The following is a 115343-nucleotide window of genomic DNA, read 5'->3' as shown; positions in this document are numbered from 1 at the left end:
TGCTGCTAGCTCTGGCCCTGGCTGGCTGGGTGCAGTCCGCCGCCTCTAGCCAGTCGTACTGTGCAACGGGTCAGGTAAGTCCAATCAAGTTGCGAGTGACAGTTCGGCCTGAGAGACGTCAGGACTTCATCAAGTTATTGCAATCCGACAAGGAGCCCATCGCCCTCGGTGCTAGCTACGTTGGTAGAGCAGAGACGTCGGACTCTATGAGCATAGACTTTTTAGAAATATTTGATGCGAAAAGGGCATCAAAAATTTCTATTCAGGCAGACAACAAGAAACCATCTTCTGTATTTGATTTTTCGTTTTGGAGTTGCAATACGACTCGTAGCCTGGAACCGTACCAGGATGCAGTTCGCAACAGGGTCACTCAGTTTGGTGTGGTATCCGTAGTAGAAGTAGTTTCTAAGTGAGCTGTGGAGGAGCACTCAGAACTTGGCTCTCGTGAGCGAGATTGGGCTGAAGTTGAATTGATCCAAACCAGATGTGCTTCTAAAGACTGTTGCAACCAGGTGGGGCGGCCTCGGGTCGGCCAGCGCCACGATGTCCTGCTCGTCGGCTGCGACCATTCCTGATTCTGGTATCTTGTATTTCAGTCGGCCAAGCAGCTACGAAAGGAGCTTAAACATGAATGAGATCCTAAAGAGCGTTGGCGAGGGTATTGAGGAGGGGCTCCGCGAAGCACCGCGCGAATTCGTTGTGCCCTTCACCTTGTTCTGGCGCGGGTGAAAAGCTTTAACCATGTGCTCAATACGGCGTTAGCGGAAGCACACGCGTCGGCCCGCAGTAGCACAACGCGCTTGCACAAATAATTTAGCTCGACCTACGGTTTCATTCTGATTAAACGAAAAAGGCCGGCATAATCTGTCCAGCCTTTTTCGTTTTGCAGTTCATCAGATAAGGGCGTTTTAGTTCAATCTTTTGATTTAATTGAAATTATGCGGCAAAGACATATTCCGTTGTCGGCCGCTTCTCAGTCTTGGGGCGTCTGCTACTAAATGGCGTTTGGTCAGATGCGATGCAAGCGACAAACGAGGCAGGCCCTGCCCGCGCCGCCGTTCAATCGTGCTGGTCGTTTGACGAGGCCAGCATCACCTTCTTGTGCTTGCGATGCGACAGGCGAGTGGTTGATCCCTTATGCGTCGCCTTGCTCACGCGCGGGCAGCTCTTGCTGTGTGGCGTACAGCGTGAGCTGCGGCGATGCGCAGGCGCGGTCTCGTCTGCCTCTGCCGTGCCGATCGGGGACAATGCGGCCAGAACGCGGCGCGTGGTGCTGGGTACGCCGGCCTGGGCGACCAGCGTTTCCGGAGTCGGCTGGTTATCAAAACCATCGTCCAGCAGGCGGGCCATCAAGTTGTCGCGCGCCGAAGCGCTGCGGCCGCCGAGCACCACGGCAAACAGGCGACGCCCGTCCCTCACCGCCGTGGAAGCGAGATTGAAACCGGAGGCATCGGTGAAGCCCGTCTTCAGGCCATCCATACCTGGATAGCGGTCCATCAGCCTATTGTGGCCGCGGATGAGTTGACCGCGGAACACGAACTCCTCGGTAGAGAAGTAATGCGTGTATTGGGGAAAGTCGCGGTATAGCGCCATGGCGAGCTTGGCCATGTCGCGCGCCGTGGACGTATTGTTCGGGTCCGGCAGGCCACTGGCGTTGGCGAAATGGGTGGTGCTCATGCCGAGCAGCGCGGCCTGCGCCGTCATCATCTCGGCGAAATGACCTTCATTGTCACCCAGGCTTTCTGCGATGACGCTGGCCGCGTCGTTGGCGGATTTGGTCACCATGCCGAGGATGCAGTCGTTCACCGAAATCGTCTGGCCAGTGCGTAGACCGAGCTTGGTCGGAGCGCGGGACGCGGACCAGCTAGACACCGGCAGATCCTGGTCCACCTTCAGCTTGCCGGTCTGCAGCGCCTGGAAGGTGAGGTACAGCGTCATCATCTTGGTCAGCGAGGCCGGGTAGTTCTGCTCGTCCGCATTGACCGCGCTGAGCACCTCGCCGGTGGCCGGGTCGATCACGATGGCGGCATAGCCCGCGTGCGCTACACCGACAAAGCCGAGGCCGAACAGCATCACCGCTGCGAACAGGCCACACAGCCGTGTTAACAACTGCATTGGCTGAATGGATTGAATGTTCACCACGGCCTTCACTCCCGACACCGCGGTGCCACCCCCGCGCGTCTTGAACCTTAATGCAAGGCGATCGCAATTTCCAGAGGAAACGCTTTAATCAGCCATGCTAAGTACATGTTTTTGTAAATTTTACCGGCCCGGCCGGCGTAAAATTTCGTTAATCGCGTGTGATCGCAAGTTCAAGGCTACATCGACATTTGGCTCTTTTTTCTTTAGCGGAAGCTTTTCGCTTCACCTGACAAGGGAATGCAAGGAGCGAGCCAGTAGAATGGCGCCATGCCTCTGATCCAACTCCAGCGCGTCGACTTCAGCGTCGGCGGCCCTCTTCTGCTCGAACACGTCGACCTTACTGTCGACGCGAATGAGCGCGTGTGCATCGTCGGTCGTAACGGCGAAGGCAAATCCACTCTCATGAAACTGATCGCCGGGGAATTGCAGCCCGATGACGGTGAAGTGCGCGTGCAAAGCGGCGTGGTCGTCGCGCGTATGGCGCAGGAGGTGCCGCAAGATACGGCCGGCAGCGTATTCGATGTGGTCGCCGAAGGGCTGGGCGATCTCGGCCATCTGCTCGCGCGCTATCACCATCTGCTCGCCGAAGGCGATTTCGATGCGCTAGGCGACGTGCAGAACCAGATCGAAGCGCAGCATGGCTGGGATCTGGATCGCCGCGTCTCTGACGTGCTGACGAAGTTGGAACTTCCATCCGACACCGATTTCGCCGCGCTTTCCGGCGGCATGAAGCGCCGTGTGTTGCTAGCGCAAGCATTGGTGCGCAAGCCCAGCGTGCTGTTGTTGGACGAACCGACTAACCACCTGGATATCGAAGCCATCGGCTGGCTCGAAGGTTTCCTCAAGCAGTTCGAAGGCAGCATCGTATTCATCACGCATGACCGCAGCTTTCTGCGCGCGCTTGCTACGCGCATCGTCGAGATCGATCGCGGTCAGCTCACCAGCTGGCCAGGCGACTACGACAATTACCTGCGCCGCCGCGAAGAACGCCTGCACGCTGAAGCGCAGGCCCAAGCCTTGTTCGATAAAAAACTGGCGCAGGAAGAAGTGTGGATTCGCCAGGGCATCAAGGCGCGCCGTACGCGCAACGAAGGCCGCGTGCGCGCATTGAAGGCGTTGCGTCGCGAACGCGCCGAGCGTCGCGAGTTGGGCGGGAACGCGAAGATGTCGCTTGCCAATGCACAGGCATCCGGCAAGAAAGTGATCGAGCTGGAACACGTGCATCAAGCTTACGGTGGTCGCGTGCTGATTGACGATCTCAGCACCACCATCATGCGCGGCGATCGCGTCGGCATCATCGGCCCCAACGGCGCGGGAAAGAGCACGCTTCTGAAGATTCTGCTCGGCGAACTAAACCCGCAGCGCGGCGATGTTTCGCTGGGTACGGGATTACAGATCGCCTACTTCGACCAGCACCGCACGCAGCTCAACGATGCCTTGAACGCGCTGGACAATGTCGCCGAAGGCCGCGAGTACATCGAACTCAACGGCCAGCGCAAACACATCATCGGCTACCTGCAAGACTTCCTGTTCTCGCCCGAACGCGCTCGCGCGCCGATCACGCGCCTTTCGGGCGGCGAACGCAATCGTCTGCTGCTGGCCAAGCTGTTCGCGCAGCCGTCCAATCTATTGGTGATGGACGAACCGACCAACGACCTCGACGTCGAAACGCTGGAATTGCTCGAAGAATTGCTCACCGAATACAAAGGCACACTGCTGCTGGTTTCGCACGATCGCGAATTCCTAGACAACGTGGTCTCGAGCACGCTGGTGCTGGAAGGCAACGGCACGGTGGGCGAGTACGTGGGCGGCTACAGCGACTGGCTGCGGCAGAAGCCGGTAGAGCGTTCGCCTGCTGAAACGGTGCCAGCAGCAAAACCCGTCAATGCAAATACGCCGGCTGAACCGATCAACGAGAAACCGAAGCGCAAGCTCAGTTACAAAGATGCGCGCGAGCTGGAGCAATTGCCTGCGCGTATTGAGCAGCTCGAAGCCGACGTCGCGGCGCGCGCCGAGGCGATGAACGATCCTTCGTTTTATCAGCAAGACAACGCGGCGATTCAGCGTGCGAATGATGCGATGGCGAAAGCGCAGGCGGAGCTGGAATCGGCGTATGCTCGGTGGTCAGAGTTGGAGGGCTAACCACTCTTGCTTCAGCATCTCTCTTCGCCGTCATTTCCGCGAAAGTGGGAATGGCGGCCATAAAGATACGAATCCAAGCAAGCGTTCAGTGATCTTCCACCAGCTTCGCTGCGTGGGCATGCATGATGCGATCCGTCCAAGCGATGCCAATCGCCGAAAGAATGAATACCACGTGGATGATGGTCTGCCACATCACACCCACCGGCGTCAGCGTTGCGCACTTCAACGCACCGCCCGTGCCATTGCTCGCTGCGATGGTAGCCAGCATATCGGCCGAGCAGAACGGCAGGCCTTCCAGCGTGCCTGCGGCGATGAAAGTCTTCAAGAGGTGAATAGACGATATGCCGATGATCGCCATCGCCAGCTTCACCTTCAGCATCGACGCATTCACATGCGACAGCCATTCCGGCTGATCCGGATGGCCTTCCAGGCCCAACCTTGAGACAAAAGTTTCGTAGCCACCGACGATCACCATGATCAACAGGTTGGAGATCATCACCACATCGATCAGGCCGAGCACGATCAGCATGATCTCCTGCTCGCCCAGGCTCGGCGCTTCGTGGAGCAAGTGCCACAGCTCTTTGCCAAATAGGTATACGTAGACGCATTGCGCCACGATCAGGCCGACGTACAGCGGCAGTTGCAGCCAGCGCGAGCTGAAAATCAGCAACGGCAATAGGCCGAGGTTGGGACGGGGATGAATTGGCTGGTCCATAGGCGCTTCACTCCTTCTGTATACGTGCGTTTTTTTATTCGCTTGATGCCGTCATTCCCGCGAAAGCGGGAATGACGGCAATGGAATTACCCAGTGTTCTGCAGACCTTGCGCCACGCCATTCACGCACGCCACAAGCGCGCGCAACAAGCGATCATCGCTGCGATCCGAAGCGCGCCAGCGCTGCAGCAGATCGACCTGCAACAGGCTCATCGGATCGACGTAAGGATTGCGCAGGCGGATCGACAGCGACAGACGCGGATCATCACGCAGCAGCTCTTCGCTACTTTTCAGCTTCAGCAGCCAGTGGCGCGTGCGCTCGAATTCTTCGCGAATCATGCCGAAGAATGTGTCATGCAAAGGTCCGGCTAGCTTAGAAAACGCCTCGGCGATATCGAGATCGCATTTGGCCAGCACCATTTCCACGTCGTCGAGTGCGTTGAGAAAGAACGGCCAGTCGCGCGCCATTTCGCGCAAGGCTTCTTCGCCGTGCTTTCCGGCCGCATCTTCGAGCGCAGTGCCCAGCCCGTACCAGCCGGTGATGATGGAACGGCACTGCGTCCACGCGAAGACCCATGGAATCGCGCGTAGATCTTCCACACCGCGCATGCTGCGCCGGCGTGAAGGGCGCGAGCCGAGCGCCATCTGTTCGATCACGTCGATCGGCGTGGCAGCGCGGAAGTAGTCGACGAAGCCTTCGCGGTCGACGAAGGCGCGATACGCGCGCCGGCTTTCAGCGGCCATCGCGGTGGTGATCTCGCGCCACGTTGCTTCGCGCGCTTCCTCTTCGCGCGGCCGCACGCTAGCGCGCAGCACGGCGCCCACGGTTTGTTCGAGATTGCGCAGCGCCAGCGCGCGGATGCCGTACTTGCGATGAATTACTTCACCCTGTTCGGTAACGCGCAGAATGCCGTTGATCGAACCGCGCGGCGAGGACATCAGCGCTGGCGTGATGCGCGCGCCGCCACGGCTGGCCGAGCCGCCGCGGCCGTGGAAGAACGCAAGGCGGATACCGGCCTGTTCTGCCACGTCGAGCAATTCGACTTGCGCGCGCTGCAATCCCCAGCGCGAGGCCAGCGTACCCCCGTCCTTGCCGCTATCGGAGTAGCCCAGCATCACCCATTGGCAATCGCCGCGTGCGCGAAGATGGGTGCGATAGATCGAGTCGTCCAGCAGCGCTCGTAATGTGTTGGGTGCGTTCTTCAGGTCGTCGACGGTTTCGAACAAGGGGGCGATATCGAGTGGCACGGTGCCAACATCGCGCGAGGTTGGCTCCTCTCCACGTTGGGAAGAGGGAGCGGTGAAGCCACCGTATCGCGCTAGAGCAAGCACCGCCAGCACGTCGGCGGCGGAGCGCGCCATGCTGATGATGTATAAGCCGATGGCATCCTCGCCGTAACGGCCACGGGACGCGTGCAAAGTGGCGAATACCGCGCGCAGGGATTCGGCCTGGGCGTCGTCGACGTTCTGCAGTGACTGCTCGCCGCTGGCGTAAGGTCGTAACGCCGCGATACGTTCGGCCGGCGCGCGTTGCGTCCAGGTTTCATCGCGCAGCAAGGCGGCCAGCGCGTCATCGTGCACGCGGGAATCCTGCCGCACGTCCAGGCGCGCCATGTGGAAACCGAACGTGCGCACGCGCCAGATCAAGCGACGTACGGCATACGCGCCCGCGTTGAGGCCGCGATGATCGATCAATCCGTGTACGATCAACAGCAGGTCGTCGATCAGTTCTTCGGCGGAGTGATAGCCCTCGGCGTGCCCATCTTCCAGGGTTGCTTCGAGCCGCGCGCGAATCAGGGTGAGCAGGCAACGGTACGGCATGTCCGCGTGGCGCGGGCGGATCGTGGCGGCGGCACGCGGAAACTGCTCGCGGTAATCGGCCAGACGCTTGAGCAGTGATGCGTCGAATGCCACGCGATCGACCGTCTGACTAAGCAAGCGCGCCAGCACGTCGATATCGGCAATGTAATGCTCCAACACATGCGCACGCTGCGTCGCCAGGCTGTTGGCGATGGTGTCAGCACCCACATTGGGATTGCCGTCCATGTCGCCGCCCACCCACGTCGCGAAACTCAACAGGCGCGGCAAGGGCACGGCTACGCCGTACACCGTCTGCAAGGCATCGGCGAGCACTTCGTAGAACGCAGGCACGATGCGATAAATGGGATTGGCGAGATAGAAGCCGACGTGATGATGTTCGTCCTGCACGCTCGGGCGGACCGGCGAGGCTTCGGCCGTCTGCCAACCGGAAGACAGCGCCATGAAGATGCGGTCGTCATCTTCCTTGCGTTCCTGCGGCGTGCGTGTGGGATCGAAGTTGTCAACCAGCGCGCGCACGATCGCCTGTTCCTTTTCGAGCAGGGATCGGCGTATCGCCTCGGTGGGATGCGCGGTGAACACCGGTTCCACTTTCAGCTTGTACAGCCACTGCAGCAGTTCGTCGGCGCTGACGTCCTGATCCTTCAGCTGCTGCAGCACGTTCAGCAGCGACTCCGGCTGCGGTGCGCTGCCTTCGCGCTGGTAGTCGCGGCGACGGCGGATGCGATGCACGCGCTCGGCCGTGTTCACCGCCTGGAAATAGGTGGCGAATGCACGGGCCAGCGCCTCCGCCTCCCCGGCATCCAACCCGGCCAGCGACTCGGCTAGATCGTCCGCCGCACGATCCTCGCGGCGGCGGCGGATGGAGGCGGTGCGCACCTGCTCCACGCGCTGGAAAAAGCTCTCGCCCCCTTGCTCGGCCAGCATGCGGCCCACCATTGCCCCCAGCCGGTGCACGTCTTCGCGCAGCGGGCCGTCGTGGGGCAGGAATTCCGGGTCGCGACTGGCTTCCATGAGGCCTCCAATGAATGAGTTCCCTAGCCTAACCAATTTATGCGGCAATGCAGCGTTCCAAGTCGTCATAAGGAAGGGTCTGAGGCTAGAATGGGGGTCTTCGCCGAGGGGCGCTGCGACCGTATGGGCAAGTGATACGGCCAGGCTCGGTGGATGCTTTGAACTGAACGGCGCTCATGACGCGAATGCCTCGCGTCGATCCGGCCCTGCCGGATTTTCCCATGAGACCCTCGGAGACGCCCTCCATGAATGCTGTTACCAACGATTCCGCTACTCACGACTACAAGGTCCGCGATATCTCGCTGGCCGATCTCGGCCGCCGCCGCATCCGCATGGCCGAGGAAGAAATGCCCGGCCTGATGGCCATCCGCGCCCGCTACGCCGTCGCCAAGCCGCTGAAAGGTGTGCGCTTGTCCGGCTCGCTGCACATGACCAAGGAAACCGCTGTGCTCATCGAAACGCTGAGCGCACTGGGCGCCTCGGTGCGTTGGGCTTCGTGCAACATCTTCTCCACCCAGGACGACTGCGCCGCCGCCGTGGCCGCCGCCGGCATCCCCGTGTTCGCCTGGAAGGGCGAGACGCTGGAGGAATACTGGGAATGTACGCTCGACATGCTCACCCATCCGGGCATGAAGGGCCCCGAGCTGATCGTCGACGACGGTGGCGATGCGACGCTGCTAATCCACAAGGGCGTGGAGCTGGAAGACGGCGATAACTGGGTCAACACACCCAGCGGCAACCATGAAGAGCAAGTGATCAAGGATCTGCTCAAGCGCGTGCACAAGGAACGTCCCGGCTTCTGGAAGCGCGTGGCCGCCGACTGGAAGGGTGTTTCGGAAGAGACCACCACCGGCGTGCATCGCCTGTATCAAATGATGGAAGCGGGCAAGCTGCTGGTGCCGGCCATCAACGTCAACGACTCGGTCACCAAGAGCAAGTTCGACAACCTGTACGGCTGCCGCGAATCGCTGGCCGACGGCATCAAGCGCGCAACCGATCTGATGGTGGCCGGCAAGGTGGCCGTGGTGTGCGGTTACGGCGATGTGGGCAAGGGCTGCGCGCACTCGCTCAAGGGCTTCGGCGCACGCGTGATCGTTACCGAGATCGATCCGATCAACGCCCTGCAGGCCGCGATGGAAGGCTTTCAGGTCACCACCATCGAAGACACCCTCGGCATCGGCGACATCTACGTCACCACCACCGGCAACAAGGACATCATCACGCTGGAACACATGGCGGCGATGAAGAACAACGCCCTGGTGTGCAACATCGGCCACTTTGACAACGAGATCCAGATGGATCGCCTGAATGCGGCCAAAGATGTCACGCGCGAAAACATCAAGCCGCAGGTGGATCGTTACACCTTCGCCAAGAGCAATCACAGCATCTACATGCTGGCCGAAGGCCGCCTGGTGAACCTCGGTTGCGCGCACGGACACCCGGCTTTCGTGATGTCCAATAGCTTCAGCAACCAGACGCTGGCCCAGCTCGACCTGTGGGCGAACAAGGACACGTATCAGAAGACGGTCTATCGCCTGCCCAAGAAGCTGGACGAGGAAGTGGCACGCCTGCACCTTGAGCAAATCGGCGTGAAGCTCACCAAGCTGACGCCGGAACAGGCGGCATACATCGGCGTGCCGGTGGAAGGGCCGTACAAGCCGGATCATTATCGTTATTGATGTAGCTGTCGTAGGTTGGGGTGAGGCGAAGCCGAACCCCAACTTCGTCGGATGAACCATAGTGTTGGGGTTCGCATACGCTCACCCCAACCTACGCTAGTGATCCACACCAAGGTTCGCCTTGCGCACGGCATCCACAAAACCGCCGAACGAAATGTCGGTGATGCCAACCAGCCCGATATGGCTGTTCTCACCATCGAGCAATCTCCCCGTCACAGGTTGGTCGACGTACTCGAACCAATGCGTGCCCACGATCGCCGGATCGTTCGCCGCCGCCTGCACAAAGCGCGCATAAGCCTCGCCACGCTGCGCTTCGTTCCACACGGACACCACGCCTTTGCCGAACGGCCCGCGATCGTCCGATCCAAAATGGAACTCGGTGATCAGCACCGGCTTATCGAGCTTGTGCGCAGCATCAAGATCAACACCATGCTGCGGCAAATCCGCGTACACGTTGAAGCTGATCACGTCGCAATACTTCGCACATGACGCCACCGCTTCCGGCGTGTTCACTGCGAAGCGACCGCCAAGAAACAGATGATGCGGATCGTGGCGATGGATCGCGGCGGCAACCAGGGTGAAATACTGATCGGCATAACGGCGTAGCCACGCGCTGTAATCCTCGGCGATGGCGGGATGCGCCTCGTTCGGTTCGGGCGCGGGGAAATTCGTGGCGTTCAAGGCCGACCAATCGGCCAGCGCAATGCCCCAGGCATCCGCCAACTTCGCAGCAGTGCCGTATTTCTTCTGGAGCACGGCGATGAATGCCTGCTTCGCAGCGCTGCGCGCTTCGCCATGCAGCGTGCCCATCGCCAGACCCCATCGTCCTTGCGGGCCTTGTCCCGCCCAGGCCAGTTCGTTATCGGCGAAGTAGCCCAGCAGCCAAGGATCATCGCGCGACGATGCCGTCGCATTCGTAACGGCGCGCTCCACCGCTTGCGCAAAACGCGGATCGAACGGATCGGGCATGCGTCCCCAGTAATCGAAACCGCTGGATACATTGCCGAAGTCACCGTCGATGTAGATCGGCAAGGTGTAGGCCACGCGATGCAGCTTACCCAGCGCATCGTCGCTCCAGTTGCCGAGGGTGTTGAAGCCCCACGCCTGCATCCGGCCTAGCGTGCGCTTGCGCCAGGCACTCAGCCACTCGGCGCCATCGACGCGATAAAGATTTGCCGCGTAAAAATCGAACCATCGTCCGTGATTCCCACCGATGCCGGCACTTGCACCACGCTCGGCGTCGCGGCTGTCGCTAGAACCATAGAAAGTGCTCCATGGCAGCTGATCCGGCGGCAGATCGACAAACATGAATTCACGCCCTTGCACATAGGTGCGCGTGTCATGGGATGTCACCGCATTCACACCTAGCGAGAAAAACGCATGTCCTTCTGGCGTTACCAACCACCAGCGGCCATTCGCCTTCTCGGTGTGGAACCAGCCAGTGCGCGTCAGCGTGATGTCCTGACGACCACCATATGCATCCAGCCCTCTGCGCTCGCTGAGTTGTGCTTGCAGCAGTCGGCTTTCCTGTGCGTGCGCACTGCGCAACGCGGCATCACTGTCGACCTTCTCCGGCCAGTGGCCACGCGTGTACTGGCCCCACTGATCGACGATGCCGCGATAAGCATCTTGCAATGCCGTGTCGTCGGCGGTGATATCCACCTTGCCGAGCAAAAGCTGCTGCGTGGCTTGCGGTGCAGGCATGCTCAGACGAACCGCATGCACCTGCGTCGCATCGATTGCGCCTTCCACCGTGGTCGCCACGAAGACGGCGTGACCACGATCATCGAACGGCATCGGCGGCCCTGCTTGCATGCCGAACGCGCGCGGTGACGTGGCACGCAGCGGAACCACCAGTGTCTGCGCCGGACCGGCCGGCAATCCCGCCACGGCATGCAGACGCTGCCCGGCGTTGCCGCTATCGATATCGATGACCAACGTCAGCGCCCACGGCATGGCATTCTGCACTTGGACCTGCAAGACGCCCTGCCCTGACCCGTTCCATACACCGTTCGTAGGCGCAATGACGATCTGCGGCTGATTCCCAGGCTGAAACGCGTAGCGGCCCAAGGGCGTGCTATGCGCATCGTGCTCGACCTGGCCGATACGTTGCACTTGCTGCAGCCGGATCTGCGCGTCCGCGGACGTCGCCGCAAGATCGGCTACTTCGGTCGCAGCACCATCCAGCGACGACAAGCTCAGCAGCAGCACGGCAAATAGTGCAACGTATTTCATCGGCAGCTCACCAGCGTTTGACCCGCCGAGTATGCACAGCAGCGGATCGACCAGGCGTGCACGCAGCTAGCCGGTCGCCCGACGCCGATGCCACGCGCGCCACAGCGCATACACCGGCACGCCGCAAGCGATGATCACCAGGCTCATGCCAGCGTCACCGGGCGTGTCGATCACCGTAGCAGCGATCACGCCAAGCACCGTGCACACGAATACGAATGGCAGCACGGGATAAAGCGGTACGCGATACGGTGAACTCTCCGCACCAAATCGGCGCCGATACCAGAACAAAGTGGCGATGCCGAACGCATGGCCCAGCCACTCGCCCACCGTGGTGTAGTTGACCAATTGATCGAACGTGCCGGTAATGATCAGCACGATGGCCCATAAACCCAACACACCCAGCGCCACCTGCGGCGCACGCCAGCGCGGTTCGATCTGTCCTACAGAGCGAAAGAACATGCCGTCCGCGCCCATCGTTTGCAGCACGCGCGCACCACCGGCAATGGCGATGCTGCAATAGCCGAAGGTGGAGCACGCGATGCCGATGGCCATGATCGTCGCGCCATGCGGCCCGAAGATATTGCTCATCAAATCGGCTGCGGGCGCCTTGCTCGCAGCCAGCCCCGCATGCCCCAGGCCGACGAGGTAAGCAATGTTCGCCAGCACGTAGCACACCACCACACCGACCAGGCCCAATGTGAGCGCGCGCGGCAAAGTGCGCTGTGGATCGCGCACCTCGCCCGCCATGTCGTTCAAATAGTGAAAGCCGCCGTAGGTAAACAGCACCGGCAGCACCGCGCCGATCCATGCGCTACCGGACACCTGATGCGCGGCATCTACCGCAAGCACGCCGCCAAAATGTCCGTGCGCCAGCACCAAGCCCACCACCAGCAGCATGGCTATCGCTGCCAGCTTCAGCAGCGTAAACATGTTCACCAGCCACGATCCGGCGCGAACGCCGAACAGGTTGACGCCGACAATGAAGAAGATCGCGCCTACAGCCACGGGTTTCACCCACATGGCCGGCAAGCTCACGGCCCGGCAGGCATAGTCAGCAAACGTGGTGGCCACCGCTGCCACGCTCCCCGGGTAATTGATCAGCGCCATGGTCCAGCCGAACAAAAACGCCGGTAACGAACCGAACGCTTCGCGCAGATAAAGATAGATGCCGCCCGCTTGTGGCCGCCGCGCACCGAGCTCGGCGTAGCACAGCACGCCGGCCAACGTGAGCAGGCCGCCCAGCACCCACAGCGCAAGCAGTGGCAATCCGGACGCGGTGCGCTCGGCCACCGTGGCGGGCGTGCGGAAGATGCCGCTGCCGATCACGCCACCGACCACGATGGCGGCGCCGCTCCACATGCCGAGGCGGCGCAGGTAGGATGAGGATGAGGAGGTGTCGTCGGTCATAAGTGCCGACATTAACCCGAGTCGATGCCGCATGTCCGGTGACCTTTGCCCTATGGCGCGTCACCCCCACACCCAGACATGCCTCCGGTCACATTGACACGCCCGAATCGGTCCTCCGATACTCCGCGCATCACGCGCCATGACCGCAACCCTGGCGCATCGGCCCCGAGGGGTGCTGCGACGGACATCGGTCCGCCACGCTCGGATGCCGACCACCCCAATGTTCAAGGGCGCCCACCCCAATCATTTGGAGGTGTTCATATGCCTACGTCCCATTTTCGTCTCGCCATCGCTTCGTCCCGGCAGTTTCCCGGTATCCACGCAGACGATATCCACCTCGCCGCCACGCTGGAACGGCTCGGCGTCGCATGCACCGTGTGCGTCTGGAACGATCCGCAAATGGACTGGACGGCTTTCGACGCCGTGCTGATTCGCACCATCTGGGATTACTTCGAGCATTACGCGGCGTTCCTCGCCTGGCTCGATATGCTCGAACGGCTTAGCGTCACCACCATCAACGATACGCGCACGCTGCGCTGGAACAGCGACAAGCGCTACCTGCTCGAACTCGAACGTCAGGGTGTACCTGTGATTCCGACACAGGTGGCTCAAGGCGGGAATCTGCAGGAAGCACTGTCTTCGATGTCCGATCGCGACGTAGTCGTGAAGCCAACTGTCAGCGGCGGTGCGTGGCATACCGTGCGCGGAAAAGGCGGTACGGCGGATTTCGACCAGGCTTGCGCGCGGCTGCCGAAGGAACTGGACTATCTCGTGCAGCCGTTCGTGCCGGAGATCGCCAGCAACGGCGAGTGGTCGCTGATGTATTTCGACGACATGTACAGTCACGCCGTGCTCAAGCGTCCCACGGCAGGCGACTATCGCGTGCAGGAACAGCACGGCGGCAGCATCGCACCGGCTGCGCCCGATGACACCATCGTGCAAGCCGCGAGCAAAACGCTGGCAGCTACTGCTGCACTGGGTCATCGCGAACTGGCCTATGCCCGTGTCGACGGCGTAGTGGTGAACGGGCAATTCCTGGTGATGGAGTTGGAAGTGATCGAGCCGTCGCTGTTCCTCACGGAGCGACCGGATGCGGCCGAACGGTTCGCGCAGCATCTGGTGGAGAGACTGCAACGCCGTGCCAACGGGCAACGCAGGCTGGGCTGAGCCAAAGGCAAACCCCAACATCCCCATGCATGGCGATGTTGGGGTTCGCGTTCGCTCACCCAACCTACGAGGCACGCTGCAAAAATCTCACCTAGAATCGCACTGTCGCCCATCCTGCCCTTACCGTGCCCAACGCGCCACGCAAGATTCTTCATGTCGACATGGATGCGTTCTACGCATCGGTGGAGCAGCGTGACGATCCAACGTTGCGCGGCAAGCCGGTCGTGGTGGCTTGGCGCGGCGCACGTTCGGTGGTGTGCGCGGCCAGCTACGAGGCGCGCAAGTTCGGCGTGCGCTCGGCCATGCCGGCGGTGCGCGCCGAGCGGCTTTGCCCGCAGGCGATTTTCGTGCCACCGGACTTCGTGCGCTACAAGGCCGTATCGCGGAAGGTACGCGAGATCTTCGCGCGCCATACCGACCTGATCGAACCGCTGTCGCTGGATGAGGCCTACCTCGACGTCACCGTCACCAAGACCGGCCTGCCCTCCGCTACCGCCACGGCCGAAGCCATTCGCACAGCGATTCGCGAGGAAACGCAACTCACCGCGTCGGCAGGCGTGGCGCCAAGCAAATTCCTCGCAAAAATAGCCTCTGATTGGAACAAACCCGACGGCCTGTTCGTGATACGCCCGCATCAGGTACTCGCCTTTCTCGCGCCACTGCCGGTAGGCCGCCTGCCCGGCGTTGGCAAAGTGATGGATGCAAAGCTGGAAGCGCTCGGCATCAAGACAGTCGGCGATTTGCGCACGCTGCCGGTGGCCGAACTTGAAGAGCGCTTTGGCCGCTGGGGTCGTCGCCTGCATGAGCTTGCGCTGGGTATCGACGACCACCCGGTACAGCCGAATCAGCTGACCATGCAGGTGTCGTCCGAAGACACCTTCGAGCACGATCTCACACTCGACGAACTCGAGCCGCATATCCGCCGTCTCGCGGAAAAAACGTGGTATGCGCACCTGCGCGAAATAGAGCGCGGACGCATGGCACGTACCATTGTGTTGAAACTCAAAACATCCGACTTTCACACGCTCACTCGCAGTCTTACGCCTTCCGTGCGGCTACGCTCGGCGACCGAACTGGCCGACGTCGCCTGTGCATTGCGTGAGCGTGTCGAACGTTCCGCCTCCAGCCGTTATCGACTGGTCGGCGTAGGGCTCTCCGGTTTCGTGGATCAGGACAGTTTCGTGGCACAAAGCGATTTGTTCGACGACCTATTGAAGACATGAACACATTCTTGCGATGCCTCATAGCGCTCGTGCTGATGCTGGCCATGATGCTGAATACGACGCCGGTGCATGCCGAAGATGGCTACGACCTGTGGCTACGCTATCGCTTGCTCGCCCCCGAGCAGGCAGGGCTTTATCGCGGTCATCTTTCTCAGCTCGTCGCTGGCTCCGGCACGCCAACCCAGGCCGTTACCCGCGGCGAATTGCAGCGTGGCTTGGCTGGGTTGCTCGGTCATGAAATGCCACTGTCGGATACTGTCACTCGCGACGGCGCGATCATCGTCGGCACGCCCAAGTCGTCGGCGCTAATCGAGCATCTTTCGCTGAACACGCAAGACTTGGGCAACGAAGGCTATCTGATCCGCAACGTCGTCGTGAATGGTCACACTGCGACGGTCATAGCTGGCCGTGAAGACATCGGCGCGATGTATGGCGCGTTCCACTTTCTGCGTTTGCTGCAGACTGGCCAACCCCTCGATCATCTCGATCTGCGTGAATCGCCGCACGTGAAACTGCGCCTGCTCAATCACTGGGACTATCTCAACGGCCAGGTCGAGCGCGGCTATGCGGGCACCTCGATCTGGGATTGGTGGAAGCTGCCGGACTGGCGTGCACCGCGCTACACCGACTATGCGCGCGCCAACGCCTCGATCGGCATCAACGGCACGGTGCTCAACAACGTCAACGCGGGCGCCACGATTCTTACACCTGAGTATCTGCAAAAAGTCGCTGCGCTGGCGGATGTGTTTCGTCCCTATGGTATTCGCGTGTACCTCAGCATCCGCTTCAGCGCGCCGGTCGAAATCGGTGGATTGAAGACGGCCGATCTGCTCGATCCGCAAGTACAAGCGTGGTGGCGAGCGAAAGCGGATGAGATCTACAAACGCATTCCGGATTTCGGCGGCTTCCTGGTCAAAGCCAATTCGGAAGGCCAGCCGGGTCCCGAGGATTACCACCGCACGCATGCCGAGGGCGCCAACATGCTTGCCGATGCGCTCGCGCCGCACGGCGGCGTGGTGATGTGGCGCGCCTTTGTTTATTCGCAGGCGAATCCGGACGATCGTGCCAAGCAGGCTTATACCGAGTTCAAGCCGCTCGATGGCCGCTTCCGTGCGAACGTGCTGGTGCAGGTGAAGAACGGCCCGGTCGATTTCCAGCCGCGGGAACCGTTCCATCCACTCTTCGGCGCCATGCCGAAGACGCCGCTGATGATGGAGTTCGAGATCACCAAGGAATATCTCGGCTTCGCGACACACCTGGTCTATCTTGGGCCGCTATACGAAGAAGTACTGTCCGCCGACACGATGGCGCACGGCAAAGGTTCCACGGTGGCCAAGGTGATCGACGGCTCGCTGGACGACCACACGCTCACCGGCATGGCCGGCGTGGCGAACATCGGCACCGATCGCAACTGGTGCGGGTCGGATTTCAATCAGGCCAATTGGTATGTGTTCGGCCGGCTCGCCTGGAATCCTTCACTGTCGTCACGCGCCATCGCCGAGGAATGGGTGCGCATGACCTTCACCAACAACGAAGCCTTCGTCAAACCCGTGGTCGACATGATGATGGGTTCGCGTGAGGCCGCGGTCGATTACATGACACCGCTTGGGCTGCTGCACCTAATGGGCCCAGGTCATCACTATGGCCCTGCACCGTGGGATGCCAGCGAATCACGCGCCGATTGGCGACCTGTCTATTACCACCGCGCCGATCACCAAGGCATCGGCTTCGATCGAAGCCGCGCCGGCAGCGATGCGGTTGACCAGTACGCGCCACTTCTTGCAGTGCAATTTAATGACGTAAAGCAAACTCCCGAGCAGTTTCTGCTTTATTTCCATCACGTACCCTGGGATTACCGCATGCGTTCTGGAAACACGCTGTGGTACGAACTGGTGGCGCACTACACGCGGGGCGCGGACGACGTGAAGCGGATGCTTGAAACCTGGCGGCATCTGGACGGCTATATCGACAAGGAGCGTTACAACCAAGTTGCCACGTTCCTCGCCATCCAGGAAAAGGAAGCGCAGTGGTGGCGGGACGCTTGCATCGCCTATTTCCAGAGCATCTCCGGCCTCCCGCTACCGCCCGGCTACGTACCACCACAACATTCGCTGCAATACTACCAATCGCTATCGTTTCCGTATGTGCCGGGATTTTCATCCTGGTAAGAAGGTTGTTCTTCAATCACCGGACCAAAACCGGGAGGAGCATGCCATGCACGTGGAATTGTCGAAACTTCCGATGGACACGTTCAAGGATCTTGCCAAGCACTACCTGATGATCGTACTCGGCATCCTGACTGCGCTCGGGCTGGAGGCGTGGATTGAACACTTGCATCACCGCCATGCCGCGCAGATAGCCAGCGTGCAGATAGAGGCTGAAATACGGGAGAACAAGTTAGAGATCGAAAAGGCACGCGACAAAGACCTGGCTCGCATGCACGTGTTCGAAAAAGTACGCGACGGATTGATCAACGACATCAAGTCGAACGCTACCAACGCCACCATCATCCAGCACGTTCATGAGCTAATCCCGGACGGGCTATCCCTGAGTTGGCACTGGCCTTCATTGCGCCATGAGGCCTGGGATGTCGCAGTGGCCAACCAGTCCGCGGGGTGGATCGATAGCGATAATTTACACCGCTATACGACCGTGTATTCCGCTCAAAATTTTCATGGTGCCATGGCAAATGCCGACATCCAGATAGCTTTGGATGGTCCTCGCATGATCGATGCCGACATTGATTTGCAAACTGGCGAGATACAGCCGCGCCAATTGCTGCATGTTGTCAACCAGATGTGGGCACTGACCGGCGAAACCACAGGCAATCTCGATCGTCTTGATAAAGCTATTGACGAAGCGATGTCTAATCGCGCTATTGCTTCGCGTTAATGGGAGGGACCATCAATTGCGTGGACTGGGGTGCCAATCCCAGCAACGAGAAACACGCGAATGCTGGGATTGGCGCCCCAACCTACGCGATTGTTAGACAACGCATCGTCACCGACGACGCAAAAAAAACCCGGATCGCTCCGGGTCTTTTTTTGCGAGAAGAAATAATTACTTCTTCTTGGGTATGTACAAATCGGTGATGGTGCCTTCGTAAACTTCGGCTGCCATGCCCACCGATTCGCTCAGCGTCGGATGCGGATGGATGGTAAGGCCGATGTCGGCCGCTTCGGCGCCCATCTCAATCGCGAGCGCAATTTCCGAAATCAGATCGCCGGCATGCGGGCCGACAATAGCGCCGCCGACCACGCGATGCGTTTCTTCGTCGAACAGCAGCTTGGTGAAGCCTTCGGTACGGTCGATGCCGATGGCGCGGCCACTGGCCACCCACGGGAATTTGCCGACGCCGATCTTCAGGCCCTTTTCTTTCGCTTCGCGTTCGGTGACGCCGACCCATGCGATTTCCGGATCGGTATAGGCCACCGAGGGAATCACGCGCGCGTCGAAGTGACTCTTCATGCCGGCCACCACTTCGGCCGCGACTTTCGCTTCGTGCGTGGCCTTATGCGCCAGCATCGGCTGACCGACCAGGTCGCCGATGGCGAAGATGTGCGGCACATTGGTGCGCATCTGCGTGTCGACGTTGATAAAGCCGCGCTCCGTAACGGCCACGCCAGCCTTGTCCGCGCCGATCTTGTTGCCGTTCGGCGAGCGACCGACGGACACCAGCACGCGATCGAACACGGTGGTTTCCGGAATGCTCTCACCTTCGTAGCTGACCTCGATGCCTTTCTTGGTGGCCTTCGCTTCCACCACCTTGGTCTTGAGGTGCACGCCTTTGAGCCTGCTGCCTAAACGCTTGGCGAGCGGCTTGATCAAGTCGGCATCGGTGCCAGGGATGATCTGGTCCATGAACTCGACCACCGTCACTTCGCTGCCGAGCGCGCCGTACACGGTAGCCATTTCCAGGCCGATGATGCCGCCGCCGACGACGAGCAACTTGGCTGGAACATCCTTCAATTCCAGCGCGCCGGTGGAATCCATGACGCGCTCGTCGTCCCACGGAAACGCGGGCAGACGCACCGCCTGCGAACCGGCAGCGATGATGGCGTATTCGAAGCGCAGCAGCTTCTTGCCTTCGGCCGTCTCGATTTCCATTTCGTTCGGTGACACGAAGGTGCCCACACCCTGCACCGTACGCACCTTGCGCTGCTTGGCCATGCCGGCGAGGCCGCCGGTGAGCTGGCCGACCACCTTGTTCTTGAAGCTGCGCAACTTGTCGAGATCGAGCTTGGGCTTGCCGAAGCTCACACCGTGAGCGGCCATCGCCTCCGCTTCATCAATGACAGCAGCCGCGTGCAACAGCGCCTTGGACGGAATGCAGCCCACGTTGAGGCACACGCCGCCAAGCGCGGCATAGCGTTCCACCAGCACGGTGTCGACGCCGAGATCTGCCGCGCGAAATGCGCCGGTGTAACCGCCGGGGCCGGAGCCGAGCACGACGAGTTTGCACTCGATGTCGGCTTTGCGGCCGGTGGCACCTGCAGCCTGCGGCGCCGGAGTGGCGGCAGGCTTAGCGGGCGCGGCGGCAGGAGCTGGTGCCGGTGCGGCAGGAGTCGGCGCAGGCGCCGCGGCCTTGGGTGCTTCCGCTTCGGCGCCGGCCACTTCAAGAATGGCGATGACGGCGCCCTCGGACACCTCATCACCGACCTTCAGCTTCATTTCCTTGATGACGCCCGCCGCACTGGCGGGAATCTCCATCGTCGCCTTGTCCGACTCCAGCGTGATCAGGCTTTGTTCCTTCGTCACGGTGTCGCCGGCTTTCACCATCACTTCGATCACCGGCACGTTTTCGTGACCGCCGATGTCGGGGACTTTCAATTCGATCGTATTGGCCATGATCGTCATCTCCCCGTCAGAGCAGCAGGCGGCGGATGTCGCCGAGCTGGGTGGCGAGGAAGGACGCGAAGCGCGCGGCCACGGCGCCGTCGATCACGCGGTGGTCGTAGCTGAGCGACAGCGGCAAGATCAGGCGCGGCGCGAATTCTTTGCCGTTCCATACCGGCTTGGTCTGCGCCTTGGACACGCCCAGGATCGCCACCTCCGGCGCGTTGACGATCGGCGTGAACGCCGTGCCACCGATGCCACCGAGCGAGGAGATCGAGAAGCAGCCACCGGACATATCGTTCGGCCCCAGCTTCTTGTCGCGTGCCTTCTTGGAGATCTCGCCAAGTTCGGTGGCGAGATCGAGCAGGCCCTTCTTGTCGCAGTCGCGGATCACCGGCACCACCAGGCCATCGGGTGTATCCACCGCGATGCCGATGTGGAAGTACTTCTTGAGGATGAGCTTTTCGCCGCTCACATCCAGCGAGGCGTTGAACTGCGGGAATTTCTTCAGCGCCGCGACCACTGCCTTAATCTGGAACACCAGGGGGGTGATCTTCAGATCCTTGTTCTCTTCGCCGAGCTTCTTGCGGAAGGCTTCCAGCTCAGTGATGTCGGCGTCTTCGTGCTGGGTGACGTGCGGGATCATCGCCCAGTTGCGGGCGAGGTTCTGGCCGGAAATCTTTTGGATGCGGGTGAGCGGCTTTTCTTCCACCTCGCCGAACTTGGCGAAGTCCACCTTCGGCCATGGCAGCAGATTGAGTCCGCCGCCAGCTGCCACGGTGCCGCCCTGCACGGGACGCGCGCCGGAAGCCAGCGCATGTTTGACGTACGCGGCGATGTCCTCGCGCACGATACGTCCGCCGCGACCGCTGCCTTTCACTTGATGGACATCTACGCCGAGTTCGCGCGCGAAGGCGCGAACGGCCGGCGTGGCGTACGGCGCGTCGCCCGGCATGACCAGCTTGGCGTCGAACGGCGGGCGAGCCTGCGGCGACACGTCGCCTTCTGGCGCATTGCCCGGCAGTACGCCGCGGCCACCAATCGGGGCGGGTTCTTCCTTCACCTGCGGTGCCGGTGCAGGCGCGGGTGCCGGAGTGGGAGCGGGTGCTTTCGCAGCAGGCTCCTCCTTCTTGGCCGCGGCCGGCGCGCCGGTGTCTGCGGCCTCGATGATGGCAATCAGAGCGCCTTCGGAGACTTCATCGCCCACCTTCAACTTCACTTCCTTGACCACGCCGGCGAACGGCGCAGGCACTTCCATCGTGGCCTTGTCGGATTCCAGGGTAATCAGGCTTTGGTCCTTCTCAACCGTGTCACCGGGTTTGATCATCACCTCGATGACGGGCACATCGGCGTGACCGCCGATATCTGGGACGCGGGCTTCTTTCAGGTCGGCCATGATTTCTCCTGCGGGAACGTAGGCGGCCACGCTTGGGGATGGCTGAGGCGGCCGCAAGACGTCCATCATAGCAATCGACACCCCGTTCAGGACATGCCGGATGCGCCTAAAGCGGCCATCCGCATACGTATGCGGCGAATTTGTCCTACCAAAGGATGCCGTGGCCCGTTCGGCCGGGATGTCAGGGCGTCGGAACCGGACCGGTCACCACGCGTACCTCACGCTGCGGAAACGGAATATGGATGCCTTCGGCATCGAAGCTCTCCTTTACCGCACGCAACAGATCGGTCTGCGCCGGCCAGAAATCGTCCACAGCGGTGTAGGCGCGTAACAGCAGGTACACGGCGCTGTCGCCGAGGGCGTCAGTCCAGACGGTGGGTGCCGGGTCCTGCAATATGCGGGAGTCGGCCGCGTACAGCTGGCGCACCACCGCGATGGCCTTGCCGATGTCATCGCTGTAGCCAATCCCCACGCGCAGCTCGAAGCGCCGCGTACCGCGCCGGCTGAAGTTGATGATGGCATCCGCACCGATTTTCGAGTTCGGCACGATGGCCTCGCGGTTGTCCGCCAGCACCAATTGGGTATGCATCAGGTTGATGCCTTCGACGGTGCCATCGACACCGCCGGCGTGAATGAAGTCGCCCACCTTGAAGGGCCGGAACACGATCAACAGCACGCCCCACGCCAGATTGCTCAGCGAGCCCTGCAAGGCCAGGCCGATCGCCAACCCGCCCGCGCCCAACGCCGCCAGCAACGGCGCGCTGGGCACACCCGCTGTTTGCAGCGCGATTACGATCAAAACCGCGATCAGCACGCCGTAAAGCAGATTGCGCAGGAAGCCGCTGAGCGTGGGATCCACCGATGCACGATGCATCGCACGCTGCAGAAAATTCGCCAGCCGCGCCGCGAGCCAGCTGCCAATGAGCAGCACCAGCAGCGCGCCGATCCACGCCGGCCCGTGCAGGGTGAGGATGGCAAGCAGATCGTCGCGGGAAACGCTTAAGAGATGTTCGAACATGACGCAATCCCTGGCAACAATGCGCAAAGCCTAGCAGCCGCCCGTGCCGGTTTGCAGGCACACGCCGCAGCATTCGCAAGAAAATAGCGCTGCCGCTTGTGCATCGCAGCTCGACAAGCCAGTGCTAGGGGCCCATATACCGAACGCCCGCCAACGCTTGGGCAGGGGTTTACTGGTAGTTCGATGAACAGAGATTCCGGCAGCAATGTACTGCCGGGGCAATGTCGGTTGGTGCGCGCAACACGCAACTCTTTCAACTACCGGAGATCATCGACATGTTCGCCAGATCCAAGACGATTCTTGCGCGTTCCGTTCTCGCTGCCATCGTATGCGCAACAGCTGGGTTTTCGTCCCAGGCTATTGCCGCTACCGCACCGGGCTATCTGCTCTTCAGCCCCTACAAAGACATCACCGTCGACATGAACTGGAGAACCGATACGTTGCAGACGGCGGCGTCCGGCACTTCGCTGCCACTGGTGGGCACCGGCAGCTTCTACGCCACACAGGAACCACAGCTGGGCGCAGTTACCTTGTCTTTTGCCACTGGCGCCTGCGGCAGTGAAACCTGGGCCGGGCTTGCCGGTTCGGCGTTTGCGTCGGCCAATATCGGCGCGCTTTCCAATGCGGGCTTGAACTATGTGATATCCACCGGCGGTGCAGGCGGTGTATTCACATGTGCCACACCCAGCGCCTTCGCCAGCTTCATCGCAACTTACTACACACCGCAAATGGTCGGCGTGGATTTCGATATCGAAAGCACGCAGACACAAGCGGAGATCCAGCAGCTCGTGGCCGACGTGGCAGCTGTGCAGACGCAATATCCCAATCTACGTTTCTCTTTCACGCTCGCCACGCTGGCGGCTTCTGATGGCAGCTATGCGGGTATCAACACCCTGGGCCAGCAGGTGGTGCAGGCAGTGCTGGCGTCAAACCCTGCCATCACCAACTACACCATCAACCTGATGGCCATGGATTACGGCAAGGCAGCGTCGGCCAGCTGCGTACTGGTGAATGGTGTGTGCGAAATGGGGCAATCAGCCATTCAAGCCGTGCAAAACCTGGAACATACCTACGGCATTGCGCCCGGACACATCGAACTGACACCGATGATCGGCCAGAACAACACATCCGGCGAGGTCACTACGGTGAGCGATGTCGACACCATTACCAGCTACGCCGTGGCGAACGGACTGGCCGGCTTGCATTACTGGTCGCTGGATCGGGATACGCCGTGTTCGAGCAAGAAAAGCGTGTCGAACGCATGCAACGGGGTGAGCGGTAGCGCGCCGTTGCAATACACCAATGAATTTCTGAAGGACCTGGGGCGTTAACCAACGAGGCGGGCCATGGATGGCCTGTCGCGTCACGACGCGTGCAGGCAAATGTGCATCTACGGATATCCGATAGATGCGACATCGGTGGACAACAAAGCCAAGAAAAAAAAGCCCGGTGGGGAACCGGGCGCGTGACTGTCCCGTGCCTAGGGGGAGCACGGTGGGGGTGATTCGCTAGGTGACTAGCGTTGGGCGTAACTCGCCTTGTCGGAACGATCCATGTCTGTGGAAATCAATTGCAGGCGTTCGCCGTTGGGCAGGCGGAATTCGAATTGCTGCTGCAGTCGCTGAAGCTGGCTGAAGTGCGGGCACAGTGCTTCGGCGCGTTGCCCGAGTTTTTCGGCCGGCGCCTCGACGGCCTTGTCGAGCGTGGTGTCCAGCGCATCGGTGCGCGCCTGCAATGCCGCCAGCCGGGTCGAATCGCCGCTAAGCGCATCCTTCACTACGTCGGCGGTGACGTTGCTCACCAGATCGGCGACGGTCTTTTGCAGGTTGTCGCCGAAGAGGTCGCTGTCGTCGCCCGCTTTCCACGAGCCGCGCCCAAGCGTGTTATCGATGCGCTGCATGGCTTCGTAGTGCCGGTCGTGCAATTCGTGCAGCAGGCGAGTGCGTTCGTCGCCGTTCTCGGCCAACGTGGCCACCACTGTGGTCAGCGTGGAATAGCCGATGTCTACACCGTCCCGTGCGATCGCCGCGACCGCTGGCACCAGCTCGCGCACTTGCTGTTCGTAATCGCGCAGGCGCTCCGCATCCGTGGCAGAAATGGTGACGTTGTCGCCGTCCACACGCAGCTTGCCGTCATGGATAAAGACATCGCTGGGATGGCCGCTGCTGCGGATGAAGACGATGCCGTCCTTTTCCACCTGCACGTCGTAATCACTGTTGAAGGAACACGACAGATGATGCGCATGGCTGTCGCTGGCCTGCACGCCGCCCGCCACGGCGAATGCGAAAATCGTTGCAAATGAAAGCATGTGACGACGCATGATGAATCCCTCCCTGGGGATGCATACCGATGAGCTGTTGCGCGCTTGGATGCACGTCGATGCACATAGGGTTTAACGCGCGGCCACCTGCCGGCATGGGCCGTACGTCATTCCGTGCCATCGGTCATAGCCGGCCTGTATGACGATTGGCGCAGCGCACATAGGCAAACGCCTGGGTGCACGATAAGTTGCGCAGGAATGCTCCGGCCCAGGGGAAACTGTCCATGCCATCCACCGATGTGATCGTCGTCGGCGCCGGTCTTGCCGGCCTGGTCGCGGCCACGGAACTGACCGATGCCGGTCGGCGCGTAGTAATCGTCGAACAGGAACCGGAACAAAGCCTGGGTGGGCAGGCCTTCTGGTCATTCGGCGGATTGTTCTTCGTCGATTCGCCCGAACAACGCCGGATGGGCGTGCGCGATTCGCATGCACTGGCGCTGGCGGACTGGATGGGTACCGCCGCGTTCGATCGTCCCGAAGATCATTGGCCGCGCCGCTGGGCGGAGGCCTACGTGGATTTTGCCGCCGGCGAGAAGCGCGCCTGGCTGCACGCCATGGGCATGCGCTGGTTCCCGGTGGTGGGTTGGGCCGAGCGCGGCGGCTATGGCGCGATCGGTCATGGCAATTCGGTGCCGCGCTTCCATGTCACCTGGGGCACCGGTCCTGGCGTGCTGGAACCGTTCGTGCGGCGTGCACGCGAGGCGCAGGCGAAAGGTCTGCTCAGCTTCGCTTTCCGTCATCGCGTCGATGGCCTGCTGGTGGAAAACGGCAGCGTGGTCGGCGTGCACGGCGCGCGACTTGCGGATGACAGCATGGAACGCGGCAAACCGAGTTCGCGCGAGGTGACCGGCGATTTCGAACTGCGCGCGCAGGCGGTGATCGTCGCTTCAGGCGGCATCGGCGGCAATCATGAACTGGTGCGCAAAAACTGGCCGGAACGTTTGGGACCACCGCCGCTGCATATGCTCTGCGGTGTGCCCGCGCATGTCGACGGGCGCATGCTGGGCATCAGCGAAGCCGCCGGCGCGCGGCAGATCAATCGCGATCGCATGTGGCATTACGTGGAAGGCATCGAGAACTGGAATCCGATCTGGCCGATGCATGCCATCCGCATTCTGCCGGGGCCCTCGTCGCTGTGGTTCGATGCGCGCGGCAATCGCCTACCCGGTCCGCTATGGCCCGGCTTCGACACCATGGGCACGCTGGAACATCTGCGTGGCACCGGCTTCGACTACAGCTGGTTCATTCTCGATCAGCAGATCATCCGGCGCGAATTCGCATTGTCCGGTTCCGAACAGAATCCCGACCTCACCGGCAAGAGCTGGCGGCAGGTGGCCAAGCGCGCCGTCGGCAAGCAGGCGCCCGCGCCGGTAGAAGCATTCAAACGCAACGGTCGCGACTTTATCGTGCGCGACAATCTGGAGGATCTGGTCGTCGGCATGAATGCACTCGCCGGCAGCCAGTTGCTCGACGTAGCGCATCTGCGCGAAGAAATCGAAGCGCGCGACCGGCAGTTCGACAACCCGTTCGCGAAAGACAGCCAGGTGATGGCGATCGACAACGCGCGCCGTTATCGCGGCGATCGCCTGGTGCGCGTGGCCAAACCGCATCGCATCCTCGATCCGGTCAACGGGCCGCTCATTGCGGTGCGTCTACACCTGCTCACGCGCAAGAGCCTTGGTGGGCTGGAAACCGATCTCCAAGCGCGCGTATTGGGGCACGATGGTCAGCCGTTACGCGGCCTGTATGCCGTCGGCGAAGCGGCCGGTTTTGGCGGCGGCGGCTTGCACGGCTATCGCGCGCTGGAAGGCAGTTTTCTCGGTGGCTGTCTGTTTTCAGGTCGGATGGCGGGACGCGCCGCCGCTGCCACGGTCGCATGACGTCAACACCGCGCATCGCCATCTACGGCGCCGGCATGGTCGGCAATTATCTTGGCGGCCGCTTGCATGGTCATGCGCAGGTTTGTTTCATCGCACGTCCTCATGTAGCGGCCCGTTTGAAGAACCACGGGCTGACGGTCAGCGATCTGCATGGACATCACCAACACGTGCCGGCTGCAACGCTCGATATCGCCACACAACTCGATACCGTGCGCGAAGCCGATGCCGTGCTGGTCACGGTGAAATCAGCGGCCACTGCGGAAGTGGCGCACGAACTGGCCGAGATACTTGCACCAGGCACGCCGGTGATCAGCTTCCAGAACGGCGTGCGCAATACGGCGGAATTGCGCGCGGCGCTGCCTACGTGTCGCGTGCTGTCCGGCATGGTGCCCTTCAACGTTGCGCAACCGGAACCGGCGCACTTTCATCAAGGTTCGTCCGGCGCACTGATGATCGAGCGCTCGACGGCGCTTTCGCCCTCCTTGCTTTCCGCGTTCGCCGCCGGTGGCCTGCCGTTGCAACTATGTGACGATATGCAGGCGGTGCTGTGGGCGAAGCTGTTGATCAATCTCAACAACTCGCTCAATGCGTTGAGTGGCTTGCCGCTACGCGAACAATTGGCGCAGCGCGCTTGGCGTCAATGCCTGGCGCTGCTGCAGCGTGAGGGATTGCGCGTGTTGCAGGCCGCCGGCATTCGCCCTGCACAACTCACCACCCTCCCCGCCCATTGGTTGCCGACCGTGCTGTCGCTGCCGGACGCGCTGTTCCACCGCATCGCATCGCGCATGCTGGCGATCGACCCACTGGCGCGCTCCTCCATGTGGGACGACCTGCAGGCGAGGCGCCGCACCGAGGTGGATTACATCAATGGCGAGCTTGTGGTGCTAGCAAAGTCAAAAGGCCTGCGCGCACCGGCCAATGCACGCATCGTTGCGCTGGTTCACGAAGCGGAGCAGTCGTATGTGCGGTGGGAGGCCCCGGCGTTATTGAAGACGCTGCTCAATTCGTAGGCTGGGATGACAACTCCAGCCTAAAAACTGCACAGCGTCTCCTAGCGCGCAATATCCTCGATATGCGCGATCTTTCCGCCGACGATGGTAAATGTCGTGCTATGCCCGTCGCGCCGATACCGCCACTTCTCACCTTTGTCTTTCGCGTCGACCTTTCTTCCCTTGCTGGACGATTTGGCAGTGCTTTTTCGTGCGTTACTCTTGCCAGAACTAGAACCCTTCGCACGTACCGCTGGTTCACCCAGCAATTCCTTGACACGCGCAGCGCTGTCACCCACCACGAGCACCTGGCTACCCACACGCAGACTTTGCAATGCGTGTGCGCTGAACGTGGTAAGCAGCAAGGCCAGAAAAAGATAGCGACGCATGACTGGCTCCTTGTCGTGGTGTGGCCTCTCCATGGCGGCGATCTGCGATCAGAACCCAGCGTCGGACTCGGCAAGATAGGCTAGCTCTTCCGGCGTGCTCGCTCGGCCGAGCAGCGCATTTCGATGCGGAAAGCGACCGAAGCGCGTGATCACCGCCTCATGCTTTCGAGCATAGTGGAGAAAATCGGTGCAGTGATCGCGCTCCTGAGCGGGCAGGCTTTCACACATGGTTTCGAACAAAGCGACGCAACGTCGCTGCAGGCCAATGTCTTCGGCATGTTCGAGCGGCATGTAGGCGAAGACGCGCTGGATGGGCGGAAGCTGGCGGTCGAAACCTTCCTCGATACCCCACACGGCTAACCGTTGCGCATGAAGGTCTTGCGCCCATGCCTGGTGATCGGTGCGATGAAGATTGCGCGAAAACTGGTCCAGCACGATCAACAGCGCCAGCCAGCCTGGTGGCGTTTCGGACCAGTGCGCGAGCTTCCCCTCTGCGGCCCATCGAAAGGTTTCGCTAAAGCGTGCGCGGATGGCGGCGTCGAAGGCCGGATGCGCGGCGAACCATTCCTTGAGGTTGGATGGATCGAACCAGAATGCCAGTACCGCCTGCGCTTCGTCCGGCAGGCTCGCCATGGCTAGTGCGCGATGCTGACGGCTTTGACCAGGCTGTGCATGTCCAAGTCGATCGAGTGCAGACGCGGAAGCTGGCGGTGCAGCTCCGCCGTCATGTCGCTCGGCCCGATGCGCGCGATGACGCGTTCGAACGAACGCAGCAGGTTTTGCTCGTGGCGCGCCAGCAAGCGAATCCAGGCGTCGTCGCTATGTGGCATCAACAGGTCGAAGCGGCTGCGCACGGCGCCAAACATGCGGCGGCGGGTGGCGGGGGTGCCTTCGTGGGTACGAATCTGCGCCTGCAGTTCGTCGATCACTAGGCTCAGGGATTGCGCCTCTTCATCCAGCACGGTGCGCAATCCGGGCTCACTCACCCGCATTGCGGCATGGCGATACAGCGCACGCAGCTCGATGCTGCGGCGGATCAGGCCATTGCACAGATGTTCAATCGCGAGCGACACCGGGTCGCCTCCTGGGCGGTCTTGGATGCGAAGACGGTGCCATGTTGCAGGACAAGCACTTAGCGGCGGATAAATCCCCCTGTCATATTCGGCTTCTGCTCAGCTAAGGTTTCATTGGCCGATCTGTACGAGGTTCAGCGGGCGTCCGTTGCTGGCGCGAAGGCCCTCCTGCAACTCGGCGAGTCGCTGGATATCGGGGCAGAGCGCCTGAATCTCGGGACGCAGAGCCTGCAATCGCTGTTGCAGACGCGGCTGGAAGCCACTGGTGAGGTTCGCGGCCTGGTCGCGCAGCGCGGCGGCTTGCTGCAGATCACCGCTCATGGCCGCGCTGATCGCTTGCTGCCCCATGGCCGAGGCGAGCAAGGGCGCGATGTCGCCGATGACCTGGTTGGCGTACTGGTTGGCGGCGTCGCCATGCCAGTCATGCGTGCTTTGGCTGGCGGCCACGCGTTGATGAAGATCGGCCGCGTGGGCCTGCAGACGGCGTTGCAGTTCTGCGCGCGTGTCGGCATCGAGATTCATGCCGTCTGCTTCCTGTTGCACGGCCTGCATCGCCAGATCCACGCCATGATTGATGACCCTCTTCACACGCGGCACCAGGGCGAGCACGTTGCGCTGGAACAGGGCGAGACGATCCTGGTCTTCGGCATTGATTCCCACGGCTTGGCCATCCGTCTGCAGCGTACCCGACGCGATGACCACGCGCGTAGGCGCAGGCTCGGTGCGATCGAAGATCAGCTGATCCTGCTGCACGGTGAGGTCGTAGCTGCTGGTCGCATGGCAGACCTGGGATAGGTCCTGCGCATGCAAGCTGGCGCAAGCAAACGCAAGCACACTGGCAGCGAGCAGGCGGGTGCAACGCATGTAGACATCTCCATCGGACCAAGGCCCGACAGCGATAAAGCGCAACGGGATAACTGCGGCTGAATCAGCCGGGACGCGGCCGGAATTGCAGGCGCACGGACGGCTGTCCGAGTTGCCAGGCCAGCCATAACAGCACAGGCACGGCAAGCGCCTGCAGCGCCATGGCGATCAGCAGCGGGCGCTTGAAATCCGCCAGTTGCTGCTGCACGGCAGCATCACCCAACCCACCCAACGTGTTCCACTGATGCCACAACTGCACACCGCGATAAGCAAGCCACACGCAAAGCACCAATGCCACCGTGCGCAGCACCGAACGCGCCCACGACTGACGCAGAATGCATCCCGCGCAAGCGACGATCACGACAAGTGCGGCGACCAGATACGCGATATCCCAGCTCAGCATGTTATGCAGCTGCGCAGCGTTTTCGCTGTCGCCCGTGGGCAGGTTCTGCAAGGCAGTCCACACCTTCTGCGCATGGCGGATGTATTGCGAGCCGAGAAAACCAGCCACCAGCAGCAGCAGCCAGGTAAGCATGCGCCACCACGCAAAACCGGACCGCTTGCGCAGATCAGGATCGAACCGGGAAATCAGCATCAGGCCGCCGCCTTCTTCAAAGTGTTGAGATCGTCCAGCACTTGCGCGGCGTTTTCTTTGGGATCGACGTCACGGTAGATCTTGACGATCTTGCCGTTGGGATCGATCAGGAATGTGGTGCGCTTGGCGAAGTGCAAACCTATCGCAGAGGTCAGCACGCCATAGCTGATAGCGACGTGCCGATTCGCATCGGACAGCAGCGGAAACGGCACATGGTATTTCGCGGCAAATTCGGCGTGCGACTTCACGTTGTCCAGGCTTACCCCCACCACTTCCGCGCCGGTCTGGCGCAGCTTGACGATCTCGTCGCGGAAGGTGCAGACCTCGGTGGTGCAGCCGGGTGTGAAATCCTTCGGATAGAAGTACACCACCAGCCAATGGCCGTGATAGTCGGTGGGGCTGCGCCAGTGGCCATTCTGATCTTGCAGGTGGAACGCGGGCGCGGGCTGGCCGACCTGCGGATTGCCTTGCACGCCAGTGCCAGCCAGTGCGGGAATCGCCGGCAAGGCCAGCAGGCCGATCATCGCGAGCAAGGTCAACAGACGGCGCATGGACACGGCTCCAAGGCAACAGATGAAACGGAGTATACGCTGCAGAACCCAAGCAAAAGGCGCCTTGCGGCGCCTTTTGTCGGGCGATCCCGAGAGGGCTCAGTGACGGCTCGGTTCGATATCGAACTTGTCGACGGCCACACCAAGGTTGATGCCTTCGCCGGTACCCGACAAGGCAATCGACGTAGTGCCCTTGGTCAGCACCTGGACCTCACCGCTGCGCACTACGCCAGCAGAAGCACCGGCTTGCGCGTAGCTCCCGTAGACGTCCTTGATGGCGTAGACATTGCTGATCTCGCCCTTGCCGGTAACGTGGAATTTGCCGGCCGTCAAACCGCCGCCATGCATGTTGATGCTGACGGCAGCACTTTGCCCATTGTTGCAAGTGATGTGGCCATGGCCTTCGGCATGCTGGTAGATCGCTGACCAGCCGGCCAGGCTGTAGGTGAGGTCGCACTTCACCGGCGCCTCGGCCGCCTGTGTCGGCGTGGCGGTGAATCCGGTCAGGGCACCTACGCCCAGCAGCATGGCGGCAGTCAGTCCAAAAGTACGCTTGCTCATAGAGGTCTCCTTACACGTGGCATGGATCAGCCATGCCGTGACGAGAGTGTCGGATTAGCAAACTGAATAAATCGCCAAGGCCGTTTGCAGGCATTCAGGGTCGCCAAACGCGCGTGAGGCCGGTGTGCAGGTAACGCCTGTTGTTTTCGTTTGCTTGATGATTAACTAACAAAGCGCCGCGCACACTGGATTTGCGGGCGCTTTCCACCACGGAGGAAACCATGCCCAGGTATTCGCTGGTCGGTTACGACAGTTCGGACACTTCGCAACGCGCGTTCCATTTCGCCATGGAGCTGGCGCGAGCATGCAAGGGACGCGTGCGGGTGGTTTCGGTTTTGCAGGTGGCTCAAGGCGGCGCCGATGCCTGCGCCCTGATGATGACCGACTCGGCCAGTGAGCGAACCCTGGAACTGCAGCAGGAACTTCGCACGCTCGACCCGGACGCCGACACGCTGGTGGACCTGGAGATTACCCACGGCAGCCCCGGCGACGTATTGCTCAACCAGGTGCGTCAGCACCCCGTCGATCACGTCGTGATCGGCCACACCGAACGCGGCGCCCTCGGCCGTTGGCTGCTGGGCTCAGTATCGGGGGACGTGCTGGCCGGCGCCCACGTCCCGGTCACCGTCGTCCGGTGAAAAAACTTACGCGGCTATAAGTGGGCTGGCATTAATTCGTCCCAGCGTTCACCATTTATCCTGTTGTCCTTGATCTGTCACAGATCGGATCGCCTTTTTACACAGGATATTGTCACGTGGACTACAGCCCCGTCCTGCCATGGACTCTGGAAAGTCTGAATTTCGCCGAGATCGACATCGCGCGTGTCCGGCACAATGAACACCTCTTCATGCTGCTTTGCAGCGCCTCATTCGTCGAAAGCGGCTCGGATCTGTATACCCACAACCTGATCGAGCATTTCGATGGCGACCTGGAACTACAGGGCTGGCTGCGCGAGCACTGGGAGCATGAAGAATTGCAACACGGCCGCGCCCTGGCCGCCTACGTGCAGCACGTGTGGCCCGAGTTCGATTGGGAAGCCGGCTTCAAGGCGTTCTGGAACGACTACGGCGCACTGTGCACCAACGAACAACTGGAGCCCTCGCGCGGCCTGGAACTGGCAGCGCGCTGCGTGGTGGAGACCGGCACTGCCAGCCTCTACCGCGCCTTGAACGACATCGTCGACGAGCCGGTGCTCAAGCAGCTCACCAATCACATCAAGAGCGACGAAGTGCGCCACTACAAGCACTTCTACCAGCATTTCCAGCTCTACCGTGAACGGGAAAAGCTGGGCCGCTACAAGGTGTTTCGCGCCATCCTCCGCCGCGTCAACGAGATCCGCAACGAAGACAGCGACATCGCGCTGCGCCACGTGTTCAATCAGTGCTATCCGCAGTACAAGGACGACAACGCGCAGTTCCAGAAAGTGGCCGGCCCTGCGCAGGCGCTGCTGCGTCGGCATATTCCAGCGGAAATGACGGTGAAGATGCTGCTTAAGCCACTGGACTTGCCGCCTCGCCTGCAACACGCCATGGAAAAGCCCTTGGCGAAGATCAGCGAGAAGCTGTTCTTGCAATAACGCTGTCGCTCAACGCGAGACGGGTTCTTCCGCTTCGCGTTCGTGCTGCTCGCTATGCGTCGCCGGCTCCGGCCAGTGGTACCAGTCGCGATGCAACGAAAACTTCCGGCAGGCGTGGCAGGCGGTGATTTCCCAGCGATAGCCGCAACCCGGGCACACGCCGCCTGTCCAGAACGTATTCCAGTTGGTGCCACAACCACCCATCTTCGGCGTGCAAAGCCAGCGGCTGGTGCCCAGCGGACGCCAAGTACATTGAGGGCAGTAGATCTCCGGTTCGCGCATTACTGGCTGTTGCCGGGGGATGAGCTGGCGGATGCCGGCGCGGTACCGGCGTTGTCGCGCGGCATGCTGTCGATGTGGCGCTGGCTCTCCTTTTCCAGCTTGAATTGCGCCAGATCGATCGGGCGGATCTGCTTAATGGTGCATGGGATGTACGGCCGCCCGGTCAACACCTTGTCGAAGCCGGTCTGCACCTCGTTGGCGAAGCTGGTCAGGCCGATCATGTTGGTGAAGGTGAGGTTGTTGCAGGGCCACACATCCAACAGATACGCCTTGTTCGGCAGTGTGTAGATCACCAGTTGGCTATCGCTGAGCGGCTCCCACGAGTAGATCTGAAAGCCCATCACCAGGCGGAAGCTGCGCACGGGCGCACCGGCAGCGGCGCTATATGCCTGCTGACGCTGCTGCAGGCGCTGCGCATACGGCACGCTCGAACACGCCGCCAGCACGAGGCTCAACAGCGAAAAAGCCAGAAGCCGCATCTTCTTCGACATGACACCTCTCCTAAATCGGCCTTACGCGGAACAACGCACCGGCACGTTGCCGGTGCACGCCCCTACTTCTTGCCGACCGGCTGCCACTTGGACGGATCGTAGCCGCCGGTTTCGAACACCAGCTCCTGCTTGCCACCGTCCTGCATTTCCACGTTTATGGTGATGCGCTTGGTTTTCTCCATGGCGGCAATGAACGCCTTGTCGTCGCGAATGAACATCGCCGGCTCGCCGGTAGTGGGCAGGAAAGCGCGCAACGGATGCGGCTTGCCGTCGAATTGTGTCTGGATCGTGCAGTTGCCCTTGCAGACGAAACCATGACCGTTGCCGAACAGGAACACGCTCTGTCCCCATTGCGTATGTCGACGCAACACCAGCCTCACCGCGCGATCGCCACCGGGGCGCGAACTGTACAGGCTGGCGGTGGATTGCGTGCCGCCCTCCATCGGGCCAACCTGATAGGTCCACAGCGCGGTCAGACGCTGCTTTTCGGCGACTTCCTTCGCGCGCTGTTCGACTTCCGGCAGCGTCTGCTGCACTTCCTTGGCCGCGTCGCTGGCGGGGAACTGCTTGACGATCGCTTCGCCGAGCTGAGCCGCTATCGCATCGTTCTTCATCTGCAGCATCTGACGATAGGTCTGCAATTGCCGGTTTGCCTCCTCGTTCATCTGCTGCGCTTGGGCCTTGGCGGCGTCCTGCGGCGACGGGGTGTTTTGATCCTGTTGTGAGCAGGCGGCAAGCAGCAGCCAGCCGCATGCGGTGATGGCGACAAGGGTGCGGCAGAAAAGCGGACGGATCATCGTGGCTCGATCCCGGCAAGAATGAGGTCTCTAGCTTGAAACGAGCTGCTGCCCGGATGCAACCGTCTACATCGCCGTCGGCTGGCTGAAGCGTTCGCGCAAGGCCGCGCGGTAGCGCCGGCTGCAAGGGAGCTTCATGCCATCGCGCATCAGCAGGCGCGCGTCACCCGTATCCAGCGGCTCGATCTCGGCCAGGAAATCCAGGTTGATCACGTAGCTGCGGTGCACGCGTACGAAGCGCTGTGCATCCAGCCTCGCTTCGATGCCGGCCATGGTGGCACGCAGCGGATAGTCGCGCCCGCGCACGCGCAAGTTCACGTAGTTGCCGGAAGCCTGTAGCGATTCGATCTCGCGCGCGGCCAGCAGGAATTCCTTGCCGAGCTTGCGCACCAGGAAACGCTCAGGTTGCTCGACCGGCTCGACCGGCGGCCCTACATCCGGCTCGACGAGTAGGCGCGCCTCACCCTGTAAGCGCACCACCCATAAGCGGTATAGCGCGATGCTGGCGAGTATCCAGAAATACGAACGCACATCCTTGAGGTATTCGTAGCCAAAGTCCGGCAGCCAGACGCCGGAAAAATAATGTTGCTCGGCGGCGGCGTAGACGAGCTTGCGCAATGCCACCATCCCGCCGACATGCAGCAGGCTGAAAATCACGCTGTAGAGGAGATGCCTGGGCAGATTCTGTTGCCAGGTTTCGAAGCGAATCGGCCAGCGCCGCAAGGCCCAGATCAGCGCGGGTATCAACGCCAGCATCGCAATGCCGCTGCTCGCCTCCCATGTCCATGGCTGCCAGCGCGGGAAATCCCGGTGATCCATCACAGATATCATGCCGTTGAGCACGATGTTGACGGCGAAGAAAGCCGGCCAGAAGGCGAGTTCGAACGAGCGTCGCCAACGCTGAAAACTTTGGTAGGTGAAGCCGTGGTTGGTTCCCATGATGGGGATTCTACATAGCGCGAATAACGGCGCTCCACGTTGCAAGAAGCTATGACCTCTTCTCTTCATTCCTGCTTGCACTTGATTAGCGTTGAATCGCAATTACACCTCATCGTCGCCCCGGCGAATGCCGGGGTCCAGCGCCTTTCAGGCGATTCAAAGTCACTGGGTCCCGGCTTTCGCCGGGACGACGAGCAAAAAACATGGCTAGCTGAGACTCGATGCTAATCAGGCTGCTTATAGGGGGATGGAGCTACTCCCCCGCATCTCTGTCGATATAGGAGGAACCAACATCCCGCTTTGCGAGACGCCCCCCACCCCAGATAATGCCCCTTCCAGACAAGGACCTCGCATGTCGCCCTCCTCCGCGTCGCGTTCGACGGACTCGCTGCTCAACCACCCCGCTTACGTTGCTTTCTGGTGCGCACGCACCGCTTCCAGCTTCGGTTTTCAGATGCTGTCGGTCGCGGTGGGCTGGCAGATCTACGCGATCACCGGGCGCGCCTTCGATCTGGGCCTGATCGGCCTGGTGCAGTTTTTCCCCTCGGTATTGCTCGCGCTGCCGGCCGGTCATTTGGCCGACCAGTTCGACCGGCGGCGCATCGTGCTGTTCGGGCAGATCGTGGAATGGACGGCGATCGTGCTGCTGGCGGTACTGACGTTGCTGCATGTGATCGACGAGGTGGGCATCCTGCTGCTGATCTTTGTCATCAGCACGGCAAAGGCGTTCGAATCGCCCTCGATGCAATCGATGGTGCCAGCGCTGGTACCACCCGCCCTGCTGCCGCGCGCGATGGCGGTGAACGGTTCGGCGATGCAGGCGGCGATGATCATGGGCCCGGCGCTGGGCGGCCTGTTGTATGTGGCTGGCCCCGGTGTGGTGTATTCGGTGGCGGCCGGGCTTTATTTGATTTCTACCGTGATGGTGTCCCGCCTGCGCTACGAGCAGGCGCCACCCAAGCGTGAACCGGCCACGCTCAAGACTTTGTTTGCCGGCGTGCATTTCATTCGCGAACGCAAGGATGTGCTCGGCGTGATTTCGCTGGATCTATTCGCCGTGCTACTGGGCGGCGCCACGGCGTTGCTGCCGATTTTCGCCAAGGACATCCTGCACACCGGACCGTGGGGCTTGGGATTGTTGCGCGCAGCACCAGCCATAGGCGCCTTGCTGATGTCGTTCTGGCTTGCGCATCACAGCATGGAGCGCAACGTGGGCAAGATCATGTTCGCCTCCGTGGCCGGCTTCGGCGTGGCCACGCTGGTGTTCGCGCTGTCGAAGGTATTGTGGCTGTCGCTGCTGGGTTTGTTCGCGCTCGGTGCGTTCGACATGGTGAGCATGGTGATCCGCGGTTCGCTGGTGCAGCTGGATACGCCCGATGCGATGCGCGGTCGTGTGAGTGCGGTGAATGCGATCTTCATCAATACGTCGAACCAGCTTGGCGAGTTCGAATCCGGCATGGTCGCCGCATGGCTGGGCGCGGTGGGCTCGGCGGTGCTCGGCGGCATCGGCACGCTGATGGTGGTGGGATTGTGGATGGCGATGTTCCCCACACTGCGCCGACGTCAGCGGCTGCACATGGAACCGGCAGCCTAAGCAGGCGTATCTCGCTTGTCCCGAATTGCGATGCTGCGCCCGCGATACCGAATGCCTGTAAAGTGACGAAAATCAATGGTTCGGCGTGCACGATCGGTTAACGTCCCACTCACGTGACCGCTGGCAAGGTCAATCAACCGGATTAATGGGAGGAACAACGCCATGAGCAGGCAAGCTGACATCGAACGCAGACTCGACCAACTTGGCAGCCGTGTACGTGAGTACGCAGACGGCGCCACTGACACCGCCGACGGCTGGCTGTCCCGCGGCCGCCGCGCCGTAGGTCGCCTTAGCCGCAGCGATGCCCGCAAGCGCATCGCGCGCCAGGCCGAGGATTTCGCCGACGAGGCCAATTACCAATACCGTCGCCTGCGTCGCAACGTGGGTCGGCATCCGGTGGCTACGGCGGCGATTGTTGCTGGTACGGTGGGTGCGCTATTCCTGTTGTATCGCGCGTTGCGTCGCGACGAGGATTGAGCGCATTCGCGATGCGTAGTCCCCGTGGTCGTCATTCCCGCGAAAGCGGGAATGACTGCCATGAGATATACGAAAAAGAAGCCCGTCTTTCGGCGGGCTTCTTCGTTTTATACCGTCAGCGGATTCGGCTTGTCCGGATCGAGCTTGTACTCACGGATCGCGCGCGCCACGTCCTTGGCGTTGATCTTGCCGTCCTTCGCCAACGCCGCGAGTGCGGCATGGGCGATCCAGTAGCGATCCACCTCGAAGAAGCCACGCAGATGTTCGCGCGTATCCGAGCGACCGAAGCCATCGGTGCCGAGCACGGTGTAGCGCATACCATCCGGCATGAAGGCGCGGATCTGGTCGGCGTATTCGCGCACGTAGTCGGTGGCGGCGATCGCCGGGCCTTGGCGACCCTGCAGCAAGCCGGTGACATACGGCACGCGCTGTTCGGCTTCCGGATGCAGGCGATTCCAGCGTTCGGCGTCGAAACCGTCACGGCGCACCTCGATGAAGCTAGGCACGGACCAGATGTCGGCGGTGACGCCGAAATCCTTCTCCAGCAGTTCGGCGGCGGCAATGGCTTCGCGCAGGATAGTGCCCGAACCAAGCAACTGCACGCGCGGCTCGCCCTTCTTCGGCTTGCCGGCATCCTTGAACAGGTACATGCCCTTGATGATGCCTTCCTCGACACCTTGCGGCAGATCGGGGTGGGCGTAGTTCTCGTTCATCACGGTGAGGTAGTAGTACACATCCTCCTGCTCCTCCAGCATGCGGCGCGTGCCGTCCTGCATGATCACCGCGACTTCGTAGGAGAAGGTCGGGTCGTACGCGCGCACGTTCGGAATCGAGCCGGCCATCAGATGCGAGTGGCCGTCTTCGTGCTGCAAACCTTCGCCGTTGAGCGTGGTGCGGCCGGACGTGCCGCCGATCAGGAAGCCGCGCGAACGCATGTCGCCCGCCGCCCAGGCGAGGTCGCCGATGCGCTGGAAGCCGAACATCGAGTAGTAGATGAAGAACGGCAGCATCGGCTGGTTGCTGATGCTGTAGCTGGTGGCCGCGGCCATCCACGCGGCCATGCCGCCGGCTTCGGAAATACCTTCCTGAAGCACCTGACCCTTCTGATCTTCGCGGTAGTACAGCAGCTGATCGGCGTCCTGCGGGCGATATTTCTGGCCGAACGGCGCGTAGATGCCGATCTGACGGAACATGCCTTCCATGCCGAAGGTGCGTGCTTCGTCAGCGACGATCGGCACCACGCGCGGACCGATGGCCTTGTCACGTAGCAGCAAATTCATGCCGCGCACCAGCGCCATGGTGGTGGAGATTTCGCGATCGCCCGTGCCCTTGGTGATCTGCTCGAAGGCGGCCAGTTCCGGCGCCTTCAACTTCACGTCGGTATGGCGACGACGCTGCGGCAGCGAACCGCCGAGAGCCTTGCGGCGCTCAAGCATGTACTGCACTTCCGGCGAATCCTTGCCGGGGTGGTAGTACGGCACCTCCGCGAGCTTGGCGTCCGGCACTGGGATGTTGAAGCGGTCGCGGAAGTGACGCACGGCCTCGTCGTCCAGCTTCTTCTGCTGGTGCGTCGGGTTCTGCGATTCACCGGCCGCGCCCATGCCGTAGCCCTTCACCGTCTTGGCGAGGATCACGGTGGGCATGCCCTTGGTGTTCACTGCCGCGTGATAGGCCGCATACACCTTGTGCGGATCGTGGCCGCCGCGGTTTAGGCGCCAGATATCGTCGTCACTGAGGTTGGCGACCATCTCGCGCGTCTCCGGGTACTTGCCGAAGAAATGTTCGCGCGTGTACGCACCGCCGAACGCCTTGCACGCCTGATATTCGCCGTCGATGGTTTCCATCATCAGCTTGCGCAGCACGCCGTTCTTGTCGCGCGCCAGGAGCGGGTCCCAGTAACTGCCCCACACCACCTTGATGGCATTCCAGCCGGCGCCGCGGAACACGCCTTCCAGTTCCTGGATGATTTTGCCGTTGCCGCGCACCGGACCGTCGAGGCGCTGCAGATTGCAGTTGATGACGAAGATGAGGTTGTCCAGACCTTCGCGGCCGGCCAGCGAGATAGCGCCCAGCGATTCGGGCTCGTCACATTCGCCGTCGCCCATGAAGCACCAGATCTTGCGGTCGGTCTTCGGCATCAGGCCGCGGTGTTCCAGGTATTTCCAGAACTGCGCCTGGTAGATCGCCTGGATCGGACCCAGGCCCATCGATACCGTCGGCACCTGCCAGTAATCGGGCATCAGCCAGGGATGCGGGTAGGAGGAGAGACCGCGGCCGTGGCCGGCCACTTCCATACGGAACAGGTCGAGCTGCTCCTCGCCGATGCGTCCTTCCAAGAAGGAGCGTGCATAAATGCCGGGGCTGGAATGGCCTTGATGGAACACCAGGTCGCCCGGATGATCGGCACTCGGCGCACGCCAGAAGTGGTTGAAGCCCACGTCATAAAGTGTCGCGGACGATGCGAAGCTCGCGATATGGCCGCCCAGTTCGCCCGGCTTGCGGTTGGCGCGCACCACCGTCGCCATCGCATTCCAGCGGATCAGGGTGCGGATGCGCCATTCCATCGCGGCGTCGCCAGACATCTTCGCTTCCAGATGCGGCGGGATGGTGTTGACGTATTCCGTGGTGGGATCGAACGGCAAGTAGCCGCCGGAGCGGCGCGTGGAATCGACCAGACGCTCCAGCAGGAAATGCGCGCGCTCGGTGCCTTCGCGATCGATGACGGCGTTGAGCGATTCGACCCATTCCTGGGTTTCGGTGGGGTCAAGGTCCTGGTGCAGGATGTCGTCGAGCTGATCCATGAACATCTCCGCGGCGCCGAGCGCCGCCTTGCGGTGGGTGCGCGTCGCGGGGGAAGCGACGAAGCCGAGGCATCGGTCCGGCGACTGATGATGGCCGGCACGGAACTGGACCGCGTGGCGTGTTCGCCGCTGGACGAGCTAACCCTTCGATTCTAGCCCCGGGGCAGTGGTCTCGCCAATTGTCGGACCATACATACGTATGCGAAGGGTCTGATGCATCGCACAAAAGGGACGTGCGTCAGCGTTTGAGCATCAGCTGCGCTCGCCCTGTGCCGCGCGAATCTGCGCATCCACCACCGCAATCGCCGTCATGTTCACCACGCGGCGCACGGTGGAAGAAGGCGTGAGGATGTGTGCCGGCTTGTCCACGCCCATCAGGATGGGGCCGACCGCCACGCCGTCGGTCATCACACGCACCATGTTGTAAGCGATGTTGGCCGTGTCGAGGTTGGGCATCACGAACAGATTGGCACGTCCGCTCAACGTGGTGTTGGGGAATATGCGACGACGGATTTCCTCGTCCCACGCGGTATCACCCTGCATTTCGCCGTCCATTTCCAGGTACGGTGCGCGGGCACACAGGATTTTCCGCACTTCGCGCATCTTTGCCGCGCTGGCATTCTCGTGGCTGCCGTAATTGGAGTGCGACAGCAGCGCCACCTTGGGTTCCACGCCGAACAGCTTGAGGCGATAGCTGGCCTGCAACGTGGCTTCGGCGATCTGCTCGGCGGAAGGGTCGCACTGCACGTGCGTATCGAGGAAGAACCAGGTGCCCTTGTCGTTGATCACCGCGGTCATTGCCGAGGTGCACTGCACACCGGGATCGAGGCCGAACACGCTGCGGATGTAGCCAAGCTTCTTGTGATAGCGCCCGACCAGGCCGCAGATCATCGCATCGGCTTCGCCGCGCTTGACCATCATCGAGGCGATCAGCGTGGGACGCGAACGCATCAGGTTCTTCGCCGCCGCCGGCGTCACGCCGCGGCGTTCGGTGAGCGCGTGATACTGCTGCCAGTAATCGTTGAAGCGTGGGTCGTCGTTGATGTTGGTGAGTTCGAAATCCACGCCGGCGCGCATGCGCAGGCCGAGGCGCTCGATGCGCGTGTCGATCACGTCCGGGCGACCGATCAGGATCGGATACGCCAGCTTCTCGTCGACCACCGTCTGCACCGCGCGTAACACGGTCTCTTCCTCGCCTTCGGCATACACCACGCGCTTGCGGTCTGAGCGCGCGCGTTCGTACACCGGCTTCATGACCAGGCTGGTGCGGTAGATGAACTGGCTGAGTTTCTCGATATAGGCGTCCATGTCCTCGATCGGGCGCGTGGCGATGCCCGAATCCATCGCAGCCTGCGCGACGGAGGGCGCCAGCATGACCAGCAGACGCGGGTCGAACGGACGCGGAATCAGGTATTCCGGCCCGAAGGTAGGGGCTTCGCCACCGTAGGCGCCGGCCAGGTCGCCGGCCTCCATCTGCGCCAGCGCGGCGATCGCGCGCACGCAAGCCAGCTTCATCGCTTCGTTGATGCCGGTAGCGCCCACGTCCAGCGCGCCGCGGAAGATGTACGGGAAGCACAGCGCGTTGTTGACCTGGTTCGGGTAGTCCGAACGGCCGGTGGCGATGATGCAATCCGGACGCACTTGCTTGGCATCTTCCGGCAAGATTTCCGGATTCGGATTAGCCAGCGCCAGGATGATCGGCTGCTTGGCCATGGTCGCGACCATCTCCGGCTTCAGGACGCCGCCGGCCGATAACCCCAAGAAGATGTCCGCGCCTTCCACGATCTCCGCCAACGTGCGCGCCTTGGTATCGCGCGCGTAGCGCTGCTTGTCCGGATCCATGTGATCGCGCCCTGTGTAGAGCACGCCTTCGCGGTCGAACGCCAGAATGTGTTCCGGCTTCACGCCCAGCGCCACCAGCATGTCCAGGCAGGCAATGCCCGCGGCGCCGACGCCGGTGGTGGCGACTTTCACGTCCTCAATGTTCTTGCCGACGATCTTCAGCGCGTTGATTACCGAGGCGCCGACGATGATGGCGGTGCCATGTTGATCGTCGTGGAAAACCGGAATCTTCATCCGTTCGCGCAGCTTGCGCTCCACGATGAAGCATTCGGGTGCCTTGATGTCTTCCAGGTTGATGCCGCCGAAGGTGGGTTCCATCGCGGCGATGATGTCCACCAGCTTGTCCGGGTCGCGTTCGTTGAGTTCGATGTCGAACACGTCGATACCGGCGAACTTCTGGAACAACACGCCCTTGCCTTCCATCACCGGTTTGCCGGCCAGCGGACCGATGTCGCCCAGGCCCAGCACCGCCGTACCGTTGGTGATCACCGCCACCAGGTTGGCGCGCGCGGTGTAAAGGCTGGCGTTGCGCGGGTCCTCCACGATCGCTTCACAGGCATAAGCCACACCCGGCGAGTAGGCCAGTGACAGATCGCGCTGCGTCACCAAGGGTGTGGTGGGCGTGACCTTGATCTTGCCGGGGCGCGGCAGGCGGTGATACTCGAGGGCGGCTTGGCGGAAGTCGTCGGAATGAGCCATCGGATGTCGAAGCGAAGGAGGAGAAAAGGAGCCGCGTGGCGGCATGACAAGAATGGTAGCACCCGTGAGAAGGGGGTGCCGGCTGCTCGGGATAGTCAATAGGTAGTAAGAAGTCGCTCCGGTCTATGTAGGCGTTGTGCCAGCCGTAGCCTCCGGTAAGCGGCAGCACCGATGCTATATAGATGCGTGCGCGATACAGCCCAGGACGATCCCGATGACGACCCGCCTTGCCAAGATCCTGCTGCCGCTCATGCTGGCGGCCTTCGCTTTCATCGTGACGTTCGACAACATCGTCGATTACGGCTCCAACTTCTTGTTCGTGCAGCACGTGCTGTCGATGGATTCGACCTTCCCGGGCAATGCGCTGATGGAACGCGCCATCACCAGCCGCGCGATGTGGCACGCAAGCTACGTCCTGATCATTGCCGCCGAAGGCGCCACCTGCCTTTTGCTGCTTTGCGGAACGCTTGCGCTATGGCGGGCACGCGGCAGGGACGGTGCAAGCTTCAACGCAGCCAAGAGCCTGGTCACGGCCGGATGCGTGGTGGGCTTCCTGGTGTGGTTCTTCGGCTTCATGGTGGTAGGCGGCGAATGGTTCGCCATGTGGCAATCGAAAACCTGGAACGGACAGGAGGCCGCGTTCAAGTTCTACATGGCGATCCTGGGCGTGCTGATCTTCGTCAATCAGCCGGATACCGATCTCGCCTGATCAGCGATCAAATGCCTGCCGACAACGTTTCCGCTTCCACCTTCGACATGCGCACGCGATTGATGAACAGCGAGAAGGCCAACTTGCCCGCCAACCCATGCACGTGCCGCATCCATGGCGGCAGCCAGCGCGGTGCGACAATCGCACCGGAGTGGAAATAGGGTTCCAAGCTCATCACGTCGCCCAGCGTCAACTTGCCGGCGAACAGATAGCGCAGCAAATCCATGCGGCGTTCCTTTAGCGCCCAGCGAAAGAAGGTGTGCACGTCCAACAGGCCGGACAGATAAACGTTGTCCTTGGCGAAGGCGGAGCCGCCAGTGAGTGGCACGCCGCGGAACACGCGCTGCGCGGAATGGAAACTGTCCGCCACGCTTTGCCCGCAGCGATTGAAGAAGCGGTACACCTCGACGAAATCGGCGCCATGAAGCGCCATGTCGAGTGCGAGGATGCGCAGGCTGATGCGCTTGAGCCGTGCGATATCGATGGCGCCGGACATCAGCTCAGCGAACACGGCCAGCCCTTCCTGCGTGGCAGTCACGCGCGGCGACGTGCGCGCCAGCGATGCAAGCACCGGCTGTTCGCGCCCGTTCAACGCGGTAAGGGAATGCACGAAAGCTTCGTGATTGAGCAGTTGATGGCGGTCGTACTGGCTGAAGCGGATGCCGCCGCGCAAGCGGATGCGCGTGGCGCCGGCCGCAGCCTTGGCGGTGAGATCGGGATCCACTTCCACCGCGATCACGCCCTGGCCGAAGAAATCGTCCAGCACTTTGGTCAGATCCTTGCTCAGCAGCTCGGACGAGATGTTGGTGACGATATCGTCGTCGGCCAGATCCGCGCCCAACTCGTCGGACAGCTCCACGAAATAGCGCGCCGCATCAAGGTTGCTGTAGTGGCTGCCGTGGATGACGTCGCCCGGCTTTCCGTACAGCTGGATGGAGGGCGCAGTCACCCCTTCTGTACCTACCGCTTCGAGCATTTCGGCAGCGATGCGCCAGGATTCGGCGGTGCGACGCAGATACTCGCGGATCGGGTCGCCATCGCCCGCCTCGCTTTCGATGGCGGCGAGTTCCTTGCGCACCTCGGAAAGATCCGGCTTCTTGTAGCTCACCTCCGGCAGCGTGTATTCGCCCTTGCCGTAGGCCTCGATCATGCGATCTTCCAGCGAGGCTGGCCAACTCACGGTCGAGAGGATATTGATGCCCCTCACCGCGGCCAGCAGCCGTTTGTCGAGCGCGGCATAGGCTTCCAGCCCGGGCGGAACGGGATGGGCGGGCAACGTGCTCACCATCCCTCCCGTTCGCGCGGGCCGCGTGGGCCGTGAGGTTTGGTGGGAGGGCGCCCGCCGCGCTGGCGGCGCAGACGTGATTCGAGCATGGTGGCTTGTTCTTCGCGCTCGTCGCGCAGTTTCAGGTAATTGCGCCAGCGCTCGGGCGTCAGCTCGCCATCGTGCAGGGCTTCCTGCACCGCGCAGCCCGGCTCGCTACCGTGGCCGCAGTCGGCGAAGCGACAGCTTTCGGCCAGTGCTTCGATGTCGGCGAACAGATCCAGACTTTCCTCGCCGGTGAGCTTGAGTTCGCGCATGCCGGGGGTGTCGATCAGGCAGCCGCCGCTGGGCAATTGCAGCAAGGCGCGATAGGTCGTGGTGTGACGCCCGCGGCTATCGTGGCTGCGTACGTCGCCGATGGCCATGCGGTCGCTACCCAACAGCGTGTTGGTAAGTGTGGATTTGCCGGCACCGGAGGAACCCACCAGCACCGCGCTGTCGCCGGGCTTGAAGTAGGCCGCCAGCACGGCGGCGCTGGCCGGGTCCTTGCCGTTGATGGCGTGGATCGGCGTGCCTTCCGGCAAACGGGCTTTCAATTCGGCGATACGGCTTTCGACATCCTCGGAACGATCCGGCTTGCTCAACACGACTACCGGCTGCGCGCCCGAGCCTTCCACCAGCGAGAGGTAGCGCTCGATACGGGCGGGATTGAAATCGCCGTCCAGGCCGGTCAGCACCAGTACGTAATCGATATTGGTGGCGATCACCTGACGCTCGTAGCGCTCGCCAGCCGCCGCACGTGAGAGCACCGTTCGCCGCGGCTGCACGATGAGGATATGCGGCGGCTTACCCGGCTCCACTTCGACGAAATCGCCCACCGCCGGGCGTTCGGCCGGATCCAGACCTCGCTTCAGGAAGTGGCCGGCCGGCTGAGCGCCGAAGACCTGTTCCCCGTCGTGCAACTCGTAACCGGCCCGATGCTGCGCGACCACGCGGGCCACCCGCCGCCCTTCCCCGGGCAAAGCCTGGCCCCGCCAACCGATGTGACGGAGCTGTTCGATGGTCTGGGTTTCGCTCATGAGGTCCGATTATGCCCATGTTCGGCGGGACTCGGGACTCGGCAACGCGCGCAAAGCATATGGCCAATAGCAAAAAGCATGGCGGCCTTTTTGCCCCATTTCGGCCCCACAGCGCCTCATCCGGCTGTTAGGATCGTGCTAAACCGGTGGCAAGCCGGTGTGTCCACCCAACTCAAGGACTCCATCGTTGGTCTCGATCAAACCCAGTGCGCACCTGGCCGAAGTGCGCTACGAAATCCGCGGCGCACTGACCCGTCGTGCGCGCGAGCTGGAAGCTGCCGGTACGCCGATCATCAAGCTCAACATCGGCAACCCTGGGCGCTATGGCTTTACCGTGCCGAATCATCTGCGCGAGGCCATCGCCGCGCATTTGCATGAGAGCGAAGCCTACGGTCACGAGCAAGGTCTGGAAGAAGCGCGTGAAGCGATCGCCGCGCAGCAGCACGCCCGCGGTGCGCGTCATGTGCAGGTGGAACGCATCTTCATCGGCAACGGTGTGAGCGAACTGATCGATCTCAGCCTGCGCGCCCTGCTGCAGCCGGGTGACGAAGTACTGCTGCCCAGCCCCGACTACCCGCTGTGGAGCGCCGCCACCATTCTCAACGGCGGTGTGCCGCGCTATTACCGCTGCCTGGCCGAGAACCGGCACATGCCGGACCCGGAAGAAATGGAAGCCCTGATCACTCCGCGTACGCGCGCGGTGGTGCTGGTTAATCCGAACAATCCGACCGGCGCGGTGTATCCGCGCGCGCTGCTGGAGCAGATCGTTGAAATCGCCACGCGACATCGCCTATTGCTGTTGTGCGATGAGATCTACGACGAGGTCCTCTACGACGGCACGCCGTTCCAGCCACTGGCCGAATTGGCCGGCAGCACGCCCTGCATCAGCTTTGGCGGGTTGAGCAAAGTGCATCGCGCTTGCGGTTACCGTGTCGGCTGGTTGAGCCTGTCCGGCGATCCGGCGCGCACGCATGAATATCGCGATGCTTTGCAGTTGCTCGCTGCGTTGCGTCTGTGTGCGAACGTCACTGCGCAGTGGGCAGTGATTCCGGCGCTGCAGGATGCACCGACCATCAACGCACTCACATCGCCGGGTGGCCGTTTGTACGAAGCGCGGCAAGCCATACTCGATGGCGTCGCCGCCAGCCATTATCTGGATGTGGTGTCTCCGGGCGGTGCGCTGTATGCGTTCCCGCGCGTGCGCAGCGACCGCATCGCCAACTTCAACGACAACGAATTCGCATTGCGCCTGCTGGAAGAGGAATCCGTACTGATCGTGCCCGGCACCAGCTTCAATGTGCCCAACAGCCGGCACATGCGCCTGACGCTGCTGCCGCAGCCGACGCAGTTGCGCGAAGTGTTCGTGCGCATGGAACGCGTGCTGGAACGCATGGCCGTCGAGGAATCGCCGCGCGCCGCCGTGGCTGCTCGCTGACCCATGTCGCTGCGCTACCTCGCCCTGGGCGATTCCTACACCATTGGCGAAGACGTTCCGGCACAAGCGCGCTGGCCGGTGCAATTGGTGGAAAACCTGCGTAAGCAGGGAATCGCCATCGACGATCCACAGATCGTCGCCGTCACCGGCTGGACCACGGACGAGTTGTCCGCCGGCATGGAACAAGCCGCGCTCGCGCCCGGGTATGACCTCGTCACCCTGCTGATTGGCGTCAACAACCAGTACCGTGGCCGTCCCGCACAGGAATATCGCGAACAGTTCCGCGCATTGCTGCTACGCGCTATCGCGCTGGCCGATCGCCACCCGGAACGCGTGGTGGTGGTTTCCATCCCCGATTGGGGCGTGACGCCGTTCGGCTATGCCAGCGGGCGCGATCTGCAGCAGATTGCCCGAGAACTGGATATTTTCAACGCGATCGCGCGTGAAGAAGCCGCAGAAGTCAGCGCGCATTTCGTGAATGTGACCGGCATCTCGCGCGAGCACGCTGGGCTGGTCGCCTCCGATGGGTTGCACCCATCCGGAGCGCAATACGCGTTGTGGACGGACGCCATCGAACCGGTAGTGACCGCGGCATTGCGCACGCAATCGCGCTAAATGACGACCAACGTCCTTTACTCGCCGTCAAATTCCTGAAACAGTTGTGCCGGGGGACACTGGGCAACATCGTTAGGGATGTCCCGACGTTCACGCGTCAGCCGTACGGAGGGAAAAACGGCAGACATTTCTAGTTGCACCGGTGCTCTCTCTTACCACCTATTCGGGGAGTCACCATGCAAGCCCACTACAATCGCTTGTCCATCGCGGTACGTTTGGCATTGTCCATTGGTATCGCCTCATCGGTCGCCGTCGCCCACGCGCAAGACACCAATTCGCAGCAAAACAGCTCACCCCAACAGAACACGTCGACGCAAAACCCCAGCGAGCAGCCTCAGGCGTCGAAGGCCAAGTCGCTGGAAGCGGTTACGGTCACCGGCTCGCTGATTCGCCGTGTCGATACCGAAACCGCCAGTCCCGTGGTCACACTGGACCGCACCGCGCTCACCGCTAACGGCGCCCCTACGTTGGGCAACGTGCTGCAGCAGCTACCCAGCGTTTCCGGTTACGCCACCAACCCTGCCAACAACAGCAACGGCGGCGGCGGCGCCAGCCCCACGCTGGAAGGCGGCGACGGTGCCTCGCGCGTCTCGCTGCGCGGCCTGGGTACCAATCGCACCCTGGTGCTGGTGGATGGCCAACGCATGGCCAATGCGGATCTCAACATGATTCCGCAGAACATGATTCAGAGCGTGGACGTGTTGGCCGAAGGTGCTTCCACCGCCTACGGTTCGGACGCGGTCGGCGGCGTGGTGAACTTCCATTTGCGCAAGGACTTCAAGGGCGCCGAGGTCAGCATCAATGACGGCATTTCCAGCCATGGCGACAGCCAGCGGCGCGGCTTCAACTTCACCACCGGCGCCAGCGGCGAAAGCGGCAACATCGTGGCAGGCATCGACTGGAACAAATACAGCCCAACGCTCGCCTCGCGACGCGGTTTTTCGCAGCGCGCACTGTATCTGTCCAGCGGTGTCGTCACCCCACAGGGATCGGGCACGATTCCCACCGGCCGCATTCTGGTTCCGGCAGCACTCACGCCAGGCGGCTGTCATGTAAACGCCGCGGGCAACGCCTACGTGACCCTGGCCAGCGGTACCGGCAACAGCCTCAGCAACTACCGCTGCTATGGCGGTTCCAACGACACCTTCAACTACAACGCCTACAACTACATCCAGACTGAGCAGAAGCGCGTGAACTTCTTCGTGCTCGGCAACTACAACATCACGTCGAACCTCACCGCGTTCGCCAATGTGTTCTACAACCGCACCAATTCCTCCGGCCAGGACGCCCCAGCGCCTACCAGCACCAACGACGGCTGGTATGTGGCGGCGAACAATCCGATCAATCCGTTCGGCGTCACCTTTGGCACGCCGCCTGGTTACACAGGCACCAGCTACGTCATAAGCGAGCGCCTCACTGGCCTGGGCACCCGCCTGCACACCTTCGATACCGACAACTTCCAGCTCAACACCGGCCTACGCGGCCATTTCGGCCAAAGCAGCTGGCTCTGGGACGCAAGCCTCAACTACGGCTACGCGAACCGCAAGCAGACTGACTACAACGAAGTGAACATTGCCGCTCTACAAGCGGTGATCAACGGCGGCGGCAACATCTTCAACCAGGCCGATCCTGCGGTGTCGGCGCAATTGAGGAACGGCGTGGACGCGCCTGTCTATACCCTCACCAATACGATGAAGCAGGTGCAGTTCAACGCATCCGGCGAACTATGGGATCTGCCCGCCGGCGCCATGCAGCTCTCCACCGGCGCGCTGTACCGCTGGAATTCGATGAACTACACGGTGACGCCGGACGCCATTCTCAATCCGGGCACCGCCACCTGCGCCGTGCTGGCTGAAGCCTGCGGCTCGCCCGGCCGCGGCAGCATCAACGTGAAGGAGCTTTACGCCGAAACACTCATCCCGTTGCTATCGGAAAAGCCCGGCGCTTATGCATTGAATCTGGATCTGGGTATCCGCTCCTCCGACTACAGCACCTCAGGCACCACCACCAACAAGAAAATCGCGCTGGAATACAAACCAGTAGCCGATTTGCTGATACGCGGTACAGTCACTCAAGTGTTCCGCGCCCCCAACCTCAACGAGCTGGATGACGGTCTCACTATCGGCGGGCCCACCGTCAACGATCCCTGCATTGGCCTCAGTGCAGCGACACTGGCTGCGCATCCTGCGGCCTGCCAATTCGTACCGCCGCAATGGGCGGGCAACCCCATCCCGCAGGTCACCGCATACACCTCGGGCGGCAAGCCGGCGGGCGTCAATCTGAAGCCCGAACACGGCACGTCCTTCGACCTCGGCCTGGTGTATTCGCCGAGCTGGCTGGAGGGTTTCTCCTCCACCGTGGACGCGTGGCGCATCAACCTGCACGACCTGCTGACGCCGCTGGCTGCGCAGACTGTACTCAACGCCTGCTTCGCCAACAACAGCAGCCCGTACTGCAACTTCATCCACCGCTATCCCAGCAGCAACGCACTCGCCGGCGCGATCTACTACATGAGCACGCCGGTCGTGAACCTGGGTAACTTGAGCACAAGCGGCGTGGATTTCAGCACCAGCTACGCCATTCCGCACTTCGACATGGGCAGCTTCAACCCTGGCAACTTCAAGGTGGGCCTCAACGCCACCTATACCGGCTCGTATTACAACGACGCCACGCCGGGCCAGCCGGGCGCGAAGACGGTCAACTATGCAGGCACGTACACGCAACAGTTCGGCAGTATTGCCCGCTGGCGCGGCACGCTCACGCTCAACTGGTCGCTGGGCAACTGGAGCGCGCAATGGCAGACGCGCTACATCCATCACATGACCGACATCAACGCCGACATCAACACCGGCGCGAGCGCGCCGATGGCCTCGATCCTGTACCACTCGGCCCAGATCGCCTACAACGTGCCGGCGATCAAGACTCGCTTCGAGTTCGGCGTGGATAACATCACCGACAAGGCCCCGCCGCTGATCTACCAGAACGGCCCGAACTACAACGTCGATACGGCTACGTATGACGTGCTGGGCCGCTATTACTGGGCACGCGCCACGGTGAAGTTCTAACCGCGAAAGAAGAACTTCGTGCCATGATCTGCTCCCTCTCCTCTGTGCCGCAGGAGAGGGAGCAACGCACAGCGCGGAGACACGAAGCGTGGATTCCTCAAGATCCAGAACGACCGACTTGCTCGCGGCCTTCAACCAGGGCGACATGTCGCGTGTACTGGTCTTGAGCGAGACCATGCCTGACGATGACGAAACTGCCCTGCTGCTGCGTGCGTTGGCATTGCGCGCCACAGCACGACCCATTGAAGCACTGCCACTCCTCGTTCGCCTGACACAACTCAAGCCGCAAACGTTCGAATACTGGAACAACCTGGGGCTGATTGCTCGCGAACTGAGCGATGTGCCAACCGCCGAACAGGCCTTGCGACGCGCCGTGGCCCTGGCCCCACAGCAGGCCGACGTGCACTACAACCTCGGCCTGCTCTATCTACAGCAAAGGAACTGGCTGGCCGCGCGCGAATCGTTGTTAGAGGCCGTGCAGATCGCGCCTGACTTCATCGATGCGCGCCTGCACGCCGCGCATGCCTGCCACGTCTGCGGCGACAACAGTGGCGAAGAAGCCATGCTGGAAAACGCCGCAGCGTGGCCGCCACAATCTGCCGAACAGGCACTGACGCTGGCGAGCATGTTGTCCACCTTGGGGCAACAGGATGCGGCATTTCGTGCATTGGAAAAGGCCGTTTTGCCGGAAGACGATACAGCCGAAAATCTGCGCTGGCGCATCACGGCCATGCGCGCATCGTTGCATGAGCGCGGCAATCGACTCGATCAGGCCGAAGCCGAGCTGGCGCAACTGCCGCTGGACGAACTGCCCACGCAACATCCGCAACTGGCTTGTGCCGCATGGCTGGCGTATGCGTCGGTCGCGATGCGACGCGGCGATACACAACACGCAGCCGAGCTATACGAACGCATCCTGGCAACCACCGATGACACGGAAGTGCGCGCGCAAGCCGCCTTTGGTCTCGCCTCCGCACGCGATAAGCAAGAGCGCCATCGCGAAGCTTGGCAAGCGTTACAGCACGCACATGAAACGCAGCTTGGCATCGCCCGCATCATCGTTCCCGAGTTGATGGCTGAGGATAGTCTGCCGCTGGCCATGGCAGATCTCTCTGTCAGCCGCATCGAACGCGATCGCTGGAAACCGTTGAAGCCGCCACGCGACAAGCAAAGCCCGGTGTTTGTGGTTGGCTTTCCGCGCTCCGGCACCACGCTGCTGGAACAGATGCTGGATGCGCATCCGGATTTCTGCGCGATGGACGAGCGCGCGTTCATCCATGACCTGACCGAACGCATGAACTTCGCCGGCCAGCCCTATCCCGCCGCGCTCGCCGAACTCACCGAAACGGAAGCGGAGCAGTTGCGTTCCGTTTATGCATCCATGGTGCGCAAGGTTGTGCCCGACCTAGGGGCGCACCGACTGGTAGATAAGAATCCGCTCAACATGCTTTGTCTGCCGATGATCGCGCGGTTATTTCCGGAGGCGCGCATCATTCTATGCTTGCGTCATCCTTGTGATGTGTTGCTGAGCTGTTATATGCAGTCGTTCCGCTCGCCCGCCTTCATGGTGCTGTGCAGTTCGCTGGAACGGCTGGCGCGCGGCTATGTGCGAGCGTTCGAACACTGGTTCAACCAAGCCGAAGTATTCGCGCCGCGTGCACTGGAATGGCGCTATGAATCGGTGGTGGCCCGCTTTGACGAGCATGTGCAACGGCTTGGTCATTTTCTCGATGTAGACGATGCCGCACCGATGGCGCGCTTCGCCGAACATGCGCGCAGCAAGGGCTACATCAGCACACCCAGCTATGCGCAGGTGACGCAAGGCATCCATGGCCGCGCGGTGCACCGTTGGCATGCTTATCGTGAGATGTTCGAGCCGGTGCTGCCGATCCTGCAGCCGATGATGGAACGGCTTGGCTACGTCTGAATCGCCTACTCGCTGCTGGCTGCGTTGAAATCGCCGATCGCCTCGATCAGCTCGGTGACTGCCACGCATTCGACTTCGGTCAGGTCGGGATTCCAGCTGTCCAGGATCAGCACCACGCGCGTTTCGCTGCTGCGATTCCAGGCTTCGTGCTCGAAGGTGTCGTCGAAGGTTACGCAGCGCCCTTCCTTCCAAATATGTGTTGCGCCGCCCACGCGCAAAGCGCAATGGGGTGGCACGATCAGCGGCAGGTGCGTCACCAGGCGGACATTCGTCACGCCCGTGTGCGGCAGGATGTGCGTGCCAGGACTCAGCACGGAGAACAACGTCTCCGGTGCATGCCCGCGGACGCGAGTGAGCGGCAGGCTATCCAGCAAGGCGGCCGTGCGCGGGCAAGCTGCTGTGTGCTCGTCGTAGTGCTCGCCATGGCGACAAAAGAAATAGGCGTCCCAGGCCGCGGGCTCCGGTCCTGACGATTGCAGCATCGCCTGCTGCCCTGGCGGTGGCGCGCCGAGGAACGCTTCCAAGCCCTGCCGTTGCGCCAGCACGCCGCGCAGTTCTTCGCGCATCCAACTGGTGGCGTCCTCCAGCGCGTCGTGCCAGGGAAAGCGTTCGCGGAGGTAGTAAGGCTGACTGGGAATGCCGGGAAAATAGAGGAATTTGGGCCGCTGCCGAGGATCGGGCATCTCGATGGACTGCTCGCCCAGATAGACGTCCAGACAGTGTTCCACCCGGTGCATCTCAACCGCGCCATAACGCTGCTGCAAAGGCTCCAGCACGCGTCGAAACCAGGCCAACCGCCCGGCATCGACGTAGCGCATGGCGTGCTTCACCGCCTCACGAAGACCGGGTGCGGTGGTCGCGTCGCTGATCCAGCGCCCTTGATTCTGGGCCGTACGCAGAGCTCCGAAATAGGCCGTCAATGCATCGTGCGGCTGATTGAGCTGTTCCAGCGCCAGCCCCAATCGCAAGCGCGCTACGAACAGATCCGGCGCCTGCCGCAGAGCTTTTCGCAGCGTCTTGGCCGCTTCGGGAAAGTCCGCGGCTGCCATCTGCACGGTGCCCAATTGCTGCAGGATGCCCGCATCGTCCGTCTGAATCCGCAAGGCCGCCTGTAGCCGCGCCAGCGCCGATCCCAGCTCACCACGGGCGACATCGCAACTGGCCAGCATCTGCAGGGCTTCCACATCGTCCGGCACTGCATCCAGCACGCGCTGGAACCATTGCTCGGCCTGCTGCAGTTCGCCGCGGTCGAGGCAGGCATGCGCGGCCTCGCGCCATTGCGCGAGCTGCGTTGTGTTCATGGCCGTTTCCTCCCCTTCCCGGCCTGGGTTTTATCGCACACCGGGACACGCTTTCCCACCTGTCGCAGCAGAAAAAAAGCAGCCACGGCAACCTCTCTGCAACGATTTCGCCATCCCACGGTGACGTTGCGGTACCAGACTATGCTCCCGGCAACCTACCGGGGAGTGACGCCATGGCCATCCTTCGCTGCCGAAGCGCCTTCATTTCCGACGTCCATCTGGGCACACCGGACTGCAAAGCAGCCTATCTGTTGGATTTCCTGCGCAACCTGCAGTGCGAAAAGCTCTACCTCGTGGGCGACATCATCGACCTGGAAGCACTCAGCCGCCGCCGCTGGTGGCATCCGGACCACGGCACCGTGATCGCCGAAGTGCTGGATATGGCACGCCGCGGCATCGAGGTCACCTATATTCCCGGCAATCACGACTGCGCGCTACGCGGCCTGGTGGGACAATCCATCTGCGGTGTGCGCATCGAGCTGGATGCCATCCACGTGGGCGCCGACGGTCGCCGCTATCGCGTGAGCCACGGCGACGAATACGATCCCGAGCAGATCGGCCGCAGCTGGATGCTGCACCTCGGCGAGGCGATGCACCGCTTCGTGTGCTGGGGCAACCGACGCGTCAACGCCTGGCGCCGTCGCATGGCGCTGCCATACCTGCCGTTATCGATCATCGTGAAATCGCACATCGGCAAGGCCCTGGCTTATATCCGCGCCTACGAGGAACGCGTCGCCGCGGATGCGCGCGAGCGCGGAGTGGACGGCCACATCTGCGGGCATATCCATTTTGGCCAAGTACGCACCATCGACGGCGTGGTGTACCTCAACGACGGCGACTGGGTGGAACACTGCACCGCCCTGATCGAGGACGAGCAAGGCGCGATGGAACTGATCCACTGGAGCGAGCAACCCACCGCACTGGGCCACGCCACCCGCGAGTTGGTGCAGCCTTCGCCCATGGCAGCCCTGGCGCTGGCGCCGCTGGCACGGCGCAAGAAGCCCGAGGAATTGGACGAACTGCCGTCCGCCGCCTGAGCCAAGTAGGCTGGAATGCAATCCCAGCCTACGATCTGAAACGAAGGCGCGTAGAGGAATTAGAAAACCCGCAAGCAGGCGGCGTTCTGCATTTCTCACGCGCACGCCCGCCTTGAAGCCCTTCAAACTGCCAGCATATGGGAGGGGATACAATGGCCCCTTTCTGCTGGAGTCCCCGCCGTTATGTCCCTCGAAACCGCCACCCGCGACCGTATCGAAAGCCTGCTCAAAGACCACCGCGTGGTGCTGTTCATGAAGGGCACCCGTCACCAGCCCATGTGCGGCTTCTCCGCCGCCGCGGTCAACACGCTCAACGAACTGGTGCCCGATTACCACACCGTCAACGTGCTGGAAGATTCGGAAATCCGCGAAGGCATCAAGGCGTTCGGCAATTGGCCGACCATCCCGCAGCTCTACGTCGAAGGTGAGCTGGTCGGCGGCGCCGACATCATCCGCCAGATGTACGGCAGCGGCGAATTGCATCAGCTGTTCGGCGCGGCGCAGCCGGATCGCACGCCGCCGGAAATCACCATTACCGATAAAGCCGCCGACGCCATCCGTTCCGGCACGGCCAATGCGCAGGGCATGGCGCTGCATCTGGAAATCGGCCCGGATCATAGCGCCGGCTTCCAGCTTGCACCGGCCAGCGAGCACGACATCGTGGTTACCGCCAACGGCATCGAAGTGCATTTCGACCCGGCCAGCGCGCAGCGCGCCAAGGGCATCGTGATCGACTGGGTATCCACCATGCAGGGTGAAGGCCTGAGCCTGAAGTTTCCCGGCGCAGGCGGCGGCATCCAGTCGATGAGCGTGCAGGAACTCAAGACACGCCTTGCCGCCGGCAACATCACCCTGATCGATACGCGCCCGGCGCAGGGCCGCGCGATCGCCCCGCCGCTGTCGCAGGCACTCGTGCTGGAACAGGAAGGCTACGACACCCTCGCCAATCTGCCCAAGGACACGCCGCTGGCCTTCATGTGCCACCACGGCATTTCCAGCCGCGGTGTGGCGGAACGTTTCGCCGCGCACGGCTTCACGCAGGTGTACAGCGTGGATGGCGGCATCGACGCGTGGGCTGCCGAGATCGATTCCAACGTGCCTCGCTACTGATCTTCCGGCACCAGCTCGTCACAATACGTACGGGGCCTCGGCCCCGTATTTTTTTGTCTGCGATAGTCTAATGATGGTGTCGAACCGCTCGAGGCAAAGTCCTGCATGCGCTGCCTATTGATCGAAGACGACGTCCAAACCGCCCGCTTCATTCGTGACGGCCTGCTCCGATCGGGCCATGAGGTTGCGCTATGCGGCGACGGCGCCAGCGGACTGCAGCAAGCCGGTGCCACGACCTGGGACGTGATCGTGCTCGACCGCATGCTGCCCGGCGATATCGACGGGCTCGCCATGCTGACTACGCTGCGTGCGCGGAACGACCACACGCCGGTGCTCGTGCTCAGCGCGCTCGCCGGGCTGGACGAACGCGTGCGCGGCCTGCGCGACGGTTGCGACGACTACCTCACCAAGCCTTTCGCCTTCGAGGAACTGCTGGCGCGCATCGAGGCGCTGGGCCGACGGGCGTTGCTCGGCGGCAACAACCAGCACGTGTTCGCTGTGGGTGATCTGTCGGTGGATACGCGCACGCGTCGCGCCTCGCGTGCCGGCAAGCCGATTGCCTTGCAACCGCGCGAATACCAGCTGCTGGAATACCTGGTGCGGCATCAGGGCGAGGTGGTGACGCGCAAACGGCTGCTGACGGCCGTATGGGGCTACCATTTCGACCCCGAAACCAATGTCATCGATGTACAGATGAGCCGCCTGCGCAACAAGGTGGATCGCGACTTTTCCACCGCGCTGATCCATACCGTGCGTGGTGTCGGCTATACCGTCCAGACGTCCACCGACGAAGCTGCGCATGACTAGCCTGCGCCACTCCATCGTTTTCCGCCTCGCGCTGGGCTATGGCCTGTTGTTCCTGCTCTCGATCGGCATCATCTCCATGGTGTTCTACGTTGGCACCGCCGGATTGCTGGCGCGCAATACCGACCGGCAGATCGTCGCCATTGCTCATCAGTTGGAGCAGGTGCACGATCGCAGCGGAACGGACGCGCTGCTGCAAGCCATCCACACGCTGCTGACGGACGACAAGGACGTGGAAACCGAGGTCTATCTGTTGCTCGATCCACACGGCAAGAAACTGATTGGCAACCTCACAGCATGGCCCTCGCTACCTAGCGCTAACGATGCGCTGATCAAGACGCAGGTGCAGCGCCTCGGACGCAACTCGACCAGCCGCCTGCTGGTGCACCGCTTCGACGACGGCAGTCAGTTGATGGTCGGACGCGATCTGCTGGAGCAGCATCAGCTCGAGCGGATGATCCTGACTGCACTGACGATAGGCGGTCTGCTCGGCTTGTTGCTGGCTATGCTGGGAGCGCTGTTGTTCCGTGCGCAACTACGAGCGCGACTGGCGGCCATCCAGCAAACCACGCAGGACGTATCAGCCGGTAACCTGAGCCGACGCATAGCGCCCGCCCGGGCCAGGGACGAACTCGCCAGCATTGCACGCGACATCAACTACATGCTCGACGACATCGAGCGCCTGATGGACACCGCGCGCAATGTCTCCAACACCATCGCCCACGATCTGCGCACCCCGCTGGGGCGCATTCGCGGTGCGTTGGAAGACGCGCTGCAGCCGCCCGCCTTGCCGGCGCGCCTGCACGAGGCTTCGCACTATGCCATCGACGAAATCGACAATTTGATCGGCCTGTTCGAAAAATTGCTGCAGATTGCGGAAGCCGAATCTGGTGTGCGCCGGCAGCGCTTCGAACGACTGTCGCTACGCCCCGTGATGGACGATCTGCTGGAACTCTACCAGCCGGTCGCCGAGGCGCAGGGCATGCACTTGAGCCTGGACGTGGACGATGCGCCATCCGTGCATGCCGATCGCGATCTGATCGCGAACGTGCTCGCCAATCTGTTGGACAACGCTATCAAATATGCGGGCAGCGGTGCGCGGATCCGGCTGTCCATCCAGCAGGATGCGCAACAGGTGCGCATGGTGGTGCAGGATAATGGGCCAGGCATCCCCCCCGAGGCGATCGGTCGTGCCACCGAGCGATTCTTCCGCGTGGACAACAGCCGCAGCCAGCGCGGCAACGGGCTGGGGCTTTCTATCGTCGCGGCCGTGGTTTCCCTGCATCGCGGACAGCTGATTCTGGAAGACGCGCATCCTGGTTTGAAGGCAAGCATCCTGCTGCCTCGGGCATAAATCAGGACGCGTCTGCAACCTTTCCAAATCGTAACTATTCCCTGCATGCGGTGACCGCTATGGTCAACAGACGCAAGTCCCCCGTATTCCATCGCAGCGAATCAAGACCGTTTCATGCCCTCCCAGCGCGCACGCATTTTTTTTCTTGCCATGGCCGCCGCCGTTGTCGTGGGCATCGGCTATGTCTGGCTCGCCCATCGCGAACCGTCAGCACCGACACCCAACGCCGGCACCGACACGCACAGCGTCACCCTCACCGACACGCAGGCCAAGCAGGTTGCGGTCATCGAAGTGGGTAAGCACGCCTTCGATACCTGGCGCGGGGCTGTCGGTTACATCGACTACGATCAAGGTCGCATTGCCCAGATCTCCAGCCCGTATACCGGTCGCGTAGCGAGCATAGCGGCGGAAGAAGGCGATACGGTGCGCAAGGGGCAAGTGTTGTTCACCATCGCCAGCTCCGATTTGCTGCAAGCAGAATCCACATTGCTAGCTGCCGATGGCGTACTCACGCTAAACCGCAAGACGCTGGTTCGCGCACAAAAGATGCTGCCTATCCAGGCCAGTGCGCAGAAGGACGTGGAACAGGCTTTGTCCGATGAACAAACCGCCGAAGCCAATTACCTCGCTGCGCGTAAAACGGTGCTGCTGTTCGGCAAGAGCGAGGCGGATATCGATCGCCTGTTAGCCACGCGCAAGGTAGATGACGAACTGCACATCCTGAGTCCGTTCGACGGCTTGGTGGCCAACCGTTCGCTCGCCGTAGGCGACCTGGTGCAACCCGGCAATTCGCCGGTTCCCTTCACCGTGGCCGACCTGTCAAGCGTGTGGATGGTGGCGAACATGCCCGAGGACGATGCCGCCGCGTTGAAGCTGCATCAACCGCTCTCGATCTCCCTACCGGCACTGCCCGGCCGTACACTGCATGGTGAAGTGAGTTACATCGCCAGCTCGGTCGATCCCAACACGCATACCGTGATGGTGCGCGCGGATATTCCCAATCCGGATCGCGTTCTTCGCCCGCAGATGCTGGTCAACGCCGCGGTACAGACCGCGATACCGGAGCAGTCGCCGGCCGTGCCCGAAGACGGCGTAGTACGCGAAGGCGACGGCACCATGATGGTGTACGTCACGCAAGACGGCCGTCGCTTCGAGCAGCGCATCGTCAAGATAGGCAAGCGCCAACAAGGCGTGACTCAGATTCTTGACGGGCTGAAAGCCGGTGAGCGCGTCGCTGGCGAAGGCGCGCTGTTCCTCGACAACATGCTGGCGCAGCAGCCGGATGATGATTAGCGCCCCTCGCGCTTAGCATCCCTCCTCCTCGGGGAGAGGGACGACAAAACCCTCCAGATAAGACAGCACCGTGCTACGAGCCCTCATCGCTTTTGCGCTTTCCCGACGCTCCGTCGTGATCATGGCCCTGCTGGCGTTTCTGGCCGCGGGCCTGATGGCGTACAGCAAGCTCAACATCGAGGCGTATCCCAATCCGGCGCCGGTGATTCTGGAAATTACTGCGCAGGCACCGGGCCTGTCGGCTGAAGAGATGGAGCGGCTCTACACGCGCCCGATGGAGTTGGGCGTGGCGACGACTCCGGGAGTGGACAACATCCGCTCTACCTCGTTCTATGGTTTGTCGTTCGTTCGCGTCACCTTCAAATATGGTGTCGATTACAACTTCGCCTATACGCGTACCGCGATCAATCTGCAGCAGAACGTCAACCTGCCCAACAATCAGCAGCCGCAGATTCAGGCATCGAGTCTGGTCGGCGAAATTTTTCGCTACCAGGTGGTTGGGCCACCGCATTTTGGCCTCACCAATCTGCGCACGCTGCAGGACTGGGTAGTGTCACATCGCCTGCTGTCAGTACCCGGTGTAGGTCAAGTGGTGACGTGGGGTGGCACCACCAAGGAATACCATGTCGACGTCGACATGCCGAAACTGGAAGGCTACAAGATCACCCTGCCGCAGCTCATCACCGCGCTCGGCAATGCCAATGAAAACGTTGGCGGGCGCACGCTCAATCTGGGCCAGCAATCGGTGAACGTGCGCGGCGTCGGTTTAGTAGCCGATACCGACGACATCAAGCATGTGGTCTTGTCGCAGAACAACGGCACGCCGGTGTTGGTGAAGGATATCGCCGATGTATCAGTCGGCACCGCGCCGCGCCTGGGCAAGGGCGGTCGCGACGATCAGAGCGATGTGGTGACCGGCATCGTGGTGATGAATCCTACCGAGCACACCAGCGACGTCATCACGCGCGTCAAAGACGAAGTGGACCGGCTCAATCACGACGGCACATTGCCGCCCGGGGTGAAGGTCGTATCGTTCTACGATCGATCCACGCTGGTGGCGGTCACCACGCACACGGTGCTGCACAACCTGTTGTTCGGCTGCCTGCTGGTGTTCCTCATCCAGTGGATTTTCCTGGGTGACCTGCGCAGCGCGCTGATCGTGAGCGCGAACATTCCCGTCGCCCTGTTCTTCAGCATCATCATCCTGGTGCTGTGCGGCGATTCGGCCAACCTGCTTTCGGTGGGTGCGGTTGATTTCGGCATCATCGTCGACTCGGCGGTGATCATGATCGAGAACATCTTCCGCAACCTGCAAAAGAGCGAAACGGAGCGCAAGGAACTGCTGCATTACTACGCGGAAAGCCGCGGCGGCGCCGGCCCCACCGGTTCCGGCAGCCATGGCTGGACGGATCGCGTCCGAATGCTTTACGTGAGCGCGTTACAAGTGGATCGCGCGGTACTGTTCTCGTCCGCTATTACGGTCGCAGCGTTCATTCCGCTGTTCACCATGCAGGGTGTGGAAGGCCAGATATTCAATCCGATGGCGCGCACCTATGCCTATGCGCTATCGGGCGCGCTGCTCGCCACCTTCACGGTGACGCCTGTGCTCGCCTCGCTGCTATTGCCATTGCATGTGAAGGAAGTCGAGACGGTATTCGTGCGCGCGATACGCGGCATCTATTCGCCGATCCTGCGCTGGGCATTGCGCAGGCGCAAGCTGACGGTAGGGCTCGGGCTCGGCTTTCTGCTGCTGGCCGGATTGTTGGTACCGCGCATCGGTACCGAATTCCTGCCCTCACTGGAGGAAGGCAACCTGTGGATTCGTGCCAGCATGCCACCGACCATTTCGCTGGAAGCCGGCATGAAGATGGTTGACGGCATGCGGCATATCCTCAAGTCGCATCCGGAAGTGATCACCGTGGTGTCGCAACACGGCCGCCCGGATGATGGCAGCGACGCGGCTGGCTTCTACAACGTGGAACTGTTCGTACCATTGAAGCCGGAAAGCGATTGGCCTCCCGGCGACAGCAAGGCCAAGCTGGTCGCCGCACTGCAGAAGGAATTCGCAGCTGAATTCCCCGGCGTGGGCTTCAACTTCTCGCAGTACATTCAGGACAACGTGGAAGAGGCGCTGTCTGGTGTGAAAGGCGCCAATGCCGTGAAGATTCTCGGACCGGATCTCGGTGAACTGGAAAAGCTCGCCGACGAGGTGATGCACCAGATGCAGCAGGTGCGGGGCGTGCAGGATCTGGGTGTGTTCCACGTGTTGGGCCAGCCCAATCTCAATATCACCATCGATCGAGCGAAGGCCGCACGTTACGGCCTCAACACTGGCGACATCAACACGGTGGTCCAGGCCGCGCTGGCCGGCGCCCAGGCCACCACCGTGCAGGAAGGCGAAAAGCAATTTGCGCTGATGGTGCGACTGTCTCCGCAGTATCGATCCAGCATCGATGCCATCGGCAACATCATGGTCGGCTATACGAACTCCGCAGGTAATACCGCCTACCTGCCATTGCGCGAAGTGGCGAACATCACGCTGGATACCGGCGCTTCCTACATCTATCACGAGCGCAACGACCGCTACATACCCGTGAAATTCAGCGTGCGCGATCGTGATCTTGGCAGCACCGTGGAAGAAGCGCAGCGGCGCATCGCCCAGAACGTAAAGCTACCTAGCGGCTATCACCTGTCCTGGGCCGGCGAATTTTCCGACATGCAGCAAGCCAAGCAGCGGCTGGCGGTGGTGCTGCCGATCGCCATCGGGCTGATTCTTGCGTTGCTGTTCACTCTGTTCAATTCGATGCGCGACAGTCTGCTGACGCTGGCGGCGATTCCCTTTTCCATTGCCGGCGGCATCATCGCGCTGTATCTGTCGGGCTTGAATCTCAGCGTATCGGCGGCGATCGGTTTCGTGTCGCTGTTCGGAGTGTCGGTGATGAATGGCATTCTGGTCATCACCTACTTCAATCATCTACTGTTCGAAGGCAAGTCGCCGATGGAGGCGATGTACCTGGCGGCAGAGCAACGCATGCGTCCCATGCTGATGACCGCGCTTTCGGCGTGCATTGGCCTGCTCCCTGCGGCCATCTCCCACGGCATTGGCAGCCAGGTACAGCGCCCGCTGGCCACGGTAGTGGTGGGCGGCATGCTGCTGGGGCCGATCATGCTGCTGATCGTGGCACCGGCCTTACAGGTGATGGTGGTGGAATGGTCGCAGGCACGCCGCGCGCGGCGGCAGCGCCTTGCAGGTCAGGAAGGAGGTGCGGCATGAGCAGGCGCTTGCTCGCTACGTGCGGCCGGCGTGTCGGCATCTTCGTGCTCGCTACGCTTGTTGCCAGCTGTGCGGTGGGACCGGACTATCATCGCCCCAGCACGCCATCTCCGGACAGCCTCACGCGCGCGCCGATGCCGTCCAGCATCGGCACAGCGGACACGAACGATGCCCAGCGATTCACACAAGGCGAATCCGTGCCGCGCGACTGGTGGCATGCGTTCAACTCCCCCTCCTTGAACGATCTGGTCGAACGCGCGCGCGCTCACAATCCCACCATCGACGCTGCGCAGGCAGCACTGCGTCAAGCGAAGGAAGACGTCGCCGCGCAACGCGCGAGTTATTTCCCAACCTTGCAGGCGAGCTACTCACCTTCGCGCCAGCGGAATGCGGTGGGCACGATCTCGCCTACGCTCACCTCGGGGCAAACCTATTACACCTTGCATACCGCGCAATTGAGTGTGGGTTACGTGCCCGATGTGTTCGGCTTGAATCGTCGTACAGTGGAGTCGCTTAGCGCGCAGGCCGACATCCAGCGTTATCAGTTGGACGCGACGTATCTCACGCTTGCTGCCAACGTGGTGAACGCGGCCGTACAAGCAGCAAGCTTGCGCGCGCAGATCGCAGCAACTCAAGCAACGATCGAAGCCGACGCGCGCGCGCTTTCCATCCTGCAACAACAGCAGGCGATGGGCGGAGCGACCGGTCTGGATGTGGCCGCGCAAGCCGCCGCCCTCGCACAAGCGAGACAGAACCTTCCCACCTTGCAAAAGCAGCTTGAACAGACGCGCGACTTGCTGGCCGTGCTGATCGGCGAGCCGCCTTCGCAAGCCGGGAACGTTGACCTTGATCTCGATACGCTGCAGTTGCCATCCACCCTGCCGCTGAGTTTGCCAGCACAAATCATCCGCCAACGTCCGGACGTGCTAGCTGCAGAAGCGCAGGTGCACGCCGCCAGCGCAGAAGTCGGCATCGCCGTGGCGAATCGGCTACCGCAGTTTTCGATCTCCGGACAGTACGGCGGCAGTTCCACCCAGTTCAGCCGCATGTTCACCGACGACAACCTGTTCTGGGGTCTTACCGGCACCGTGTCGCAAACCTTGTTCGATTTCGGCACCCTAAAACACCATCAACGCGCCGCCGAAGCGGCACTGGATCAGGCCAAGGCGGAATACCGCAACGTGGCGCTCACCGCGTTCCAGAATATCGCTGATACGCTGTACGCACTCGATGAAGACAGCAAGGCGCTGGCCGCCGCCGCGCAAGCCGAGACCGCCACGCGCAAGACGCGCGACCTCACCCAGCAACAGCTGGAATTCGGCGCCGTCAACGCGCTGGCACTGCTCAGCGCCGAGCAGGCCTATCAACAAGCGCGTATCGCCAAAATCCAGGCCATCGCCGAACGCTACAACGACACCGTAGCGCTGTATCAAGCGTTAGGCGGCGGGTGGGACGCCGGTGCGGAAGCGAAATAGATGTGGTGACCATGCAACGGCGGCGGCGCATTTTCGGAGCGTATTGGCGATGCGTGCGGAGGATGCGATGACGTTGGGAGGCGGCCATGGCACAGCTCGATGCCACGCAATAGCCGCAGCAAAGCCGACACGCTTTTTACGTGTGGCCTCCGTCAGGTTTCCGCCCACATGCGGATCAGGTTCGCGCGGGACTTGCTGATCAGGTCGAAAGTCTCGCTCTTGCCTTCACGTTGGAAAGTCAAACGCTTGGCGCTTTCCATATCCCACAGTACCTCCCGTTTCGCCGGATCGCGTATCTGGCTTTGTACCCAGAGGATCGCCGCATCGCGCACGCCGCGAGTAACCGGTGTTACGTGGTGCAAGGTGTTGGCGGGGTAAGCAATCGCGGCACCCGCCTCAAGTTTGAACTGGCTGCTGATGCCATTCATGAATACGGTCAACTCGCCGCCGTCGTAGCTTCGCGGGTCGGAGAGAAAAATGGTGATGGCAATATCGCTACGTATCGCATTGCTCATGCTTCCCATGACCGGCGTATCCACATGGGGACCGTATTCCATGCCTTGTCTATAACGGTTGAACAATACCGGCGTTGCTGTCGCCGGCAGCAACGCTGTCTGCAATTCACCGCTGCGCATGAAGGCTTCACGCACAATGCGTGCAATCTGCTCATATTCGGGTGCCCCCGGCGTCACTTGCAGATTCTTCTTCACCTCACGCGCGGACCAGCCGGCCGTACCGGCGCCATCCATAAACGGGGCATTCTCCAGTCTGGACCGGATGGCAGCCAGCTCGTCGGGACCTAGAACGGCGGGGATACAGTGAATCAAGGCACTAACCCTTCATGAGGTTGCATGACGACGTCCATGGTAATCGCACACCCGATGGAGCGGAACGCCTGCCGTCATAAGGCCGTTCTTTACCGTGAAGAACATGCAAAACTAGGCATCGATTCTGAAACCATCCGCATCAGGTAGTCCATGTCGCCTCCCTCCCTCTCTCCCGCAGCAAGCCAGTGGCTGAGCGAAGCCGGCAAGGCGTTATCCCAAGGGCGCGCGGATTTGGCCGAGCAACCCTTGAAACGCGTGCTGGCCGAGGCGCCTGGCTTTGCCAATGCGCAGTTTCTGTACGGCATAGCCTGTCAGATGCGTGGTGACCATGACACCGCCGCCAAGTACATGCGCAAAGCTGCGCAGCAACGTCCTGATGACCCGAACATCCTCACGAATCTAGGAGGCGCCCTTTACGATTTTGGCGCGACCGAAGAAGCGTTTGTTTGCCTGCGCCGCGCCACGGAGCTGGCCCCCATGCAAGCATCGAACTGGTACAACCTCGGTAAAGCGCTGAAATTGCACTGGCAACTGGACGAGGCCGCGGATGCTTTGCGACGCGCCCTCGATCTGGATGAGCGGCATATCAGTGCACGCATCACGCTTGCGGACATTTTCACGATTCGCGGCAATATCGCGGAGGCGGTCGCCGAATACCGCAAAGTGCTGGCCCTTCAGCCTGATCAGGCGCATGCCTGGCACGCATTGGCCAATCTGAAGACGGAGTCGCTGACGCTGATGGATGCCAAGCAGATCCATCGCGCTCTGCAAAACCAGCAGCTTGCGCCCGACTCGCGCGTATCGCTCGGCTTCAGTCTATACAAAGCCCTGGAAGACCAGCATGACTACAGCGGTGCTTTTCAGGCATTGCGCGAGGCCAATGCACTCAAACGCCAGTTGGTTCAGTGGGATGCTGCAGCGGAGCGCGCCCATATCGACGCCATCGTCGAATCATTCCGCCGTCCGTTGCCAGCACCGCTCGATACGACCCTCGGGCACGAGGTGATCCTGATCGCCAGCTTGCCCCGCTCTGGATCGACCTTGGTTGAGCACATCCTTGCCTCACACCCGCTGGTGGAAGGCGCCAATGAGATCCCGGACCTGTCACAGGTTCTCGACGATGAATCGAAACGGCGCGGCAAGGACTTCCCGCATTGGGTAGTAGATGCCACGGCGGAGGATTGGGCGCGCTTAGGCAAGAGCTATCTTGCCCGCACCACCCGCTGGCGCGCCAAGCGCCCTTATTTCACCGATAAAGGGCTGCAAAACTGGCAATGGATCGGCGCCATCCGCGCAATGCTGCCGGGCGCCAAGATCATCAACTGCCATCGCGACCCGGTCGAAACCTGTTTTGCCTGCTACCGCCAGTTGTTTAGCGAAGGTATCCACTTCAGCTATGACTTGGATGATCTGGCCAGTTGCTACAACGACTACCAACACATCACCGATTACTGGCAGGAGCGTTATCCGGGCCACGGGTTCGATCTTTCCTACGAGACGCTGGTACGTGACCCCGAAACACAGATCCGGCAGCTGCTTTCATTCTGCCAACTGCCCTTCGACGCGGCATGCCTCATGCCGCACCAGACACAACGCGATGTACACAGCACGGCCAGTGCGGCGCAAGTACGCCAGCCCATTCGAGGCGATACGGCACGCAGTCCGCGATATCGGGATTTCCTGGAACCGCTGATTCAACGTCTCCATCATTGAAACGAAAAAGGCCGCCAGATAACCGGCGGCCTTTTTCTTTGCTTCCGTTACCGGTGCCATTCCTGACACCGGTGAACTGCCTACGGGAATTACCAGTCGAACTTCACGCTGAAGTCTGCATAGCGCGGCGCTTCCAGCGCGGTCGCCGTTTTGTAGTTGGGCTGGAAGTTGCCCCCACCGTTGACCGCGGTGGTCATATAGCTCGAAACATACAGCGTCGCATTCTGCTCGTTGAGCAGGTTGTGGACCATCGCCTGGAAGGTCAGATGCTTGTGGCCCCATGCCGGTATGTAAGTCAGTGCCAGGTTGATCTGATGGATCCACGGCGTGTGACCACTCGTCCCCGGAGGAGACGGCAGACCGCCATAGCCTATGGGGTTGCCGTTTGCGTCTACGAGATTCGAATTACCTGCGGGTACGCCGCCACAGAAGTGCTGGTAAGAACCGCCATAAAGATCCGTGTTCAACGTCGTGCCGTAACCGCTCAGGCAAATGTTCGGCGCACCGGACTGGATGATATAGGTGCCGCTGATCGTCAATTCCGGCGTAATAGCATAGGCGCCAAAGGCCTTGAGGGTGTGACGACGGCTGTTGGGCAGTTCACCGTTGGCGTATTGCATCAGGTCGGGGAAGTCCCACTGCGCCGTGGTGGAACCGGAAAGACCACCATTCTGCTTGTTAACCTGCGTCTGGTTCGAGATCTGGCCCGTCGCCGTTTCGGTCGGACCTTCACTCGAACCCCACGACTTCGAGATCAGGTAGTCGACCTTGGCGTACCACTTGCCGTCCCAGGTGTGCTCCAGGTAGCTCTCCAAACCGTAATACTTGCGCGACGGCTTCGGGAAATATACGCCCGGAAAACTTGGATTTACATAAACTCCCTGGTTGGTGTTCGGGTTCCACGTAACCAGACCGCAGGGTTGTTGAATGTAGTTGGTCTTGCCCGGATTGACCAAGGCACCAACAACGGTGCCACACGCGACGAGATCAGTGTCATCCACGAGGTTACCCACCTTTTGATAGGTGGCCGTCGTGCCGAACGTCAAACCGGTATCACCGAGGGTCTTCTGGAAGCCCAGGACGAATTCATCCTGATATTCGGGCTTCAGGTTCTTCGAGGTGTAATCCAGGCCGTTTCCGGGAACGCCATTCTCGCCATCGGGCGAGTAAAAACCAGGCCTGGTCACACCGGGGGCCGGAGTGACCGCAACCGGTGTCAGACCTTGAGGAATGCCGTTCGGGCCAATGGAAGTGTAGGTATAGGTCACCTCGCCATTGACGGTGCCAAACGCTGAGTTACGTGCAGCCAGGCCCGTCGGCAACGCCAGATAGTAGCGACCTGCGTTACCGAACAGCTTCGCCGTGCTGTCGCCGAAGATATCCCAACTGAAGCCCAGACGCGGTGCCCACTGCGGCCTGGTCTCGCGCACGTATTCCACGCCGCCGGGCGCGATATTCTTGAATGAGTCGTTGCGTATGCCAAGGTCAAGCAGCAGGTTCGGTAAGACCTGCCAACGGTCCTCGATGTACTGCGCCTTTTGCATGACTGCCAGGTTGATGTCCGAACCCGCGATATTCTCCTGCACATACCTTCCGGCGGACGGCGTCGTGACGTAGGGCGCAGTGGTGGAGTAGACCGGAAGCGAGTTGCCGTCGTTGTAGATCCAGGTACCACCGCCGAGGCTGCTGAACCCGTCGTGGTCGTCATGGGTCTGGAGATTATCGATGCCGAACTTCAGATCGTGCGTGTCCGTGATTTTCCAATCAAGGTCGATACGCAGGTTAGTGGCCTTCGACTTGTGATTCGGATTGCCCTGTTGCGTCGGATACAGATTCGGGACGTTCGCCAAATTGGCATAGCCCGGAGTGGTAGTCGATAAAGCCGGCGAATACAGCACCGGCTGTAGGTTGCCACCAGGCAGCGACGTGAAATATGTGCCCTGCATCTGCCCGGCCAGTACTTCGAGCGTGAGGCTGTCGGTGATGTAGGAGGTGTACTTGAGGACGCCGATATTGAAGTCGTTCTTGCTCAACAACCCCGGACCGTAATAATTGCCGACGCTCTGGTTCGAGTAATTGTAGTTGTAGTAGTTGTTGCTGCTGACGTCGGAGTTGCTCTTGACGCCCGTCAACTCAAGAATATTGCTGTCGTTGATGTTCCAGTCCAGCTTGCCGTAAAGCTTGGGCGAATTCGTAGCGGTCGACTGCCAGAAACCTGCCGGCGTTGACACACCATTGTTTACAACACCGGCCTGGTTGCTGTCGTGCTGCCATTCTGCAGTGATGTAGAAGAACAGTTTGTCCTTGATCAGCGGGCCGCTGATGTAAGCGTCATACACCGTTTCCCAGTCGCTGTTCTGTTTCTGGCCATTTTCAATGTGGCCGTACCCGGCTCCATACGGAGTGGTGCCCTGGGTGGCAGCCCAGGAGGAACCCACCGGCACGAGCGGATTCGAGTAATAGATATTGTCGTAGCCGCTTTCCGCAAAAGTCGGTCGGTAATCAACGTACGCACCGAAGTGCCATTGATTGCTGCCGCGCGCACCGAGCTGGCTGATCACGCCACCGGTCGAGCGGCCATACTCGGGACCATAACCGGAGGTGATGGTCTGCTGTTCGGCAATAGCGAAATAAGGTAGCGAGATGCCACCCGCACCACCAATAATATCGGTGGTATTGAAGCCGTTGATGTAATAGGCGTTTTCAACGACGCTGTTGCCGCCCATTGAAACCAGCGGCGCACCGTTCGGACCCGTGCCAAGGCTGGAGGCACCCAACGTCACGCCCGGCGCCAGCAATGCAATGGATTCCGCATTGTGAGCAATCGGCAGATCTTTCAGCTGCTGCGCGGTGAGGATCGCGCTTTGGCGCGTGTTGGTCACATCGATCGGCGGGATCGCATTGGCGGTCACCGTCACGGTAGCCAGATCCTTGGTTTCCTTGGCAGCCGCAAACGAAGCGGTGGCGCCGACCACGGTCACAGCCACGTTGTTTTGCGAGGCGACCACTTGGCCATTGCTGACCAGCGATACGTTGTAGGTGCCTGTCGGCAAGCTAGCGGCGTAGTAATGGCCAGTGGCATCCACCGGCACCGTGCGCGTAAGGCCAGTGCCGACGTTGGTCAGTCGAACGGATTCGCCTGCCGCGACCGGCGCGGTACCCGTGATCGAACCTGTCGTGGCCTGCGCCAGCACTTGTCCGGAAAACCCGAACCCCATCGCAACTGCAATAGCCAACGCAGTGTGACGCACCGGCATCCTGTTCGATGCGGGCACAAACTTTTTAACGCTCATTAAGGTGCTCCCCAGCAGCAAAAAAACAAAAGAGGTAAAGCCGTTAAAAAACGCTCTTCCTAGGCCAAGGACCCATCCTCAGCCAGATCGTGAGCGGACGGCTTTTTCTTCCCCATCCCCGACAAATTGCTCAAGCCGTTTCTTAACGGCCCTTTAGCACTTTGTTATCCTGAAAATTAAGGGTTCAAATAACACAAAGTCAACGACAATAATTTGCGATTAATCGCATGAATTTGCGCATCGCTCGGTTCTGCGGGTGTTTTCATACGCGACGACCGCCAATATCGTCAGCCACAAGCAAGCTTTCGCCCCGATTTCTACGCCGAGATTGGCAGCTCACTCCCCTAGCTCCTCCTCAAAACGCAGGTGTTTCACGCTTCGTCCGTTCCGTCGCACGAGCTTGAGGGCTTCGATGCCGATGCGGATATGCGCCTCGACGTATTGCGCGGTAACGCTGCGATCGCTGAGTTCGGTCTTTATGCCTTCCGGGATCATGGGCTGATCGGAGACCAGCAACAGTGCACCGCAGGGAATGTGATTGGCGAAGCCGGCGGCGAAGATGGTGGCGGTTTCCATGTCCACTGCCATGCAACGCGTGCGGCGCAGGTATTCCTTGAAGGTTTCGTCGTGCTCCCACACACGGCGATTGGTGGTGTAGACGGTGCCGGTCCAATAGTCGTGGCCTAAGTCGCGAATCATGGTGGATACGCCGCGTTGCATTTGGAACGCCGGCAATGCCGGCACCTCTGGCGGCAGGTAATCGTTGCTGGTGCCTTCGCCGCGGATGGCAGCGATGGGCAGAATCAGATCGCCCAGTTGATTCTTCTTTTTCACTCCGCCGCATTTGCCGAGAAACAGCACGGCGCTCGGTTGAATCGCGCCGAGCAGATCCATCACGGTAGCCGCATTGGGGCTGCCCATGCCGAAGTTGATGAGCGTGATGCCGTCTGCCGTTGCGCTTGGCATCGGCCGGTCGCGTCCTTGCACGTCCACGCCGTGCCATTGCGCGAAGAGGTCGACGTAGTGACTGAAATTGGTAAGCAGGATGTGGCGGCCGAATTGTTCGAGCGACACGCCGGTATAACGCGGCAGCCAATTGGTGACGATCTCGTGTTTGGTTTTCATGCAAAGCTCTTGTCCGGCATGGCGAAGCTTCGCCATGCATTACCGGCGACGCCACGCCGGCGAGATGCCAAATCTCGGTCTGCGACTATCTTAGAGGCGTTGAACACACGACGGAACCTTTCCGCACCGCGACAATCCCATCTCGTCGACGCGTGCTATGTTGCACCTGCCATGCAGTGAGGGGAGTTGGCAACATGCGAATGGGCTTGGCTATCGATGCATCCTGCGATCTACCGCGGGATTTCCTGCAGCAGCACGACATAGCCATCATGCCCATCGCGGTGCGGGTCGATAATTCCACGTTCAAGGACAACCGCGATCCAGCTGAAATTGAGCGTTTTTTGAGCCTCAAGCTGGGCGGTCGCAGCCACTCCGCCGAGACCGAGCCTTGTTCGATGGAGGATGTGCAGAAGCTGTTTCTGGAGAAGCTGGTGCTGGAGAAGGACTGCGTGTTCTGCCTCACCATCACTGCCGGGCGTAGCGCGATCTACGACAACGTGATCAAGGCCAGCTTTGCGGTGCTGAAGAACTACCGGAAAGTACGCGAGCCCGCCGGCATCACCGGCCCCTTCCTAATGCGCGTGCTGGATACGCGCAGCCTGTTCGCCGGTTCCGCACCGTGTGTGATTGAGGCGGTGCGCCTGATTCAGGCGAATGAAACACCTGCCGCGATCCGCGAGCGGCTGGCGTATATCGCCGAGAACTCCTATGGCTACATGCTGCCGCGCGACCTGTATTACTTGCGCGCCCGTGCGAAGAAGAAAGGCGACCGCAGCGTAGGTCTGCTCAGCGCCGTGCTCGGCTCCACGCTGGACATCAAACCGCTGCTACGCGGCTACCGCGGCGAGACCACGCCAGTCGGCAAGGTACGCGGCTGGGAGCATGGCTGCGAAGCCTTGTTCGGCTACGCTGCCGATCGCGTACGCGCTGGCCTGCTGGTGCCGGTGATGTGCACCGCCTACGGTGGCGATCTCAGTGAACTGCCGACGCTGCCGGGCTACGCCAAGCTGGCGCAAGCCTGTGAGGAATGCGGAGTCACGCTGATGCAGGCACCGATGAGCATCACCGGTATGGTCAATGTCGGCGAAGGCGCGGTCACCATCGGCTTCGCCGCGGAAGAACACTCGGTGGAATTCTGAGCTTCCGAGCGTCTTGCCCGCCGAGTTGAACGCGTAGAATCGCGGCATGAAACATCTTGGCGCTACTGGCGTATTCGTAGCCGTGCTATCGCTCCTGGTGGGGTTAACGCTACCCATGCAGGCACGGGCGGATAGCCTCACCGTGTACAAATGCCGCACGACGCAAGGTCAGCTGATCTATCAGGGCACGCCTTGCGCACGCGACCAGCAGCAACAGGCCATGCAGTTGGATGACAACGGCCCCGCCGCCTCGCCGCTGCCGGAACCACCAAGCCCTGCGCCACACGTGACGGCCGCGCCGACAACGCCCGCACTTTTGCCGCGCACGCCGCCATCCATGATGTACCGCTGCGCACGCGCCACGGATCGCACCACGTACCTGAGCAGCAACGGCAATCCGCAGCCCTACTACGCGCCGATCGCCATGACCGGCATGCTTCCCACGCCGCTCGGGCATATCACGCCCGGCGTCAAACCCAACGCTGCGATGATCGCCAGCAACTACGTGCTGGTGCAGGATCAATGCGAACCCATGACGCCACAGGACACCTGCTCAACCCTGCGCGATCAATACGACGAGAACGAACGCAAGCTGTCGCGCGCGTTCAAGGCCGATCAGCCGGCCTTGCAACAACGCGAAAAGGATTTGCTTGCCGAGCTCAGCCACTGCTGAGCAGAATCTGCGCAATGTCATGCAAGTGACTGTCGTGCAAGCTTCGTGAAGCTTTATCCACAGGGTTGCCACCAGGGTTTCCCCAGCCGCTGTGGAAAAGTGCGGATGCTCAGAAGCCGTAGTTGAGAAATCCTCCGTCCACCGCCAGCACCTGCCCGGTGATGTAGCTCGCCGCCGGCAAACAGAGAAACGCGATGGCCGCAGCCACTTCCTCTGGTTCGCCGATACGCCGCAGCGGTGTGCGGTCAAGCACTTCGTCGAGGTAATCGGAATCGGCCAACGCCGGTTCGGAGCGCTGCGTGCGGATGTACCAGGGCGCCACCGCATTGACACGGATGCCATCGATCGCCCATTCGGCGGCGAGGTTGCGCGTGAGCTGATGCAGCGCCGCCTTGGTCATGCCGTAGGGCGAACCAGTGCGCACGTGCGTAGCGCCGGATACCGAGCCCACGTTCACGATGGCCGCCTGGGCGTGCTGGATCAGGTGCGGGTGCGCGAGCCGGCACATTTCGTAAGCGGAAAACAGGTTCTGCTCGAAGATCGCGCGGTATTCGCTTTCCTCGTACTCGAGCGTCGCCTTCGGCGCATTCCCGCCCGCGTTGTTGACGAGAATGGAAACCGGCGTACCCAGATCGGCCACCCAATCGAACACGGCCAGGCGATCCTCCGCTTCGCTCACGTCGGCGGCGAAGGCCAGCACTTCGATGCCGGGGTAGTCGTCCGTCAATTCCACGCGAACCTGTTCCAGGTAATCGTCATCGCGCGCCACCAGCAGCAGATCCGCGCCCAAACTAGCCAGCTCACGCGCCGTTGCATAACCGATGCCCTTGCTGGCACCGGTGATCAGCGCGGTATGTTCTTGCAATTGCCAGGCATCGATACGGCTGTTCATGTAACAAAGCTTACAGGAATGGCTTGTCCGGAGCGCCGGGTGGCGGGACACTGGGCGCATGCTGATCGAGGTCATGTCATGAGAACCGCCGTCGCACTGCTCTGCCTGCTGGCCCTGGGCGCCTGCAGCAACAAACCGCCTGCGCCGCAATCCGATCCCAAGCAGGCCGCCGCGCAACCGAGCGCACCATGGGATGCGATGAAGCAGGACGAACAACGCGCCAAGGATGTGCAGAAGCTGGTCGACAAACATGCCGCCGATCAGGACAAGCAGATCGAGCAGCAGACGCAGTAGGATACTTTTCGTGTATGGACGTTTAGGCGTCCGTACGTCGATCGCTTGCCATTGCCTTGCGTTGCGGGCAAGGTTCGGGCATGAGTCCCGATACCACACACCCCGAAGCCGCTCCCTTGTTGGATATTCACGAAGCCAGCGTGCAGCGTGGCGAGCGCCTGATTCTCGATCGACTGAGCCTGCGTCTCGCCGCTGGCCAACATACCGCCATCCTTGGCGCCAACGGTTCGGGCAAATCCACGCTGATCCGATTGATCGCGCGCCAGCTTTATCCGCTCGCACGCAAAGACGGCCAGCCGACAATCAAGATCTTTGGGCGCGACCGCTGGAACGTCAGCGAGCTGCGCAGCCTGATTGGCATCGTCTCGCCCGTCGTGCAAGGCGACTACACCAGCGAGGAGTCACCGCTGGAAGTGTTCGACGCCGTGGTCTCCAGCTTCTTCGCCGCGCGCGGCCTGTGGGTGAATCACCAGATCACCGAACCCATGCGCCAACGTTCCCTAGAAGCGTTGGCGCAAGTGGAAGCGTCGCACCTGATCGGCCGCGAGATGGCGAGCTTGTCCACCGGCGAAGCACGCCGCGTGCTGATCGCACGTGCACTGGTGCATCGTCCGCGTGCGCTATTGCTGGATGAGCCCTGCACCGGACTGGATCCGGCCAGCCGCCGGCGGTTTCTGGAAAGCTTGCGCCAATTGGCGAAGCATAGCGTCACGCTGTTGCTAGTGACGCATCACGTGGAGGAAATCCTGCCGGAGATCGATCATGTGGTGCTGCTGCGTGAAGGCCGGCTGTTGCGCGTGGGCAGCAAGGCCAGTGTGTTGACCGGTGGGATGCTGACGGATGCTTTCGGCATGCAGGTGCATGTGGAACGGCGCGGTGAGTATTACCACGCGAGTGTTGATTGAGTTTGTGCTGATTAGTGCGTGCGTTACGCAACCACGTGTTTCTCGTCGTCTCGGCGAAAGCCGGGACCTAGTGTCTTTGCGCATCAAAGTCTCTGGGCCCCGGCTTTCGCCGGGGTGACGGACTCTAAACTATCAGTATCACTGAGTCCCGACGCTGATATGCCTACCAACGAGAGCGAATGCAAGACTCAACGCGGCGAGCAGAAGCAATACGCGTACACGTTCGGGTGCCCTGCTTGCGCGGTGCGCAACATGGCTAGTTCCGGCGCCAGCACCGGCAATTGCGCGAACCAGCTTGGCAGTCTCACGCCGTAACCCTGCAGCGACGAAACCATGGCCGATTGATTGAAGCTCACCACGAAGCGCTCAAACGCGCCCATTGGCTGCTCCTGGTAGCGCACGGCGTAGTCCTTGCCGAGCTTCGCCAGATCCGCGGCTTTCTGGACCGCGGCGTCGAGCCCGCCGAGCTGGTCGATCAGGCCGCGCTGTTGCGCCTGGCTGCCGGTCCACACGCGGCCCTGCGCCACGGCGTCGATCGCGGCGTAATCCTTACCGCGCGCCTGCGCCACACCGCCGACGAAGTCGTGATAGCCCTTGTCGATGATGGACTGGATCACCGTGCCCACCTTCGGGTCGAGTGGGCGAGTGATGTTGAAGGCACCGGCCAGCGGCGCAGTTCCCACGCCATCGCTGGTGATGCCGAGCTTGCCGAGCGCACCCGGCACGGTGAAGTACATGCCGAAGATGCCGATCGAGCCGGTGATGGTGTTGGGCTCGGCGTAGATCTGGTCCGCGTTCATCGAGATCCAATAGCCACCGCTGGCGGCCACATCGCCCATCGACACCACCACCGGAATGCCGGCTTTGCGCGTCAGCGCCACTTCGCGGCGTATTTCTTCCGCGGCGTACACCTCGCCACCAGGCGAATTCACCCGCAGCACCAGCGCCTTGGTGCGTTTGTTCTCGCGCGCGCTGCGAATGAGCGCGGCGGTCGATTCACCGCCAACCGAACCGGCCTGTTGCTTGCCGGAAGAAATCTCACCCTCCGCCACCACCACCGTCACGGCAGATGCACCGGGCGTGTCGCGATCCGGAACAGCGGTTGCGTAGCGATCCAGGCCCACGCCGCGAATGCCGTGCCCATCCTTGCCGGCAGGTACGCCTTGCGAACGCAGCGTATCGATCAGTTCCTCGCGCGTGGCGAGGCCATCGATCAAGTGCTCGTTCAGCGCCAACTTGGCGAGATCGCCTTGTGCGGCGGCCAAGCGATCGGGGAGATTGTCGATATCCGAGCGCACCGCCGCCGCATCGAGCTTGCGCAGCATGGCGATGTCGCGGATGTAGCCGTCCCACAGACCGCCCATCCAATAGCTGTCCGCTTCCTTGGATTCGGGCGACGCGTGATCGAGCACGAACGGCTCGGCCGCGCTCTTGAACTGGCCGACGCGGAACAGGTAGACGCTCACGCCCAGCTTGTCGAGCAGGTCCTTGTAGAACAGGCGATAGTTGGAAAGGCCAGTGATGAACAGCGCGCCCTGCGGATCGAGCAGCACGCGATCGGCATGGGCCGCAAGGTAATACTGATATTGATCCAGGTCCGCGCCCCAAGCGACCACCGGCTTGCCGGCGGCACGAAAGCGATCGAGCGACGCACCTACTTCTGTCAACGCCGCAAAACCGCCGCTCTGCAGATGTCCCGGATCGAGCACGATGCGCGTAATGCGTGAATCCTTCGCCGCCGCATCGATCGCGCCGACCAGGTCGCGCACTTGTACTTCCTTCGCTTCATCGCCGGAAAGCTTTGAAAACACGCGCTGCATCGGACTGATGCTGTACTGCTCCACCAATCGCCCTTCCGGCCGCAGCACCAGCACGCTGCTGTCCTGGATATCGTTGAGGTGCTTAGCCGCGCCAACCGCCAGCACCACCAGCAAGAACAGCCCCAGGAAGGCGAAGAACGCCACGTTGAGGATGATCAGCCGCACGATGTTGAGCCCGCGCCCGAACACGCGCAGAAAGGCCCAGAATCCGTTCGGTTGCCGCGGGCGGCCGATGGGCGGTGGTGTGCTCATAAACGCTTCAGATCCTTTTTAATGGTCCGCCGGCACAGCCGGTCATGAGGTGATAGTTGCATCCGCGGCGGCCGGCGCAACAGGGCCAAACGTCCCGGCTTTATGCCGGAACGAACTGCGCCAGAAACGCACGAACAGCAGCAGAGCTGCCATGCTGAGGCCGGCGATCAGTCCCATCCATATCCCACGTGCGCCCAGGCCTACGTGGAACGCCAGCCACCAGCCGACCGGCATGCCCACGCCCCAGTACGCGAACAGGGTGATCGCCATCGGCACGCGTGTGTCCTTCAAGCCGCGCAGCGCGCCGTTGGATGCCACCTGGATACCATCGGAAAACTGGAACAAGCCGGCCAGCAGCAGCAACTGCGCTGCCAGCGCAATGACGGTTTTATCGTGGGTGTAGAGCGAGGCGATTAGCTGCGGAAAGCCCAGCATCAAGCCTGCCGAAATGGCCTGCGTGGCCAGGGTGAGGCCGATGCCGCAGAACCCCGCGTAACGAATGCCGGACGCATCGCCACGCCCCACCGCATTGCCGACGCGCACCGTGATCGCCATGGCCAGCCCCAGCGGCACCATGAAGAACAGCGCCGCCACGTTCAGCGCAACCTGGTGGCTGGCCACCATGTCCTCGCCCATCGTGCCGATCAGCAGCGCCGCTGCCACGAACAGCCCACCTTCGGCCAGCAGGGTGATCGCCATCGGCAGGCCGATGTGCACCAGCCGGCCGATGCGCTTGAAATCCGGCCATTCGAAATGGCTGAACACGCCCAGCCCTCGGTAGTTGGGATGGAAAAATATGTAGATGCCGAACGCCAGCATCTCGATCCACAGCACCGTGGCCGTGGCGATGCCGCAGCCGCGCGCGCCTTGCGGTGGCAGGCCGAGCTTGCCGAACATGAAGATGTAGCCCAGCGGCACCAGCAGCACCAGGCCGCCGAAGCTGAAATACATGGAAGGCCGCGTCAGCGACAGCCCTTCTGAAAGACCGCGCAGCGCGAAGTAGCAAGTCAATGCCGGCGCGCCCCAGCTGATCGCGCGCAGGAACTCGCCCACGTCGCCATACAGGCTCGGCGACACGCCGATCAGCTTGATCAAGGGCTCCGCATGACGCACCGCGAGCCCCAGCAGAACGCCCATGGCGAGCGCCAGCCAGATCGCCTGGTGGAACACCTCGCCCGCCTCATGCCGGCGGCCGGCGCCGTCCAGTTGGGAGATCGACGGCGGCACCGACATCATCATGCCAATGCCGCTGACGATCGCCAGCGACCAGATGCTCGCACCCACCGCCACCGCGCCCAGCACGTGCGCGCCAACGTGCCCGGCCAGCACGGCGTCGATCACGTTGCTGCCGACGGCGGCGAGCTGGGCCAGAATCAGTGGCAGGGCGAGGCGCACGGTAGCGCCGATCTCCCGCGCGACCCGGGCTCGGTCGAGATGGAAGGGTTTCATGGGTTTGCATACTCCGGAGCCGCACATTGTACCGCGCGGTACCGGCAATGCTTCCGGCCCTGTTCTACTTCCCGCCGGCCTGCCAAGATTCGACGCTGCGCCAGGGGAAACACGTATGAAGGAACTCACCGCCTACGAGGGCGCGCTTTGCGCCAACTGCCAGACGCCGCTGCAAGGCGAGTACTGCCACCACTGCGGCCAGTCGGTGCACAGCGTGCTGCGCCCGGCGCACGGGCTGTTCGAGGAATTCTTCGAGACCTTCTTGCACATCGACGGGCGCATTCTGCACACCGTCCCGCCACTGTTCCTGAAACCCGGCTTCCTCACGCTGGAATACTTCAGCGGCCGGCGAGTGCGTTATATCGCCCCGTTCCGACTGATGTTCGTGATTTGTCTGCTGTCGTTCTTCACGCTGCACTTGGCGGCGGACGTGATCGCACACCGCGCACAGCAGCGCCATCAGGCTGTAGTGCTGGTCGATCAGGGCGACGACTTCTCGCAAGCACAGACCTCGCAGGAGGTTCAGCATCAGCTCGACCGTAAGCTGGAGGCGCTGGAAGCCACACGCACCGTCGGTAACGCCGCGATCGTGGCCCAGGTGGATCAGGCCGAAAAGACGCTCCGCGAGAAGGCCAACGCACGGCTGACCGAACTCGGCACGCCAGCAAGTGCTTCCTCCACCAAGGCGCCTCCTGGCACGAACGAGGCCCAAGACGAGCGACCGATCACTCCGATACACCTCAACGGGTTGCCGGATTTCGCCAACGAGCGGTTCAACGAGTTTCGCGAACATCTGGTGCAAAACATCAGGGCTTTAAAGCACGGCGACGCTGCGCATCGCCAGGAAGCCTTGGACCATATCAGCGCCGGCATGTTCGGAGCGCTTCCCGGCACCATGCTGGTGTTGGTCCCGGTGTTCGCCTTGCTGCTGAAATTGTTCTACATCTTCAAGCGCCGGCTCTACATGGAACACTTGATCGCGTCCCTGCATAGCCACGCCTTCCTGTTCCTGAGCCTGCTGCTGATCGTGATCGCCGGCATGCTCAATACCTGGCTCAAACCCCTCGCGGCCTGGGCCGGCTACGCGGCAGGCCTGTTGCAGGGCGCGCTCATACTGTGGGTGCCTGTCTACCTGCTGATCATGCAGAAGCGGATTTACCGCCAGGGCTGGGTGATGACGGCCGTGAAATACTGGTTCATCGGGTGGTGCTATTTCTGGCTGCTGATGCTGGCCTTGATGGTCGCCGTCACCCTCGGCCTGGCCCATTGATTGTCATTTTCGGAAGGCCAAAAGCCCGGTTTTGCACAGCGTCAAGGTATTGACATACGCGCGTGTCAAGCCCGTGAGCGCGGTTAGGACGATCCCGAACTGCCCTTTCAACACATTGATGTACATGGATATTTTTAGCTGGTCAAAACTTGCACAGCCTGTCACAAGGGCCGTTCTAATGCGCGAAACGGCCCCCTCTCAACGGCGCATCCACAGACTTATCCACAGTTCTTGTGGATAAGGGTAAAACCACGTATCGATGAGCTACTTAGCCGTTTTTCCTAGATGACAGAGCAGCAATCGCGGGCAAGCTTCCAGCATGACTTTCTCCATCGGTATTTCGTGAGGGCGTACCCTGCCGCGCGCGATACACTCCCCGCCATGCCGGCCTTCTTCTGACGCCATGCCTCTCGTTCTTCGCATCGCCCTGCCGGTTCCGCTTCCCACCTTGTTCGATTACCTGCCACCTGCCTCGGGCGCGGCGGCGGTAGGCAGTCGCGTGCTCGTTCCCTTTGGACGCAACAAGGCCGTAGGCGTCGTGGTGGAAACCGACATGCCAGCCCATGTCGGCAGCACGCGGCTGAAGCGCGTGCTGCGCGTACTGGATGAGACGCCACTGCTCGATGCCGAACTGATGCAAACGCTGGCCTGGGCCGCCGACTACTGGCTCGGCGCGCCGGGCGAAGCCTATGCGAACGCGCTGCCCTTGCTGCTGCGCGAAGACAAGCCGCTGCCGGAAACACAGGAGCCGATCTGGCAGCTCACCATCGCTGGACGCAGCGCGCTCGATGCCGGCAGCCGTCGCGGCGGCAGCCGTGCTCTGCTACAAGCCTTGCTCGCTGGTCCGATGTCGGCAACCGAGCTGGACACCACTCTGCCCGATTGGCGACCCGCCGCGCGACGCTTGGTCGAAGCCGGCCTGATCGAACGCGCGGAGCCCGCACCTTCGTCGGCCTTCTTTCCTGCTGTGCCGAAGCTCGCGCTGCATGCCGAACAAGAAGTCGCCATCGCTGCGGTAACCGAAGCCTTCGGCCGCTTCCAGCCCTTTCTGCTCGACGGCATTACCGGCAGCGGCAAGACGGAGGTTTACCTCGCTCTGATCGAACGCACGTTGGCGCAAGGCAAACAGGCGCTGCTGCTAGTGCCGGAGATCGGCCTGGCGCCACAGACCGTGCGCCGCTTGCGCGATCGCTTAGGCGTGCCGGTGGAAGTGCTGCATTCCAACCTCGCCGAAGGCGAGCGCGCCCGCGCATGGCTGCGCATGCGCGCGGGCGAAGCGAAGGTCGTCCTGGGCACGCGCTCGGCCGTATTCACGCCGCTGCCGCATGCCGGGCTGATCATCGTGGACGAAGAACACGACAGCGCCTACAAGCAGCAGGAAGGCTTCCGCTATCACGCACGCGATCTGGCGCTGGTGCGCGGACGCGCGCTGCAGGTACCCGTGCTGCTCGGCTCTGCCACACCGTCACTAGAAAGCCTGGCGAACGTCGAGGCCGGTCGCTACCGCGCGCTGCATTTGCGTTCGCGTCCGGCCGCCACGCATCCACCGCAAGTGCAGATCATCGACATGCGCGCGCAGCGCCTGGAACACGGCTTGTCGCCCGCATTACTGCATGCGGTCGGCGACGCCGTGACGCGCGGCGAGCAGGCGCTGGTGTTCCGCAACCGCCGCGGCTACGCGCCGGTCTTGCTATGCCACAGCTGCGGCTGGCACGCGGAATGCCCGCGCTGTGAACACCCGCTCACCCTTCACGCTGCCTGGCGCAAATTGGTGTGCCATCACTGCGACCTGCAAGCGCCCGTGCCTTCCACCTGTCCCACGTGCGGTGGCCAGGAGCTGAAACCGCAAGGCCAAGGCACCGAGCGACTGGAAGAAGCGCTTACCGCGCATTTCCCGCAGGTACCGGTGCTGCGCATCGATCGCGAAACCACGCGTCGGCGCGATGCGTTCGAACAATTGCTGGACAATCTGGCGGAAGACGCGCCGGCGATATTGGTAGGCACGCAGATGCTGGCGAAGGGCCACGATCTACCGAATCTCACATTGGTTGCCATCGTTGGCGTGGACGAAGGCTTGCTCAGCGTCGACTTCCGCGCCGGAGAACGTCTGGGGCAACTCGTCGTGCAAGTGGCTGGCCGCGCAGGTCGCGCGCGCAAGCCCGGTCGTGTGCTGTTGCAAACGCATCATCCTGATCATCCGCTATTGCACACGCTGCTTGCGCAAGGTTACACGGCAGCGGCGAAAGAGCTGCTGGCCGAACGCAAGCAGACAGGATTACCGCCTTATGGACATCAAGTGTTGCTGCGTTGCGAAGCGCATCAGCGCGCAGTCGTCGATGCGTTTCTTTCCGAAGCGTGTGCAGCCCTGCCCACTGCAGACACGTTGCAGATCGCCGGCCCCATGCCTGCACCGATGCCGCTACGCGCAGGACGTCAGCGCGGACAACTGCTGATCGAATCGCCCAGCCGCCGCGATCTACACGCTGCAGTGCGGCCGTGGTCGGCGCAGCTTGCGCAGTTGCCTAGCGCGCGCAAGGTGCGCTGGTCGCTGGATGTGGATCCGATCGATCTTTATTGAGCAGCCGGCCCTAAGACACTCAACCCGTCTACACCGCATCGATCGGACTAGGCTAAATATCGTTGAAGTCGATGTCGCACCGCGGGATCCCGGCTTTCGCCGGGATGACGAACGCTCTGTAGAGAGCTCCTCGCAAGTAAGCCAGCAACATCTGGGTGCGGAGATGCCTTGCCCTCAATGACAACTCAAACCGGCTCCAGCCAGCCCCACTTGTCCTGGGTCTTGCCGTCGAACAGGCCGAAGTAGAGTTCCTGCAGCCGGCGCGTGACACGTCCGGCCTTGCCGCTGCCGACCTGCTTGCCGTCGATCTCGCGGATCGGGGTGATCTCGGCGGCGGTACCGCACATCAGCACTTCGTCAGCCAGGTATAGGTACTCGCGCGGGATGTCGCGTTCCACGACTTCGATACCGTCCTCGCGCGCCAGCACTTTAATGGTGTCGCGGGTGATGCCGGCGAGGATAGAGGCGCTGGCCGGCGTGGTGTGAAGCACGCCGTCGAATATCAAGAACAGGTTTTCGCCGGCGCCTTCGCTGAGCAGGCCACTGGCGGCCAGGGCGATGCCTTCGCCGAAGCCAAGGCGGCGTGCCTCACGCGCGACGAGCTGGCCGGAAAGGTAATTGCCGCCGGCCTTGGCGCCGGCGGGGACGGTGTTCGGCGCGAAACGCTGCCAGCTCGACACACAGGCGGTAATGCCCACTTCCAGCGCTTCTGGCCCGAGATACGGACCCATCGGCCAGGTCGCCACGGCGACGTCGATCGGCGTGTCGGCGGAGAGCCCGAAGCCGCCCAGACCGCGATACGCGACCGGGCGCAGATAAGCCGCGGAGTAGCCGTTCTTACGAATCACATCGCGGCAGGCCGCCGCCAGTTCGTCCTGCGAATAGGGCAGCACCATGTCGTAGATCTTGGCCGACAGGTACAGACGCTTTAAGTGATCGGTGAGGCGGAAGATCGCCGCGCCTTCCGGCGTAACATAGCTGCGGATTCCCTCGAATACCGACGAGCCGTAATGCAGGGCATGCGACATCACGTGCGCGGTGGCATCCTTCCACGGCTTGATTTCGCCGTTCTGCCAGATCCATTCGGGGTACTGCTGGGCCATGGGGGCAATCTCCGTTGGGGACCGCTCATGATAACGGGCCGAAGCTTTCAGCGCCTTTCGTCAACTATGCGGTTGCAACCACACGCATCCGGACCTATGCACCACGTTGAAGCGGGTTTCCTCGCTGGCACCGCTGCCATCGTCGGACTCGGTCCGCACGATCAGCGCTTCGCCCTGGGCGGGCGTCGGCTTGGACGAAGCCGACAGCGAGAGTGCGGAAGGATCCGCATCGTCGTCATCGCCAGCAGTCGATGCGTTCTTGACCTCGATCAATGGACGCGCCATCAGGCGATTGAAGTAACGGATACCGGCCACGACCTCTTCTTTTCCGTCGCCATTCCACAACGTCACGCCGGCAAGACGATTGGGATTGCGTTCGGCGAAAGCATCGATCACCGCCTGCTTGAGCTGTTTCAGATCCGCCGCGCAGGTCACCGCAGGCGGCTGCGAAAGTGTGGCCGGCGCATGCACACTCGCTGCGGGAGCCGGCGCTGACAGCACTGGTGCAGCATTCACATCGGCACAGACGCGATCCGTAAACACGGGAATGCCGTCCGCACCCATGCAACGATGGATGTCGCCCTGTGCATGGGCGCACATAGGCATCAGTAGGAGCAGCAGTAGAAAGATCAGGGGACGCATCGAGCAAGCATAGCCCGATGCGCGCGATGCATCAGTGCAGTTGATCAAGCACTGCGCGTGTCGCTTTCGCACGGTTCAGCGTGTAGAAGTGCAACGCTGGCGCACCGCCTTCCAACAAGCGACGGCACAGTTGCGCCACCACTTCCGCGCCCATCGCACGGATGGATTCCACATCGTCGTAATACGCCTGCATGCGCTTGGCGATCCAGCGGGGAATTTCCGCGCCGCAGGCATCGGAGAAACGCTTGAGTTGCGCGTAATTGGAAATCGGCATGATGCCCGGCACGATCGGCACCGTGACACCCAGACGGTGCACGTCGTCGACGAAGCGGAAGTACGCGTCGGCATTGAAGAAGTACTGCGTGATCGCACCATTCGCGCCAGCGTCGATCTTGGCTTTGAAGTGAAGCAGATCGGTTTGCACGTCTTCCGCCTGCGGATGCATTTCCGGATAGGCTGCCACTTCGATGTGGAAGTGACCGCCGCTGTATTCGCGAATGAAGCGCACCAGTTCCGCGGCGTAACGGAAATCACCCGGCGAAGCCATACCTGAAGGCAGGTCGCCGCGCAGCGCCACGATGCGCCGATAACCGGCGGCTCGATACGCATCGAGCAGCTCGGCGATTTCCTGGCGGGTGCCGCCCATGCACGACAGGTGCGGCGCCACCTCCAGCCCATGCTGCCGATGCAGCCGCGCCACGGTTTCGCTGGTGTAGCTCAGGGTGGAGCCGCCTGCGCCGAAGGTGACGGACACGTACTCCGGCTTGAGCGCCTTCAGTTCCTTTGCCGTCTTATCGAGCTGGGTACGCTGTTCGTCGGTTTTGGGCGGGAAGAATTCGAAGCTGATGGCCGGCATGGCTAGGTCCTTGCGTCAGGATGTCCAGTATATATCTCTTAGTCGAGATGAAAAGATATATGACGTAATCAGCCGTGCGCCTGCATGCCGACGGGCAACTTCCGGTACAGGTACCCCGCCCTGCCACGGGCTGACACTGCATATGCCGGTCTGTCATCATCGCCGGATTGTGTCGCCCGTAGGGCGCCATTCGTCTGGCTTCAGGGAGTGCTCGATGTCTTCTTCCAACGCGATCCGCCGCGACGTAGGCCCGTTTGCTCTCATGCTTACGGGCTTAGGTTCGATCATCGGCTCGGGCTGGCTGTTCGGCGCATGGAAGGCGGCCGGCTTGGCCGGTCCGGGCGCGATTTGGGCATGGGTGCTGGGCGCAGCGATTATCATGACCATCGCGCTTACTTATGCGGAACTAGGCGCGATGTTCCCTGAATCCGGCGGCATGGTGCGTTACGGCCATTATTCGCACGGCTCGCTGGTCGGTTTCATCGCCGCGTGGGCGAATTGGATCGCGATCGTGTCGGTGATTCCGGTGGAAGCGGAAGCCTCGGTGCAGTACATGGCCTCGTGGCCATGGGCGTGGGCGCAGGATCTGTATCACGTGACCGATGGCGTGGGCGAGCTGAGCCACGCCGGCCTCGGCATCGCCGCCGTGCTTGTGATCATCTATTTCCTGCTTAACTTCTGGAGCGTGAAGCTGTTCGCACACTCCAACACGGCAATCACTGCGTTCAAGCTGGTGGTGCCGGCGGCAACCGGCCTGGCGCTGATCGCCAGCGGTTTCCATCCGGAGAATTTCTCGGTGGGCATCCATGGTGGCAGTCACGCCATCGACTTTCCCGCTGTGCTCACCGCAGTGGCCACCGCGGGTATCGTCTTCAGCTTCAACGGTTTCCAGAGCCCGGTGAATCTCGCCGGCGAAGCGCGCAATCCGGGTCGCAGCATTCCGTTCGCCGTGGTGGGCTCGATCCTGCTGGCGACCGTGATCTACGTGATTCTGCAGGTGGCCTATCTCGGCGCCGTGCCACCGGATCTGCTGGCCAAGGCAGGCTGGCACGGCATCAACTTCCGTTCGCCGTTCGCGGAACTGGCCATTATCGTCAACCTGCATTGGCTGGCGATGCTGCTCTATGTGGATGCCTTCATCAGCCCAAGCGGCACAGGCATGACCTACACTGCCACCACCGCGCGCATGATCTACGGCATGGAGCGCAACGGTACGCTGCCGAAAATCCTCGGCCTCGTGCATCCGAAGTGGGGCGTGCCGCGCCCGGCGATGTGGTTCAACCTGGTGGTGTCGTTTCTGTTTCTGTTCTTCTTCCGCGGCTGGGGCACGCTGGCGGCGGTGATCTCGGTGGCCACGATCATTTCCTATCTCACCGGCCCGGTGAGCGTGATGACGCTGCGCCGTACTGCTACGGAACTGCATCGCCCCTTGCGTGTAAGGGGACTGCCCGTGCTGGCCGGCGTCGCCTTCATCATGGCGACGGAACTTTTGTACTGGGCGAAATGGCCTCTGACCGGCGAGATCATTCTGCTGATGGTGGTGGCGCTACCTGTATATCTGTATTACCAGGCGAAATCCGGCTGGCATGATTTCGGACGGCACTTGAAGGGCGCGTGGTGGCTGATCATCTACCTGCCTGTCGTGGCGTTCGTGTCGTGGGCAGGTAGTACCACGTTCGGTGGTCACGGCTATCTGTCGTACGGTGCCGACTTGGTTGTCGTCGCGGTGATCGGACTGGTGTTTTATCTGTGGGGCGTGAAGTCCGGCTGGCGCACGCCGGCGGTAGAAGCGGCGCGCGATACCGCTCACACGCATCCGGATCTGCCACTGGTGCCGCCGGATGAGGAAACGGCCGAACGTATCGTTCGCAGCTAACGCGCGAGGCGCGTCAACCCAACGCCAGAATGTCGCCCAGCAATGCCTGGGCCGTCACGTCGGGGCCGGCGCCCGGACCTTGGATCACCAGCGGTTGCGTGTGATAGCGCGTGGTAGTCAGCGCGAATTGATTGTCGGTGCCGTACAAGCGCGCAGCAGGATGCGTCAGCGGCACTTCCGTGATACCTACTCGCGCGCGGCCGCGCTGATTGAGCCTTGCGAGGAAGCGCAGCACCTGGCCACGCGCACGCGCCGCTTCATGCAAAGCAGCCAATGGCTCATCCAGTTCTTCGAGGCGTTCCAGAAACGCTTCGGTGGAAATATCACGCAGGCTTTCCGGTACCAGGCTTTCCACGACCACCTCGTCGTTGCCCAGCGCGAAACCGGCGTTGCGGGCGAGGATCAACAGCTTGCGCGCAACGTCTTCGCCGGAAAGATCGGCACGCGGATCCGGCTCGGTATAACCCAGCTTGCGCGCGTCGCGCAGCAGCTCTGAAAACGGACGGCTGCCGTCATACTGATTGAAGAGATAGGAAAGCGAACCGGAAAACACGCCTTCCAACGTGAGCAACGCGTCGCCGCAATCGCACAGGCGGCGCAGCGTGGAAAGCACCGGCAAGCCCGCGCCCACGGTGGCGGAATCGCCATAGCGACCACCCGCCGCACGTGCGACCTGCAACGTGCGCCAACCTGAAAGATGCCCGCCGGCCAGCGACTTGTTGGCGGTGACGACGTGATAGCCGCGAGCCAGCCAATCCGCATGACGCGAAGCCAACTCGCCAGATGCGGTGGCGTCGACGATGACTTTCAGCGTGGCGTGATGCGCATCGAGTGCCGACAACAGCGCGGCATCGTCGCGTGCCGAACCTTCGCGCTTCAAGCGTTCGCGTAGATCGCGCGCGGCCAGCTGCACGGGCTCGATCTGCTGCTTGCGCGAGTTGGCTGCGCCCACCAGATGCAGGCGTTTCGCCACCGGTGTGCACAACAATTTGAGAAACGCGCCGCCCACCACGCCGGTGCCGAGCAATACCAATGCGACTTCCTGCGGTGCTAATGCAGTGTTTTTGGAAACGGAAGCTTCGGCCAACACCGCACTCATGCAATCACCCGGCGTTTCGAAGCGTTTTCGGTCACGGCCAAGGCGCGCTGCAGGCCCGCATCGAGATCGCGCAGCAGATCATCGCCATCCTCGATGCCGATCGACAGGCGCAGCAGCGTATCGGCAATGCCGGCAGTGCGGCGCGCTTCCGGCGCCATCGCCGCATGCGTCATCGATGCGGGATGCGCGACCAGGCTTTCCACGCCACCGAGCGATTCGGCCAGCGAAAAGAAATGCAGTTCATCCACAAAGGCTTCGATCTGCGGAACATCACCGTGCAGTTCGAAACTCAGCATGCCGCCGAAGCCTTGCTGCTGACGCGCGGCCAGGGCATGCCCGACGTGATGCTCCAGGCCCGGGTAATACACCTTGCGCACGGCCGCATGCTGATCCAGATGGGTTGCAATGCGCTCCGCGTTTTCCTGATGCTGACGCAGGCGTACGCCGAGCGTGCGCAAGCCGCGCAAGGTGAGAAAACTATCGAACGGCGCGCCGGTAAGGCCGTTGCAATTACCCCACCACTTCAATTGTTCGGCCACCGCCGCGTCGCGCGCCACGACCGCACCGCCGACCACGTCGCTATGACCATTGATGTACTTGGTGGTGGAATGCACAACCACGTCTGCGCCCAGCACAAGCGGCTGTTGCAGCGCGGGCGAGAGGAAGGTGTTGTCCACCACGACCAGGGCGCCAACGGCATGCGCTGCATGCGCCACGTGGCGAATGTCGGTGATGCGCAACAACGGGTTCGATGGCGTTTCCACCCATACCAGCGCGGGCTTCAAGGCCAGGCCCTCGGCGAGTGCGTGGTTATCGGTGAGATCGACGAAGCGAACGCTGAAACGCCCCTTCTTCGCCCACGCATCGAGCAAGCGCCAGGTGCCACCGTAGCAATCGTGCGCAGCAAGCACCGTCGCGCCGGCAGGAACCAGTTCCAACGCCAACGCTACGGCAGCCATGCCACTGGCCGTTACGACGGCACCGGCACCTTGCTCAAGTTCTGCCAGCGCATTGCCGAGCAAATCGCGCGTGGGATTACCGCTGCGCGAATAGTCATAGGCGCGCTTGCCGCCCAAACCGGTGAAGCTGTAGTTGGTGGAAAGATGCAGCGGCGGCACGACCGCGCCGTGCTGCGTATCCGATTCGATGCCGGCGCGTACGGCGCGGGTGCTGGAGGTGATTTCCTTCACGATATCGGCGCACATGGCTCAGGCTCCACAACGACAGGGGACGGCCTGGCGCAGCAGCGGCGCCAGTTTGTTGGTTTCTTTCAGGAAGGCATCGTGGCCATAGGGCGAATCGACGACTTCCAGCGTGGCGGAGCCGCGCAGGCGGCGCTGCAGTTCGCACAGATCGGCCAGAGGCACTAGGCGATCGGAGGGAAAACCGATCAGGGTAGCGGGCGTGCTGATCGCTTCCGGCGCGACGTCGTGCAAATCGATGGATTCGGACAACGCAAGAAAACGTTCCAGGTCGAAGCGCTCGACGAAACGGCGGCCGGCATGTTCCAGATAATCTTCGACCGGGAAATGGAAACGGCCTTCGCGGTAGTCGGGTGTGCTTGCAAAGCGGCGCGCGAATTCTTCGCTACCGCGATAAGTGGTCATCGCCAACTGGCGCGCGAGGGACAGTGCCTCTTCGATCTGACCAGAAGCCTGGCCCAGGCGCAGGATCTGGCGCTGGATCGCGCGCTGCGCAGTGGCCATTGGGTGCGCGCGATGCGCACCGGCGAGCAACACCAGTTTCTCTAGTTTGTCCGGATGGCGCGCAGCAAAGGCGAGCGCAGTCATTGCGCCATAAGAAGAACCAACGAACGCTGCAACACGACCAATGCCAAGCGCATCGACCAGCGCGGCCAACGCATCGGCTTGATCTGCGCTAGAAATAGCGCGTGGGCTGTTCTCGAAATCGGTCGGCGTCAGCCAGTCGATGCTGAGTACGCGGTAATACGCCAGATCGATAGCCTGCCCCTGTCCCACCAGTTCGGACCACCAACCTGGCTGCCCTTGCTCGGTGCCGGCCACGTGGCGATCCGCAGAGATGCCGCCCTGCACGATGATCGTGGGTGCATCCGCCGCGCCCGTCCACTGATAGCGCACGTCCACATGGCCGATGCCGTGACCGTACTTGGGCTGCAGTGCGAGACGACGTGAGCTGCGCTGTCCGGTAAGCGTGCTGCGCGAATGCAAGGGCACGACCACGGCAGTGGGACGATCGTCGAGTGAGGAATTGGCGAGGTGAGGCATCTTCGGTTCTCCGTATGCATCGCCCTGCGGAGAACCATTGAAGAGTTGCCGTCGGATTAGCCATGCATCGCATGGTTTTGACGACATCCCATCTACCGGTTGACGCCTAAGCGCCCCGCAGGAGTTGGCACCGTTACAGGGTTGATCCTGTAGGTTGCCCCGGCTTCAAAGGGCCTGTCCCTCAGCCGGTCTCGATGAGTGGAATCGACTATACAGACGGTATTTTTGACCGTCAATGGACGTTTAGACGTCTAAACGTAAAAACAGCTCAAAAGAATCGGATATGGAGCCCATATGGGAAATGACCATATGCACCGGGCATCGTCCTGGGTAGGCCGGTGGCAGGCTGGCGGACTCGCTGTATCCTCACACCCACGCCACTCCAGCCGGTAACACTGCCCGCATGAGCATAAAGCCCGATCTTTCCTCGGCCGTTGGCCATACCCCTTTGCTGCGCCTTCGCCATGCCTCGGAGCTGACCGGCTGCGAGGTGCTCGGCAAGGCCGAATTCCTCAATCCGGGCGGATCGATCAAGGACCGTACGGCGCTGGGGCTGATCCTGGATGCCGAACAGAAAGGGTTGCTGCGCCCCGCCGGCACGATCGTGGAAGGCACCGCGGGGAACACCGGCATCGGCATGGCACTGATCGGCGCGAGCCGCGGCTATCGCACAGTGATCTTCATGCCGGATACGCAAAGCCGAGAAAAGATTGACGCCCTGCGCGTGGCTGGCGCCGAAGTCCGGCTGGTACCGGCAGTGCCATTCAAGGATCCGAAACACTACGTCCACATCGCCCGTGCTTACTGCGAAAGCCTGAACGAGCAGGCGCCGGGCAGCGCCTGGTTTGGCAACCAGTTTGACAATACCGCCAACCGAGACTGGCACGAGACGACCACTGCGGTCGAGATCTGGGAGCAGACTGAAGGTAGGATCGACGGCTTCGTCTGCTCGGCCGGCACGGGCGGCACCCTGGCGGGCGTCGGGCGGGCGCTGAAGGCACGCAAGCCCGTAGTGACGATCGCACTGTCCGATCCCACCGGCTCGGCGCTGGCCAACTACATCAATTGCGGCGAACTCGTCGCGGAAGGCGGTTCGATCAGCGAGGGGATTGGTTCCAGTCGTATCACGGCGAATTTCCAGGATGCGCCCATCAACATGGCTTGGTCGATTCCGGATCAGGAGTCCGTGCCGCTGCTGCATCAACTGCTGCATGAGGAAGGCTGGTGCATCGGTGGCTCCAGCGGCGTCAACCTGGCCGGAGCCATTCGACTGGCGAAGGCGCTTGGACCAGGGCATACCATCGTGACAGTACTGGCCGACGCTGGCACCCGTTATCAGGCCAAGCTGTTTAATCCGCCCTTCCTGCGCGAGAAAGGTATTCCTGTACCGGAGTGGCTGCAGCAGTCCTTCGGCGGCTAACGAGGTACGCGTGGCAAATCATCCGCATTGCCGAACCAGGCGCTGTCCGGCGTCTGCTCGTTCAAGCTTTCGCAGTAAGCATGGGCAACGTGGACCTCAAGCATTGACGCCAGAAAACGGAACAGCAGAGGAATAGTGGATACGCTTTTCCGTCATCGACCTCCCGGCTGCGAGCAGCGTCACACTGTCTCTTGTCTGACATCGGCGGCAGATGTCGCATGCACTGCTGTGCAGCCCACTGGCGCTGGCAGCTTTCCTTCACGATCGAATGGCGCGCGATCAGGCCAGAACTAGCACGAGCACAGCTGGTTCATTCTGCTCGCGTTATGCAACGGAGTTCGCACTGGCCATACAGAGCGACGGCTGGATGCTCAACACCGAGAACTAGCACGATGACCATCTGCAGCACGCCTACGTCGGCGTTTGATCCACCAAGCGGGCACCGAAGCCCGTGATCGATGCGCCGCATGCTGCCATCGCTGTAAAGCAAAACGCCTTCCCGATCTCGGGAAGGCGTTTTAAGGATAAAGCCCCTGGCGGTGACCTACTCTTGCATGGGCAATGCCACACTACCATCGGCGCAGCTGCGTTTCACTTCCGAGTTCGGGATGGGATCGGGTGGGGCCACAGCGCTATAGCCGCCAGGGAAGGGGTGGGAGCAGCGCTTTTTAGCGCCGGCTCCGCAACTTTGAAGAGTCCGACCATAGATAGCCGGTTTTTAACTCTTCTCGTGAGACGGATCTCACGTGAGATAAAGGGTAAACGAGTGACAAGCGTCTGGTGAATTGAGATGTTCGTTGGTCATAACCACGAAGCGTCTTGGGGTTATATGGTCAAGCCGCACGGCGCATTAGTACGCGTTAGCTCAATGCATTGCTGCACTTCCACATCGCGCCTATCAACCACCTAGTCTTGATGGTGCCTTAAGGAGACTCGAAGTCTCGGGAGATCTCATCTTGGGGCGTGCTTCCCGCTTAGATGCTTTCAGCGGTTATCACTTCCGTTCGTAGCTACCGGGCAATGCCATGGGCATGACAACCCGAACACCAGCGGAACGTCCACTCCGGTCCTCTCGTACTAGGAGCAGCCCCCCTCAAATCTCCAACGCCCACGACAGATAGGGACCGAACTGTCTCACGACGTTCTGAACCCAGCTCGCGTACCACTTTAAATGGCGAACAGCCATACCCTTGGGACCGGCTACAGCCCCAGGATGTGATGAGCCGACATCGAGGTGCCAAACACCGCCGTCGATATGAACTCTTGGGCGGTATCAGCCTGTTATCCCCGGAGTACCTTTTATCCGTTGAGCGATGGCCCTTCCATACAGAACCACCGGATCACTAAGACCTACTTTCGTACCTGCTTGATCCGTCGATCTTGCAGTCAAGCACGCTTATGCCTTTGCACACAGTGCGCGATGTCCGACCGCGCTGAGCGTACCTTCGTGCTCCTCCGTTACGCTTTGGGAGGAGACCGCCCCAGTCAAACTACCCACCATACACGGTCCCCGATCCGGATTACGGACCTAGGTTAGAACGTCAAGCACTTCAGGGTGGTATTTCAAGGTTGGCTCCACCGAAACTAGCGTCTCGGTTTCATAGCCTCCCACCTATCCTACACAGAAGAACTCAACGTTCAGTGTAAAGCTATAGTAAAGGTTCACGGGGTCTTTCCGTCTTGCCGCGGGAACGCTGCATCTTCACAGCGATTTCAATTTCACTGAGTCTCGGGTGGAGACAGCGCCGCTGTCGTTACGCCATTCGTGCAGGTCGGAACTTACCCGACAAGGAATTTCGCTACCTTAGGACCGTTATAGTTACGGCCGCCGTTTACTGGGGCTTCGATCAAGAGCTTCGCCTTGCGGCTGACCCCATCAATTAACCTTCCAGCACCGGGCAGGCGTCACACCCTATACGTCCACTTTCGTGTTTGCAGAGTGCTGTGTTTTTGATAAACAGTCGCAGCGGCCAGGTTACTGCGACCCGCTAGTGCTCAGTCACGCATGTGACCACACCGGCGGGCGCACCTTCTCCCGAAGTTACGGTGCCATTTTGCCTAGTTCCTTCACCCGAGTTCTCTCAAGCGCCTTGGGATTCTCACCCTGCCTACCAGTGTCGGTTTACGGTACGGTTTGCTGTAGCTGAAGCTTAGTGGCTTTTCCTGGAAGCGTGGTCTCAGTCACTTCGCCCTAAGGGCTCGTCTCGGTGCTCGGCGTATGTGATCCCGGATTTGCCTAAGATCACCGCCTACCGCCTTTCCCCCGGACAACCAACGCCGGGTAGACCTAACCTTCTCCGTCCCCACATCGCACTACAGTCAAGTGCTGGAATATTAACCAGCTTCCCATCGACTACGCATTTCTGCCTCGCCTTAGGGGCCGACTCACCCTGCGCCGATGAACGTTGCGCGAGGAAACCTTGGGCTTTCGGCGTGCGGGCTTTTCACCCGCATTATCGTTACTCATGTCAGCATTCGCACTTCCGATACCTCCAGCAAGCTTCTCAACTCACCTTCACAGGCTTACGGAACGCTCCTCTACCGCGCACACAAAGTGTGCACCCCGAGCTTCGGTGTATCGCTTAGCCCCGTTAAATCTTCCGCGCAGACCGACTCGACCAGTGAGCTATTACGCTTTCTTTAAAGGGTGGCTGCTTCTAAGCCAACCTCCTGGCTGTCTATGCCTTTCCACATCGTTTTCCACTTAGCGATAACTTGGGGACCTTAGCTGCGGGTCTGGGTTGTTTCCCTTTTCACGACGGACGTTAGCACCCGCCGTGTGTCTCCCGTACATTCTGTCCTGGTATTCGGAGTTTGCCATGGTTTACTAAGTCGCAATGACCCGCTAGCCATAACAGTGCTCTACCCCCAGGAAGATTCATACGAGGCGCTACCTAAATAGCTTTCGAGGAGAACCAGCTATCTCCGAGTTTGTTTAGCCTTTCACTCCTATCCACAGCTCATCCCCATCTATTGCAACAGATGTGGGTTCGGTCCTCCAGTGCGTGTTACCGCACCTTCAACCTGGCCATGGATAGATCACTCGGTTTCGGGTCTACTGCCAGAGACTATGCGCCCTATTCAGACTCGGTTTCCCTTCGCCTCCCCTATACGGTTAAGCTTGCCACTGACAGTAAGTCGCTGACCCATTATACAAAAGGTACGCAGTCACCCTTGCGGGCTTCCACTGCTTGTACGTATACGGTTTCAGGGTCTATTTCACTCCCCTCTCCGGGGTTCTTTTCGCCTTTCCCTCACGGTACTTGTTCGCTATCGGTCAGTCAGGAGTATTTAGCCTTGGAGGATGGTCCCCCCATGTTCAGACAAGGTTTCTCGTGCCTCGCCTTACTCAATTTCACACAATGTGCGTTTTCGCCTACGGGGCTATCACCCGCTATGGCCGGCCTTTCCAAACCGTTCGACTAACACATACTGTGCTTTTGGGCTGCTCCCCGTTCGCTCGTCGCTACTCAGGGAATCTCGGTTGATTTCTTTTCCTCCGGGTACTTAGATATTTCAGTTCCCCGGGTTCGCTTCGCTCAGCTATGTATTCACTGAGCGATACTCCTTACGGAGTGGGTTTCCCCATTCGGACATTGCCGGATCAAAGCTTGTTGCCAGCTCCCCGACACTTTTCGCAGGCTGCCACGTCCTTCATCGCCTCTGACTGCCAAGGCATCCACCGTATACGCTTGGTCGCTTGACCATATAACCCCAAATCGCCTCGCGGCCATTCGTTGTCATATACCCAAACAACGCATTCGTCGTTTGCCTCAACGACACATCTCGGTTTGGTTCAAACCAAGACGCTTGTCACTCGTTTACGTTTTCAAAGAACACGACGCTGGCCTCAACGCCAGTTCGCTTCAAAATCTTTTGTATGCGCTACACATCCGCTTACCGTTAAAACTGGTGGAGCCAGTCGGGATCGAACCGACGACCCCCTGCTTGCAAAGCAGGTGCTCTCCCAGCTGAGCTATGGCCCCGTAAGTCCGGGTCGGCATCCCAAATAATGGTGGGTCTAGGTGGACTCGAACCACCGGCCTCACCCTTATCAGGGGTGCGCTCTAACCACCTGAGCTACAGACCCATAAAGCTTCAGGCCCCGCTCCTTGCGGAGCAGGCCTCTCACGCCGTCGGCGTGCGGATGTGCAGGTGTCTTGTGTGGACGTCTTGCGGCAGCGGTGCTGTCGCTCTCGAAAGGAGGTGATCCAGCCGCACCTTCCGATACGGCTACCTTGTTACGACTTCACCCCAGTCATGAACCACTCCGTGGTCGTCGCCCTCCTTGCGGTTAGGCTAACGGCTTCTGGAGCAACTCACTCCCATGGTGTGACGGGCGGTGTGTACAAGGCCCGGGAACGTATTCACCGCGACATAGCTGATTCGCGATTACTAGCGATTCCGACTTCACGAAGTCGAGTTGCAGACTTCGATCCGGACTGGGATCGGCTTTCTGGGATTGGCTCCACCTCGCGGTCTCGCAACCCTCTGTACCGACCATTGTAGTACGTGTGTAGCCCTGGCCGTAAGGGCCATGATGACTTGACGTCATCCCCACCTTCCTCCGGTTTGTCACCGGCAGTCTCCTTAGAGTTCCCACCTTTACGTGCTGGCAACTAAGGACAAGGGTTGCGCTCGTTGCGGGACTTAACCCAACATCTCACGACACGAGCTGACGACAGCCATGCAGCACCTGTGTTCGCATTCCCGAAGGCACTTCCGCATCTCTGCAGAATTTGCGACATGTCAAGGCCAGGTAAGGTTCTTCGCGTTGCATCGAATTAAACCACATACTCCACCGCTTGTGCGGGCCCCCGTCAATTCCTTTGAGTTTCAGTCTTGCGACCGTACTCCCCAGGCGGCGAACTTAACGCGTTAGCTTCGACACTGATCTCCGAGTTGAGACCAACATCCAGTTCGCATCGTTTAGGGCGTGGACTACCAGGGTATCTAATCCTGTTTGCTCCCCACGCTTTCGTGCCTCAGCGTCAGTGTTGTCCCAGATGGCCGCCTTCGCCACTGATGTTCCTCCCGATCTCTACGCATTTCACCGCTACACCGGGAATTCCACCATCCTCTGACACACTCTAGCTTCCCAGTATCCACTGCCATTCCCAGGTTGAGCCCGGGGATTTCACAGCAGACTTAAGAAACCGCCTACGCACGCTTTACGCCCAGTAATTCCGATTAACGCTTGCACCCTTCGTATTACCGCGGCTGCTGGCACGAAGTTAGCCGGTGCTTATTCCTCAGGTACCGTCAGCCCCACCGGGTATTAGCCGGTAGTATTTCGCTCCTGATAAAAGTGCTTTACAACCCGAAGGCCTTCTTCACACACGCGGCATTGCTGGATCAGGCTTGCGCCCATTGTCCAATATTCCCCACTGCTGCCTCCCGTAGGAGTCTGGGCCGTGTCTCAGTCCCAGTGTGGCTGATCATCCTCTCAGACCAGCTATCGATCGTCGCCTTGGTGAGCCATTACCTCACCAACTAGCTAATCGAACATCGGTCCATCCAACCGCGCGAGGTCCGAAGATCCCCCGCTTTCTCCCGTAGGACGTATGCGGTATTAGCGTAAGTTTCCCTACGTTATCCCCCACGTCTGGGCAGGTCCCGATGTATTCCTCACCCGTCCGCCACTCGCCACCCATGGTATTGCTACCACTGTGCTGCCGTTCGACTTGCATGTGTTAGGCATGCCGCCAGCGTTCAATCTGAGCCAGGATCAAACTCTTCACTTAAGTTTTCGATCATCCGAAGACGATCTATCTTTCCGAAGCGTTTACCCTAACCTTAAAACGTCAAGCTTTTGAATTGACTCTTTGGTTAGACGCTTGCAATACATGGACAGTCATCCATCTACCGCAAGGCGCCCACACAAGTCACCTGCGCATACTGTCAAAGATCAATCACTTGCAACCGACTCTTGTCGATCGCCCCAAGACCTTTCGTCCCGGGTGAGCCGCCCATTCTACATCCCTTCACGCTTCCGTCAACACCCAAAATCGAAGAAGTTGTCGGTAGATTTTTCAGGGAACCTCCGCGAAGGGCTGTCTCGTCGGAGGGGTTGAGACTATAGCGCCAGCCAACGATTCTGTGAAGGGGCGAAAGCGCGTTCCGTGCGAAATTTTCGCAAATAGCCGACGTCGACGAAGAACGTGAGAATCGCCAGCGGCAATGATCACGCCAGCATGGGAAGCAGAAAGGCAGTCCGGACCGGCGCAGGTGATACCTGAACCGGCCAGCTTCAAGGCTTCAGACAACCATCATTGATCAGGAATTACTTCGGCGCCACGAGCACACAGTCAGGCGCCCTGGTGTATGCATTCGGCTGCGACTGGCCGGCTTCGTGCGCGGGCACCAGGCCGACGCGGTAGGGAATCAGGGCCTCGGGACGCATCTTTTCCAGCGCGTCCCAGTCGTCTTCGAAGGGAATGAATTGCTGCATGGCCGTTCCTCGGGGATGGGGTTTCGCACGAGGAACATTCCAGCAGAGGGAAAAGCCGGCGCGCTGGCGAAATCGGGCGATTTGCGGGCGCCGCAGGGCGAATCAATCGATTTCGATCATTTCGAAATCGTCTTTGGTCGCGCCGCAGTCTGGGCACGTCCAGGTATCGGGCACATCCTCCCAACGCGTGCCGGGCTCGATGCCTTCCTCCGGCAACCCCTGGGTTTCGTCGTAAATGAAGCCGCAAACCACGCACATCCATTTGCGCAGGGTGGTGTCGGTGGACGTTTGGTTCATAAAGACTCGCCGGATCAGAGTGAATAGCGCATTCTCGCAACTCCTCCGTCGATGCGAAAGCGGCTACACGGACCTTCGCGTGCGCATGGAGACAGAACGGCACATCCGGCTCGCATGGCTGGCGGCAAGCGGGCTTCGTCCGGACAATGGCGCATTCCCCGTGCCTACCGCGGCCTGTTTTCCCCTTCGAATCGAGTTGTTGCCATGACCAACCATGAACTATTCCAGCGCGCGCGAAAGCTGCTGCCCGGTGGTGTGAATTCCCCGGTGCGCGCCTTCAAATCCGTCGGCGGCGAGCCCTTTTTCACCGCTCGTGCCGACGGTGCCTATCTGTGGGACGTGGAAGGCAAGCGTTATATCGACTATGTCGGCTCCTGGGGACCGATGATCGCGGGACACAACCATCCCAAAGTGCGCGAAGCCGTGGAGCGCGCAGTGCGCGATGGCTTGTCGTTCGGCACGCCCTGCCCCGGCGAGGTGGTGATGGCGGAAACCATCACACGCCTGGTGCCATCGATGGAGATGGTGCGCATGGTGAACTCCGGCACCGAGGCAACCATGTCAGCGATCCGCCTTGCGCGCGGTGCCACAGGTCGCAGCAAGATCGTGAAGTTCGAAGGCTGTTACCACGGCCATGGCGACAGCTTCCTGGTGAAGGCCGGTTCTGGCGCGCTGACCTTCGGCGTGCCCACTTCGCCCGGCGTGCCAGCGGCGAACGCCGATCTCACGCTGCCGCTGCCGTATAACGACTTGCATGCCGCCGAGCTGCTGTTTGCGGAGCACGGCAGCGGTATCGCCGGACTGATCATCGAGCCGGTCGCCGGCAACATGAACTGCATCCCCCCGCAGGAAGGTTATCTGCAAGGGTTGCGCAGGCTGTGCACGCGCCATGGCACGTTGTTGATCTTCGACGAAGTGATGACGGGTTTTCGCGTCGCACTCGGTGGCGCGCAAGCTTTGTATGGCGTGAAACCAGATCTGAGCACCTTCGGCAAGATCATCGGTGGCGGCATGCCAGTTGGCGCTTACGGCGGGCGCCGCGAGCTGATGGAGCAGATTGCACCGGCGGGCCCGATCTACCAAGCTGGCACCTTGAGCGGAAACCCGGTCGCCATGGCTGCCGGCCTGGCCATGTTGGAACTGGTGCAGGCGCCCGGCTTCTACGAAACGCTGGCTGCACGCACGCGCCTGCTGACCGACGGATTGCAGGCCGTGGCCGATGGTGAAGGCGTTCCTTTCAGCACGAACCGGGTGGGCGGCATGTTCGGTCTGTTCTTCACGCATGAAAAAGTGAGCAGTTACGCGCACGCCACGGCGGCCGATACGGCGATGTTCAACCGCTTCTTCCAGGGCATGCTTGAACGCGGCATCTTTCTCGCGCCCAGCGCCTTCGAAGCGGGCTTCCTCTCCTCCGCGCACAGCGACGACGACATTGCGGAAACGCTGGACGCCGCCCGCGCCACCATGCGCCTGGCAAGAGCCGGCTGATCGCCATGCGCTCACGCTCGCCATTCACCGATCAATTCGGCCCCGCGGGGGACGGATGGCGAGCACGCTGGTTCCACATCATTTTCGGTCACGAGGATGCAGCCGGGCGCCGCTTCGATGTGCTGCTTATCATCGCCATCCTGGGCAGCATTACGGTGGCGATGCTCGACACCGTAGCATCGGCGCATGCGCAGTACGGCGCATTCTTCTATGTGCTGGAATGGACGTTCACGCTGGCCTTCACGATCGAATACATCATGCGCATCGTGGTGATCGATCGCCCATGGCGATACGCGCGCAGCTTCTTCGGCATTGTCGACCTGCTTGCCGTGTTACCCACCTGGATCAGCCTGATCGCGGTGGGCAGCCAGTATCTGCTGGTCGTGCGCGCGCTGCGCATTTTGCGCATCTTCCGCATTCTCAAGCTCACCCGTTATGTGGGCGAAGCGGATCTGCTGTGGTTCACGCTGGTGCGCGCACGTCGCAAGGTGTTGGTGTTCTTCAGTGCCATTCTTACCCTGGTGCTGATTTTCGGCGCACTGATGTACCTGATCGAAGGGCCAGAAGACGGCTTCACTTCCATTCCCACGTCGATGTACTGGGCAATCGTCACCATGACCACGGTGGGCTTCGGTGACATCACGCCGAAAACCACGCTGGGCAAACTGCTGACCTCGCTGATCATCCTGATCGGCTACAGCATCATTGCCGTGCCCACCGGCATTTTTACCGCGGAACTGGCTGCCGGCATGCGCGCGCGACGCAAGCGCGTGGCATGCACTCATTGCGGGCAGACCGAACACGAAGACGACGCGGATTACTGTCGACTGTGCGGCACGGAATTGCCCGCATCTGAAAAATAGGAACGGAAGCACGCTTCCGTTCTGTGGCTGTTACCAGCTTCCCACGTTCGGCATTGACGCCCATGGCTCGCGCGGCGGCAGATGACCATCCTGCAGCAGTTCGATAGAAATCAGATCCGGCGAGCGCACGAAAGCCATGTGTCCATCGCGCGGTGGGCGGCTGATGGTGTAACCCATCGATTGCAGATGCTCGCAGACGGCATAGATGTCTTGCACCTGGAAGGCGAGATGGCCGAAGTTGCGCGCAGAGCTGTAATCCTCTTCCGAGCCCCAGTTATGGGTCAGCTCGACCTCCGCTTCGGGGCTTTCCGGCGCAGCCAGATAGACCAGCGTGTACTTGCCCTGCGGCACGTCCATGCGTCGCACTTGCTTCAAGCCAAGCCCTTCGCAGTAGAAGCGCAGCGAGGCGTCGAGGTCGCGCACGCGGACCATGCTGTGGAGGTATTTCATGATGATGCTTCCTGATTCGTAGACGTCATGCTTGCCCAACGAACGCGCGCAACGCAGCGCGTAGTCGGGACAAGCCCTCGGACAAATCTTCGTCGGAGATGTTCAACGGCGGCACGAAGCGCAACACGTCCGGCCCTGCCTGCAACACCAACAGGCCATGCGCCGCGGCCACATCGAGCACATTGCCCGCCTTGCCTCGATAGGCGTCGGTCAGCACCGCGCCCAGCATCAGCCCGCGTCCGCGCACGTCGGAAAACACACCCAGTTCCGTGCCGATCGACATCAGCGCTTCGCGCAACATAGCGGACTGACGCTGCACATTGGCTAGCAATTCGGCCGAAGACAACTTGCGCAGCGCGACGCGCGCCACCGCAGCCGCCATGGGATTACCGCCGAAAGTGGTGCCGTGCGCGCCGAACTGCATTACTTGCGCCACCTTCGGGCCAGCCAACATGGCGCCAATCGGGAAGCCGCAGCCCAGCGCTTTGGCAAGCGTCACGATATCCGGCGTCACGCCATCTTGTGTGTGCGCGAACAGCGTACCGGTGCGACCCATGCCGCATTGAATCTCGTCCAGCACCAACAGCGCATCATGCGCATCACACAGCTCGCGTACGCGCTTCAGGTAACCGGGCGCCGCCGGTAGCACGCCGCCTTCGCCCTGTACCGGCTCCAGCATCACGGCTGCGACGTCGCCTGCAGCAAAGGCGGTTTCCAGCGCGGCGGCATCATTGAAGTCGAGATAACGGAAGCCACCCGGCAGCGGCTCGTAGCCTTCCTGGTATTTCGGTTGCGCGGTGGCGGTTACCGTGGCCAGGGTGCGACCGTGGAACGAACCACGGAACGTGATGATCACGCGCTTTTCCGCCGGCCTGCCCTGCGCAGCCGCCCATTTGCGCACCAGCTTGATCGCCGCTTCGTTCGCTTCCGCGCCCGAATTACACAGGAACACGCGTTCGGCGAAGCCGGAGGCATCTACCAACTCCTGCGCCAAATGCAACGGCGGCTCGGTGTAGAACACATTGCTGCTGTGCCAGAGCTTATGGGCTTGCTCGGTCAGCGCGGCAAGCAAATCCGGATCCTGGTGTCCTAGCGCATTCACCGCGATGCCCGCGCCGAAATCGACGTAGTCGCGCTGCTCGGTATCCCACACACGTGCGCCCTTGCCTCGGTCGAGCACCAGCTCGCGCGGCTTGTAGACGGGTAACCAATAGCGCTTACCTAGATCGACGAGAGACGACACCGAAGACTCCTGTGGTGAATACATGCACGGCTCCCGGCTTGGCCGCGGCCAGGCCGAAAGGCAACGCGTGAAAACGGGGAACCTGCATCCTAGCCAGCAAGCGTCCCCCTGCCAACATACGCAGGCGTTGTTCACCTCGACACGATATGTATCAGTGCTGTTACACCCAGCTGAAAAGCGCTTCATGACGCCATTCGCCGCGATGCAGCCAGCCGGCGCCCTGTAACAGCCGTGCACAGGCGGGTGTATGCCTGTATCCGCCGAATTTGCGCGACCACCTTCATTTTGCTGAGTTTTTTGCTGCTGGCACAGGACTTGCCCTCTCTACATCAGAGGGGACTTGGAGGGGAGGCTCGCCCATGGACAGTGCACGTAAACAGTCGTATCGACACACCGACATCCGCATCGCCATGACGTGCGTGGGTCTGATTGCGCTGCTGTTGCCCGCGCTTTCCTTCGCCGATGGCGCCCGTGTGGCGCAAAAGGCCAAGCCGGGCGAAATCGTGCTAATCCGCAACGTAGCCGCGCGCCCCGCCGACCGACCGCCGACCGCGCCGGGTATGGCCCTGATGGTCAGTGGGTCGCCCAACCCGCAACTCGTCAACACACTCACCGGCAGCCATGGCGCCGGCGAAATCACCGATGCAGAGATCGCTGACGTCAATGCTGGACCTGCCGCCGCGGGCATCCCGATTCAAAACGGCGTGCAGCGCTCGCTCAACGCCGCGCTCGGCACGAACACCGGCGGCAACAGCGCCGGTGCCGTGAGCAGCAACGGTATGAGCAATACCTTGAGCGCACCGACGGCAGGTGGGGCTGTAGCGGACAGCACGCGCAACATTGGCGATCAGGTCACCGGCGCCTTGTCGCAGATTCCCATGCTGAGCGCAGGCCACTGACGCCATGAATCGCCTATCCCATCGTTTGGTGTGGTGCGCGGCCCTTATCGGGTTCGCCGTGGTTGTGCAGACGCCCGCCTTCGCGCAAGCGACGAATGGCGACAGCTATGACGCGATGCTCAGCTATCTCGATGCCAACACCATCAGCGGACACGTCGCACAAGGTGTGCAGGGCATCAGCTCCGTGAACACCGCCGCAGGCGACGCCAACGTGCAGGCGAACCTGCATGCGTTCGCACTGGGCGGCCACTCCCTGGCGCTGTTGCAGGCACGGCAGCGCACGCAAAACAAGGCGGCAGATGCGCCGCTGGATGCCAGCGCCAGCATTGGCGGGCACGCCTATGACAACGGGCACGGCATCGCATCGATCAATCAGGTCAGCGGCAACGGCAACGCTCAGCTCAACGGCGTTGTTGCGCAGCTGGCCAGTCAAGGCATACGCGAGGCGACGGACGGCTCCCTGTCGGCCACCGTCTCTGCGTCGGCAAGGGGGCAGACACCTACAAATCCACATGCACAGGCTGGCGGCACACGGAGCGTGGCAGTCGATCCGTCAGCAATGGAAGGATTCAACGGTGTGATGCAACTCAACCAAGTCGCGGGATCCGGCAACGCATCGGACAACTTGCTCCTGATGTCCGCGCCGGCATCTTCGCATTGATAACCCGTAATACCAGTCATTTAGAGAGGACATCATGAACATCAATCTGAGAAGGACTTTGATCGCACTGGCAGTGGTTAGCATGTTCGGCGTAGCCCAGGCTTACGCCCATGACGACGGCGGCAGCAGCGTGAAGATCAGCAAGAAAGTGTCGCTGAAATCGGACATCAGCATCAGCGGCGATCCGCGCGTGAACGGAGAGATCGACGTCAACGCCGCCGCGGTCGCGCTGTCGAACGGCACGCAGTCATCGTTCTGGAACAGCGTTAGCAACAGTGGCGAAGTCGTCAACAGCGCCAGCATCAGCGGCAATGTGGGCAACGGCGTTTCGGGCAACATCGGCGTGAACCAGGCTTCGGGCGATTTGAACGCACAGGGCAACCAGGCAGCGATCGCGGCAGCAGGAAGCTCGACGAGCGACGCCGGCTTTACCTTCAACTGCGACCACAACGGTGGTTGCGGTGGCGATCCGGGCTCCTCGGCCGGCAGCATGGCTGATGCGGAAACCTTCGCCACGCAATCGAGCGCGTTCAGCCGCACGTACAACCACGGCACCACCAACAGCGCGAGCGCCAGCGGCCATGCGTTCGAGAACGCCTCTGGCAACGTAGGCGTGAACCAGGCAGCCGGCGATGGCAACGAACAGTTGAACCAGCTCTCGGCCGCCACTGCGCAGAACGTCGACTACGCCGTCGCCACGTCGACACTCGACCAGGAATGGTCCGGCAACCGCGTGGACAACGATCCGGGCTCGCTCGGCTGGTGCAGCTATCCGGTCAACACCAGCAACAACGCTTCGCTGTCGGGCCATGTGCTCGCCAACGCGAGCGGCAACATCGGCCTGAACCAGGCGGCCGGCACGGGCAACATGCAGAGCAACAGCCTCGCCATGGGTGTTTCCAACCCGTAATGGCGTAGCGGAAGAACGTACCGTCGCAAGACGGCAACGAGGGCGGTAACCCGGCGACATGCCGCCGGGCACCAAGCGGAAGCCCCCGGCTCGTCCCCTGCGAGCCGGGGGCCTTCCCTTCGCAAGGACTTGGGGGAGGCTAAGGACATGCGATCTGCATTCTCAACGTTGGCAGGGTGGTTCGCATTGGTCGCGATCTCTCTAAGCGCGCACGCCTATGCTGGCGACGTGAGCTTCGCCGGCGTGCTGCCCAATGGCGCGCAGTACAGCACGCATGTCAACAGCATGCAGGAGCTGCACTTTGCAAACATCGTGCGCCAGCACACCGATTACAGCTGCGGCGCCGCAGCGCTAGCGACGATCTTGCGCTACGGCTATCACCTGGACGTAGACGAGAACGTCATCATCGACGGCATGATGGGCCTGTCTGATTCCACGCTGGTCCAGCAGCGCGGCTTTTCCATGCTCGACATCAAACACTACGTGGAAGCGCTCGGCATGCGCGGCCGCGGCTATCGCGTTGACGTCGCACGCCTGCGTTCGCTGCGCGTGCCGGTCATCGTACTGATGGACCTACGCGGTTATCGGCATTTCGTCGTGCTCAAGCAGGTGCATGACGATCATGTGGAGCTAGCTGATCCGATGCTCGGCAACCGCACCATGCTGCTGGATGATTTCATGAAGGCATGGCCTTCGCACGTGCTGTTCGTAGTCATCGGCAGCGATTTCGACCGCCACACCGTGTTGCTGCAGCCGGTCGACAAGCCCAGCGCTCGCAATTTGTTCGCTCGCCAAGGTGGCGTCATCACCGACGCCGAACTACTCGACTTCGGCTTTACGCACGCAGATTTTTTCTAAGGGTCTTGCCATGGATAAGCGCTCACTCCTTTTCTCCGTATTGGCACTAGCGATCGCCTGCCACTGCGGCACCACGCTCGCGGCGGAAGCCGGCGATCACCGCGTAGCCACCGGCATCCACGAAGTAGCCGATCAGGAATTGGCTGGCATGCGTGGTCGCTACATCGTCGGCGACAACACCGTGTTGTGGTTCGGCGTGGAGATGATTTCCACCTGGCAGACCAGCAACGGCCAGACACTGCAGAGCGCGCTGACGCTGGGATTGAACTTCAGCAAGAATCCGAACCAGCCGCAGGTGACCTTCGTACCTACGGTCACCATCACCACGCTGAGCAACGCGCTGCCGACGGCTACGCTCCCGTCCAGCGTGAACCGCAGCGTGCAGAGTGGTGGACTCGCCAATGTCGGGGGACTCACGCAAAGCGTGCAGATCGCCGGTGACGGCAATGCCGCGAGCAACGTCACCAGCTTGAGCATCCAGAACAATGGCAAAGTGCCTGGGCAATCCTCGACCAGCAGCAACACACCGGCGTCGACACCATCCCAGCCCGATGCGCTATCCGGCGATGCCAACAGCACGGCATCCACCGCAAGCATTGCAACCAACGGACCGACGGTGAACACCCGTTCGTCGACAACCACTGCGACCGCCACGCCGACAACCGCGAACACCACCACGCCAACCGTCGCCACGACAACCGGAACAGGCACGCCTGACGGCCGCGTCGCGAGCGCCGGCAATGCGTCGGCCTCAGCCACGTATTCGGGTAACAGCGCGCAGGTGAACCTCTCCGTCAGCGGCCAGGGTTCGGTGTCGCAGTGGATCCGCCCTGGCAGCATAGGCCAGACCATCGCACTGACCGCCGACAATCAGGCGGTAACCAACCAGATGATCGTGAGCATGGTGACGCAATCCATCAATGCGACCACTTCGCAGCTCGCGCACGGTCTGGCGCAGTCGCTCAACATGAATCGCTCCAACCACTGAGCGCGTCCTAGCCCTACGCGCTCTTCCATCAACAGGGGATACCGTCATGCGCAAGACAATCCTGGCCACTGCGGTGGCGTGCAGTTGCGTTTCCTTTTTCGCGAGTTTCAGCACGTTCGGACAGGACGCTCCGGCCAACACTGCAGCGGTCGCCACCGCGCAAGATCACGCCGACGTACAGGAGCTGGTCCGCCAACTGCAGATGCTGAAGGTGAATTACGCGCAAGAAGTACGCAAACTTCGTGCACTGGACATGCAAGTGCAGGCGCTGCAGGCACGACTGACCGGTAAGACCACGCCAAATCCGATCCCGGCGGAAGTCGCCAGCACCGAGGCCACATCTGGCGCCGCCAATACGGCCAACGCCGGCGCAGTAGAAAGCACGCAGGCTGCATCCACGACGCAGAGCGCACAGGCAAGCACGTCCGCTCAGACGCGCTCTGTCCAGGACGTGTTGGAGCAACAGCAGAACGCGGTATTCAATCGCAAATTCACGTTCGAGAACGATCTCACCTACAACCACTACGATCGCGCCGAATTGACGCTCAACGGCTTTCTCGCGCTGAATTCGATCTTCCTTGGCAATATCGCGATCGACCGGGTGAACTCCGACTCGCTGACGTACGACATGATCGGTCGTTACGCGATCACACCGCGGTTCAGCGTGAATCTCGACATTCCCTATGTCGGACGCAACACCGATTATCAGCAGGGCGGCGCCGGCGGATCGGCGGCGGCGCTGGATGAGCACACGTCCACCGGCAGGGGATTGGGCGACGTAAACTTCTCCGTCAACTACAAGATTCTCACCGAGACACCAGGCCGTCCCGACACGGTGCTCACCTTGGGCGTCACCGCGCCGACTGGGCGCGCGCCGTACGGCATCAAATGGGTGAACGTTGCGCCGAACTCGCAATACGAGCAGTTCGCGGTGCCAACCAAACAACCGACGGGCAACGGCCTGTGGCAGGCGACGCTGGGAGCTTCCTTTGTAAAGACGATGGACCCGGCGATCGTGTTCGGCAACATCGGCTACATCCATTCTTTCGAGCGCAGCTTCAACGACATCGACACCGATCCGCAGATCAACACGCCGGGCAGCGTACGTCTGGCTGACGTGTTCTATTACGGCGCCGGCCTTGCCTTCGCGTTCAACGATCGCAGCAGCCTGAGTCTATCCTTCAGCGATCGCATCAACGGCAAGGATTCACTGCGCCAAAGCAACGGGCCGTGGACCAAGATCATCGGCAGCCAGGCGAATGCGGCGACGTTGAATTTCGGCTTCACCTATGCGCTCAACCCGCATACTACGTTCGTGACGGTGCTCGGCATGGGCATGACGCCCGATGCGCCGAACTTCACGTTGACGTTCAAGGTGCCTTATATGTTCTGATGGTGCCGAGCGCTCTTGCGGAAGTAGCCTCGCAACAGTGACCTCCCGCCGCATTCCTCTCCCCATCTTCAATCAAAGATGGGGATAAGGAGTCGTGGCATTAATGGAGATCTTCAAGCACCAATTGGTGCTTCTTGCACAGCCGATAGATCGTCACGCGCGACACCTTCAAGCGTCGCGCGCACTCGCTGATGTTGAAACGTGTCTCGCGCAGGCACGCCATCACTGCATCGCGCTCGGCCGAGGTACGCGTCAGGCCGAGGCTGGAATGCCCTGCCCTTGGCGCGACCACGTCTTCCAGATCCAGATCGGCCACGCTGATCTGCGCGCCTTCCGCCACCACCGCGGCGCGCTGCACGCGATTGAGCAGTTCGCGCACGTTGCCCGGCCAGGAGAAGTCGCGTAGCGCTTTGCGCGCCAGCGCGCTGAAGGTTCGTGCATGGCAGTCGTGCTGCTTGCGGAAGCTGTCGAGGAAGATCTGCGCCAGTTGCAGCACGTCATCAGCACGCTCACGCAAGGCGGGCATGCGCAGACGCAGCACATTGAGGCGATAGTACAGATCCTCGCGGAAGCGGCCTTGCGCCACCGCTTTTTCCAGGTCCACATGGGTGGCGGCGAGCACGCGCACGTCGAGCTTAATCGATTGGGTGGAACCCACACGTTCCAGCGTGCCTTCCTGCAGCAAGCGCAAAAGACTGATCTGCGCATCCGGCGGAAGATCGCCGACTTCATCCAAAAACACCGTTCCGCCCGCAGCGGCCTCAAAGTGTCCGATGCGCCGCGCATTCGCGCCGGTGAAAGAGCCGCGCTCGTGACCGAACAGTTCCGATTGCACGAGATTGGCCGGCAGCGCCCCGCAGTTGATCGCGGCAAAAGGATGCTCGCGGCGCGACGACAGTTTGTGCAAGGCACGCGCAGCCACTTCCTTGCCGGTGCCGGTTTCGCCAGTAATCAGCACCGGCAAATCCACCGGTGCATATTTGCGCAGGCTCGCCACCACCGCTGCCATTGCCGGACTGTTACCGGTGATGCCCGGCACGTCGGCGTGTGTAATTACCGGCATGGGCACATCGCCGGCAAGCTTGCCAAGCGTTTCGATCAGACGTTGCATATCGATCGGCGCGGTGAAGAAATCGATGCTGGCGCGCAGCACGCGTTCCACTTCCGGCGACTGCACCGACGTGTCGGTAGACAGTAGCGCAAGCCATGGAATACGCGGATGATCGGCCATCAAACTGGCCATGCTGCGCAAGGCCTCGACATCGGCCTGTCGCACGTCCGCCATCGCAACTACCGTGTCGCCGCGCCGGATGCCGACGCCGCCTCCCGTTGCATTCGCATCCGCTACTCGCGTATGCCAACCTGCCTGCGCCAAACGTGCTCTTTCGATACTCGTCGGCTCCCCGAACCACACCAAACAGCGGATCGACGTGTCACTCATATCGCAACGCCTCCCTCCAGGATAACTGGCCCGCGGTGCCTGTTAGATCCCTCAGCAGGCGTTGCCCCCGCACCCGTGGCCCAGCGTGTACCGAAAACTCGGTACCGTTCACGAAATATACACCCGATTCCCCTTGGGTGATCACTTTTTAATCAACCAAGACCCGGCCACCATTCCAATAAGTGGGATAGCGGTGAAGCAAAAGCATACGCGCCGAACGACGGCGGCCTGATGACAACTCGCGACGAGTTTCTAAACGAACTAGTTCAGGAACAGATCGGGCAGCAGCGACGCGCCGATTTTATGAGCGTAGCTGTCGAAATCGTGTATGCCCGCCTCGCGCAGCACATCCTCGTCGATCGCGAACCGGCCGGTGCATTGCCGTGCCGGCTGAGTCAGCAGTGCGTGGGCCGCGTCCGCGACGATTTCGGGCCGACGGCAATGCTCGGGCTTCACGCCATCGATCATCGCGATAGCTGCCGTGGCAATGACTGTGCGCGGCCACAATGCATTGACCGCAATGCCCAGCGGCGCGAACTCCGCGCTCATGCCGAGCACACACAGGCTCATGCCGTACTTGGCGATGGTGTAAGCGGTGTGCGGCGCGAACCATTTCGGATCCAGGTTCGGCGGCGGCGCCATCATCAGCACATGCGGATTGCTCGCCTTCTTCAAGTACGGCAGGCACGCCTGCGTCACCATGAAGGTGCCGCGCGTATTCACCTGATGCATCAGGTCGAAGCGTTTCATCGGCGTACCTTCGGTGTCGGCAAGCCAGATGGCGCTGGCGTTGTTGATCACGATGTCGATGCCGCCGAAGCGTTCCGCCGCTTGCGCCACGGCGGCTCGCACTTCTTCTTCTTCGCGAATATCCACTTTCAGCGCCAGCGCCTTGCCGCCAGCCGATTCCACTTCAGCCGCTGCGGTATAGATGGTGCCAGGCAGCTTGGGATTGGGTACACCGCTTTTGGCGGCAATGACGATGTTGGCACCGTCGCGCGCCGCACGCAGCGCGATGGCCAGACCAATGCCGCGCGAAGCACCCGTAATGAATAAGGTCTTTCCGGCGAGGTTGCTCATAGTGCCCTCAAGCTTTTTGGAAGCGCGGCAGGATATCGCGCAAAGTACCTAGCCGCTGCAATGGATCTGTCATCTCAAGCAATTGCTGCTGCTCCTCGCGCGTCAGCGGCAGCAATTCCGCGAGTCGAAAACCTAGCCAGCCGGCATCGTCGTAGGAGGAACGTGGCGCGTGCCGCCAATGCGGTCCCATCGTTTCAATCAAACGTTCAAGAATGGTCTGCAGCAAGGCAAATTCTACCGGCACCTGTTGCGGCACTTCCTCCGGCCACAGGTGCACGTCGCCGCGCAATAAGCCATCCGAGCGCACGCGGGTACGCATGACGCGGAAGCGACTGCCGCCTTCGGCAGCGATGCCCAGCAGCCCGTCTTCGCGATGACTGAAATCGACAATGCTGGCCAGCGTGCCGATGGCGGCAGGCCGGGCCGGCGCACCCACTTCGGCACCTTCTAGGATAAGAGAGACGCCAAAGGCCGAGCCGGTGCGCGTGCATTCGCGCACCAGGTCCAGGTAGCGCGGTTCGAAGATGCGCAGCTGCAATTGCCCACCCGGATAGAGCACGGTACCGAGCGGGAACAGGGGTATTTCGATGGAGGGGAGTTGGGCCGCCATGCGCCCCATCTTAGCCACTAGACGTTGCACATCGCACACGGCAGAGTGCGTCAGAGCCCTCCAAGAAAGCACCGCCCGGATGCCCGTCACACAACTGGCCGTCGCCGCCCTCGCTTCCAACCCTGTGCAACAGCCTGAGATGCCGGTGCTGCAGGTCCGGGGGTTGGAAAAGTCCTTCAAGAAGCGCCAGGTGCTGAAGTCGCTGGACTGGAGCGTACCCGGCGGGCGCGTGATCGGTCTGCTCGGCCGCAACGGCGCCGGCAAGACCACGCTGCTGCGCTGCCTGCTCGGCCTTTCGCCCATCGACGGCGGCAGCATCGAGTTGTTCGGCGCGCCGATGCTGGAACCGGGCGGCGAGCGCATGCATCGGATCGGCTTCGTGCCGCAGACCTTCGACCTGTTTCCGTGGATGAAGGTGCGTGCCTATCTGGATTTCACCGCGGCGTTCTACGCACGCTGGAACCACGAACTGGTCGAGCGCCTGTTGACGAACTGGGAGCTGGACGTCAAACAGAAGATCGGCGAACTCTCGCAAGGTCAGCGGCAGAAGCTGGCGATCGTGCGCGCCATCGCACCCGATCCGGATCTTTTGGTGCTGGACGAACCCGTGGCCAGCCTCGATCCGCAAGCACGCCGCGCCTTCATGAGCGAACTGCTCGCGCTGATGCGTGCACCGGGCAAGACGGTGATTTTCTCTACCCACATTACTGCCGACCTCGAGCGCGCGGATGCCGATATCGCCCTGTTGCGCGACGGCCGCATTCAATTCATGCGGCCACTGGCCGAACTGCGCGAGCGGTTGAAGCGCGTGGTGTTCTCGCGCGCGGAAGGCTGGTCGCAGGCACCGGTCGTCGCAGGTGTTCTGAAGTCGCACGTCCAAGGCGAACAGGCTGTTCTGCTGGTGGAAGATCCCGTCGTGGAAAGCCTGCACGCACTCGCCGCCAGCGAACACGCGAACCTGCACATCGAAACGCCCACGCTGGAAGATTTGTTCGTGGAACTCGCATGAACGTCGCGTGGCAGCTCTGGCGGCAGTTGTTCCGACGCACGCCGCTGCTGGTGGTGATGGCGAATCTGCTGCGCATCGCGGCGTTGTATTTCGCCATCGAATGGTTGCGCGCAGAGCACGACGTCATGGTGGTTGCAGCGTCGCTGTTCGGCGTGTCCACGTGGATGTGGCATGTTGGCCAGGGTTACAACCTGCGTGGCGTATGCGTGCCGGAGAGCTTTCTGCTTCCGCGCTTTCGCCGCCGCCTGCTGGAATACGGCGCGATCGATGTCGCATCTTGGGTGCTGGCACCGCTGATCATCGCAGTGGTCGGCGGGTTTCCACACTTGCCGCTCGTCGCCTGCAGCCTGCTGCTGGTCGCTGCGCTCGGTGTGATGATGGGCTGCAATCCACGCAGCGGCATACTGCTGTGGCCCATTTTCATCGTCCTGGGCTGGATGCCCGCGCTGGTGTCCACCTTCATGAAGGAAGCGCTTCGCTCTCCATTAACGCCGTGGCTGTTATTGGCGATCACGGCGCTGATGCTCAGATTCAGCATCGCGCCACTGCTGCGGATCGAAGATCGCGAAACCGACGCCTCGCCACTGGAAAGCACCAGCCTCGGTCGTACACAGGCACGCAACGCGCCGGGCGAACCGCGACGCATGGGCGTCTTCGGCAAGCGCATCGCCGCGATGTACGAGTATTTGTCGCAACGTGCGTTGCGGCGTGCACTGGCTGCCTATCTACAACGTCCCTCACTGCAGCGGCGCATGCTGTTGGTGCGCAGACTGTTACTGCCGAACGACAATCCCGAAGCAATCGCGCTGCGTATCGCCCTGGTCGCCGTGATCGTGTTCTTCTATTTCTTCGTGCTGATGCACCGCCAGCATTTCCAACCAGTAGCAATAGGCGCGTACGCGATCATGCTCAGCATTTCGCGCTTCCCGCAATTGAACGTCGGCATGGTGCGCATGCGGCCGAATATGGCCGACCTGTACCTGACGCTTGCGCCGGAAACGCGCGCCGAATATCAGCGGATCATCTCTGATGCACTGCTCGTGCTAGTGCCGATCAGTGTGCTGACCGCGCTGGTTTATACCGTGTTCGGCGCCGTGCTGGTGCATGCGCCGGATCCCTGGCGCATGCTGTTTGTCGCGGCCGTGGTTTCGCTGGCGGCAAGCCTGGCAGCGCTCGCGTTGCATTTGATCGGCCCCGAGGGCACGACCGGACGCACCATCGTCAATCTGGTGGTGGTGTTCGGTACGATGGGTGTGTATTGGGGCGGTTATTGGCTTGTGGGCACAGCCGGTTACGCACTCGGCGGTGGAGTGCTTGCGCTCGTTGCACTGGGTTTTGGTGCGGGCGTGTGGTTTGCCGCGCAACGTGAATATGTGTCACGCGCGCCACGCTTCGATGCGCCTATTGCTTGATGCGTCCATGTAGGCTGGGGTGACAATCCCAGCCTACGAGTGGAGCGCTTCGACAAAGCGGCGGGGCGCATTCTCGAAGCCGCCGTTGGACATGAACACCACGTGGTCGCCCGAGCGCGTCTGCGATTTCAGCGCTGACAGCAAAGCGTCGACCGTGGGTGCCGTGCTGGCGCGGCCATGTAAGGCATCGGTGACACGTGTGGCGTCCCACGTCAGTTCCGGGCGATGTAGGAACACCACGGCATCAGCATCGACTAGCGAGGGTGCAAGCGCTTCGGCATGAGCGCCCAGACGCATGGAATTGGAGCGCGGCTCCAGCGCGACCAGGATGCGCGCCTTGCCCACTTTCGCGCGCAAGCCGGCCAGCGTGGTGGCGATGGCAGTGGGGTGATGGGCGAAGTCATCGTAGACGTGCACACCGTCGATTTCGCCCACCACTTCCATGCGGCGCTTGACGCTCTGGAAGGTAGCGAAAGCCGGCAGCAGTGCACGTGGATCGGCGCCTGCTGCGGTGGCGGCCGCCAATGCGGCCAGCGCGTTCATGACGCTGTGGTCGCCGAGCAGC

The 115343-nt window shown here is 61.4% G+C and carries 89 protein-coding genes, 2 tRNA genes, 3 rRNA genes and 3 riboswitches (1 of these 97 running past the window's edge); of the genes, 44 read left to right on the top strand and 50 right to left on the bottom strand.

Annotated elements, in window-relative coordinates:
* Nucleotides 1–1059 precede the first annotated feature (1059 nt).
* Nucleotides 1060–2142 carry a D-alanyl-D-alanine carboxypeptidase family protein gene (locus ISP18_RS20955; protein ID WP_380007019.1) on the bottom strand — a complete coding sequence of 361 codons (1083 nt, stop codon included), beginning with the start codon at nucleotides 2140–2142 and terminating at the stop codon, nucleotides 1060–1062.
* Nucleotides 2143–2409: 267 nt separating this feature from the next.
* On the opposite strand from ISP18_RS20955, the gene ISP18_RS20950 reads away from it, so the two are divergent.
* Nucleotides 2410–4284, top strand: coding sequence for an ATP-binding cassette domain-containing protein (locus ISP18_RS20950; RefSeq protein ID WP_380007016.1), 1875 nt, complete (start codon nucleotides 2410–2412; stop codon nucleotides 4282–4284).
* 85 nt (nucleotides 4285–4369) lie between these two features.
* Here the strand turns inward: ISP18_RS20950 and ISP18_RS20945 are convergent, their stop codons facing one another.
* A complete protein-coding gene (locus tag ISP18_RS20945; RefSeq protein ID WP_380007013.1) occupies nucleotides 4370–4999 on the bottom strand; it encodes a TIGR00645 family protein in 630 nt (209 codons plus the stop codon).
* Between the two features lie 86 nt (nucleotides 5000–5085).
* Nucleotides 5086–7830, bottom strand: a complete 2745-nt coding sequence (gene ppc / locus ISP18_RS20940; RefSeq protein ID WP_380007010.1) for a phosphoenolpyruvate carboxylase — start codon at nucleotides 7828–7830, stop codon at nucleotides 5086–5088.
* 99 nt (nucleotides 7831–7929) lie between these two features.
* A riboswitch (S-adenosyl-L-homocysteine riboswitch) is annotated at nucleotides 7930–8013 on the top strand.
* 62 nt (nucleotides 8014–8075) lie between these two features.
* Between ppc and ahcY the strand changes: the two genes are divergently transcribed.
* Entirely contained in the window at nucleotides 8076–9509 is a 1434-nt protein-coding gene (ahcY, locus tag ISP18_RS20935) for an adenosylhomocysteinase (protein ID WP_380007007.1), read from the top strand.
* Nucleotides 9510–9605: 96 nt separating this feature from the next.
* Here ahcY and ISP18_RS20930 read toward each other — a convergent pair whose 3' ends face one another.
* Together ISP18_RS20930 and ISP18_RS20925 are read right to left on the bottom strand one after the other, a co-directional pair.
* The gene (locus ISP18_RS20930) at nucleotides 9606–11744 is read right to left on the bottom strand and encodes a beta-galactosidase (protein WP_380007004.1); all 2139 of its coding nucleotides are present in this window, start codon (nucleotides 11742–11744) and stop codon (nucleotides 9606–9608) included.
* A gap of 66 nt (nucleotides 11745–11810) precedes the next feature.
* On the bottom strand, nucleotides 11811–13151 hold the full coding sequence (locus ISP18_RS20925; RefSeq protein ID WP_380007001.1) for an APC family permease: 1341 nt from the start codon (nucleotides 13149–13151) through the stop codon (nucleotides 11811–11813).
* A 163-nt stretch (nucleotides 13152–13314) separates the two neighbouring features.
* Nucleotides 13315–13394, top strand: a riboswitch (S-adenosyl-L-homocysteine riboswitch).
* A gap of 18 nt (nucleotides 13395–13412) precedes the next feature.
* On the opposite strand from ISP18_RS20925, the gene ISP18_RS20920 reads away from it, so the two are divergent.
* The 4 genes from ISP18_RS20920 (at nucleotide 13413) to ISP18_RS20905 (ending at nucleotide 18433) form a co-directional block, all read left to right on the top strand.
* Nucleotides 13413–14318 carry an ATP-grasp domain-containing protein gene (locus ISP18_RS20920; protein WP_380006998.1) on the top strand — a complete coding sequence of 302 codons (906 nt, stop codon included), beginning with the start codon at nucleotides 13413–13415 and terminating at the stop codon, nucleotides 14316–14318.
* Between the two features lie 125 nt (nucleotides 14319–14443).
* A complete protein-coding gene (dinB, locus tag ISP18_RS20915) occupies nucleotides 14444–15541 on the top strand; it encodes a DNA polymerase IV (protein ID WP_380006995.1) in 1098 nt (365 codons plus the stop codon).
* Nucleotides 15538–17709, top strand: a complete 2172-nt coding sequence (locus ISP18_RS20910) for an alpha-glucuronidase family glycosyl hydrolase (protein ID WP_380006992.1) — start codon at nucleotides 15538–15540, stop codon at nucleotides 17707–17709. The genes dinB and ISP18_RS20910 overlap by 4 nt, the downstream gene beginning before the upstream one ends.
* Before the next feature lie 46 nt (nucleotides 17710–17755).
* On the top strand, nucleotides 17756–18433 hold the full coding sequence (locus tag ISP18_RS20905) for a hypothetical protein (protein WP_380006989.1): 678 nt from the start codon (nucleotides 17756–17758) through the stop codon (nucleotides 18431–18433).
* A gap of 168 nt (nucleotides 18434–18601) precedes the next feature.
* On the opposite strand, the gene lpdA is transcribed toward ISP18_RS20905, so the two are convergent.
* From lpdA to ISP18_RS20890, 3 genes are all read right to left on the bottom strand, one after another.
* Nucleotides 18602–20389, bottom strand: coding sequence for a dihydrolipoyl dehydrogenase (gene lpdA, locus ISP18_RS20900; protein ID WP_380006986.1), 1788 nt, complete (start codon nucleotides 20387–20389; stop codon nucleotides 18602–18604).
* A gap of 16 nt (nucleotides 20390–20405) precedes the next feature.
* Nucleotides 20406–21773: a dihydrolipoyllysine-residue acetyltransferase gene (aceF, locus tag ISP18_RS20895; protein ID WP_380006983.1), complete on the bottom strand. Its 1368-nt coding sequence runs from the start codon at nucleotides 21771–21773 to the stop codon at nucleotides 20406–20408.
* Nucleotides 21774–21954: 181 nt separating this feature from the next.
* Nucleotides 21955–22791, bottom strand: a complete 837-nt coding sequence (locus ISP18_RS20890; protein WP_380006980.1) for a mechanosensitive ion channel family protein — start codon at nucleotides 22789–22791, stop codon at nucleotides 21955–21957.
* Between the two features lie 275 nt (nucleotides 22792–23066).
* Here ISP18_RS20890 and ISP18_RS20885 point away from each other — a divergent pair, with 275 nt between their 5' ends.
* Nucleotides 23067–24122, top strand: a complete 1056-nt coding sequence (locus ISP18_RS20885; protein WP_380006977.1) for a glycoside hydrolase family 18 protein — start codon at nucleotides 23067–23069, stop codon at nucleotides 24120–24122.
* A gap of 185 nt (nucleotides 24123–24307) precedes the next feature.
* Here the strand turns inward: ISP18_RS20885 and ISP18_RS20880 are convergent, their stop codons facing one another.
* On the bottom strand, nucleotides 24308–25111 hold the full coding sequence (locus ISP18_RS20880) for a DUF2884 family protein (RefSeq protein ID WP_380006974.1): 804 nt from the start codon (nucleotides 25109–25111) through the stop codon (nucleotides 24308–24310).
* A gap of 224 nt (nucleotides 25112–25335) precedes the next feature.
* On the opposite strand from ISP18_RS20880, the gene ISP18_RS20875 reads away from it, so the two are divergent.
* Together ISP18_RS20875 and ISP18_RS20870 are read left to right on the top strand one after the other, a co-directional pair.
* Nucleotides 25336–26991, top strand: a complete 1656-nt coding sequence (locus tag ISP18_RS20875) for an FAD-binding dehydrogenase (protein ID WP_380006971.1) — start codon at nucleotides 25336–25338, stop codon at nucleotides 26989–26991.
* A complete protein-coding gene (locus ISP18_RS20870) occupies nucleotides 26988–28001 on the top strand; it encodes a 2-dehydropantoate 2-reductase (protein WP_380006968.1) in 1014 nt (337 codons plus the stop codon). The genes ISP18_RS20875 and ISP18_RS20870 overlap by 4 nt, the downstream gene beginning before the upstream one ends.
* Nucleotides 28002–28042: 41 nt before the next feature.
* Here the strand turns inward: ISP18_RS20870 and ISP18_RS20865 are convergent, their stop codons facing one another.
* The 7 genes from ISP18_RS20865 to ISP18_RS20835 form a co-directional block, all read right to left on the bottom strand.
* Nucleotides 28043–28369, bottom strand: coding sequence for a hypothetical protein (locus ISP18_RS20865; protein ID WP_380006966.1), 327 nt, complete (start codon nucleotides 28367–28369; stop codon nucleotides 28043–28045).
* 48 nt (nucleotides 28370–28417) lie between these two features.
* Nucleotides 28418–29002 carry a DUF924 family protein gene (locus ISP18_RS20860; RefSeq protein WP_380006963.1) on the bottom strand — a complete coding sequence of 195 codons (585 nt, stop codon included), beginning with the start codon at nucleotides 29000–29002 and terminating at the stop codon, nucleotides 28418–28420.
* A 2-nt stretch (nucleotides 29003–29004) separates the two neighbouring features.
* Nucleotides 29005–29442 carry a DUF2383 domain-containing protein gene (locus ISP18_RS20855; RefSeq protein WP_380006960.1) on the bottom strand — a complete coding sequence of 146 codons (438 nt, stop codon included), beginning with the start codon at nucleotides 29440–29442 and terminating at the stop codon, nucleotides 29005–29007.
* Nucleotides 29443–29553: 111 nt separating this feature from the next.
* Nucleotides 29554–30306, bottom strand: coding sequence for a DUF2884 family protein (locus ISP18_RS20850; RefSeq protein ID WP_380006957.1), 753 nt, complete (start codon nucleotides 30304–30306; stop codon nucleotides 29554–29556).
* A gap of 64 nt (nucleotides 30307–30370) precedes the next feature.
* The gene (locus tag ISP18_RS20845) at nucleotides 30371–30901 is read right to left on the bottom strand and encodes a hypothetical protein (protein ID WP_380006954.1); all 531 of its coding nucleotides are present in this window, start codon (nucleotides 30899–30901) and stop codon (nucleotides 30371–30373) included.
* A complete protein-coding gene (locus ISP18_RS20840; protein ID WP_380006951.1) occupies nucleotides 30901–31452 on the bottom strand; it encodes a peroxiredoxin in 552 nt (183 codons plus the stop codon). The genes ISP18_RS20845 and ISP18_RS20840 overlap by 1 nt, the downstream gene beginning before the upstream one ends.
* Nucleotides 31453–31551: 99 nt before the next feature.
* Entirely contained in the window at nucleotides 31552–32013 is a 462-nt protein-coding gene (locus ISP18_RS20835; RefSeq protein WP_380006948.1) for a hypothetical protein, read from the bottom strand.
* Between the two features lie 221 nt (nucleotides 32014–32234).
* Here ISP18_RS20835 and ISP18_RS20830 point away from each other — a divergent pair, with 221 nt between their 5' ends.
* Nucleotides 32235–32651 (top strand): universal stress protein, encoded by a 417-nt coding sequence (locus ISP18_RS20830; protein ID WP_380006946.1) that lies wholly within the window; start codon nucleotides 32235–32237, stop codon nucleotides 32649–32651.
* A 116-nt stretch (nucleotides 32652–32767) separates the two neighbouring features.
* A complete protein-coding gene (locus tag ISP18_RS20825) occupies nucleotides 32768–33589 on the top strand; it encodes a ferritin-like domain-containing protein (RefSeq protein ID WP_380006943.1) in 822 nt (273 codons plus the stop codon).
* Between the two features lie 9 nt (nucleotides 33590–33598).
* On the opposite strand, the gene ISP18_RS20820 is transcribed toward ISP18_RS20825, so the two are convergent.
* From ISP18_RS20820 to ISP18_RS20805, 4 genes are all read right to left on the bottom strand, one after another.
* On the bottom strand, nucleotides 33599–33871 hold the full coding sequence (locus ISP18_RS20820; protein ID WP_380006940.1) for a hypothetical protein: 273 nt from the start codon (nucleotides 33869–33871) through the stop codon (nucleotides 33599–33601).
* A complete protein-coding gene (locus ISP18_RS20815; protein ID WP_380006937.1) occupies nucleotides 33871–34362 on the bottom strand; it encodes a DUF6491 family protein in 492 nt (163 codons plus the stop codon). The genes ISP18_RS20820 and ISP18_RS20815 overlap by 1 nt, the downstream gene beginning before the upstream one ends.
* 62 nt (nucleotides 34363–34424) lie before the next feature.
* Nucleotides 34425–35159 carry a hypothetical protein gene (locus ISP18_RS20810; RefSeq protein ID WP_380006934.1) on the bottom strand — a complete coding sequence of 245 codons (735 nt, stop codon included), beginning with the start codon at nucleotides 35157–35159 and terminating at the stop codon, nucleotides 34425–34427.
* Nucleotides 35160–35225: 66 nt separating this feature from the next.
* Nucleotides 35226–36098, bottom strand: a complete 873-nt coding sequence (locus tag ISP18_RS20805) for a LytTR family DNA-binding domain-containing protein (protein ID WP_380006931.1) — start codon at nucleotides 36096–36098, stop codon at nucleotides 35226–35228.
* A gap of 352 nt (nucleotides 36099–36450) precedes the next feature.
* On the opposite strand from ISP18_RS20805, the gene ISP18_RS20800 reads away from it, so the two are divergent.
* Both ISP18_RS20800 and ISP18_RS20795 read left to right on the top strand, forming a co-directional pair.
* Nucleotides 36451–37692 carry an MFS transporter gene (locus ISP18_RS20800; RefSeq protein ID WP_380006928.1) on the top strand — a complete coding sequence of 414 codons (1242 nt, stop codon included), beginning with the start codon at nucleotides 36451–36453 and terminating at the stop codon, nucleotides 37690–37692.
* A 162-nt stretch (nucleotides 37693–37854) separates the two neighbouring features.
* Nucleotides 37855–38169, top strand: a complete 315-nt coding sequence (locus ISP18_RS20795) for a hypothetical protein (protein WP_380006925.1) — start codon at nucleotides 37855–37857, stop codon at nucleotides 38167–38169.
* Nucleotides 38170–38276: 107 nt separating this feature from the next.
* Here the strand turns inward: ISP18_RS20795 and aceE are convergent, their stop codons facing one another.
* Together aceE and ISP18_RS20785 are read right to left on the bottom strand one after the other, a co-directional pair.
* Entirely contained in the window at nucleotides 38277–40970 is a 2694-nt protein-coding gene (gene aceE, locus ISP18_RS20790) for a pyruvate dehydrogenase (acetyl-transferring), homodimeric type (RefSeq protein ID WP_380006922.1), read from the bottom strand.
* A 252-nt stretch (nucleotides 40971–41222) separates the two neighbouring features.
* On the bottom strand, nucleotides 41223–43511 hold the full coding sequence (locus ISP18_RS20785) for an NADP-dependent malic enzyme (protein ID WP_380006919.1): 2289 nt from the start codon (nucleotides 43509–43511) through the stop codon (nucleotides 41223–41225).
* Nucleotides 43512–43725: 214 nt separating this feature from the next.
* On the opposite strand from ISP18_RS20785, the gene ISP18_RS20780 reads away from it, so the two are divergent.
* A complete protein-coding gene (locus ISP18_RS20780; protein ID WP_380006916.1) occupies nucleotides 43726–44220 on the top strand; it encodes a DUF2165 family protein in 495 nt (164 codons plus the stop codon).
* Between the two features lie 7 nt (nucleotides 44221–44227).
* Here ISP18_RS20780 and ISP18_RS20775 read toward each other — a convergent pair whose 3' ends face one another.
* Both ISP18_RS20775 and rsgA read right to left on the bottom strand, forming a co-directional pair.
* Nucleotides 44228–45508 carry a flavohemoglobin expression-modulating QEGLA motif protein gene (locus ISP18_RS20775; protein WP_380006913.1) on the bottom strand — a complete coding sequence of 427 codons (1281 nt, stop codon included), beginning with the start codon at nucleotides 45506–45508 and terminating at the stop codon, nucleotides 44228–44230.
* On the bottom strand, nucleotides 45502–46563 hold the full coding sequence (gene rsgA / locus ISP18_RS20770) for a ribosome small subunit-dependent GTPase A (protein WP_380006910.1): 1062 nt from the start codon (nucleotides 46561–46563) through the stop codon (nucleotides 45502–45504). The genes ISP18_RS20775 and rsgA overlap by 7 nt, the downstream gene beginning before the upstream one ends.
* Before the next feature lie 187 nt (nucleotides 46564–46750).
* On the opposite strand from rsgA, the gene ISP18_RS20765 reads away from it, so the two are divergent.
* The 4 genes from ISP18_RS20765 to ISP18_RS20750 all read left to right on the top strand — a co-directional run bounded on the left by ISP18_RS20765 (nucleotide 46751) and on the right by ISP18_RS20750 (nucleotide 53605).
* Nucleotides 46751–47998: an aminotransferase class I/II-fold pyridoxal phosphate-dependent enzyme gene (locus tag ISP18_RS20765; RefSeq protein ID WP_380006907.1), complete on the top strand. Its 1248-nt coding sequence runs from the start codon at nucleotides 46751–46753 to the stop codon at nucleotides 47996–47998.
* Nucleotides 47999–48001: 3 nt separating this feature from the next.
* A complete protein-coding gene (locus tag ISP18_RS20760; protein ID WP_380006904.1) occupies nucleotides 48002–48613 on the top strand; it encodes an SGNH/GDSL hydrolase family protein in 612 nt (203 codons plus the stop codon).
* A gap of 176 nt (nucleotides 48614–48789) precedes the next feature.
* The gene (locus ISP18_RS20755) at nucleotides 48790–51678 is read left to right on the top strand and encodes a TonB-dependent receptor plug domain-containing protein (RefSeq protein WP_380006900.1); all 2889 of its coding nucleotides are present in this window, start codon (nucleotides 48790–48792) and stop codon (nucleotides 51676–51678) included.
* 88 nt (nucleotides 51679–51766) lie between these two features.
* A complete protein-coding gene (locus ISP18_RS20750; protein WP_380006897.1) occupies nucleotides 51767–53605 on the top strand; it encodes a tetratricopeptide repeat-containing sulfotransferase family protein in 1839 nt (612 codons plus the stop codon).
* Between the two features lie 5 nt (nucleotides 53606–53610).
* On the opposite strand, the gene ISP18_RS20745 is transcribed toward ISP18_RS20750, so the two are convergent.
* Nucleotides 53611–54906 carry an aspartyl/asparaginyl beta-hydroxylase domain-containing protein gene (locus ISP18_RS20745; RefSeq protein ID WP_380006894.1) on the bottom strand — a complete coding sequence of 432 codons (1296 nt, stop codon included), beginning with the start codon at nucleotides 54904–54906 and terminating at the stop codon, nucleotides 53611–53613.
* A 173-nt stretch (nucleotides 54907–55079) separates the two neighbouring features.
* Between ISP18_RS20745 and ISP18_RS20740 the strand changes: the two genes are divergently transcribed.
* From ISP18_RS20740 to ISP18_RS20710, 7 genes are all read left to right on the top strand, one after another.
* A complete protein-coding gene (locus tag ISP18_RS20740; protein WP_380006891.1) occupies nucleotides 55080–55943 on the top strand; it encodes a UDP-2,3-diacylglucosamine diphosphatase in 864 nt (287 codons plus the stop codon).
* A gap of 183 nt (nucleotides 55944–56126) precedes the next feature.
* On the top strand, nucleotides 56127–57053 hold the full coding sequence (grxD, locus tag ISP18_RS20735; protein ID WP_380006888.1) for a Grx4 family monothiol glutaredoxin: 927 nt from the start codon (nucleotides 56127–56129) through the stop codon (nucleotides 57051–57053).
* A 105-nt stretch (nucleotides 57054–57158) separates the two neighbouring features.
* Nucleotides 57159–57860 carry a response regulator transcription factor gene (locus tag ISP18_RS20730; RefSeq protein ID WP_380006885.1) on the top strand — a complete coding sequence of 234 codons (702 nt, stop codon included), beginning with the start codon at nucleotides 57159–57161 and terminating at the stop codon, nucleotides 57858–57860.
* Entirely contained in the window at nucleotides 57853–59211 is a 1359-nt protein-coding gene (locus ISP18_RS20725; protein WP_380006883.1) for a sensor histidine kinase, read from the top strand. Before ISP18_RS20730 ends, ISP18_RS20725 begins: the two co-directional genes overlap by 8 nt.
* Nucleotides 59212–59325: 114 nt before the next feature.
* Nucleotides 59326–60504 carry an efflux RND transporter periplasmic adaptor subunit gene (locus ISP18_RS20720; RefSeq protein ID WP_380006880.1) on the top strand — a complete coding sequence of 393 codons (1179 nt, stop codon included), beginning with the start codon at nucleotides 59326–59328 and terminating at the stop codon, nucleotides 60502–60504.
* 70 nt (nucleotides 60505–60574) lie between these two features.
* Nucleotides 60575–63778: an efflux RND transporter permease subunit gene (locus ISP18_RS20715; protein ID WP_380006877.1), complete on the top strand. Its 3204-nt coding sequence runs from the start codon at nucleotides 60575–60577 to the stop codon at nucleotides 63776–63778.
* The gene (locus ISP18_RS20710; RefSeq protein WP_380006874.1) at nucleotides 63775–65253 is read left to right on the top strand and encodes an efflux transporter outer membrane subunit; all 1479 of its coding nucleotides are present in this window, start codon (nucleotides 63775–63777) and stop codon (nucleotides 65251–65253) included. Before ISP18_RS20715 ends, ISP18_RS20710 begins: the two co-directional genes overlap by 4 nt.
* A gap of 152 nt (nucleotides 65254–65405) precedes the next feature.
* Here the strand turns inward: ISP18_RS20710 and ISP18_RS20705 are convergent, their stop codons facing one another.
* Nucleotides 65406–66080, bottom strand: coding sequence for a Fe2+-dependent dioxygenase (locus tag ISP18_RS20705; RefSeq protein WP_380006871.1), 675 nt, complete (start codon nucleotides 66078–66080; stop codon nucleotides 65406–65408).
* 150 nt (nucleotides 66081–66230) lie between these two features.
* Between ISP18_RS20705 and ISP18_RS20700 the strand changes: the two genes are divergently transcribed.
* A complete protein-coding gene (locus ISP18_RS20700) occupies nucleotides 66231–67793 on the top strand; it encodes a tetratricopeptide repeat-containing sulfotransferase family protein (RefSeq protein ID WP_380006869.1) in 1563 nt (520 codons plus the stop codon).
* 89 nt (nucleotides 67794–67882) lie between these two features.
* Here the strand turns inward: ISP18_RS20700 and ISP18_RS20695 are convergent, their stop codons facing one another.
* Nucleotides 67883–71086: a TonB-dependent receptor gene (locus ISP18_RS20695; protein WP_380006866.1), complete on the bottom strand. Its 3204-nt coding sequence runs from the start codon at nucleotides 71084–71086 to the stop codon at nucleotides 67883–67885.
* Between the two features lie 336 nt (nucleotides 71087–71422).
* A complete protein-coding gene (locus ISP18_RS20690; RefSeq protein WP_380006863.1) occupies nucleotides 71423–72211 on the bottom strand; it encodes an AMP nucleosidase in 789 nt (262 codons plus the stop codon).
* Nucleotides 72212–72405: 194 nt separating this feature from the next.
* On the opposite strand from ISP18_RS20690, the gene ISP18_RS20685 reads away from it, so the two are divergent.
* Nucleotides 72406–73350, top strand: a complete 945-nt coding sequence (locus ISP18_RS20685) for a DegV family protein (protein WP_380006860.1) — start codon at nucleotides 72406–72408, stop codon at nucleotides 73348–73350.
* Nucleotides 73351–73396: 46 nt separating this feature from the next.
* On the top strand, nucleotides 73397–74023 hold the full coding sequence (locus tag ISP18_RS20680; RefSeq protein WP_380006857.1) for a DUF4124 domain-containing protein: 627 nt from the start codon (nucleotides 73397–73399) through the stop codon (nucleotides 74021–74023).
* 109 nt (nucleotides 74024–74132) lie between these two features.
* Here ISP18_RS20680 and ISP18_RS20675 read toward each other — a convergent pair whose 3' ends face one another.
* Complete coding sequence (locus tag ISP18_RS20675) at nucleotides 74133–74915, bottom strand: SDR family oxidoreductase (RefSeq protein WP_380006854.1); 783 nt, start codon at nucleotides 74913–74915, stop codon at nucleotides 74133–74135.
* A 78-nt stretch (nucleotides 74916–74993) separates the two neighbouring features.
* Here ISP18_RS20675 and ISP18_RS20670 point away from each other — a divergent pair, with 78 nt between their 5' ends.
* Both ISP18_RS20670 and ISP18_RS20665 read left to right on the top strand, forming a co-directional pair.
* Nucleotides 74994–75209, top strand: a complete 216-nt coding sequence (locus tag ISP18_RS20670) for a hypothetical protein (RefSeq protein WP_380006851.1) — start codon at nucleotides 74994–74996, stop codon at nucleotides 75207–75209.
* A gap of 80 nt (nucleotides 75210–75289) precedes the next feature.
* Entirely contained in the window at nucleotides 75290–76114 is an 825-nt protein-coding gene (locus ISP18_RS20665; protein ID WP_380006848.1) for an ABC transporter ATP-binding protein, read from the top strand.
* A gap of 188 nt (nucleotides 76115–76302) precedes the next feature.
* Here the strand turns inward: ISP18_RS20665 and sppA are convergent, their stop codons facing one another.
* Both sppA and ISP18_RS20655 read right to left on the bottom strand, forming a co-directional pair.
* Nucleotides 76303–78186 (bottom strand): signal peptide peptidase SppA, encoded by a 1884-nt coding sequence (sppA, locus tag ISP18_RS20660; RefSeq protein ID WP_380006845.1) that lies wholly within the window; start codon nucleotides 78184–78186, stop codon nucleotides 76303–76305.
* A 42-nt stretch (nucleotides 78187–78228) separates the two neighbouring features.
* Nucleotides 78229–79635, bottom strand: a complete 1407-nt coding sequence (locus tag ISP18_RS20655; RefSeq protein WP_380006842.1) for an MATE family efflux transporter — start codon at nucleotides 79633–79635, stop codon at nucleotides 78229–78231.
* Here ISP18_RS20655 and ISP18_RS20650 point away from each other — a divergent pair.
* Together ISP18_RS20650 and ISP18_RS20645 are read left to right on the top strand one after the other, a co-directional pair.
* On the top strand, nucleotides 79634–80905 hold the full coding sequence (locus ISP18_RS20650) for a DUF3667 domain-containing protein (protein WP_380006839.1): 1272 nt from the start codon (nucleotides 79634–79636) through the stop codon (nucleotides 80903–80905). The two genes, ISP18_RS20655 and ISP18_RS20650, sit on opposite strands and share 2 nt — an antisense overlap.
* A 403-nt stretch (nucleotides 80906–81308) precedes the next feature.
* Complete coding sequence (locus ISP18_RS20645) at nucleotides 81309–83483, top strand: primosomal protein N' (protein WP_380006836.1); 2175 nt, start codon at nucleotides 81309–81311, stop codon at nucleotides 83481–83483.
* Nucleotides 83484–83668: 185 nt separating this feature from the next.
* On the opposite strand, the gene ISP18_RS20640 is transcribed toward ISP18_RS20645, so the two are convergent.
* The 3 genes from ISP18_RS20640 to metF all read right to left on the bottom strand — a co-directional run bounded on the left by ISP18_RS20640 (nucleotide 83669) and on the right by metF (nucleotide 86084).
* Nucleotides 83669–84586, bottom strand: a complete 918-nt coding sequence (locus tag ISP18_RS20640) for a branched-chain amino acid transaminase (RefSeq protein ID WP_380006833.1) — start codon at nucleotides 84584–84586, stop codon at nucleotides 83669–83671.
* Between the two features lie 60 nt (nucleotides 84587–84646).
* Nucleotides 84647–85192, bottom strand: coding sequence for a DUF4124 domain-containing protein (locus ISP18_RS20635; protein ID WP_380006830.1), 546 nt, complete (start codon nucleotides 85190–85192; stop codon nucleotides 84647–84649).
* Nucleotides 85193–85259: 67 nt separating this feature from the next.
* Entirely contained in the window at nucleotides 85260–86084 is an 825-nt protein-coding gene (gene metF, locus ISP18_RS20630; protein ID WP_380006827.1) for a methylenetetrahydrofolate reductase [NAD(P)H], read from the bottom strand.
* Between the two features lie 214 nt (nucleotides 86085–86298).
* Between metF and ISP18_RS20625 the strand changes: the two genes are divergently transcribed.
* A complete protein-coding gene (locus tag ISP18_RS20625; RefSeq protein ID WP_380006824.1) occupies nucleotides 86299–87960 on the top strand; it encodes an APC family permease in 1662 nt (553 codons plus the stop codon).
* 13 nt (nucleotides 87961–87973) lie between these two features.
* Here the strand turns inward: ISP18_RS20625 and ISP18_RS20620 are convergent, their stop codons facing one another.
* Genes ISP18_RS20620 through metX form a run of 3 tightly spaced genes read right to left on the bottom strand, consistent with a single transcriptional unit; the run spans nucleotide 87974 to nucleotide 91305 of the window.
* Complete coding sequence (locus tag ISP18_RS20620; RefSeq protein WP_380006821.1) at nucleotides 87974–89059, bottom strand: homoserine dehydrogenase family protein; 1086 nt, start codon at nucleotides 89057–89059, stop codon at nucleotides 87974–87976.
* Nucleotides 89056–90264 (bottom strand): cystathionine gamma-synthase, encoded by a 1209-nt coding sequence (gene metB, locus ISP18_RS20615; RefSeq protein WP_380006818.1) that lies wholly within the window; start codon nucleotides 90262–90264, stop codon nucleotides 89056–89058. The genes ISP18_RS20620 and metB overlap by 4 nt, the downstream gene beginning before the upstream one ends.
* A 3-nt stretch (nucleotides 90265–90267) precedes the next feature.
* Nucleotides 90268–91305, bottom strand: a complete 1038-nt coding sequence (metX, locus tag ISP18_RS20610; protein ID WP_380006815.1) for a homoserine O-succinyltransferase MetX — start codon at nucleotides 91303–91305, stop codon at nucleotides 90268–90270.
* An 85-nt stretch (nucleotides 91306–91390) separates the two neighbouring features.
* Nucleotides 91391–91506: riboswitch (SAM riboswitch) on the bottom strand.
* A 202-nt stretch (nucleotides 91507–91708) separates the two neighbouring features.
* Between metX and ISP18_RS20605 the strand changes: the two genes are divergently transcribed.
* Nucleotides 91709–92725 (top strand): cysteine synthase A, encoded by a 1017-nt coding sequence (locus ISP18_RS20605; RefSeq protein WP_380006812.1) that lies wholly within the window; start codon nucleotides 91709–91711, stop codon nucleotides 92723–92725.
* 531 nt (nucleotides 92726–93256) lie between these two features.
* Here ISP18_RS20605 and rrf read toward each other — a convergent pair.
* From rrf to ISP18_RS20570, 7 genes are all read right to left on the bottom strand, one after another.
* Nucleotides 93257–93371, bottom strand: a 5S ribosomal RNA gene (gene rrf, locus ISP18_RS20600).
* A gap of 183 nt (nucleotides 93372–93554) precedes the next feature.
* Nucleotides 93555–96431 (bottom strand): 23S ribosomal RNA (locus ISP18_RS20595).
* A 204-nt stretch (nucleotides 96432–96635) separates the two neighbouring features.
* A tRNA-Ala gene (locus tag ISP18_RS20590) sits at nucleotides 96636–96711 on the bottom strand.
* A gap of 27 nt (nucleotides 96712–96738) precedes the next feature.
* Nucleotides 96739–96815 (bottom strand) — tRNA-Ile (locus tag ISP18_RS20585).
* 109 nt (nucleotides 96816–96924) lie between these two features.
* Nucleotides 96925–98469: ribosomal RNA gene (locus tag ISP18_RS20580) — 16S ribosomal RNA — on the bottom strand.
* The 16S, 23S and 5S rRNA genes sit together here with 2 tRNA genes alongside, the layout of an rRNA operon.
* A gap of 539 nt (nucleotides 98470–99008) precedes the next feature.
* The gene (locus ISP18_RS20575; protein WP_380011929.1) at nucleotides 99009–99176 is read right to left on the bottom strand and encodes a hypothetical protein; all 168 of its coding nucleotides are present in this window, start codon (nucleotides 99174–99176) and stop codon (nucleotides 99009–99011) included.
* Nucleotides 99177–99278: 102 nt separating this feature from the next.
* A complete protein-coding gene (locus tag ISP18_RS20570; protein ID WP_380011926.1) occupies nucleotides 99279–99473 on the bottom strand; it encodes a rubredoxin in 195 nt (64 codons plus the stop codon).
* A gap of 204 nt (nucleotides 99474–99677) precedes the next feature.
* On the opposite strand from ISP18_RS20570, the gene hemL reads away from it, so the two are divergent.
* Nucleotides 99678–100961, top strand: coding sequence for a glutamate-1-semialdehyde 2,1-aminomutase (gene hemL, locus ISP18_RS20565; protein ID WP_380011923.1), 1284 nt, complete (start codon nucleotides 99678–99680; stop codon nucleotides 100959–100961).
* 5 nt (nucleotides 100962–100966) lie between these two features.
* On the top strand, nucleotides 100967–101824 hold the full coding sequence (locus ISP18_RS20560) for an ion transporter (protein WP_380011920.1): 858 nt from the start codon (nucleotides 100967–100969) through the stop codon (nucleotides 101822–101824).
* 30 nt (nucleotides 101825–101854) lie between these two features.
* Here the strand turns inward: ISP18_RS20560 and ISP18_RS20555 are convergent, their stop codons facing one another.
* Complete coding sequence (locus ISP18_RS20555; RefSeq protein WP_380011917.1) at nucleotides 101855–102274, bottom strand: lactoylglutathione lyase; 420 nt, start codon at nucleotides 102272–102274, stop codon at nucleotides 101855–101857.
* A 25-nt stretch (nucleotides 102275–102299) separates the two neighbouring features.
* Nucleotides 102300–103541, bottom strand: coding sequence for an acetylornithine transaminase (locus ISP18_RS20550; RefSeq protein WP_380011914.1), 1242 nt, complete (start codon nucleotides 103539–103541; stop codon nucleotides 102300–102302).
* Between the two features lie 335 nt (nucleotides 103542–103876).
* Between ISP18_RS20550 and ISP18_RS20545 the strand changes: the two genes are divergently transcribed.
* The 6 genes from ISP18_RS20545 to ISP18_RS20520 all read left to right on the top strand — a co-directional run bounded on the left by ISP18_RS20545 (nucleotide 103877) and on the right by ISP18_RS20520 (nucleotide 109226).
* A complete protein-coding gene (locus tag ISP18_RS20545) occupies nucleotides 103877–104416 on the top strand; it encodes a hypothetical protein (protein WP_380011911.1) in 540 nt (179 codons plus the stop codon).
* 4 nt (nucleotides 104417–104420) lie between these two features.
* Complete coding sequence (locus ISP18_RS20540) at nucleotides 104421–105077, top strand: hypothetical protein (protein ID WP_380011908.1); 657 nt, start codon at nucleotides 104421–104423, stop codon at nucleotides 105075–105077.
* A 34-nt stretch (nucleotides 105078–105111) separates the two neighbouring features.
* Nucleotides 105112–105987 carry a serine-rich family protein gene (locus ISP18_RS20535; protein ID WP_380011905.1) on the top strand — a complete coding sequence of 292 codons (876 nt, stop codon included), beginning with the start codon at nucleotides 105112–105114 and terminating at the stop codon, nucleotides 105985–105987.
* A gap of 147 nt (nucleotides 105988–106134) precedes the next feature.
* Nucleotides 106135–106845 carry a C39 family peptidase gene (locus ISP18_RS20530; RefSeq protein WP_380011902.1) on the top strand — a complete coding sequence of 237 codons (711 nt, stop codon included), beginning with the start codon at nucleotides 106135–106137 and terminating at the stop codon, nucleotides 106843–106845.
* A 10-nt stretch (nucleotides 106846–106855) separates the two neighbouring features.
* Nucleotides 106856–107833, top strand: coding sequence for a hypothetical protein (locus ISP18_RS20525; RefSeq protein ID WP_380011899.1), 978 nt, complete (start codon nucleotides 106856–106858; stop codon nucleotides 107831–107833).
* Between the two features lie 46 nt (nucleotides 107834–107879).
* Nucleotides 107880–109226: a transporter family protein gene (locus ISP18_RS20520; RefSeq protein WP_380011896.1), complete on the top strand. Its 1347-nt coding sequence runs from the start codon at nucleotides 107880–107882 to the stop codon at nucleotides 109224–109226.
* A gap of 100 nt (nucleotides 109227–109326) precedes the next feature.
* Here ISP18_RS20520 and ISP18_RS20515 read toward each other — a convergent pair whose 3' ends face one another.
* The 3 genes from ISP18_RS20515 to ISP18_RS20505 all read right to left on the bottom strand — a co-directional run bounded on the left by ISP18_RS20515 (nucleotide 109327) and on the right by ISP18_RS20505 (nucleotide 112357).
* A complete protein-coding gene (locus ISP18_RS20515; protein WP_380011893.1) occupies nucleotides 109327–110667 on the bottom strand; it encodes a sigma-54 dependent transcriptional regulator in 1341 nt (446 codons plus the stop codon).
* Nucleotides 110668–110928: 261 nt separating this feature from the next.
* Nucleotides 110929–111747 (bottom strand): SDR family oxidoreductase, encoded by an 819-nt coding sequence (locus ISP18_RS20510; RefSeq protein ID WP_380011890.1) that lies wholly within the window; start codon nucleotides 111745–111747, stop codon nucleotides 110929–110931.
* Between the two features lie 7 nt (nucleotides 111748–111754).
* Complete coding sequence (locus ISP18_RS20505; RefSeq protein ID WP_380011887.1) at nucleotides 111755–112357, bottom strand: LON peptidase substrate-binding domain-containing protein; 603 nt, start codon at nucleotides 112355–112357, stop codon at nucleotides 111755–111757.
* A 79-nt stretch (nucleotides 112358–112436) separates the two neighbouring features.
* On the opposite strand from ISP18_RS20505, the gene ISP18_RS20500 reads away from it, so the two are divergent.
* Nucleotides 112437–113366 (top strand): ABC transporter ATP-binding protein, encoded by a 930-nt coding sequence (locus ISP18_RS20500; RefSeq protein ID WP_380011884.1) that lies wholly within the window; start codon nucleotides 112437–112439, stop codon nucleotides 113364–113366.
* The gene (locus tag ISP18_RS20495; protein WP_380011881.1) at nucleotides 113363–114778 is read left to right on the top strand and encodes a hypothetical protein; all 1416 of its coding nucleotides are present in this window, start codon (nucleotides 113363–113365) and stop codon (nucleotides 114776–114778) included. Before ISP18_RS20500 ends, ISP18_RS20495 begins: the two co-directional genes overlap by 4 nt.
* 33 nt (nucleotides 114779–114811) lie before the next feature.
* Here ISP18_RS20495 and mpl read toward each other — a convergent pair whose 3' ends face one another.
* On the bottom strand, nucleotides 114812–115343 hold the final stretch of the coding sequence (gene mpl, locus ISP18_RS20490; protein ID WP_380011878.1) for a UDP-N-acetylmuramate:L-alanyl-gamma-D-glutamyl-meso-diaminopimelate ligase. 824 nt of this gene lie beyond the right edge of the window; only the last 532 of its 1356 coding nucleotides appear in the window; the start codon falls outside the window, past its right edge; the stop codon is at nucleotides 114812–114814.

It is taken from the genome of Dyella humi (assembly GCF_044904605.1).
Classification (GTDB): domain Bacteria; phylum Pseudomonadota; class Gammaproteobacteria; order Xanthomonadales; family Rhodanobacteraceae; genus Dyella_B; species Dyella_B humi.
Note: the sequence above shows the minus strand (reverse complement) of the source record. Positions and strands in the feature narration are given on the sequence as shown.

Bases quoted from the DNA above. Each gene is read 5' to 3' on its own strand.
- ISP18_RS20505 (WP_380011887.1), bottom strand. From the start codon at position 112,357: ATGGCGGCCCAACTCCCCTCCATCGAAATACCCCTGTTCCCGCTCGGT.
- ISP18_RS20845 (WP_380006954.1), bottom strand. From the start codon at position 30,901: ATGCTGATTTCCCGGTTCGATCCTGATCTGCGCAAGCGGTCCGGTTTT.
- ISP18_RS20695 (WP_380006866.1), bottom strand. From the start codon at position 71,086: ATGAGCGTTAAAAAGTTTGTGCCCGCATCGAACAGGATGCCGGTGCGT.
- ISP18_RS20795 (WP_380006925.1), top strand. From the start codon at position 37,855: ATGAGCAGGCAAGCTGACATCGAACGCAGACTCGACCAACTTGGCAGC.
- ISP18_RS20535 (WP_380011905.1), top strand. From the start codon at position 105,112: ATGAACATCAATCTGAGAAGGACTTTGATCGCACTGGCAGTGGTTAGC.
- ISP18_RS20495 (WP_380011881.1), top strand. From the start codon at position 113,363: ATGAACGTCGCGTGGCAGCTCTGGCGGCAGTTGTTCCGACGCACGCCG.
- ISP18_RS20885 (WP_380006977.1), top strand. From the start codon at position 23,067: ATGTTCGCCAGATCCAAGACGATTCTTGCGCGTTCCGTTCTCGCTGCC.
- ISP18_RS20860 (WP_380006963.1), bottom strand. From the start codon at position 29,002: ATGGCGAGCCTGCCGGACGAAGCGCAGGCGGTACTGGCATTCTGGTTC.
- ISP18_RS20800 (WP_380006928.1), top strand. From the start codon at position 36,451: ATGTCGCCCTCCTCCGCGTCGCGTTCGACGGACTCGCTGCTCAACCAC.
- sppA (WP_380006845.1), bottom strand. From the start codon at position 78,186: ATGAGCACACCACCGCCCATCGGCCGCCCGCGGCAACCGAACGGATTC.
- ISP18_RS20785 (WP_380006919.1), bottom strand. From the start codon at position 43,511: ATGGCTCATTCCGACGACTTCCGCCAAGCCGCCCTCGAGTATCACCGC.
- ISP18_RS20655 (WP_380006842.1), bottom strand. From the start codon at position 79,635: ATGAAACCCTTCCATCTCGACCGAGCCCGGGTCGCGCGGGAGATCGGC.
- ISP18_RS20805 (WP_380006931.1), bottom strand. From the start codon at position 36,098: ATGGGAACCAACCACGGCTTCACCTACCAAAGTTTTCAGCGTTGGCGA.
- ISP18_RS20775 (WP_380006913.1), bottom strand. From the start codon at position 45,508: ATGGTGAGCACGTTGCCCGCCCATCCCGTTCCGCCCGGGCTGGAAGCC.
- ISP18_RS20910 (WP_380006992.1), top strand. From the start codon at position 15,538: ATGAACACATTCTTGCGATGCCTCATAGCGCTCGTGCTGATGCTGGCC.
- rsgA (WP_380006910.1), bottom strand. From the start codon at position 46,563: ATGAGCGAAACCCAGACCATCGAACAGCTCCGTCACATCGGTTGGCGG.
- ISP18_RS20850 (WP_380006957.1), bottom strand. From the start codon at position 30,306: ATGCGTTGCACCCGCCTGCTCGCTGCCAGTGTGCTTGCGTTTGCTTGC.
- ISP18_RS20870 (WP_380006968.1), top strand. From the start codon at position 26,988: ATGACGTCAACACCGCGCATCGCCATCTACGGCGCCGGCATGGTCGGC.
- ISP18_RS20725 (WP_380006883.1), top strand. From the start codon at position 57,853: ATGACTAGCCTGCGCCACTCCATCGTTTTCCGCCTCGCGCTGGGCTAT.
- ISP18_RS20720 (WP_380006880.1), top strand. From the start codon at position 59,326: ATGCCCTCCCAGCGCGCACGCATTTTTTTTCTTGCCATGGCCGCCGCC.
- aceF (WP_380006983.1), bottom strand. From the start codon at position 21,773: ATGGCCGACCTGAAAGAAGCCCGCGTCCCAGATATCGGCGGTCACGCC.
- ISP18_RS20690 (WP_380006863.1), bottom strand. From the start codon at position 72,211: ATGAAAACCAAACACGAGATCGTCACCAATTGGCTGCCGCGTTATACC.
- ISP18_RS20830 (WP_380006946.1), top strand. From the start codon at position 32,235: ATGCCCAGGTATTCGCTGGTCGGTTACGACAGTTCGGACACTTCGCAA.
- ISP18_RS20905 (WP_380006989.1), top strand. From the start codon at position 17,756: ATGCACGTGGAATTGTCGAAACTTCCGATGGACACGTTCAAGGATCTT.
- ISP18_RS20755 (WP_380006900.1), top strand. From the start codon at position 48,790: ATGCAAGCCCACTACAATCGCTTGTCCATCGCGGTACGTTTGGCATTG.
- ISP18_RS20570 (WP_380011926.1), bottom strand. From the start codon at position 99,473: ATGAACCAAACGTCCACCGACACCACCCTGCGCAAATGGATGTGCGTG.
- ISP18_RS20520 (WP_380011896.1), top strand. From the start codon at position 107,880: ATGCGCAAGACAATCCTGGCCACTGCGGTGGCGTGCAGTTGCGTTTCC.
- ISP18_RS20500 (WP_380011884.1), top strand. From the start codon at position 112,437: ATGCCCGTCACACAACTGGCCGTCGCCGCCCTCGCTTCCAACCCTGTG.
- ISP18_RS20925 (WP_380007001.1), bottom strand. From the start codon at position 13,151: ATGACCGACGACACCTCCTCATCCTCATCCTACCTGCGCCGCCTCGGC.
- ISP18_RS20540 (WP_380011908.1), top strand. From the start codon at position 104,421: ATGAATCGCCTATCCCATCGTTTGGTGTGGTGCGCGGCCCTTATCGGG.
- metF (WP_380006827.1), bottom strand. From the start codon at position 86,084: ATGCCGGCCATCAGCTTCGAATTCTTCCCGCCCAAAACCGACGAACAG.
- ISP18_RS20890 (WP_380006980.1), bottom strand. From the start codon at position 22,791: ATGTTCGAACATCTCTTAAGCGTTTCCCGCGACGATCTGCTTGCCATC.
- ISP18_RS20745 (WP_380006894.1), bottom strand. From the start codon at position 54,906: ATGAACACAACGCAGCTCGCGCAATGGCGCGAGGCCGCGCATGCCTGC.
- ISP18_RS20525 (WP_380011899.1), top strand. From the start codon at position 106,856: ATGGATAAGCGCTCACTCCTTTTCTCCGTATTGGCACTAGCGATCGCC.
- hemL (WP_380011923.1), top strand. From the start codon at position 99,678: ATGACCAACCATGAACTATTCCAGCGCGCGCGAAAGCTGCTGCCCGGT.
- ISP18_RS20680 (WP_380006857.1), top strand. From the start codon at position 73,397: ATGAAACATCTTGGCGCTACTGGCGTATTCGTAGCCGTGCTATCGCTC.
- ISP18_RS20665 (WP_380006848.1), top strand. From the start codon at position 75,290: ATGAGTCCCGATACCACACACCCCGAAGCCGCTCCCTTGTTGGATATT.
- ISP18_RS20865 (WP_380006966.1), bottom strand. From the start codon at position 28,369: ATGCGTCGCTATCTTTTTCTGGCCTTGCTGCTTACCACGTTCAGCGCA.
- ISP18_RS20650 (WP_380006839.1), top strand. From the start codon at position 79,634: ATGGGTTTGCATACTCCGGAGCCGCACATTGTACCGCGCGGTACCGGC.
- ISP18_RS20550 (WP_380011914.1), bottom strand. From the start codon at position 103,541: ATGTATTCACCACAGGAGTCTTCGGTGTCGTCTCTCGTCGATCTAGGT.
- ISP18_RS20625 (WP_380006824.1), top strand. From the start codon at position 86,299: ATGTCTTCTTCCAACGCGATCCGCCGCGACGTAGGCCCGTTTGCTCTC.
- ISP18_RS20670 (WP_380006851.1), top strand. From the start codon at position 74,994: ATGAGAACCGCCGTCGCACTGCTCTGCCTGCTGGCCCTGGGCGCCTGC.
- ISP18_RS20880 (WP_380006974.1), bottom strand. From the start codon at position 25,111: ATGCGTCGTCACATGCTTTCATTTGCAACGATTTTCGCATTCGCCGTG.
- ISP18_RS20685 (WP_380006860.1), top strand. From the start codon at position 72,406: ATGCGAATGGGCTTGGCTATCGATGCATCCTGCGATCTACCGCGGGAT.
- ISP18_RS20560 (WP_380011920.1), top strand. From the start codon at position 100,967: ATGCGCTCACGCTCGCCATTCACCGATCAATTCGGCCCCGCGGGGGAC.
- grxD (WP_380006888.1), top strand. From the start codon at position 56,127: ATGTCCCTCGAAACCGCCACCCGCGACCGTATCGAAAGCCTGCTCAAA.
- ISP18_RS20930 (WP_380007004.1), bottom strand. From the start codon at position 11,744: ATGAAATACGTTGCACTATTTGCCGTGCTGCTGCTGAGCTTGTCGTCG.
- ISP18_RS20635 (WP_380006830.1), bottom strand. From the start codon at position 85,192: ATGCCTATGTGCGCCCATGCACAGGGCGACATCCATCGTTGCATGGGT.
- ISP18_RS20945 (WP_380007013.1), bottom strand. From the start codon at position 4,999: ATGGACCAGCCAATTCATCCCCGTCCCAACCTCGGCCTATTGCCGTTG.
- ISP18_RS20875 (WP_380006971.1), top strand. From the start codon at position 25,336: ATGCCATCCACCGATGTGATCGTCGTCGGCGCCGGTCTTGCCGGCCTG.
- metX (WP_380006815.1), bottom strand. From the start codon at position 91,305: ATGCCTCACCTCGCCAATTCCTCACTCGACGATCGTCCCACTGCCGTG.
- ISP18_RS20740 (WP_380006891.1), top strand. From the start codon at position 55,080: ATGGCCATCCTTCGCTGCCGAAGCGCCTTCATTTCCGACGTCCATCTG.
- ISP18_RS20575 (WP_380011929.1), bottom strand. From the start codon at position 99,176: ATGCAGCAATTCATTCCCTTCGAAGACGACTGGGACGCGCTGGAAAAG.
- metB (WP_380006818.1), bottom strand. From the start codon at position 90,264: ATGTGCGCCGATATCGTGAAGGAAATCACCTCCAGCACCCGCGCCGTA.
- ISP18_RS20730 (WP_380006885.1), top strand. From the start codon at position 57,159: ATGCGCTGCCTATTGATCGAAGACGACGTCCAAACCGCCCGCTTCATT.
- ahcY (WP_380007007.1), top strand. From the start codon at position 8,076: ATGAATGCTGTTACCAACGATTCCGCTACTCACGACTACAAGGTCCGC.
- ISP18_RS20700 (WP_380006869.1), top strand. From the start codon at position 66,231: ATGTCGCCTCCCTCCCTCTCTCCCGCAGCAAGCCAGTGGCTGAGCGAA.
- ISP18_RS20620 (WP_380006821.1), bottom strand. From the start codon at position 89,059: ATGAGTGCGGTGTTGGCCGAAGCTTCCGTTTCCAAAAACACTGCATTA.
- ISP18_RS20605 (WP_380006812.1), top strand. From the start codon at position 91,709: ATGAGCATAAAGCCCGATCTTTCCTCGGCCGTTGGCCATACCCCTTTG.
- ISP18_RS20840 (WP_380006951.1), bottom strand. From the start codon at position 31,452: ATGCGCCGTCTGTTGACCTTGCTCGCGATGATCGGCCTGCTGGCCTTG.
- ISP18_RS20555 (WP_380011917.1), bottom strand. From the start codon at position 102,274: ATGAAATACCTCCACAGCATGGTCCGCGTGCGCGACCTCGACGCCTCG.
- aceE (WP_380006922.1), bottom strand. From the start codon at position 40,970: ATGGATCAGCTCGACGACATCCTGCACCAGGACCTTGACCCCACCGAA.
- ISP18_RS20780 (WP_380006916.1), top strand. From the start codon at position 43,726: ATGACGACCCGCCTTGCCAAGATCCTGCTGCCGCTCATGCTGGCGGCC.
- ISP18_RS20510 (WP_380011890.1), bottom strand. From the start codon at position 111,747: ATGAGCAACCTCGCCGGAAAGACCTTATTCATTACGGGTGCTTCGCGC.
- ISP18_RS20810 (WP_380006934.1), bottom strand. From the start codon at position 35,159: ATGATCCGTCCGCTTTTCTGCCGCACCCTTGTCGCCATCACCGCATGC.
- ISP18_RS20645 (WP_380006836.1), top strand. From the start codon at position 81,309: ATGCCTCTCGTTCTTCGCATCGCCCTGCCGGTTCCGCTTCCCACCTTG.
- ISP18_RS20835 (WP_380006948.1), bottom strand. From the start codon at position 32,013: ATGAGCAAGCGTACTTTTGGACTGACTGCCGCCATGCTGCTGGGCGTA.
- ISP18_RS20820 (WP_380006940.1), bottom strand. From the start codon at position 33,871: ATGCGCGAACCGGAGATCTACTGCCCTCAATGTACTTGGCGTCCGCTG.
- ppc (WP_380007010.1), bottom strand. From the start codon at position 7,830: ATGGAAGCCAGTCGCGACCCGGAATTCCTGCCCCACGACGGCCCGCTG.
- ISP18_RS20760 (WP_380006904.1), top strand. From the start codon at position 48,002: ATGTCGCTGCGCTACCTCGCCCTGGGCGATTCCTACACCATTGGCGAA.
- ISP18_RS20515 (WP_380011893.1), bottom strand. From the start codon at position 110,667: ATGAGTGACACGTCGATCCGCTGTTTGGTGTGGTTCGGGGAGCCGACG.
- ISP18_RS20675 (WP_380006854.1), bottom strand. From the start codon at position 74,915: ATGAACAGCCGTATCGATGCCTGGCAATTGCAAGAACATACCGCGCTG.
- ISP18_RS20950 (WP_380007016.1), top strand. From the start codon at position 2,410: ATGCCTCTGATCCAACTCCAGCGCGTCGACTTCAGCGTCGGCGGCCCT.
- lpdA (WP_380006986.1), bottom strand. From the start codon at position 20,389: ATGGCCAATACGATCGAATTGAAAGTCCCCGACATCGGCGGTCACGAA.
- ISP18_RS20640 (WP_380006833.1), bottom strand. From the start codon at position 84,586: ATGGCCCAGCAGTACCCCGAATGGATCTGGCAGAACGGCGAAATCAAG.
- ISP18_RS20530 (WP_380011902.1), top strand. From the start codon at position 106,135: ATGCGATCTGCATTCTCAACGTTGGCAGGGTGGTTCGCATTGGTCGCG.
- ISP18_RS20920 (WP_380006998.1), top strand. From the start codon at position 13,413: ATGCCTACGTCCCATTTTCGTCTCGCCATCGCTTCGTCCCGGCAGTTT.
- ISP18_RS20545 (WP_380011911.1), top strand. From the start codon at position 103,877: ATGGACAGTGCACGTAAACAGTCGTATCGACACACCGACATCCGCATC.
- ISP18_RS20710 (WP_380006874.1), top strand. From the start codon at position 63,775: ATGAGCAGGCGCTTGCTCGCTACGTGCGGCCGGCGTGTCGGCATCTTC.
- ISP18_RS20815 (WP_380006937.1), bottom strand. From the start codon at position 34,362: ATGTCGAAGAAGATGCGGCTTCTGGCTTTTTCGCTGTTGAGCCTCGTG.